Source organism: Paenibacillus sp. DMB20 (assembly GCF_000987955.1).
In the GTDB taxonomy this organism is placed as follows: domain Bacteria; phylum Bacillota; class Bacilli; order Paenibacillales; family Paenibacillaceae; genus Paenibacillus_AQ.
In genome coordinates this window covers 1-95,581 of the sequence record NZ_LAZU01000008.1, presented here as the reverse complement: position 1 = coordinate 95,581, position 95,581 = coordinate 1, and the positions used below count along the sequence as shown (strand labels likewise).

General features: G+C 48.6%; 75 protein-coding genes and 8 pseudogenes. 17 read left to right on the top strand and 66 right to left on the bottom strand.

The features are described 5' to 3' along the window. Both XI25_RS03060 and XI25_RS03050 read right to left on the bottom strand, forming a co-directional pair. Positions 1-262 (bottom strand): IS3 family transposase (locus XI25_RS03060; protein ID WP_046677311.1); only part of this gene is annotated, 262 nt, incomplete at its 3' end. A 393-nt stretch (positions 263-655) separates the two neighbouring features. After that, the gene (locus tag XI25_RS03050; RefSeq protein ID WP_046677309.1) at positions 656-835 is read right to left on the bottom strand and encodes a hypothetical protein; all 180 of its coding nucleotides are present in this window, start codon (positions 833-835) and stop codon (positions 656-658) included. 111 nt (positions 836-946) lie between these two features. On the opposite strand from XI25_RS03050, the gene XI25_RS03045 reads away from it, so the two are divergent. Continuing rightward, a complete protein-coding gene (locus XI25_RS03045) occupies positions 947-1,675 on the top strand; it encodes a M48 family metallopeptidase (protein ID WP_046677308.1) in 729 nt (242 codons plus the stop codon). An 11-nt stretch (positions 1,676-1,686) separates the two neighbouring features. On the opposite strand, the gene XI25_RS03040 is transcribed toward XI25_RS03045, so the two are convergent. The 12 genes from XI25_RS03040 to XI25_RS02985 form a co-directional block, all read right to left on the bottom strand. Further along, entirely contained in the window at positions 1,687-4,626 is a 2,940-nt protein-coding gene (locus tag XI25_RS03040) for a type I restriction endonuclease subunit R (RefSeq protein WP_046677307.1), read from the bottom strand. Continuing rightward, positions 4,623-5,915: a restriction endonuclease subunit S gene (locus XI25_RS30995; RefSeq protein WP_052759429.1), complete on the bottom strand. Its 1,293-nt coding sequence runs from the start codon at positions 5,913-5,915 to the stop codon at positions 4,623-4,625. The genes XI25_RS03040 and XI25_RS30995 overlap by 4 nt, the downstream gene beginning before the upstream one ends. Then, positions 5,902-7,386, bottom strand: coding sequence for a type I restriction-modification system subunit M (locus tag XI25_RS03030; RefSeq protein WP_046677306.1), 1,485 nt, complete (start codon positions 7,384-7,386; stop codon positions 5,902-5,904). Before XI25_RS03030 ends, XI25_RS30995 begins: the two co-directional genes overlap by 14 nt. A 596-nt stretch (positions 7,387-7,982) precedes the next feature. Then, on the bottom strand, positions 7,983-8,288 hold the full coding sequence (locus tag XI25_RS03025) for a (deoxy)nucleoside triphosphate pyrophosphohydrolase (RefSeq protein WP_046677320.1): 306 nt from the start codon (positions 8,286-8,288) through the stop codon (positions 7,983-7,985). 11 nt (positions 8,289-8,299) lie between these two features. Then, positions 8,300-11,452 carry a DUF3427 domain-containing protein gene (locus tag XI25_RS03020; protein WP_046677305.1) on the bottom strand — a complete coding sequence of 1,051 codons (3,153 nt, stop codon included), beginning with the start codon at positions 11,450-11,452 and terminating at the stop codon, positions 8,300-8,302. Positions 11,453-11,540: 88 nt separating this feature from the next. Continuing rightward, a complete protein-coding gene (locus XI25_RS03015; protein ID WP_046677304.1) occupies positions 11,541-12,557 on the bottom strand; it encodes a Gfo/Idh/MocA family protein in 1,017 nt (338 codons plus the stop codon). Positions 12,558-12,619: 62 nt separating this feature from the next. Then, positions 12,620-12,919 (bottom strand): hypothetical protein, encoded by a 300-nt coding sequence (locus XI25_RS03010; protein ID WP_046677303.1) that lies wholly within the window; start codon positions 12,917-12,919, stop codon positions 12,620-12,622. Between the two features lie 76 nt (positions 12,920-12,995). Continuing rightward, positions 12,996-14,174 (bottom strand): DUF4317 domain-containing protein, encoded by a 1,179-nt coding sequence (locus tag XI25_RS03005; RefSeq protein ID WP_046677302.1) that lies wholly within the window; start codon positions 14,172-14,174, stop codon positions 12,996-12,998. A 240-nt stretch (positions 14,175-14,414) separates the two neighbouring features. Then, positions 14,415-15,224, bottom strand: a complete 810-nt coding sequence (locus XI25_RS03000) for an AAA family ATPase (protein WP_046677301.1) — start codon at positions 15,222-15,224, stop codon at positions 14,415-14,417. Positions 15,225-15,237: 13 nt separating this feature from the next. Next, the gene (locus XI25_RS02995) at positions 15,238-18,612 is read right to left on the bottom strand and encodes a HEAT repeat domain-containing protein (protein WP_235439629.1); all 3,375 of its coding nucleotides are present in this window, start codon (positions 18,610-18,612) and stop codon (positions 15,238-15,240) included. 118 nt (positions 18,613-18,730) lie between these two features. Further along, positions 18,731-20,062: a HAMP domain-containing sensor histidine kinase gene (locus tag XI25_RS02990; protein ID WP_046677300.1), complete on the bottom strand. Its 1,332-nt coding sequence runs from the start codon at positions 20,060-20,062 to the stop codon at positions 18,731-18,733. Further along, positions 20,055-20,747, bottom strand: coding sequence for a response regulator transcription factor (locus XI25_RS02985; RefSeq protein ID WP_046677299.1), 693 nt, complete (start codon positions 20,745-20,747; stop codon positions 20,055-20,057). The genes XI25_RS02990 and XI25_RS02985 overlap by 8 nt, the downstream gene beginning before the upstream one ends. Positions 20,748-20,905: 158 nt before the next feature. Here XI25_RS02985 and XI25_RS02980 point away from each other — a divergent pair, with 158 nt between their 5' ends. Further along, a complete protein-coding gene (locus tag XI25_RS02980; RefSeq protein ID WP_046677298.1) occupies positions 20,906-21,673 on the top strand; it encodes a TVP38/TMEM64 family protein in 768 nt (255 codons plus the stop codon). Positions 21,674-21,697: 24 nt separating this feature from the next. On the opposite strand, the pseudogene XI25_RS34015 reads toward XI25_RS02980, so the two are convergent. The 9 genes and pseudogenes from XI25_RS34015 to XI25_RS02940 all read right to left on the bottom strand — a co-directional run. Beyond that, positions 21,698-22,104 (bottom strand): annotated as a pseudogene (locus tag XI25_RS34015) (5-methyltetrahydropteroyltriglutamate--homocysteine methyltransferase); the annotation flags it as partial. A 66-nt stretch (positions 22,105-22,170) separates the two neighbouring features. Then, positions 22,171-23,160, bottom strand: a complete 990-nt coding sequence (locus XI25_RS02970; RefSeq protein ID WP_046677297.1) for a tRNA dihydrouridine synthase — start codon at positions 23,158-23,160, stop codon at positions 22,171-22,173. A 140-nt stretch (positions 23,161-23,300) separates the two neighbouring features. Further along, positions 23,301-23,504, bottom strand: coding sequence for a class I SAM-dependent methyltransferase (locus XI25_RS31825; RefSeq protein ID WP_082112187.1), 204 nt, complete (start codon positions 23,502-23,504; stop codon positions 23,301-23,303). Beyond that, entirely contained in the window at positions 23,482-24,048 is a 567-nt protein-coding gene (locus XI25_RS02965; RefSeq protein ID WP_046677296.1) for an SF0329 family protein, read from the bottom strand. The genes XI25_RS31825 and XI25_RS02965 overlap by 23 nt, the downstream gene beginning before the upstream one ends. A 148-nt stretch (positions 24,049-24,196) precedes the next feature. After that, positions 24,197-25,426: an alpha-L-fucosidase gene (locus XI25_RS02960; protein ID WP_046677295.1), complete on the bottom strand. Its 1,230-nt coding sequence runs from the start codon at positions 25,424-25,426 to the stop codon at positions 24,197-24,199. A gap of 82 nt (positions 25,427-25,508) precedes the next feature. Further along, positions 25,509-27,215 (bottom strand): ABC transporter substrate-binding protein, encoded by a 1,707-nt coding sequence (locus tag XI25_RS02955; protein WP_046677294.1) that lies wholly within the window; start codon positions 27,213-27,215, stop codon positions 25,509-25,511. A gap of 132 nt (positions 27,216-27,347) precedes the next feature. After that, positions 27,348-28,247 carry a carbohydrate ABC transporter permease gene (locus tag XI25_RS02950; RefSeq protein ID WP_009593409.1) on the bottom strand — a complete coding sequence of 300 codons (900 nt, stop codon included), beginning with the start codon at positions 28,245-28,247 and terminating at the stop codon, positions 27,348-27,350. A 54-nt stretch (positions 28,248-28,301) separates the two neighbouring features. Further along, the gene (locus tag XI25_RS02945) at positions 28,302-29,297 is read right to left on the bottom strand and encodes an ABC transporter permease (RefSeq protein ID WP_082112186.1); all 996 of its coding nucleotides are present in this window, start codon (positions 29,295-29,297) and stop codon (positions 28,302-28,304) included. A gap of 224 nt (positions 29,298-29,521) precedes the next feature. Beyond that, positions 29,522-31,786, bottom strand: coding sequence for a helix-turn-helix domain-containing protein (locus tag XI25_RS02940; protein WP_046677293.1), 2,265 nt, complete (start codon positions 31,784-31,786; stop codon positions 29,522-29,524). Between the two features lie 321 nt (positions 31,787-32,107). On the opposite strand from XI25_RS02940, the pseudogene XI25_RS02935 reads away from it, so the two are divergent. Beyond that, positions 32,108-32,852: pseudogene (locus XI25_RS02935) on the top strand (IS30 family transposase). A 77-nt stretch (positions 32,853-32,929) separates the two neighbouring features. Here the strand turns inward: XI25_RS02935 and XI25_RS02930 are convergent. Continuing rightward, a complete protein-coding gene (locus XI25_RS02930; RefSeq protein ID WP_046677292.1) occupies positions 32,930-35,227 on the bottom strand; it encodes a thiamine pyrophosphate-dependent enzyme in 2,298 nt (765 codons plus the stop codon). Next, a complete protein-coding gene (locus XI25_RS02925; protein ID WP_046677291.1) occupies positions 35,224-36,246 on the bottom strand; it encodes a 2-oxoacid:acceptor oxidoreductase family protein in 1,023 nt (340 codons plus the stop codon). The genes XI25_RS02930 and XI25_RS02925 overlap by 4 nt, the downstream gene beginning before the upstream one ends. Positions 36,247-36,454: 208 nt before the next feature. Here XI25_RS02925 and hcp point away from each other — a divergent pair, with 208 nt between their 5' ends. Beyond that, complete coding sequence (gene hcp / locus XI25_RS02920; RefSeq protein WP_235439628.1) at positions 36,455-38,143, top strand: hydroxylamine reductase; 1,689 nt, start codon at positions 36,455-36,457, stop codon at positions 38,141-38,143. Between the two features lie 49 nt (positions 38,144-38,192). Here hcp and XI25_RS36685 read toward each other — a convergent pair. From XI25_RS36685 to XI25_RS02905, 4 genes and pseudogenes are all read right to left on the bottom strand, one after another. Then, a pseudogene (locus XI25_RS36685) lies at positions 38,193-38,375 on the bottom strand (SF0329 family protein); the annotation flags it as partial. Positions 38,376-38,437: 62 nt separating this feature from the next. Continuing rightward, the gene (locus XI25_RS02915) at positions 38,438-38,875 is read right to left on the bottom strand and encodes a hypothetical protein (protein WP_046677290.1); all 438 of its coding nucleotides are present in this window, start codon (positions 38,873-38,875) and stop codon (positions 38,438-38,440) included. A 32-nt stretch (positions 38,876-38,907) separates the two neighbouring features. After that, positions 38,908-39,759 (bottom strand): hypothetical protein, encoded by an 852-nt coding sequence (locus XI25_RS02910; RefSeq protein WP_046677289.1) that lies wholly within the window; start codon positions 39,757-39,759, stop codon positions 38,908-38,910. Positions 39,760-40,320: 561 nt separating this feature from the next. Continuing rightward, the gene (locus XI25_RS02905) at positions 40,321-41,028 is read right to left on the bottom strand and encodes a DNA alkylation repair protein (protein ID WP_046677288.1); all 708 of its coding nucleotides are present in this window, start codon (positions 41,026-41,028) and stop codon (positions 40,321-40,323) included. A 455-nt stretch (positions 41,029-41,483) separates the two neighbouring features. On the opposite strand from XI25_RS02905, the gene XI25_RS02900 reads away from it, so the two are divergent. Continuing rightward, positions 41,484-42,686 (top strand): MFS transporter, encoded by a 1,203-nt coding sequence (locus XI25_RS02900; protein ID WP_046677316.1) that lies wholly within the window; start codon positions 41,484-41,486, stop codon positions 42,684-42,686. Positions 42,687-42,900: 214 nt separating this feature from the next. On the opposite strand, the gene XI25_RS02895 is transcribed toward XI25_RS02900, so the two are convergent. Both XI25_RS02895 and XI25_RS32750 read right to left on the bottom strand, forming a co-directional pair. After that, entirely contained in the window at positions 42,901-44,535 is a 1,635-nt protein-coding gene (locus XI25_RS02895; RefSeq protein WP_046677287.1) for a formate--tetrahydrofolate ligase, read from the bottom strand. A gap of 24 nt (positions 44,536-44,559) precedes the next feature. Further along, entirely contained in the window at positions 44,560-44,751 is a 192-nt protein-coding gene (locus XI25_RS32750) for a hypothetical protein (RefSeq protein ID WP_152669055.1), read from the bottom strand. Positions 44,752-44,989: 238 nt separating this feature from the next. On the opposite strand from XI25_RS32750, the gene XI25_RS02890 reads away from it, so the two are divergent. Further along, positions 44,990-45,544: a GrpB family protein gene (locus XI25_RS02890; RefSeq protein ID WP_046677286.1), complete on the top strand. Its 555-nt coding sequence runs from the start codon at positions 44,990-44,992 to the stop codon at positions 45,542-45,544. 251 nt (positions 45,545-45,795) lie between these two features. Here XI25_RS02890 and XI25_RS02885 read toward each other — a convergent pair whose 3' ends face one another. The 3 genes from XI25_RS02885 to XI25_RS02880 form a co-directional block, all read right to left on the bottom strand. Next, positions 45,796-46,371 carry a DUF4256 domain-containing protein gene (locus tag XI25_RS02885; protein ID WP_046677285.1) on the bottom strand — a complete coding sequence of 192 codons (576 nt, stop codon included), beginning with the start codon at positions 46,369-46,371 and terminating at the stop codon, positions 45,796-45,798. A gap of 109 nt (positions 46,372-46,480) precedes the next feature. Beyond that, positions 46,481-46,867, bottom strand: a complete 387-nt coding sequence (locus tag XI25_RS32745) for a hypothetical protein (RefSeq protein ID WP_152669054.1) — start codon at positions 46,865-46,867, stop codon at positions 46,481-46,483. A 422-nt stretch (positions 46,868-47,289) separates the two neighbouring features. Then, complete coding sequence (locus XI25_RS02880) at positions 47,290-47,892, bottom strand: TetR/AcrR family transcriptional regulator (RefSeq protein ID WP_046677284.1); 603 nt, start codon at positions 47,890-47,892, stop codon at positions 47,290-47,292. Positions 47,893-47,999: 107 nt separating this feature from the next. Here XI25_RS02880 and XI25_RS02875 point away from each other — a divergent pair, with 107 nt between their 5' ends. Beyond that, positions 48,000-49,037: an alpha/beta fold hydrolase gene (locus tag XI25_RS02875; protein ID WP_046677283.1), complete on the top strand. Its 1,038-nt coding sequence runs from the start codon at positions 48,000-48,002 to the stop codon at positions 49,035-49,037. Positions 49,038-49,732: 695 nt separating this feature from the next. Here the strand turns inward: XI25_RS02875 and XI25_RS02870 are convergent. The 5 genes and pseudogenes from XI25_RS02870 to XI25_RS02850 all read right to left on the bottom strand — a co-directional run bounded on the left by XI25_RS02870 (position 49,733) and on the right by XI25_RS02850 (position 54,607). After that, positions 49,733-50,437: an alpha/beta hydrolase gene (locus XI25_RS02870; RefSeq protein ID WP_046677282.1), complete on the bottom strand. Its 705-nt coding sequence runs from the start codon at positions 50,435-50,437 to the stop codon at positions 49,733-49,735. 255 nt (positions 50,438-50,692) lie between these two features. Then, complete coding sequence (gene rlmD / locus XI25_RS02865; protein ID WP_442950352.1) at positions 50,693-52,252, bottom strand: 23S rRNA (uracil(1939)-C(5))-methyltransferase RlmD; 1,560 nt, start codon at positions 52,250-52,252, stop codon at positions 50,693-50,695. A gap of 397 nt (positions 52,253-52,649) precedes the next feature. Continuing rightward, positions 52,650-53,531 carry a diacylglycerol kinase gene (locus XI25_RS02860; protein WP_046677280.1) on the bottom strand — a complete coding sequence of 294 codons (882 nt, stop codon included), beginning with the start codon at positions 53,529-53,531 and terminating at the stop codon, positions 52,650-52,652. Positions 53,532-53,550: 19 nt separating this feature from the next. Beyond that, positions 53,551-54,315 carry a sirohydrochlorin chelatase gene (locus XI25_RS02855; RefSeq protein ID WP_046677279.1) on the bottom strand — a complete coding sequence of 255 codons (765 nt, stop codon included), beginning with the start codon at positions 54,313-54,315 and terminating at the stop codon, positions 53,551-53,553. 2 nt (positions 54,316-54,317) lie between these two features. Further along, positions 54,318-54,607, bottom strand: a pseudogene (locus XI25_RS02850) (YerC/YecD family TrpR-related protein). Between the two features lie 856 nt (positions 54,608-55,463). Between XI25_RS02850 and XI25_RS02845 the strand changes: the two are divergent. Beyond that, the gene (locus XI25_RS02845) at positions 55,464-56,042 is read left to right on the top strand and encodes a hypothetical protein (protein ID WP_046677278.1); all 579 of its coding nucleotides are present in this window, start codon (positions 55,464-55,466) and stop codon (positions 56,040-56,042) included. 179 nt (positions 56,043-56,221) lie between these two features. Here the strand turns inward: XI25_RS02845 and XI25_RS02840 are convergent, their stop codons facing one another. The 15 genes from XI25_RS02840 to XI25_RS02770 form a co-directional block, all read right to left on the bottom strand. Then, positions 56,222-56,587 (bottom strand): YrhK family protein, encoded by a 366-nt coding sequence (locus tag XI25_RS02840; RefSeq protein ID WP_046677277.1) that lies wholly within the window; start codon positions 56,585-56,587, stop codon positions 56,222-56,224. 107 nt (positions 56,588-56,694) lie between these two features. Further along, positions 56,695-57,651: a magnesium/cobalt transporter CorA gene (corA, locus tag XI25_RS02835; RefSeq protein WP_046677276.1), complete on the bottom strand. Its 957-nt coding sequence runs from the start codon at positions 57,649-57,651 to the stop codon at positions 56,695-56,697. A 111-nt stretch (positions 57,652-57,762) separates the two neighbouring features. Further along, entirely contained in the window at positions 57,763-58,752 is a 990-nt protein-coding gene (locus XI25_RS02830; protein ID WP_046677275.1) for an inorganic phosphate transporter, read from the bottom strand. A 14-nt stretch (positions 58,753-58,766) separates the two neighbouring features. Beyond that, the gene (locus XI25_RS02825; RefSeq protein ID WP_046677274.1) at positions 58,767-59,381 is read right to left on the bottom strand and encodes a DUF47 domain-containing protein; all 615 of its coding nucleotides are present in this window, start codon (positions 59,379-59,381) and stop codon (positions 58,767-58,769) included. A gap of 211 nt (positions 59,382-59,592) precedes the next feature. Further along, positions 59,593-59,904 (bottom strand): DUF3048 C-terminal domain-containing protein, encoded by a 312-nt coding sequence (locus XI25_RS31810; protein ID WP_082112184.1) that lies wholly within the window; start codon positions 59,902-59,904, stop codon positions 59,593-59,595. Continuing rightward, positions 59,877-60,944, bottom strand: a complete 1,068-nt coding sequence (locus XI25_RS30990) for a DUF3048 N-terminal domain-containing protein (RefSeq protein ID WP_082112183.1) — start codon at positions 60,942-60,944, stop codon at positions 59,877-59,879. The genes XI25_RS31810 and XI25_RS30990 overlap by 28 nt, the downstream gene beginning before the upstream one ends. 460 nt (positions 60,945-61,404) lie before the next feature. After that, positions 61,405-61,662 (bottom strand): hypothetical protein, encoded by a 258-nt coding sequence (locus tag XI25_RS34010; protein WP_046677273.1) that lies wholly within the window; start codon positions 61,660-61,662, stop codon positions 61,405-61,407. After that, positions 61,635-64,304, bottom strand: a complete 2,670-nt coding sequence (locus XI25_RS30985) for a DUF4855 domain-containing protein (RefSeq protein ID WP_235439627.1) — start codon at positions 64,302-64,304, stop codon at positions 61,635-61,637. The genes XI25_RS34010 and XI25_RS30985 overlap by 28 nt, the downstream gene beginning before the upstream one ends. Before the next feature lie 367 nt (positions 64,305-64,671). Then, the gene (locus tag XI25_RS02800; protein WP_052759430.1) at positions 64,672-66,222 is read right to left on the bottom strand and encodes an extracellular solute-binding protein; all 1,551 of its coding nucleotides are present in this window, start codon (positions 66,220-66,222) and stop codon (positions 64,672-64,674) included. 107 nt (positions 66,223-66,329) lie between these two features. Continuing rightward, positions 66,330-67,196 (bottom strand): carbohydrate ABC transporter permease, encoded by an 867-nt coding sequence (locus XI25_RS02795; RefSeq protein WP_046677272.1) that lies wholly within the window; start codon positions 67,194-67,196, stop codon positions 66,330-66,332. Between the two features lie 74 nt (positions 67,197-67,270). After that, positions 67,271-68,206: an ABC transporter permease gene (locus tag XI25_RS02790; protein ID WP_046677271.1), complete on the bottom strand. Its 936-nt coding sequence runs from the start codon at positions 68,204-68,206 to the stop codon at positions 67,271-67,273. 171 nt (positions 68,207-68,377) lie between these two features. Then, entirely contained in the window at positions 68,378-70,603 is a 2,226-nt protein-coding gene (locus XI25_RS02785) for an AraC family transcriptional regulator (RefSeq protein ID WP_046677270.1), read from the bottom strand. 519 nt (positions 70,604-71,122) lie between these two features. Next, entirely contained in the window at positions 71,123-72,007 is an 885-nt protein-coding gene (locus XI25_RS02780) for a hypothetical protein (protein ID WP_046677269.1), read from the bottom strand. 82 nt (positions 72,008-72,089) lie between these two features. Further along, entirely contained in the window at positions 72,090-73,487 is a 1,398-nt protein-coding gene (locus XI25_RS02775) for a sensor histidine kinase (RefSeq protein WP_046677268.1), read from the bottom strand. Further along, on the bottom strand, positions 73,484-74,137 hold the full coding sequence (locus XI25_RS02770; RefSeq protein WP_046677267.1) for a response regulator transcription factor: 654 nt from the start codon (positions 74,135-74,137) through the stop codon (positions 73,484-73,486). The genes XI25_RS02775 and XI25_RS02770 overlap by 4 nt, the downstream gene beginning before the upstream one ends. 360 nt (positions 74,138-74,497) lie before the next feature. On the opposite strand from XI25_RS02770, the gene XI25_RS02765 reads away from it, so the two are divergent. Further along, positions 74,498-75,031: a DoxX family protein gene (locus tag XI25_RS02765; protein ID WP_046677266.1), complete on the top strand. Its 534-nt coding sequence runs from the start codon at positions 74,498-74,500 to the stop codon at positions 75,029-75,031. Positions 75,032-75,194: 163 nt separating this feature from the next. On the opposite strand, the gene XI25_RS02760 is transcribed toward XI25_RS02765, so the two are convergent. Both XI25_RS02760 and XI25_RS02755 read right to left on the bottom strand, forming a co-directional pair. Continuing rightward, a complete protein-coding gene (locus tag XI25_RS02760; protein ID WP_046677265.1) occupies positions 75,195-76,022 on the bottom strand; it encodes an alpha/beta hydrolase in 828 nt (275 codons plus the stop codon). Positions 76,023-76,481: 459 nt separating this feature from the next. After that, a complete protein-coding gene (locus XI25_RS02755) occupies positions 76,482-76,772 on the bottom strand; it encodes a hypothetical protein (protein WP_052759428.1) in 291 nt (96 codons plus the stop codon). A 196-nt stretch (positions 76,773-76,968) separates the two neighbouring features. On the opposite strand from XI25_RS02755, the gene XI25_RS02750 reads away from it, so the two are divergent. The 3 genes from XI25_RS02750 to XI25_RS02740 all read left to right on the top strand — a co-directional run bounded on the left by XI25_RS02750 (position 76,969) and on the right by XI25_RS02740 (position 79,027). Then, complete coding sequence (locus XI25_RS02750) at positions 76,969-77,316, top strand: PadR family transcriptional regulator (protein WP_046677264.1); 348 nt, start codon at positions 76,969-76,971, stop codon at positions 77,314-77,316. After that, complete coding sequence (locus tag XI25_RS02745) at positions 77,306-77,968, top strand: DUF1129 family protein (protein WP_046677263.1); 663 nt, start codon at positions 77,306-77,308, stop codon at positions 77,966-77,968. The genes XI25_RS02750 and XI25_RS02745 overlap by 11 nt, the downstream gene beginning before the upstream one ends. Positions 77,969-78,076: 108 nt before the next feature. Continuing rightward, positions 78,077-79,027 (top strand): hypothetical protein, encoded by a 951-nt coding sequence (locus tag XI25_RS02740; protein WP_046677262.1) that lies wholly within the window; start codon positions 78,077-78,079, stop codon positions 79,025-79,027. A 175-nt stretch (positions 79,028-79,202) separates the two neighbouring features. On the opposite strand, the pseudogene ilvA reads toward XI25_RS02740, so the two are convergent. After that, a pseudogene (gene ilvA, locus XI25_RS02735) lies at positions 79,203-80,470 on the bottom strand (threonine ammonia-lyase IlvA). Positions 80,471-80,771: 301 nt separating this feature from the next. Beyond that, positions 80,772-82,349: an S-layer protein gene (locus XI25_RS02730; RefSeq protein WP_046677261.1), complete on the bottom strand. Its 1,578-nt coding sequence runs from the start codon at positions 82,347-82,349 to the stop codon at positions 80,772-80,774. Positions 82,350-82,687: 338 nt separating this feature from the next. Between XI25_RS02730 and XI25_RS02725 the strand changes: the two genes are divergently transcribed. The 3 genes and pseudogenes from XI25_RS02725 to XI25_RS02715 all read left to right on the top strand — a co-directional run bounded on the left by XI25_RS02725 (position 82,688) and on the right by XI25_RS02715 (position 85,002). Next, positions 82,688-82,867 carry a hypothetical protein gene (locus XI25_RS02725; RefSeq protein WP_046677260.1) on the top strand — a complete coding sequence of 60 codons (180 nt, stop codon included), beginning with the start codon at positions 82,688-82,690 and terminating at the stop codon, positions 82,865-82,867. Between the two features lie 203 nt (positions 82,868-83,070). Further along, positions 83,071-84,399 (top strand): DRTGG domain-containing protein, encoded by a 1,329-nt coding sequence (locus tag XI25_RS02720; protein ID WP_046677259.1) that lies wholly within the window; start codon positions 83,071-83,073, stop codon positions 84,397-84,399. A 97-nt stretch (positions 84,400-84,496) separates the two neighbouring features. Continuing rightward, positions 84,497-85,002: pseudogene (locus tag XI25_RS02715) on the top strand (DUF3231 family protein). A 106-nt stretch (positions 85,003-85,108) separates the two neighbouring features. Here the strand turns inward: XI25_RS02715 and XI25_RS02710 are convergent. The 3 genes and pseudogenes from XI25_RS02710 to XI25_RS02700 all read right to left on the bottom strand — a co-directional run bounded on the left by XI25_RS02710 (position 85,109) and on the right by XI25_RS02700 (position 88,173). Continuing rightward, the gene (locus XI25_RS02710; RefSeq protein ID WP_046677258.1) at positions 85,109-85,723 is read right to left on the bottom strand and encodes an alpha/beta hydrolase; all 615 of its coding nucleotides are present in this window, start codon (positions 85,721-85,723) and stop codon (positions 85,109-85,111) included. Between the two features lies 1 nt (position 85,724). After that, positions 85,725-86,668 (bottom strand): annotated as a pseudogene (locus XI25_RS02705) (ring-cleaving dioxygenase). Positions 86,669-87,018: 350 nt separating this feature from the next. Further along, on the bottom strand, positions 87,019-88,173 hold the full coding sequence (locus tag XI25_RS02700) for a serine hydrolase domain-containing protein (RefSeq protein WP_046677257.1): 1,155 nt from the start codon (positions 88,171-88,173) through the stop codon (positions 87,019-87,021). Between the two features lie 387 nt (positions 88,174-88,560). On the opposite strand from XI25_RS02700, the pseudogene XI25_RS02695 reads away from it, so the two are divergent. Then, a pseudogene (locus XI25_RS02695) lies at positions 88,561-90,701 on the top strand (alpha-amylase family glycosyl hydrolase). 118 nt (positions 90,702-90,819) lie between these two features. Here the strand turns inward: XI25_RS02695 and XI25_RS02690 are convergent. Beyond that, positions 90,820-91,716: a LysR family transcriptional regulator gene (locus tag XI25_RS02690; protein WP_046677256.1), complete on the bottom strand. Its 897-nt coding sequence runs from the start codon at positions 91,714-91,716 to the stop codon at positions 90,820-90,822. Between the two features lie 141 nt (positions 91,717-91,857). Between XI25_RS02690 and XI25_RS02685 the strand changes: the two genes are divergently transcribed. Beyond that, entirely contained in the window at positions 91,858-92,607 is a 750-nt protein-coding gene (locus XI25_RS02685) for an SDR family NAD(P)-dependent oxidoreductase (RefSeq protein ID WP_046677255.1), read from the top strand. Positions 92,608-92,955: 348 nt separating this feature from the next. Here XI25_RS02685 and wrbA read toward each other — a convergent pair whose 3' ends face one another. The 4 genes from wrbA to XI25_RS34000 all read right to left on the bottom strand — a co-directional run. Continuing rightward, positions 92,956-93,567 (bottom strand): NAD(P)H:quinone oxidoreductase, encoded by a 612-nt coding sequence (gene wrbA, locus XI25_RS02680; protein WP_082112182.1) that lies wholly within the window; start codon positions 93,565-93,567, stop codon positions 92,956-92,958. An 86-nt stretch (positions 93,568-93,653) separates the two neighbouring features. Further along, a complete protein-coding gene (locus tag XI25_RS02675) occupies positions 93,654-94,259 on the bottom strand; it encodes a flavin reductase family protein (RefSeq protein ID WP_046677253.1) in 606 nt (201 codons plus the stop codon). Between the two features lie 11 nt (positions 94,260-94,270). After that, positions 94,271-95,218 (bottom strand): ring-cleaving dioxygenase, encoded by a 948-nt coding sequence (locus XI25_RS02670; protein WP_046677252.1) that lies wholly within the window; start codon positions 95,216-95,218, stop codon positions 94,271-94,273. 180 nt (positions 95,219-95,398) lie between these two features. Next, positions 95,399-95,581 (bottom strand): hypothetical protein (locus XI25_RS34000; protein ID WP_046677251.1); only part of this gene is annotated, 183 nt, incomplete at its 5' end.

Below are 95,581 nucleotides of genomic sequence, written 5' to 3'. Positions count from 1 at the left end.
GCGCTGCTTGCTTTAAAATGTCATTCTCCATTCGAAGTTGCTTAAGTTCTTTGCGAAGCGCAATAAGTTCATTCTCTTCTGCCGTTCGGTTGTCCTTTTCAGTAAAGGAACCTGAGGTGTTTGCTTGTTTAATCCAGCGATCTAGCGCAGATGGGCTAAGCTCATACTCTTTCACAATAGCTGCTCTTGATTTCCCGTTTTCATATAACTGAACCATTTGTCTTTTGAATTCTGCTGTAAATGTACGTCTCTCTCTTGGCATAGTAGATCCGCTCCCAATTGTGATGTTTTCATTCTACTAGCCCCTAATTTTTCTGTCCAACTAAGTGTAGCCGATCCAATAGTATCCTCCAGAATCCCTAAGAAGAGTTCTATTACCTAATGCTCCATAAATGAATTTTGCTCCGTACACAAGTCCATAGCTGCATAAACTTCAAATATTGTCCGAGTATAAACATTATTTATAGGAAGTATTCGTACATTATATCTCTTGTACATATACGCTCTAGCCGTCTCCATACAGGTAATCCCATCAATCCCTTGCTTCCAAAGTCTCAGAGCCAGAGTAGCTTGAGTTTTCTGAATTGCTCTGTGATCAGTACCAATTCGTTGTGCTAGGTTCTTTGATCTCCCTACATAAACAGGCATATCGTCGTCAATTTGGCTCATTAAATACACCTGGTACAGCTTGTTTAGTCCCTAATATTATATCGATCTTTCCTCTGGTAAGTTCACTTAGGAGATATTTATCTGCGCTTAGTAGCTTCTCAAGGAGTAAGGGGAGCTGTTCCTGTACTTCAGTATATGGAATAATATCAGTCTTAATTGTTTTCATTTATCTTCTCCTTATCTCCTCGTCAGCTGGCTCTGATATTCCACTTCTTACGTGACACCTTCCAATGAGTTATAATTAGAACGTTCAATTATTAACAAGGAGCTACTTCTTATGCCTGACTACCAATACGGTAACACCACAATTGAATACACCCTAGAATATAAACCTGACGCTAAAGATATCATTATCTCTGTAGACTGGATAGATGGCGTCAATGTCATAATCCCTCCCTCAGTGGACGATTTAAAGCTTCAGGAAGTGTTACGTAGAAAGTCGCCATGGATCATGAGTAAGTGGTATGAATTCAATGAGATCGATTTACCGCCCAATCCTAAGGAATATGTAAGCGGGGAGAAGTTTCTTTATCTCGGCAGAGCGTATCGCTTAAAGGTTCAGAAGGAATCCAAGGAATCCAAGTCCTCATTGCTGTTCCAAAAGGGCCGCTTTATAGCTACAGTTCCAATGAACACTAAACAGGGAGAGATAGCTGAACAACTTCGCTCCCTGTTCATAAATTGGTATATGCTTCATGGGCAAGCTAAACTTCATGAGCGACTTAAAATATACGTCCCCAAGATGGGAGTATCCCCCTCCAAATTACAGTTGAAAGATCAGAATATGCGCTGGGGATCCTGTGCGTCAGATCAGTCCATTTATATCAATTGGCGAATCATGATGGCCCCTATGAAAGTTATCGACTATGTACTAGTGCATGAAATGGGCCATTTAAGGTATCCGAACCATTCATCAGACTTTTGGCAGTACGTGCGTTCCATATTGCCTGATTACGATGAGCGGAAGGAATGGCTGCGGATCCATGGCCCATTATTGACTCTTTAACCGAAAAGCTGCTATTTTTTATAATGCACCTCAGCCAGCGCCATCAACTTCTGGGTTAACTCTTCAATTTGGTCTTTAGGACATTTCGTTACTCGAAGCTGCCGTTTAATCTTTTGGCGCATTTCTCGTTTGACGTCCTCTTTGCTGGTCCACTCAACAACGGCTTGTTCAACGATGATCTCCGTAATGATATGCGTCAATTCTTTCAAGGCTTCCTTGTCATCTTCGACTGGAAGCTTTTTTTCTAACATCTGATAAAATGGATACTGTTCCCGTGTTAAGCCATGAATCTGACTCTTAGTGGCATTGTCTCTCATGTTGTTGATCATGCCACGAAGCTGCTCTACTAACTCCACAATGTCCATCTGATGTTGTTTCCGTGCCTCGATCAGTTTCTCCAACTTCTCTTTTAATGAAGTGTAGTAAACAGGATTTTCTTGAATCTTGACCCTGATCTCATGACGAATCGCATGCTCCATCTCCGAAGCTTTCGCTTCACCACCATTGAGCTCATCGACTTTTTTCTCAAACTTGCTGGACAGGATATCAATGGGATCGTGCAAAATCTCAACGGCAGAAGCCCGCATGTGCTCTGCAATGAGTTGTTTTACTTTTTCTCCACAATCCGAAATATCCATCGCTTCATCACGGTAACGGGATTTCGCAAGTTGCCGAATCTTTCCCAGGAATTGTAGATCAGCAATATACGGTTGGGCTTTAGGATTAGGCATAATCATGTCCATACTTGATGCAAAGCGCTTAAATGCCAGGTCAAATTGCTGCCTCACATCCTCAGGCTCTAAAAGCTGAATGCATGACTCCACATCATCCTTACGTATATAGTCAAAAAATTTCATAGCTGCTCTATGCCTTGTTTGAAGACGTGGAAGTTCACTTTCTACTGGCATTAGAGCACCTTGTATGTCTTGCTTAGAGAAAATAGCCAGCGCTTTCTCTAAAAAACGCGATACGCCAAAATAGTCGACAATTAGGCCGTAATCCTTTTTTTCATAAGTACGATTTGTTCTTGCTATTGCTTGGAGCAAATTATGTTCCTTAAGAGGTTTATCCAAGTACATAACCTGTTCAATCGGTGCGTCAAATCCTGTAAGCAGTTTATCGCAAACGATGATGAAAGCAAGTTTGTCCTCGGGCAATGGTTTCTTAAAGCGGGCTATAATGGCCTTCTCTTCATCTTTGCTAATGTGGTGTTTTTTTAAGTTTTCCTTATCATCGTTCCCACCAGAAAACACGACAGCAGATTCAAGATCGCTGAGCTCATCTAATTTTTCTTTGTACATAACTGCCGCTTCACGTGATACAGCGACAATTTGTGCCTTAAATCCGTTTGGCATGATATGGGTTTCATAATGCTTGATAATATCCAATACAATTTGTTGAATTCGCTTTGGTGAGGCGACAACGACCTCTTCCGTAGCGTATTTCTTCATGATTCGCTCTCGCGTCTTTTCGTCATACTCACGGAATTTGCGATCAAAAAGTTGGTCTAACGTCTCACCCTCTACATGCAGTTGCGTTAATCTGGCTTCATAGAAAATGGGAACAGTAGCTCCGTCATCTACGGCTTGCTCAATTGTATATTTATCGATATATGGACCAAACGTGCGGGTCGTACTCTTATCTTCCTTATCGATTGGTGTCCCAGTAAAGCCCAGATAACAGGCATTTGGTAGGGCCGTACGCATATTCATAGCTAAACCTTTATACTGTGATCGGTGGCTCTCATCTACCATGACGATTATGTTTTCTGCGTCCGAAAGCTCAGGGAACTGCTCTTCCTCACTACTCGTTTGGAACTTCTGAACCAGGGTCATGACAGTGGAGCCTGGGCCTTGTTTTAATAGTTCTTTAAGTTGAGCCACACTAGAAGCTTGCTGAGGATTAGCAAAGCCACATCGGTGGAATGTATTGGTAATCTGATCATCCAGATCAGAACGATCGGTTACGATAACAATGCTTGGATTTCTCAGAGCCTCAATGCGACGTAGTTTCACGGCTAAATAGAGCATGGTTAAGGATTTACCGCTGCCTTGCGTATGCCACACGACCCCACCGCGTTCACGAGGGGATTTTGCCGTCATGAGGCGGTTAACAGCCTTGTTGACTGCGCGAAACTGCTGATAACGAGCCAATTTCTTAATCATGCGTCCATTCTCAGGTTCGAAGACGATGAAGTTTTGGATGAGATCCAGCAGGTTAGCTTTGGAGAGCATTCCCGCAACTAATATATCTTGCGGAGTCGGATTATCTCCTACTTCAGTTGACGTTAATGGATATGGATCTTTCCACTCCCCGAAATGCTTAAGCTGTGCGCCAATCGTACCTACTTTGGCACGGTCATTGCTCGTTGCTATCATGAACTGGTTGTAGTGGAATAAGTGCTCACACTGATTCTGATATCTTCTTAGTTGCTTAACCGCTTTTCCGATCTGTTCATCTACAGCGACCATTGGGCTTTTGCATTCAATAACTACAAGGGGTATACCATTCACATAGACGATAAGATCAGGTCTAATGGTGCCGCTGGCATCACTTATGCTGAATTGGTCTACGATGAGGAACTCATTGTTGAGCGGATTATCAAAGTCGATAATTTTGACAGTTTGATTTTTCTTGCCTTTACCCATATCCTGCTGAATGGATGTATAGTTAACTAGAATATTGTGAAATCCCTCGTTAGCTTCCATTGGGCTACTTGCTTCAATGTAAGTAATACTCCGTACGATCTTGTTGAGATTCGTATCGTTAATCCATGGATTTAGGCGTTTAATAGCGTTAATAAGACGATCCTGTAAGATAACTGCACGTGTTGACTCACGCTCCATATCTAAAGAGGGGCCATGAATATGTTCATAGCCCATTTCTTTGAGTTGCTGGATGAGTCTGTTCTCGACCAGATGTTTCTCGTTCCAATCGCTTATTGAGGTCATGTGGTCACCGCCTCTTGATCGTTGACTTTGACACGGACTTTGCCTGTTAGAAGGACTTGCATTAACCCTTGTTTCAATTTATTAAGACGTGATAGTTTTTCTTTTTCATTTCTAATCTTTGAATCTATTATTTGGAATGTTTCAGCAATCATTTCTTGTTCATTTAAAGGAGGGACTGGAACGAGAAATTTTCTTAGGCTTCCAACAAGCACATTAGGCTGTGAGCTTGATGTGTTATGCTTGATGACTTGTGCAAGTGCAATTGGACTCATTAACACGTAGACAAGATAATTAGGATCAACCTCAATGTCACATGTTATTTTCGCGATATTCTGATTTATATGATATGAGTCGTCTTCACTAATAACAGCAGCCTTTCCAATTGTTCCGACACATGGAAATACAATATCACCTTTACTCAATTTAGATCGACCTAATTTATCAGATAACTCTTGGCTAATCCTTTCAACATTATGCAGTGATAAAGTATTGTAACCAATATTAAATCCACGTAAAGCTATGATTGGTCCAACTGGGTCAACCTCCCACATACTGGTGTACTCAGCTCCAGCAAGACGCGTTATGGTAGCAATTTCTCCAAGAGTTGTGACATTCCAATTGATAGGGACTTCACCAATCTCCGTCTGCTTGAACTTCGTATGTCCAATCCCCTTGGTAAGAAGTTGCTGCATAAGCCCCTTCTTGACCTTCTCTGTTTGTTTAACGATGGCTTCTGTCTTAGATATGGCATTATCGACAGAGGTGAGGATGTCTGTGATACGATGCTGTTCATTGATTGGAGGAAGTAATATCGGTAGTTCTTCAACGATCTTATGGTTTAAACTTTGCTGTTTAGTTCCTTGTGCATATTTCTTTGCAATATGATCCCCATAGAGAGTGTACCAGTAGTAAATATATAGGTTTGAGACTCCCTCTACAGGCTCGAATGCAAGGCATGACTGGTTGGTTGTAGCTTCAATACCTGTAATAGCACAGCTACCTCTTGTTCCCTTTGCCTCTAACCCTGTAATGGCAATGAAGAACGTCCCTTTAGGATATATCTTAAGATTAGTATCTTTTACTGCTTTCCGAGTTATTTTTTCCTTTGTATCGAAAATAACCCTCGACTTTAATTCTCCACTTGTGATCCAGGGAATCGAGCCACTGAAATAGCTTGGGATACTCCTACTTGGAGTTGAGCCAGTTTTAAGATTCTTGAAAAAATACCCGATTTTACACAAATTCCAGCCAGTAGGAGTATAGTCTTCCAATCTGTTATCTTGCGCCATATCCTAACTCCTTCATGTGCTTATACATATTCAGTTCGATTTCTTTTCTATCATTCTCCAATCGTATCAACTCATCCAATGCATCTTCCACATCAATTTGCTCTTCTTCCTCAGCTGAGTCTACGTATCTAGCTATATTGAGATTATAGTCTTTCTCACGTATTTCCTTGATATCGACCACTCGACAGTACTTGACTTGTTCATCCCACTTGTCGTATGCCGATATGATCTTCTCAATGTCTTGGTCACGCAGGACGTTCTGATTCTTTCCTGGTTCAAAATCCTCCGCACCATTAATGAAAAGCACTCGCCGCTTCTTCTCTGCAGATTTGTTACGGTTTAGGATCAAAATGCTCGCTGGAATCCCCGTACCATAAAAGAGATTAGACGGCAGTCCAATAATTGCTTCGATAAGATCTTCTTCCAATAATCCTTTGCGAATAGCTGCTTCTGCACCACCTCGGAACAAAATACCGTGCGGCATAACGACTCCTGCTTTGCCTTCATGATTCAGAGTTGACACCATATGCTGTACAAATACCAGGTCCCCTTTATCCTTGGGAGGCAAGCCAAAACGGAAGCGTCCTAACGTATCTGCTTCTGCTTCTTCGCGTCCCCAGTTGCTCAAGCTAAACGGAGGATTTGCAATTACGCGATCATAGAGGATAAGCTCTCCATCCTCAAGTAGCTTAGGATCACGAATGGTATCACCTTTAGCAATCCAATGATCGCTTAGTCCGTGCAAAAGCAGGTTCATTTTACAGATCGCCCAGGTGTTAAGGTTACGCTCTTGTCCGTGAAGGGTCAGGTTACGTGGATTGCCGCCTTTGGACTTGATATAATCAACTGATTGAATAAGCATACCACCAGATCCTGCAGTTGGATCACAGATGCGCATGCCTTCTTCTGGTTTAATAAGCTTAACAATCAACTCAACAACCTTGCTTGGCGTATAGAACTCCCCGCCTTTTTTCCCTGCATCATCAGCAAACATTTTGATTAGATATTCATAAGCACGGCCAAGCATATCTGGTTCAGATAGGTTACCATTAGAAAGTTCTATAGCCGTGAAATGTTGAATAAGACGCTGAAGGAGTTTGTCAGGCAGCTTTTCCTTGTCATTAAAGTCAATAGTAGCTAGTACCCCTTGCAGAGATGCATTTTCTTCCTCAAGCGCTTCGAAAGCTTTGTTAATTGCATCTCCGATATCTTGATTCAGCGTCTGTATATGCTCCCAGCGCGCACGTTCAGGAACGAAGAACTGATGCTCATCACGATCATACCAACCGTAGTCGTCGCCTTCTTCTTTCTCTATACGCTTTGCGGTTTCGACAAATACGTCGTTCAGACGCTTCAGAAAAAGCATTCCAAAAATATAGTTCTTGTAGTCAGAGGAATCGATACTGCCGCGCAGGATATTAGCCGATTCCCACAAATGTGATTCTAATTGTTGAAGTGTAAGTGTGTTCATATTGCCTCCAGTATACAACTAAGTCATAAGTACTATTATACTTCGACATGTTAACACATGTCCCTTCATAATTTAGGGATATAAAAATTATAAAGCAAAAGAGCAGGCGGTGTGAGCTCCAAATATAAGCACTACACAACGCAAAAAAGTCCTTCGGGTACCAAGGAGGACTTAGCCATTACCCTCCTTTAAGTAAAAGAAAAGCGCCACATCGGGTGCTCAACTTGAAAATTATTTCACTTGATACTTCGAATGTCCTTAGATTCCAATCTACTAAATCTTGGTTGCCGAAAATGAGTAATGTAATGTGTTCTCTGCAAACTTGAACGTTCCTTCTCCACTATTTCTAAAGCCATCATCTTTATAATAGAATTTACTCTCCATCCACTATTTTGCATTTCAAATACTCTACACAGAGATTCGATTAGAGGGAAGATCGCTGATTAAGAGCAGATGTTTGTCAGCGAATGCATGTTCCAGAAAATTAAAAAGACCACAAATTAATCCATGGTCTCTAATGAATAGCCTATTAACATCTTTACGAATTTAACATCAGCCGGAGCAAAATCATACTCTCCAAGCTCTGTTGGATATACCTACATATACTCATCGTGATCAACTAACATTATTACTCCACTCACAAATTTAGCCTTATGGGCATACAAGCGAATATGTGTCGATCCATAATAATGGTCATGTTCACCATACGACTCATACGGTTGAATTTGAATATTCATTTCTTCTTGCAGTTCTCTCTTTAAACAATCTTCAACCGATTCATTATGCTCGATTTTGCCACCGGGGAACTCCCATAGGCCTTCTTGAGCCTTTCCCATCTTCCGTCTGGCTATTAAGATTTGACCGACTTCATTTTCAATGATGGCCGCTGCTACCGCGAGCATCGATTCACCTCCTACCCAATAGCTTTATTTGCTGCCGGTATTAATTCCGGAGGCATCTCTTCTTTCAACCTCCACACAATACTCATTGGTTTATTGCCTTCATGCCTCACATACTCGGCTTCTCCTAAGAAAACAAATGGCGAAGTATAATTATTCTCTTCTTTGTATTCACGGACAAATAATGCAATTCTGTTCCCGGTCTGTTTATGATGGATATATCGCTTAGCCGTATTCGTTTCTTCCGAAATACGACTTTGTGTTTGCCAGTGAAACAGACGTTCATTTATGGCGTAATCTTCATACAAAGTAGAAGGAGAAAAGTCCTTATCGGATTTATTTAGCGTAATAAAGAAAATATCCGTTTTCTTATCCTCGAAATATTTCACACCCTCACGAAAGGCTGGGGCCTTCTCTTCATTCCAAAAACCAAAGGCCGCCAAAATTTGGTCCGTTGAATATGTACAATGTAAGTCTAATGGACATACGAATGGGAATTCATTCTTTTTATCAACAAAGTTAATGTGTGCGTAATTATGCTTTAATATTTCAATGATCTCATCCCTGAACTCTTTACAGGAAACAATAGACTGAACAGCCTGGTTAATGTCCAGAAACCCTTGTTTCTTCGGTTCTGATCTGTAGAAGGTATAGTAAAACATATTTATCATCAGTCGTTCTTCTTCTGTACGTGCGGATTTCCCAGGATCCTCAAGATAGTCGATTAAAAAACTTAGAAATCTTCGGGAGTTTATGCTTAATAAAGCTGGAATACGTTTTGTCAGATACTCCATATTCTCGAATTCGAATGGTTCGATCAGGCCCGCCTCAGCCATCAATCCTCGAAATGTCCGTTTCCCGTTACGTCCACCGTAAAACTCGTAAAGACTCATTCCGTGATAATGAGTAAAATGATCAAGTGTCAGGCTTAATCCGGTATCTTCTGTAAAGTGTTTCAGCTTCTCAATAAGACTTCTCTTATTGATTGTGGTTTGCTTAATATTTCTCAGGATGTATTCCTGAGCTTGCCTCTCAAGCTGAATAAAGCTTCCGCGTGGCAGGCTCGAGAAACCATTCTCGACATAATGCTGTATAGAATGCTTTGTTTTACCAAGCAAAGCCCTAAACTTCTCCTGGAAATTATATTCTTTATGGGCTTGCCCAATAAAATCAAGAACCGTTAAACATTCTTTTCCTTCTGCCAAACGAAGTCCACGGCCAAGCTGTTGTAAGAATACGGTCAAGCTCTCTGTGGGACGAAGGAATAAAACCGTGTTAATCTCCGGTATATCTACCCCTTCATTATAAAGGTCTACAACGAAGATCACTTTGATTTCCCCTGACACTAATCGTCTCTTCACAGAGTTCCGCTCCTCTTTGCTTGACTTTCCATGCAAGGCAATCGCGGCTATCCCCGATTCATTGAAAACTTTAGCCATGTAAAGTGCATGAGCAACACTCACGCAAAAACCGAGGCCCTTGACTTCATCCAAATCGGTTACATATTTCTTTAGACTGTTTATAACTTGGCTTGCCCGAATTTTATTATGGGAGTATAAATTTTCAAGCTCATTTAGATCGTATCCTCGCCTTGACCACTTGACCTGAGACAAATCGATACTATCCGTCACACCGAAGTAATGAAAGGGACAAAGCAGTTTTCGATCAATTGCATCTGTTAGGCGAATCTCTGCTGCAATTGTATCATTAAAGCAGTGCAAAATATCTTTCCCATCCATTCGCTCAGGCGTAGCTGTCAAACCTAATAAAATTTGTGGCTGATAATATGCCAGTAGCCTTTGATAAGAAGGGGCCGCGGCATGATGAAACTCATCAACGATGATGTAATCATAAAAATCCCGAGTGGTTTTTTCAGTAAGCTTTAAAGTATTGAAGCTTTGAATACTAATAAATAGATGATCAATCGAATCGGCCTGGTTATTCCCTACGTGAAGTTCTCCAAAATTCAGGTCTTTCAGTATAAAACGGAAGGTGTCCAAACTTTGCTTTAGAATTTCCTCACGATGGGCCACGAAGAGTAATCTCGTCTTTTGATTCCGGTCGGCAAACCGTTTGTAGTCGAAAGCAGAAACAACCGTCTTTCCTACTCCCGTAGCCGCCACTAGTAGATTTCTCTTTCTTCCATATATCACTCTCTGTGCCTCGAGCTTCTCAAGGATTTCCTTCTGGTAATCGTAAGGCGTAAGGGTAAATGGGAAGGTTAACTGATTTCGCTCATGTTCTTTCTTTTTGCCAAGTGCCTGCTGGAGAAGCAATTGATGCTCCTGATCCGCAAAGGAAAAACTTTTAAATTCACGATCGTTCCAATAACTCTCAAAGGTTGCCTCTATTTTCCGTAGGACGTCATAAGAATCCTTCTCCGTAACCTTTAAGTTCCATTCTAAGCCACTCGTAAGAGCAGGATTTGAAAGATTAGATGACCCGACGTAAGCTGTAGTAAATCCAGTACCTCTTTTAAACAGATATGCCTTCGCATGTAACCGTGTTCGCTCTGTATCGTATGAGATTTTGATTTCTGTGTTCGGGAGTTTACTTAGTTCTGTCACAGCCTTGTAATCCGTCGCTTCCATGTAGGTCGTTGTTATGACCCGTAAACGGCCTCCATTTGCCGTGAACTCCTCTAACTGCTCCATTAGGAAGCGTAGCCCGCTCCATTTAATGAAAGAAACCAACAGATCAACCTGATCCGAAGTAATAATCTCTGCTTTAAGCTCACTCATCATATTAGGCTCAGAATGGGAACCCGTAAACAATGAACTTTGAGACAAGGGGGTTGTAGGACGATGAACCTTAGACTCCTTGATGCCTCGAATATGATTTAGTTTGGAATAGACGTAGGTTAAAATCTCACCCTGTTCATCAAGCTGCCACTCCCTTAATTCTTCATTGTCCAGAGTGTTACGTAGAGTGGCAATAATTTCATTGCAGGCACGTACCTGTAAGAGGAGTGCCTCATCATCATTACTACTCTCCCGAATGATTTTCAAAGCCCTACGAATCACTGTGCCTAAGTAATTAGAGAGCACCTTGCGTGCTTCCTCCGGATCTAATGGCTCAATCCCAATTTCGTATAAGGAACTATCCAAAGTCAATAATTCTCTTCTAGTAAGATTATTTATTATCTGTTCGTATAGCCCCTGTTTCATATAGCACCTCGTCTTCTATTGAAGTCAACGGATTAATATTTGAAGACCCCACCATTACTGACGAGGTCCCGGCCTTTGCTTTTTGCGTTCAAAATGATCTCTTATCCCCTAACAATTGAGGCCTTACATCCCTAAAACCCTCACCCGGCTTACGCAGGGCTTCCAAAACAACCTGCGCGTTATACCCGTCATGGAAATCATAAATGAGACCGGACTCTCCGTTCAAAATCTGAATGATTTGCTTCAGGATCGGCAGCGGGCTGACGACGTCGTCCACAGGCACAGGCTGTAGGCCGGTATCTTTGCCGCTTCGGTACAGGTTGCGCCAGTTCTCTAATGCCAAGGTTCCTTCCTCACCGTAGACCACCAGGGAGACACGCTCCTCCCCTTCCCGTTGGTCGGTTCCCGATAGGTGAATCTCGATTTCATTATGTAATTTGAGAACGGCCTGGACACGGCTTTCAGACTGATTCGAATCCGGCGGAAACTCGATCTCGCTCTTCACATGCGTAATCGGCCCGAACACCTGCTGGATCATCTGGATCCAGTGAATGCCGACCTCCAGCAGATATCCGCCCTGTTGTCTTGACGCGATCCATGGATTCTGCTGCCAGGCCCTCGGCCACTGCGGAAACTCCAGGTATAGATCCATTCTTTGGATCCGGCCGATCACCTGCTCCTCAAGCAATCTCTGCAGCTTCAGAACAGCCGGGTCAAGCGGAAGCGAGAAATGAACCGCATGGAGCACATGGGCCTTCTCGGCCAGCTCCACCAGACTCCGGGCTTCGGTCAAGCTATTGGCCAGCGGCTTCTCGCAGAAGACGTGGATGCCTTTCTCAAATGCGATCCGGGCCACGTCATAATGCAGGGACGGCGGAACCGCGATATATACCAGGTCAAGCGTCACCTCGTCCAGCAGCTGGCGATAGTCGGTGTACAACCGTGGACGAATCCCTGCTTCTGCGACTTCCCGGTGCAGACTGGATTCATCACTGTCGCAAATGGCGACCAATTCGATCTTCTCTGCATATTGGGGCAGTAAGCGGTGAATCATATGCCGGCCCATATGCCCTAAGCCGATTACGGCCATTTTTTGTTTGATCATCCTGTTCTCTTATTCCATTCGTAATTGAATTTTACCATTGCATGCACGTCCCCTATTATAGATCAAGGCGCTGCTGCCCGTACACTCAGATATGCTGATAAAGGCACGTTTTCGTTATCGGTTACCGTTCGAAAGGAATAATCTTGCGAATCAATATTTCGAACAATCACGTCATATTCGGGAAGTGCAGACCACTCGCCGTGGTTTAGGCTTTCCTCGGCTGGTTCGTTGTTTTGCTGCGCCGTCTCGGTCTGTGCGGATTGTTCGTTATTGCCTGTGGCATTCCCGGTATCCGCCTGGTTCGATTGGCAAGCCGTCAGCATGGTTGCGGCCGTAATCAAGACCAAAAGCATTTTGTTCATCGAAGTCATCTCCTGTTGCGCTAGTGCTTTTTATTGGGTACGTACGATACCTGTTCTTGTCTGAAATGGAACTGATTTAACTTAAAAGCGTCTCTGAAGCTAGCGTAAACCCTTCAATCGCGACATCCTCATCGACTTCAATCATGATGCAGCGTTTACCTTGGAAAGTCACCTGTTTGACATACCTTAAATCCTGCGGGCTCACCGAAATCGTAGCTACCTTGGTTTCGATCTTAATGGATTTGGAAGTATACTTCGGGATGACGCTGGTTGCTTTCATTTCATAGTTCTTGTCGTCCACGATGGTTTCGAATGCCCGCTCCACCTTCTCGGTCGTCACGTCCTCTACGCCGCTTGCGTTCAGTACGCGCTCCAGATCTTTATAATCCAGCTTCGGAGGTTCTTCCTGCTTCGTCTCTTCGTTCATTTCGATCACCCGGTTGATTTCCTCGTAAACCTGGGCAATGGTGGCTGAATCGAGCTGTTCGCCGGCCACTTCCTTGACGATATCTTCGAAGATCGCTCGCTCTTCAAGTGCCGTCACGGATCTTTCTCCGTTCAAGACCTGTTCGACAAAATGCGGATCCGGGAAATTCGATTTTCCCGTACAATACAAAATCCGATTCACATCGGAATAATTGTCCGTCACGCTAGGGTACAGGAATCCTTGCTCCGGCGCACTTAACTTGATAATCGGATCTACAATGACGTTGTATTTGAACTCCCGCTCCACATAATCGAACAAGAGCGTCTTCCGTTGTTTCTCCGTAGAATTCACGCTGCATAAAATGAACGGATGAGCGAACACCTCGTTCTTCTCACTCTCTTCCGCTTCATCGTTTCTCGCCTTGGTCGGCAAATAATACTGTCCCCGAACGAACGTGACCACCATATCCCGCTCATATTGGACATCCTTCAGCATTCGATCCACCAGCATCAGCATCAAGTCCTGCCATTCTTCCGGATCACCCGACACGAGAGCTTGGTGAAGCAGTACCTGCGCCGGTTCCTCCGCTGCTTCCTGGAACCTCAATTCGAACAATTTTTGATCCAGTTCGCCGGTCAGCAGTTTTTTAAAGTTACCCATGTATAACTCTTGCTTCTCCCGATCCACCAGTTCGAACGGCAGGCGCTCCCAGTGATAGATTTCATTCGTTTCCTTCGTAATATAGACATTGAGAATATCGTAAATATTCAGTAAATCATGATCCAGCTTAAATTGCTTGCGTATATTGGCGACTTCTTTTTTGTTCATATGGAATTCGGCAGCTCCTTAGATATATTTCTGGCCTATTTAGTATAAGTTATTGGAACGTAAATGGGTAAGCGATCTTGCGGCTTGCATTGCTGTGCTTAGGGTCAATTCTCCTGTGCACCTGATCCTCTATTGTGGCATATTTAAATACCTGAGTCGAGTACATACCTTTGTGGGAACCCATACCAAAAAGAGATATCCTTACTCCAAGGATACCTCTTTGCGGAAACTCAAACCTATTCATTCAAACAATCTTTGATGTTTATGAAAAAATCGGTAAGAGAATTTTATATTGTCCAGTTCAAACCATTCTGCCGTTTGCAAAATCTTGGCATCGAGATTGTAGATCTTCGCCTGAAGCGTACCCAGAACAAAGGGAGAGTGCGTAGCCATAATAAATTGACTGTCAAAATAACGCGCCAGATCGTTCATTTGCTCGGCCAGCTTGATTTGATTCGCCGGAGAAAGAGACGTTTCCGGTTCATCCAGTAAATACAGTTGCCTGGGAAGCAAATTTTCCTCAAAAAATTGCATCGAGGTCTCCCCGTTCGAATACTCCTCCTGAGCGAATTGAAGGATGTCCATCTTCTTCTTGAATTCATACGACTGCTCCAGCTCTTCTACCTCGGCCTTGCTCTTTCCCTGAACGAACTGCTCATGCAGCAGCCCTTCGCGGAGCACGCTTTCCTGCTGTATTTTCTTGATTTCATACAACAGATCCTCTGACTTGATGTACCGGCTCCCGTCGGGAAGCTTATATATGGGACGCTCCTGTTCATCATGCCCGAGTTGGTAGCTGCTTTCCTCGATAAACCGCTGCGCGTACACGTTGTGACCATAACTTGTCATTCGCTCAGCGCCCGCGATTCCCAATTTGTTGGCGATTAGATTCAGCAAGGTGGATTTGCCGGAGCCATTACTGCCGTATAATACCGTGATTCGATCAAACAGCAAAACTTCCCCTGCAATGTGCCTGAACACATGATCGGGATAGATATTCGGGTTGCTGGAAATGGTAGAAGAGAGTTTGAAGTTACTTAGATATAGCATCGTCTCGCTCACCTCATTCAAGCACCGTCCATATATCCAGAGCCGCCAGACGAATCGCCTCATGTTCATGATTCCGGTACGCTCTTAAACGGTCGGTACAAGCCTGGTTCCACAAAAGGTACGTTCCCGCAACCTTCAGCAAAGAAAGGCCGATATATTGGGCCGCAAACGGCTGCCGATCTCTCAAATGGTCCACCAGGTCCAGAATCGCCTCCGGTCTCCAATACGCCTGGCTGGCATCGGCTGCCCGAGCGATCTGTCTGTAGGCGTAATCCAACAGATGCGGATGCGTGTTCACCATTTGAATCACAGGGTCCAAATGCAGCGCAGCCTGATCCGCCTGGTTCCATTCCACCATCGCCAAATACAACTTGATCACGGCTGATCTCAGGGTTTCTTGGGATTTAAGAGCATCGATCATGCCCGTATATAAAGGAACGAGCACCCGCCTTGCATTGGGAGGCAACGAGGTCAGCTTGTCAATCAATGCCATCAGACGCTGCCGCTCTGGAAGGTCTCTCTCCGGGGCAGCATTCCATTCGGCCTTCGTCTCCATGTCGGCCAATTGTGTGCAAACGCCGATGACCCGATCATTCACCTTTCCGTCACGGCAGGCCACAATGAGGGTATCCATCGCGGCCTTCCATCTGGCGTTATCCTCCAAATCAAGAATCGTTCTGCTGGCGGAAGCCGCTACCTTCTCCTCACTTCCATTCACCCAAAGGCTCATGGCTTGGAAAGCCTCTATTGCCACAACTGGATCAGCATGCCCTGCGATCTCGATAATCAACTGCAAATACCTTGGCCGAGCCTCCACGGGAAGCCCACCAGCATACTGGTTAAGCAAGCTTCTTGCGATATCGCGCTGCGGAGAAGCAGCCATGGCACGCATCATCGTCCAGCTGCGTTCATCATCGAGCCATTGTCTGGCAGCGTGACCTATGGCGATCATCACGTCTTTGTGTACATTCGGTTTCTCGTATTCACGGATAAGAAGCGCCATGCTCTCGCTGTTTTTATAAGCCCCAAGCAGCCGGATGGCCTCTTTTCTGACCGTGATTTTCAATTTCTCCCGGTTCAGCAGGTCCGACAGCATGGACGTCAACAAGACCGGGCTTACCCTACGCAAACATCTGGGGATCGAGTACATGGCGACTCGAGCACGGTCTCCATCCAGGTTGCCCAGCAATACAGGAAGTGCCTTCTCCGGCTCTTCCCATAACGAATAGGCGTAAAGCGCTGCCTCGACGACATGCACTTCCTGATCCTGCAGCAGGACCTCCAGTTGATCGGAACCATAATCCGGCATGACGGCCAAACTCCGCATTGCCGCTGCACGTTCATGGAAACTTCGTTTGGCATCCAATGCCACCCGTTCCAGCAGGGAAGCTAATGCCTTTTGCTGACGCGGCAGCCACCGGTGAAACCCGTTATGGGCGGGCACAACATAAATCGTTTTTCCCGATAGATGCTTGCCTTTGATGATTTGCCCCGAGATGAACGGGGTAAGCCACTCCTGACGCTTCAGATGCAGATGCATAAATACGTCGTGGAATGAGATGAAGGATGGGTCTCTGTCCAGCAGTTCCCTCACCCTCGCATCCCGGGTTCCATACGGTGCCAGCCAATAATGGACCGCCTGCGGCGATACCGTTTTAGCCTTCAGCAGTTCCTCCAGCAGAAGTTGAAGCTTTGGCAATCGATCCACGGCTTTCCCGAACAAATCAGCCATACGCAGGACCACATTGACGTTTTCGCGCTTGTTCGCTTCTACGCCAAAGGCGTAAATCTCATCGAACAACGCTTCCAGTGCAGAACTTGGTATGCTATCCCAATCCATGGAGAACAACGCAAACTGACCGTCCCGCATCGTCAATCTTCCAAACGTTCTCAAAGCGAACTTGAACAGATCGCCCTTCGGCTCCAATGCATGTTCACGCAGTATGGCAAAAGCCAGTTGCTCCGTGGCGGACCTTGTCCCGTATGAAGTGTCCCTGGCTTCAACCACGCTATCCACCAGCACGGTCAGATCGTTCACATGCTCTTTTTTAAACATGGGAGCAGGACAGTTTGAGAGTTCGGCCATAACAGCCCAGCGCACCGGATCCTGGTCGTTTTTGATTCGAGTCAGGAAACGCAGCGTCTCATCCATTCCGCTTCGGGACAGCGCTGTACTCCGAACAAGGTGGGCATAGGCCGCAGCACGCTCATCGCTATTAGACACCTGGACGGCTTGCTCCAGCTTCTCCCGCGCATGGACGATCAAAAGGCGCGCCGTCGTTTCGAGCATTTCGTCCCGATGATCACGAATGTCGCGAAGTTCCAGCATGCGGGCAGCTTCCTTGTCGCGCAGTCGATGCGGCAGTACATCCAGCAGCGGCATAGGGAAAATGCGCGTCTTCCGCTCGTCTTCCTTATAAGCGGCATCAAACATCGCTTCGCGGCGCGACGGCGCAAGGGTATCCAGCACCTTGGCTGCATGTACGGGCTGATCTGCGAGCAAGGTAGTCAGCGTGGTCCACTGCGCTGTGGTGAACCATCTTCTCTTTTTCAAAACGCCTTCCGGAACGCCATGATTCAAAAGATATTCCCGTGTCTCCTCACGCGTCAGCAGTTCGAATACGTCCTCAGGTCTGGCCTGAATCAGAATGCCCAATTGCTGCTTGAGCACAGGATGGATCATATCCGTCGGCCCAAGCGTAAGCGCACATTCCAACACGATCGCCGGTCTTGTAACACTCAGTACTTCAATCGCCGATGAGAGCGTCCACCATACATTGACCTTTTCCCGATGCGTTGCGTTCTGCAAAGCATTCTTGAAATACGCTGCAACCAGATCGGGATAGTACTTCGTTAGGAGCCGCCAATTGCGTAACGCATACCCCAGCTCAGGAAGCCTGCTGCGAACCGTTTCTTCGCTGCACACCGCCAATAATAAGGACGCTTCTTGTGCCCCCCACCGGTCAAGCACGAGCGGCAGCAGACGTTCCGCCCAATCCTGACGATATGTATTCACGATGCTCCGCAGCAATTGGCGGCGGCAATGATACGACATCAGGGCGATTTCGGATTCAACCGAAAAGTCCGGATCTGTCACCACTTCCGGCAGTAATCCGGCTGCCCGGCTCCTAACTCCTGACTTGGAATGCTTCAGGGCAAACAAAACCGCACGAGCATCATTCACTACACCCGCACCAGTCAATGCCAAATGCGCCTCATAGGCGGTGCCGCTTTCGAGCAAGGATACGAGCAGCGCGGAATAATCCGCATCTCCTTTATGCTGGCGCCCCAGAAGCGCTATCCGCTTCATCCTGTCCGAATAACTAAGCGAGTCCAGCTCCATGAGCAATTGCTCTTTGTTCGTCACATCATTGTTATATGTCATCATTTCGTCTCCCCTCGTATACTTATAACTGATCAAAATTTCTTCGTGGCTGATTGTAGAGTAGTTGGATGATCATGAAAGTGATAGATCGGAAGTGAGCCTCATCTGCATTCCCGGTGCTCTACCCCGCTTTATTTAAGATGATTGGCAGCGTGATTTGTAGCGAAAAGATATCTTTTTCCTGAGATACCGTCAACGTTCCATTGTGCTGCTGTATCATTTTCTGACAACTAACGAGCCCGATTTCGTTGCTGTCTTTCTTTTTGCCGGCAGGTTTAATCTTATTCTCTACAACAAGAAAGACCCACTGCTGCTTCAAGTAGACCCTAATCTGAACGGGCTCTGATGGATCGGCGTATTTTCGAATATTTGAAAATATGTTATCGAATACACGGCGAATGGCGACCAGATTGATTTCCAGCAGAAATTTCTTATGATTAGAATTGGCCTGAATCTGCACATCGATATCATCCAAAACGACCAGTTGTTCATCAATGAGTTGATCGATAAGCGCTCCGCCCTCATAGATATCAAATTCCACTTCCTCTTCTTCGGCAGCAGAGGATACCGTAAAATATTCAAATAGTTTGTCCGACAGTGCCTTGATCTGATAAGCTTTCTCCCTGCTGTTATAAATATACTTCAATAAATCCTCCTGGGTCTCATATTTGTTGAGTTCTATAATGTCCATATATCCCAACAGAATCGTAAGCGGGGTACGGAGGTCATGGGAAATTGAAGTAATCAATTCACGATTGGCTATCCTCACCCTCTCCTCGCTGCCGAGTCGCTCAATAAATGATTTTCTCATCTCATCAATACTTTGGGCCAAAGACGACAGTTCATCCTTTCCCGATATCGTAATCGAATAATCCAAATTTCCACCTTCGAGTATCTTAATCTCTTGTTCAAGCCTGCCAATATATGATGTTTTCCTGTTAATAATGAGTAGAAAGGAAACGATGAACACAACAGCCGCGACGAAAACACCAATAATCAGAATGCGGTTATAGTATTGATACTCATAATAGCCGACCAGATATATCTGGGCATCCTGATCCGCGAAACTAATCGTCTTGATGGGCATTTTCGATGGTACCAATTGGGTCAAAAGCTCTTCATTGATCGCAGAATCAATCCCGGTATTAGAGGAATAGATCAATTTATCTTTTGCAAAAATATACAGACTTAAGTATCGTTCCTCACTTATCCATGCGGACAATTGCTCATGATCAGAAGTTGACACGTTCTGGCTATTCACAAATGTTTCGAATCGGTCAAGCGCATCTTGCTGCCTGTTCTCTACAAAAGTGGATTTGCTTAAGTAATTATCCAGTACTGTCTCGCCAACAACTTCTAAAATAACGAATGTACTTATGGAAATGACCAAAGAAATCATAGCCGCCAGCACCAATTTGATCTTCAGCTTTTTCCCCATTAGCAATCTATTCAATTTTGTACCCCTTCCCCCAAACGGTCTTCACATATTCAGGGTTCTGTGGGTCGTCCTCCAGCTTGCTTCTCAAATTGCGAATGTGAACCATAACCGTGTTATTGCACGTATAAAAGTAGGGCTGCCCCCAGACACTCTCATATATGTTTTCCGCCGAAAATACCTTTCGCCGTTTCTTCGCTAGCAGCAACAAGATCTGGTATTCAATTTCGGTTAAAGCCACTTCCTTCTCCCCAACAAAAACAGTCTTGGAATCCTGATGGACCGTAAGATCCTTAATGATGATTTGGTCCGCTTCTTCCGTCTTCTCCTTGCCACGATACACATAATACCTTCGAAGCAATGCCTTTACCCTTGCAACGAGTTCTGTATAGGAAAAGGGTTTGGACAAAAAATCATCACTCCCGGAGGAGAAGGCCAATTGTTTGTCCGAATCCTGCGTTTTAGCTGTGAGAAACAGGATCGGAGCACTTGTTTTTTCACGAATCTCCAGACACGCCTTCAGCCCCGATTTATTCGGCATCATCATATCCAAGATAATGAGATCCGTCTCTTCATTCACTTTATCAATTGCATCCTGACCATCTACCGCTTCAATGACTTCATAATTCTCGCTTTCTAACAAAATCTTTACGATTTCACGAATCTCACTGTTATCGTCAGCAATTAAAATTTGCTTGTTCATCCGATCCCTCCGTCCAATTTCAGTATAATATGCGTTAGTAGCCACTACCAGCAGATACAATCGACTTAAGAATTCTTCAGAAGTTATATAGGTGACTCTTCATGTTTTAGTTTTATACTGTAGTCAGTAAAGGTCATAACGCAAAGGAGTCATCAGCTATGCCACAACTTTCGAGAAAAACAGTCATGAAAATACTGTTGGGTCTGTTAACGATTTTGTCCATTGGTTTACTGGTCTACTATTCTCCTGCCATTATTAAAATCGTGTCGTCCATGGACAATTTCAGAGCGTATATTCATTCAACGGGACATTGGGGTCCGGTCATGTTTATTTTATTCCAGATCCTTCAGATCGTGGTTGCGCCTATTCCGGGAGAAGTGGTACAGGTTGCAGGCGGATATATCTATGGGGTTACGCTTGGGTCATTCTATACTACAGTAGGCTTGGTATTGGGCTCAGCGATTGCTTTTTATTTCACTCGTTTTATCGGTCGCAATTTTATTGCGCGATTGCTGCAAAAGAAAGACTATAAGTGGATGTCGTTTATTCATGATGAGAAGAAGTTCTCTGCCTTTTTGTTTATCTTGTTCGTGATTCCCGGTTTGCCGAAAGACATGCTCGTATTTGTTGCCGCTCTTACATCCATGAGTTCTTTAAGATTCTTCACGATACTTCTGGTTGGTCGTCTGCCATGGATTATTGCCTCTGCCGCGGTAGGGTCCACAATTCATATGCAACAATACAGCATCGCCATTATCATATCCGTCATTGCCGTTATTGGTTTCGTACTCGGATATATCTATAAAGATAAATTGATGAACTTGTTCTCCAAAATGGAGAAATCGAAAGGGACAAGTCCTTCTGCCAAACCCAAGGCAATGCCCAGCTTAGCAAAGAGTAAAGATTTGGTGACCAAAAAAGGATAATACAAGATATACAAGAAACCATCATCCTGCCGCAGCGAATTCCGCCACGAATTCCTTATACGCGCTCACAAGACCCGCTTTGAGCTCTTGTTTGTTCTGATAAACAGCATCCGTGCCGCCAATGTTATCGGACCAGGAAAGTTCACCGAAAATATGGGAAGGAGACGGTACGCAAAGTTTCGTTTGCTGGTCGACAGCCGTTTCTTGCAGCTGTTTAAACAGCCCGATAAAATGATGATTCTTTCCGCTCAGTTTGCCAGTAATGCCAGGCCAATATCTTTGCGTGTTTCATATTTCGAGGTTCCGTCCACATCCCGGAAAAAGTAGCCATGGTCCGCGATATAACGCTCAACTCCGCCAAAGCCCCATACAAAATCCAGATGCCACATCGATTTGGAGAATTCGCCGTTCGTAATAACCGACAGGTTATGGATTTTCCAAAAGAAAAAACACAGCCAAGTCGGCCATGTTTTTCAAAAATGTTATTGACTGTCCATTTAATTTCCGCGTTCATCTGCCTCATCATGATCCTTGCTTCCAAATTCATCGAGCAACGCACGTACTTCACTTGTTGATTTGGCGTTCATTAAACTATTTCTTAATTCACTTGCCCCTCGGAATCCACGGACATAGATTTTGAAGAAGCGGGCAAGGGGTCTGAATGAACGTGGCTCCAGTGCTGAATACTGATCATGGAGATCCAGATGCAGCCGAAGCAGATCAAGCAATTCCTCACTGCTATGATCCTTCGGCTCCTTCTCAAAAGCAAACGGATTATGAAAAATACCGCGCCCAATCATAATTCCATCCACACCGTATTGTTCAGCGAGCTGGAGGCCGGTCTGACGGTCAGGAATATCCCCGTTAATGGTTAGAAGCGTATCGGGTGCCACCTCATCACGAAGTTTCTTAATCTCCGGAATCAGTTCCCAATGCGCGTCGACTTTACTCATTTCCTCTCTTGTCCGCAGATGAATGGAAAGATTCACAATGTCTTGTTTCAAAATATGGGTTAACCAGTCGCGCCATTCGTCTACGCTGCTAAAACCGAGCCTTGTTTTTACACTGACGGGCAATCCCCCGGCTTTGGCCGCCTGGATAAGTTCCGCTGCAATGTCGGGACGGCAGATCAAGCCGCTTCCCTTCCCATTCTCGGCTACATTCGCTACAGGACAACCCATATTAATATCGATGCCTTTAAACCCTTCTTTCGCCATGCCGATACTCATTTGACGAAAGTATTCGGGCTTATCTCCCCAGATATGGGCTACCATGGGCTGTTCATCCTCTGTAAAAGTCAAACGTCCGCGCACACTGTGGTTCCCATCCGGGTGACAATAGCTCTCTGTATTCGCAAACTCCGTAAAAAACACATCCGGTCTAGCTGCTTCACTTACGACATGACGAAACACAACATCCGTCACATCTTCCATGGGCGCCAGTATAAAGAAAGGCCGCGGTAAATCACGCCAGAAATTATCTGTCATATCCAATACTCCTCTATACATACCAGGACAAATCTTTATCCCAAAATAGTAAATACAACCTGTTCATGTCCTTGCTTTTTCTCACTTATAGCATGTTTAAGCAACGTAAATCAACGGCAGTATATGTTAATCGTAGACACTTATTTTATCGCCTTATGCATTGCCGCGACACCTTCACTATAGCTTTTTACATCTACCTTGGAAAATCCCGCTTCCAATAACATTTGTTTCAGCACATTTTTATTGGGGAAATGACGGGCCGATTCTTGTAACCATGAGTAAGTGCAATATGATTCTTTCAACGAAAATGATTCATGCTCATCACGCACGGCGCCGCAGTTCATAAAAATATTGCACAATCGGATGCTTTAGCTTCATCCTGTCTGCCATGTTTACAATCCGCTTTTTGCCAACCCGCCTATCTACCAAAGCTAGAATATTCAATAAGATATCATCGCTCTCCATGCTTTCTTCTATAGAAGTAGATAAGAACTTATTCGCTGTAGCGACAAAATTGGATTTGCTTAATGCAGCCTGTGCTGACAAAAGCTCCTTTGCCAGTACGGATACTTTTCTATTTCTTGCAATGACGTTGAGACGATCCTCTGGAACGGTCCCTTTGGTTTCCTTTCTGACGGCTTCCAATTCATCGTCGCTGATCGGAATTTGGATATGGGGATCATTCTTAATTTCCAGCTCCGTTTGATACCACCTTATGGAGCTGGTTTTATCACTCATATGGAGTATGTTCTTTTTATCTACCGAAATATAACAAAGCCCTGCCTTATCAGGTAAATAACGATAACCGGTTGCGCGATATTCAACTCTTCCAGCTAATGCAGGACTGAGAAAGCTCTCCAGCTGTTGTTTCAATTTGCTCCAGGACATGGTTCCTCCTATGTTTTCAAACCCTGAGGGGCGCGGGATCAATCTGCACATCTTTTTCAGTATGAATAACCCCCTGCCAAAAAACAACCCATAACATTAAATAACAAAAACAGACTGCCGTGGCAGTCTGTTCTTGGTTTTACTAATTTCATTCCACGTGATATGCAGCCAAATTGCGGATCAAAGGCTTCTCCACACTGGAAAGGATTCTGACACGCAATTGATCGGTTTCGACGGTGTCGAACCGGTCGATTTTTTTATGCCCGATCGCACTTCCACGTACAAGCTCCTTCCATTCGCCATGGCTGAATGCTTCGAGCACATATTCACGCACACGCTCCCCATGGGCAATGTCTTCCATGATGATTACATGATTTACTGGCTGAATATGCTCAAGGCCCAGCAGCAGCTCGGTCCCTTCTCCACTCGTTTGGCCAACCGGCTGCCCGAATCTACGGCGGATTTCATCTCCGAATTCGATGACACGCTTCACATCCACTTCAGGCAGCAGCCCGCGGTTGTCCGGGGAAATATTCAAAAGCAGCGTAGCGCCATGGCCGACCGAGCGGTAATAAATATCCAGTACTTCCTCCAGGCTTCTTAAGCTTGCCTCATCGTCAGGATGCCAAAACCAGTGAAGTTTGCGGATCGGAACATCGCATTCAGCCGGTACCCAAGCCGGGGTCCCTTCCATCCAGGTCATCATATCGCTGGTGAACATGCTCTCCTTCGCCGTGGTGGCCGTATTCCAGCACGGATAAGGCGCGACGCCGTCTTCATTCCCTACCCAGCGAATCGTTGGGCGCCCCATATTAAAGACCATTGCATCCGGCTGGTATTTATCAATCAGACCGATGATTCTTTTCCAATCGTATTCCCTGCCTTGGGAACCTGCTCCGTCGAACCATACTTCGACCAGCGGTCCATACCCGGTCAGAAGCTCCGTTAATTGCTCCGCATAAAAATCGTCATAAGCCTCTTTATCGGGATAGCAAGTTTCATGCCGATCCCAGGGGGACAGATATAACCCGAACTGGAGCCCTTCCTCTCTGCAGGCATCGGCAACTTCACGGACGACATCCCCTTTGCCGTCTTTCCATGGGCTGGACTTCACAGAGTAATCGGTCGTTTTCGTCGGCCACAGACAGAATCCGTCATGATGCTTTGCGGTCAATACCAGATACTTGAAGCCTGCGCGTTTTGCGGTCCTGGCCCACTGCCGTGCATCAAGCTGCTCCGGATTGAAGATTTCCGCTGAATCGGTTCCGTCTCCCCATTCCTGATCGCAAAACGTATTCATACCGAAATGGCAAAACATGCCCAGCTCCATATCCTGCCATGCCAGCTGCTGTGGAGATGGCTTTGCAAGTTCATTCATTGAAAATACACCTGCTTTCTATAAAGGTTAAAAAATCATTCCCTGCACAAGGAATGTCCGTGTACAGGGAACAGATTTTTCGTTATTTTCTCGCATCTAATGCCTTTTGATAGATTTCCAGGTACTGGTTCAGCTGCATGCCATCCAGCCCTTGCACATATGCATCCCATTCTTTATTGATATCTTTAGAGCCTGTAATAAACTGGGCCATATTGGATTTCACGTAGTCGACAAGCGTCGTCTTGATCTGAGCTACGAGCTCGGCATCTTCAAGTGCTATGAACAATCCCCCTGGATATTGCTCCTTGGATTGATACGGTTCATATTCCTTGGAGACTTGATTCAGACGGGTACCGTATCCATCTGGAGCGAGCGGATCCTGAGGAGCTGTCCAGGACGCGCGATAAGCGTAGGTTCTCAGTGATGGACCGATCTGCTCCCAACCGTCATTATGCGTCGGCTTTTTGTCGGGGATAGGAATAGCTGTATATTTAGCCTGCTTTCCATCCATACCCTTTTCTCCGGATTCAGCTTTCCGCCACCCTTTGCCTTCAGGGCCATATTCCTGCAACAGGATCGCTTCTTCCGTATATAGATAATCCGCTAACCGGATGGCGGCAATCTGCTGCTCTTTCGTCGCTTTATTCGTAATCGCAAATTGCGAGACTCCGATTCCGGCAAAATTCAGCGTCTGCTGCGCACCATTCGGGCCTTTCAGCGGCGGCAGGGCAATATAGTCTTTATGACGCGGCGCCTTATCATCCATGCTGTAAGCATAACTGATTAATGCCGTTGAAAGCGTACCCATAATATTGTCCGGTTCCCGGTTGGCCATTTGCTGAACAGCATCGACATTCTGGGTAAAGGCTGCGGGATCAATTAATCCCTCTTTGTACAATTGATTCAGATAAAGGAGGCCTTGCTTCCACTCTTCTTTGTTTGCCGTAAAATCAACTTTGCCATCCATGACGCGGAGGAACGTACCCGAACCCTTGTCGACGTAATCATCAAGGATAAACGAGTTCATCAGGAAGGCGGAGACGTTGCCTGCCCACATTTCATCCGAGCCTGTCAGCGGGATTTCATCTTGTTTGCCGTTGCCGTTCGGATCCTTCTCTTTGAACGCTTTCAGCACAGTATAGAATTCGTCAGTTGTCGTTGGAACAGGCAGCCCTACGTTATCGAGCCATTTTTGGTTGATCCACATTTTGAGCGCATTGTCACAATGGTAGCATTCATTGACCTGCGGCAATGCATAGATGTTGCCGTCCGGAGTCGTGATGGAGGCTTTCATGTAAGGGATATCCTCCATCGCTTTCTTGATATTGGGTGCATATTGGTCGATCAAATCATTCAGAGGGATAAACACGCCCTGCGACCCATACTTCATTTGCTCTTCCTTGGTCAAATTCCCTTGGAGAATGACTTCAGGATAATCGCCGCCGGCCAGCATGAGCTGCTTGCGGTCGTTCAAAGCATTTTCCGGTACAAGGTCCCAAGCGATATTGACGTTCGTCTTCTCTTCAAGATGTTTGGTAAATAGGTTGGTATCCATGTTTTCGATTGACGCAAGCTGAGGCGCGAACATTTTAATGGTCATCGGCTCCTTCACGATCGGATAGGAACCAACGGCATTAAATAAATCTTCATTGGCAGCACCGTTGTCGGCCGTCTTGCCATCTGACTGATTGCCGGAATTGGTTCCGCCGCAGGCACTAAGCAGCAGCATGCAAGCCATTAGGCAGCTAATGATACCTAGCCAGTTTTTCTTCTTCATGCTCTTTTCCATCGAATATACCCCCCGTTTTCATCCGTATTTCGGGCGTTTGGCCCTTTCCTATGCTCTTGCCTCCACCAGCTTTTGCCGTATCTGAATAATGTACAGCCTCACCTCCTTGAAACCATTATCGCTCTGTCATGATCAGCCCTTTAGCGAGCCGATCATGACGCCTTTGACAAAATGTTTCTGGACGAAAGGATATATGATAAGCACAGGCAAGCTGGCAACAACGATCAAGGAATATTTCAGCAAATCCTTGAGCCCCTGCTGCGCCTGCATCTGACTCACATCCGCCATCATGGAAGCATCGACTGAATTCAGAATTAGAATGTTTCTGAGAATGATTTGAAGCGGGAACAAGTCAGGATTCCTTAAGAAGATCAGTGCATCAAAATAAGCATTCCAATGCCCGACTGCATACATCAATGTCATGACCGCAATAATGGGTTTAGACAGCGGCAGGACAATGCTGAATATGAACCGGATGTCACTGCATCCGTCCAGCTCCGCGGCTTCCGCCAATTCATCGGGAATCGTGGTTTGGAAAAACGTCCTTGCGACGATAACCTGGAATACCCCCAGTGCCCCCGGTAAAATCATGGCCCACCGCGTATCCAGCAGATGGAGATTCTTAACGACGAGGTAATAAGGAATCAGTCCTCCTTCGAACATCATCGTGATCACCAGCAGAACCATGAAGAAATTGCGGCCGTAAAGCGACTTCTTCGCCAGGGGATAAGCCAGCATAATCGTGAGCGTTACATTGATGAGGGTGCCGACAACGGTATAAAAGAGGGAATTCAGATAGCCGACGCCGATCTGCGGATTATTGAATACCGCCTTGTAGCCGTCCAGCGTAAAATCTACGGGAAACAGCCAAACCTTGCCCGATGTAACCGCCTGAGGCGAGCTGAAGGACGAGCTTACGATGTAGATTAATGGTACAGCTACAGCAATAAGAACCAGGGTCAAGAACAGATAGATCAAGAACATGAATAGGCGGTCGCCTTTCGATTCACGTATAGCGGCTTTTTTGAACATAGGGTCTCCTCTCTTTCCAAAGTTGCTATTGTTTACTGGCTGTGTAGTACAGGCCTACCACAAGCTGCTGTTCGACAGCTTTCTGGCGATGTAATTGACGGACACCAGCAGAATAAGATTGATGACCGAGTTGAAGAGACCGATCGCCGTTGAGAAGCTGAAGCTGGAGCCCAGCAAACCAACCTTGTACACATAAGTGGATATGACTTCCGACGTGCTTAAATTAAGCGGATTTTGCATCAGGTATATTTTTTCAAATCCTAGTTTCATGATGTTGCCCAGATTGAGAATGAGCAGAATGACCGATACGGGAATAAGCCTTGGTATATCGATGTTCAGAATCTTTTGGATGCGGGACGCGCCATCTACTTTGGCTGATTCGTACAGCTCCGGGTTAACGCCTGACAGTGCTGCGATGTAAATAATCGCTCCGTAACCTGTAAATTGCCAAACATCGGACCAGACGTAAATGGACTTAAACAGGCCCGGTATACCCATAAAATTCGTATTGCTCATACCTAACATCTCGAAAAATTTACTGATCATCCCCACATTTGGCGTCAAGTTAACGATAATGATCGAAACCATAATCACCGTAGATATGAAATAAGGGGCATATGAAACCATCTGTACCGTCTTCTTGAATAGGCCGTTGCGGATTTCATTCAGCGCGAGTGCCAGCAGGATCGGTGCGGGAAAGCCTACAATCAATCCGTAGAAGCTAATGCCAAGCGTATTCTTAATGTAGAGCCAGAAGTTCGGCGAATCGAAGAACTGGTGAAAATATTTCAGCCCGACCCAGTCGCTGCCCCAGATTCCCTGGATTACGTTATAATTTTTGAATGCGATTACAATACCGGCCATCGGTATGTATTTGAAAATAATCAAATACAGAACGGGTAACAAGAGAACGAGATACAACTGCCAATGACGCTTAATTTGTTTTCCTCTGGGCCTTCCTTTCTTCACTTCTGGCAGCGCTTTCAATATTATGGGAGGTTTCGGTTCCAGGCTTGCTTCGGTATGAAGCCTAGAGGTTAGTCTCGGCATGCGGGTTAGCTCCTTTCGTCCATTTCTACTTTCAGGTCCTTGCGATGTAAACCGAGTGTATACAACAATGTCATCCGGCAACAAGAAACAAAAATAAAAACGACTAACCATTTTCGCCTGGGCCTCCTCATAGAAAGCGAATCAGGGTTCATTCAAGGCGGACGGAACGCCTTAACAACGGGTTCATTCTCAATCAAAAAAGGCAGCGATCCATGATCGCCGCCTTAACCGTTTTCTACTGCTGAATCATTTTCTCCACGCTGCTGTGTCTTCCGGCCATTCCGGTATTCGCCCGGGGTAACTCCAGCCGTCCTCTTGAAAACGCGGGTAAACGAAATGGCATAGGCGTATCCGACCCGCTCTGCAATCTCCTGCACGGAATAATCCGTTTCCGTCAGCAGCCGCTTCGCTTCCTTCATTCGGATATCGATCAGGAAATCAACGAACCTTTGTCCGGTGTTTTCCTTAAACAGTTTACTTACATATTTGGCACTCAGCTGATACTGGTCCCCCAGCATTTCAAGGGAAAGATCCGGATTGGCATAATCGCGCTCGATTAGGCTGCATATGTTTCTGATCATATTGGAGTATTGGTTTCCATCCTGAATCTGTTTCATCTGTTCATAATGATCCGTCAGCACTTGTTTGATTTCCTGTCTTAGCTGCTCCAAGGAGTAAGAATTGTCTACCTTTACTGTCAGCTTCGGCAATCCTTCCTGTATCCACTTGTTGTAAATTTCCTTGCCTAGTCCCGACATTTCGCGGCCGATATAATAGATCATGTAATTCATTAAGCTGAATATTTCATCATTGGTCAGGAAGCTGTTCTTCAGCTGTTCAAACCATTTATCGTAATTGTCACTCCAATGCTCTTTCAGCATTCTGAAGGACTGGATGATCGAGCGAATTTCTCCCAAATGCGTATAGACCTCGACGATGCCATGGCTCGAAATATCCTCGCTTCGGATCAGCCGGTTTTCACCGAGCACGATTTTATACTTTAAGGCTTGCATCGCATCTTTGTAAGACTGCGGAATATCGCCAATCTGATCCGTGGATCCGCCTATGCCAATCGTTATCGTAAATTTCAAGTTTTGGTGCGTCCAGGCAAGGATTTGTTCTGCAACCGGGACCAGTACAGCCTCCTCGAACTTGTCCTGATCCCGTTCTTCAAACAGCATAATGGACAGATTGGAAGGTGACGTCCATTCCGACCACAGCCGGCAGTCCCTTTTCGAAGCGATCTCATCCACGACCGTCCGCAGGGTGAATTTAAGCAGATCTTGATCGGTCTTGGAATAATCCCGGCAGAAATCGCCATACTTATCGATTTCAAGGATGAGGATACGATATCGATCCAGCGGTTGCGGCAAATTCAGCCGAGCCGCTTCCGATTTCCATTCGGAAATAGACAGATGCGAGTCCCCTTCGATCAGCTGGCGGAACATATACCGGGTCCTGACATGGAGGTCCTCCCTGTATTTCTCTTGATATTCCTTGGATTGTTCCAGTATGTTGTCGAAGGCGGATTCAATAAAAGCAAATTCATCCGGCTTCCCCTTCCGCCGGCCTCCGCTCACCACCGGAAGCGAATAGCTGCTGAATCGGGCGGCGATCGCCTCAATTGGCTTGGAATTTCGCCTGGAAACATAGATCATCCATATGAAACCGATGGCAATCATGCCAAGACCGATGATAGACCAAAGGTTATACAGATAAGAGATAGCGCTTACAAAACCATTGTTTAACAAACCACTCCCATATTTCCAATTCGTATAGCTTGATACATACTGGGAATTAACTTGGGATGGTGGACGATCCATCGAGGTGCCGAACAAATGATTTCCGGAAGCATCCTGGACCTGAATGAAGCTCATCTTGGAATCCAGCATCTCTTGGGTAAGCTTGTTCAAGGATTCCGTGCTCACATTGACAACGATCATACCTAAGTCGTTTTTCATGTAAGGCGATCCTCTGACCAGGCTGACCACCTGCTTGCCGCCCTTCATTTTAAATTGTTCGAAATTTCTCGCGCCTGTCCATTTCGGCGTTTTCGATAATTGATATTGCTCGATAAAATCACGATCCGGATATGAACTTACGTATCCATTCGTGGCATTGCTGAGCACATAGCCGTCCGAATTCCTCACCAGATAAATCGAATCGATCAAGGGATAATAATTAATGATCTCTTTGAGCTTCTGAACAGCCTGGATATTGATATATGGATCGCTTGCGGCAGAAAATTTAAAAAAATCATTTAAAGCCTTGCTGTTGATGCTCTCGAGAACGATCATATTGTCGATAACCTTCAAAGAGGTATCCACCATGCGCATCGCTTGCAAGGAAAGCGACTTATTGGCACTCAGCGCCTCCCGCCGGGTCTGTTCGCTGAACAACTGAAAGAAAACAAAAAATATAAAGGTAATCACAATAACAAAAATGGGCATATAGGAGAGCAATAGACGCTTGTACCAGGATCTCTGCATGATCAACCTCCCCCACGTTTTTTCATAATTTTTTTAATTATTATAACTTAAAAAGTCCCTCTTAGGTTATAGTTCTCCCTAGCCATTTGCACCCTGCCCGGACAAACAGCGTTAACTTTGATCCCCATATCAGCCTAACGATACGCCCATACCTTTTTTCATTCATCAAAGGGACTTAAGCTTGAATCATTCGTAAAGCAGCAAAATAATTTGAAACGACGGATTGTAATATGAAGTGCGACACCTAAAAAAACAAAGGCCCATGAGGGTTTCGTGTAAAATGGGAGTTACCACACAACCATTCACACAGGAGAACCCAACATGAGCTACTCCCATCTTAGCATAATTGAACGCGGGCAACTAGAGACCTTGCATCGACTAGGCTGGTCCTGCAGGAGGATCGGTCGTGAGTTGGGCCGTCATCCTTCTACCATTGCACGGGAACTGAGTCGTGGCCGAAAGCCAGGCGAAGCTTATACCGCCTGCACGGCCCAGTAGACACATCAGGAGCGGAGAATGCGGAGCGTGCCTGCCGGAAAGTATACGGACTCTCTGGCCGAAGAGATTGATCTTAAGCTGCAGGAGACGTGGTCGCCCGAGCAGATTACACAGAGACGCCGAGCGGAGGGCAAGACTTCCGTGTGCTTCAAAACGATCTATCGCTGGCTCTACCAAGGCCGCGTGGCTAGCGGAAAGGTTCAAGTTCTGCGGCACCGCTCACTCCATGGAGGTGGCCGTCGGAGTTATGGCTAGCCAGTATCCACAGGAGGCATTTCTGACAGCAACTACCGACAGAGGCAAAGAATTTGCTTGTTATACTGCCTTGGAGGCCGTTCATGACGTGCAGGTCTACTTTGCAGACCCGTATTCCTCGTGGCAACGGGGGTCGAACGAGAACGCAAACGGCCTGCTCCGGGAGTTCTTCCCAAAGGGGCATGACTTTGCCTCCGTAACCGACGAACAACTCGCTGAGGCCATCCGCTTAATGAACAACCGCCCCCGCAAATGTCTCGGGTGGAAGTCCGCTCACGAAGCCTTCATGGAGGAACTGTCGCACTTAGCTTGACAATCCGTCAAACAAAAAAAGAAGCGGGACAATGCCCGCTCCGTTGCTGTATATCCTAGTATGCTGAATTGAATATTTTATAGCAGTGGGTTCTCGTGTTTCGTTTTCAGAATCGACCAGCGCCGCTCCACTTCTTTTTCAAATTCGCCAAGCATTTCTTTGTTTTCTTCCTTGAGCAGATGTCTTGATTTGCCCATGTATTTCAGCCAGTCGCTGAGCGGTACCTGTTTTTTCTTCGCTTCAGGATCGTACGTAATATTCGTTTCTCCCTGCTCTACTTCATACAGTGGGAAGAAGTTTGAATTCACGGCCGCGCGGACGATGTTCTCCCCATCCTTGTCGCTCGATTTCCAGTTCAGCGGGCATGTGATCAGCAGCTTGCCGTAAACGGTACCTACATTCTGGGCGTACCACTGCGCTTTCGCCGCCTTTTTCACAAGATCCTGCGGAAATGCTTCCGTCCCCGTGAATACGTACGGAATATGCGCCGCCGCCATCATTTGCACCGTATCTTTATGATGGAACGCTTTGCCCTGCTGCTGTTTGCCGACACCGGACGTACTGGTCATATGTCCTAATGGTGTGGAATACGAAAGCTGTGCACCGGTGTTCATATAGCCTTCATTATCATATTCCAGAATGATCAGATTATGGCCCCGCAGCGCCGTCCCGATGGCCGAACCCATCCCGATGTCCATGCCGCCGTCGCCGGTCACCATGACAAAAGTGAAATCCTCTGGAACTTCGATTTCTCCGCGGCGTTTCTTCTCGAGGAACGCTTCTACCGTGCCGGATAAAGTAGCCGGTCCGTTCTGGAACAAATTATGAATGAAGCTCTGCTTATGCGAGTTATACGGATAACCCGTTGTTGTGATATAAGCGCAGCCGGTATGGAATAAAGTAACGACATTGCCTTCAATCCCTTTGAAAAAGAGCTCCAGCGCCGGGAAAATACCGCAGCCCGGGCAAGCTCCGTGGCCGGAAGCAAACCGTTTCGGTTTCGCGGCTAGCGCCCGCATCGGCGGCACTTTAACGGATAGTTTACTTGTCTCTTCATCCACCTTTACGGTGATCAGGCCAGATTTAAAGCTGTCTCCATTCATCGGGGCAATGATCGGCTGCAGTCTTTGCTCCTCATCTCCCGGTGTTTGGCCGTAATAATCAAACGGCACTTTGGCATAACCGAGCTCCATTGCCTCGATCGTCAAGGCAAAAAAAGTTTCCGCGTCATCCGCGTAATAGTCTTTCCCGCCAAGTCCAAATATGCGTGACAGCACAATTGGCTGCGGACCACGGATTTCCTGCAGGGCCGCTTTGACCTCATGGGTCAGATTGGCTCCGTGTGCACCGTAAGAATCAGCGCGTTCGCCAACCAGTAGTGCTTTGACACCTATAAGCGCCTCGCGGATTTCCTTTGCCGGGAACGGCCGGAGAATATTCGGGCTGATTACGCCCGCTTTAATTCCTCTCGCCCTCAGCCGATCCACGACGTCTTTGGAGGATTCGGCCGCCGAATTGAGCAGGAATAAAGCCACCTCTGCGTCTTCCATGCGATACAGATCAAGCGGCGAATAGGATCTTCCGGACAAAGCCGCGTATTCCTCTGCCACTTCCTTGAACACCTCGCCCGCACGGTACATGGCGCTTGACTGTTGGTAGTGGTTGTTCATCAAATCGTCGCCGTTCATATAAGCCCCAACAACGATTGGGTTGTTCTCGTCCAGCACATGCGGATATTCAGGCGCCTTTTCCCCTACAAACTCCTGAACGGTTTCCCGGTTCGTAAATATTTGTACCCGGCGTTTCTGGTGCGATGTGAAAAATCCGTCATAAGCTACAATGACCGGCAGGCGTACGTCTTCATGTTCCGCGATACGCAGCGCCATGATATTCATGTCATAAACGGCCTGCGGTGAACGGGCGGTCAAAATCACCCAGCCGGTATTCAGACCGTAGTAAAGATCCGAATGATCACCACGAATATCCAGCGGTCCGCTGACTGCACGCGTCACCAAATTCATGACCATCGGGAAACGTGTGCCCGCCTGCACAGGAAGCTGTTCGATCATATACAGGAAACCATTCGCGCTGGTAGCATTGAATACCCGTGCTCCGGCTGCGGCCGCACCGTAGCAAATCCCCGCCGATCCATGTTCGCCGTCAGCTGGAATCAGCTTGATGTCATGTTCGCCGCGTGTACGCATCATGTCAAGATATTGGGCGATTTCCGTAGATGGCGTAATCGGAAAATAACCCATAATGTGATAGTTAATCTGGGCAGCCGCCATGGCAGCCATTTCGTTGCCCGATTCGAAGACTGCCGTTTGAGCGGCCGCCAGCTTGTTCTCCGTTGTTTCTTGAATTTGCATATTCATGATCTGACTCCCTCCGCAGTTAAATAGGGAAATGATTGCGGCACACGGTGCTGCTCCGCATAATGCGGCTCTTCTAACATGGCAGCCAAAGCGGTGGTCGGACAAGCTTCGATACACTTCAAGCAGCCTTTGCAATACTGATAATCGATACCTTTCATAAACATCTGCATATTCCCGCGCTTATCCGGTTTCTTCTCCCACACGATGCAGAAATCCGGACATACCGTATCGCAGGCGGCACAGTTAATGCAGTCCTCTATTTTGTACTCTGGCAAATATCCCTGCCGGGAGCCGCTAAGATCCTTCAAGACACTGTTCGCCGTAACGTTCAGAATCCCGCCCAGCTCCTGCGTTTCATATCCAAGAATCGGCTGCGGTCTTGCGAAAGCGATTTTGTCTATAAGCTCTGAGCCATTTCCCAAGGAAAGGAACTGGACTTCGTTATATCCTCTGTCAAAGGTCCGCAAATTCGCTTCCACGAGGTGGGGCAGCTTTTTCTCAAATGTTGTGCGGATAACCTGCCGCATATCGTCCGGGTTTAGGAAGCTGCAAATCCGGAACAAAGCCCCCAGCATTGCCGTATTCACTTTGGTTTTTTCCTCAACGGAAATTTTCAGCGCATCAACTACGGCCAGCGTTCCCTGCGTCATGTTCAGATCAACGGCCACTTCGGAAAGGTCTCGCGCCGTATTCACAAGCACCGTTCCATCAGGCTGTAATCCGCTTATGACATCTATCGTCTTATACAATGCTTCATGAAATACGCCGACGACATGCGGCTGCTCAATGGGACTGTGATCGCGGATTTCCACCTCGGGATCGCAGAACCTTACGAAACTCTTCACCGGCGACCCTTTTTTCTCCGAACCATAGCTGGAAAAATTCGAACCGTTAAGTCCGGAGCCGGTAACCCCGGCTTCGGCCAGCATTTTTCCGGCCAGATTGGCGCCAAGCCCGCCGATGGATTCGAGACGGATCTCGAAAAATCCCAGTTCATTCTTTCGGGGTAAAATCGACATGTTCTCTCCTCATTTCTTCTAAGGTCATTAATTCCAGTTTAAAAGAGGAAACGGACCGGGCTTGTGATTACTCTCACAGCTGTAAAAAATAGTGATTCCAATCACTATCCCGGCTGTAGCAGCGGAGTATACTGTTTTCAACAGTCCAATTGCGAGGCAATCTTATAATGACCTTACGACAAAAATTCACGAAATTGGAGGAGAAATAATGAATAACGACGCGACAGAACAGACCTTAAAGCATCAGCCGTCCATGTTCTGCTTTCAATGTCAGGAAGCATCCAAAGGAACAGGCTGCACCATTGTCGGAGTATGCGGGAAACCGCATGATGTGGCAAACCTACAGGATTTGCTGATTTATCTGCTGAAAGGCATCTCTTTTCTCAGTCTGGATGTAACGCTGCCGGAGGTGCTTGAACAGCGCGTATCGCTGTTTATTATGGACTCCTTGTTTGCAACGATTACGAACGCCAACTTTGACCGCGAGGTTTTTGTGGGAAGAATCCGGGAAGCGATAGAGCTCCGCGGCGAGGTGCGCACCTATTATAACGAACAATATCCGGAAGGAACCGCCAATCTCCCTGATGCTGCCGTCTGGCAAGCGGATAACGAAGCTTCTTTTGATGAAAAAGCACGTACGGTTGGTGTCCTCTCGACCCGCAATGAAGACATCCGCTCGCTGCGCGAATTGATTACTTACGGCTTGAAGGGGATGGCTGCTTATACGTATCACGCGCTTCATCTGGAGAAGGATGATCACGAATTAAACCGTTTTATGCGTCGTGCCCTTGCCGCCACGCTTGACGACAGCCTTGAAGTGCAGGATCTGGTAGCTTTGACGATGGAAACCGGTAAATACGGCGTAAACGCAATGGCGATGCTTGATGAAGCGAACACCTCTGTTTACGGAAATCCGGAAATTACGAAGGTAAATATCGGGGTAAGAAACCGGCCCGGCATTCTCATCAGCGGCCATGATCTGAAGGATTTGGAGGAGCTGCTGAAGCAGACGGAAGGAACCGGCGTGGACGTGTACACGCACAGTGAAATGCTGCCTGCCCACTATTATCCGGCATTCAAGAAATATGAGCATTTTGTAGGCAATTACGGGAATGCCTGGTGGAAGCAGAATAGCGAATTCGCAGCCTTTAACGGACCGATATTAATGACGACCAACTGTATCGTTCCGCCGAAAGACAGTTATAAGGACCGTATTTATACAACAGGCAACACCGGGTTTCCGGGCGTCCGCCATATTCCAGAAGGAAAAGACGGTGCTCCCAAAGACTTCTCCGCACTGATCGAGCAAGCGAAAGGATGCCCAGCTCCCACGGAACTTGAAACGGGTGAGATCATCGGCGGTTTCGCTCATGCCGCTGTGATGAACGTGGCCGATCAAGTCGTCGATGCCGTGAAATCCGGGGCGATCCGCCGCTTCTTCGTCATGGCCGGCTGCGATGGACGAATGAAATCCCGCAACTATTACACCGATTTTGCGGCTGAACTTCCAAAAGACACGGTCATTCTAACTGCAGGCTGTGCCAAATACAAATACAATAAACTGGATCTAGGCGAAATCGGCGGTATTCCGCGGGTCCTGGACGCTGGTCAATGCAATGATTCTTACTCCCTAGTCGTTATTGCATTGAAGCTGAAGGAAGTATTCGGCCTTGAGGATATTAATGATTTGCCGATTTCCTATAACATTGCCTGGTATGAGCAAAAAGCGGTTATCGTGCTGCTTGCCCTGCTTTATCTTGGCGTTAAAAATATTCATCTGGGCCCTACGCTCCCTGCATTCCTGTCTCCTAACGTTGCCAAAGTCCTCGTGGAAAACTTCGGCATCGGCGGCATTACCAATGTGGAAGATGACATGAACATGTTCCTTGGTGCCTAAAAAAAGAATGCCCTCACCGGGCATTCTTTTTCTTAAAATTCAGTAATTTTCATAGCGTACTGAGCCGTAGTTCATAAAAATACTGCAAAATGGGATGCTTTAACTTCATTTTCTCGATCATATTTAAGATTCGCTTTTTGCCAACTCGTCTGTCCACCAAAGCTAGAATATTCAATGAGATATCATGACTCTCCAAGCTGTCATCTATAGAAGTCGCTAAAAACGTAGTAGCTTCGGCCATATGTTTCAACTTGTAGGTACTAAAACAGAAGGAGATCAGTTCCGATAACGGCTTTAACGCCCCTCTTGCAAAATGAGCTCTCTCATCCGATCGGTGTGTTTGGCCGATGCCACATAAACAGCTTCCTCGCCATCCCGGAACGCATAGCTGAACACACTTTCCTGCCCCTCTTCTCCCAGCCACAGCTTGATGGCGTGAACGGGGAATTGCTCTGTATAGGTGACCATCACGTCGTAATCCGGGTCCGTTCGTTTGGCATCATCTGGCTGCTTGCGAGCAGTACGGATCGCTTCCTCAAATGCATTTACAGCCTTCTCATCCTTGAAAGACAGCAGTGTATCCTCATTCATCTCGTCCCATGCCTCGAATGCCGAAATCCGAATTTCGGCGACCTTCTCGTCAAGAAGCTGCATCGTCTCCCAACCGGGTTCCTTTTCGCAGCCTGTTAATATAGCCGTTATATAGAGCATCATGATCGTTAATAATCGCATTAAACTGTCCTTTCTTATCTACGAAAATAATATTATTGGATGACCCCATGCAGCTTCAACTTGTTAATCAGCATGGCTTTGTACGTCTCTTGATCATAAAGGGAGTTATTGATTCGCACCTGGTTCAGGCCGAGCCTGCCCAATATCCGATACTCCAGCTCGCGCCGGGCTTCCAGTACTTGCAGTGTTCCTTCGACGCCCTCAAGACCGCGATGTTTGCCGTATCCATGCCGGGTGTAATAATGGACGAACCCTGTGGACCAAGCCTCCGGGCGTTCCCGGATGGCCTTCCGGAATGCGTATTCCAGGTTGTCCTGCTCAATGTAGAACAATACGGGATTCAGCGGGAGGATCGCTTTTTCCAGCCCCAACACGTAGTCCATCACTTGGTCTTCCGTCTCATCATACTTCACCATGCCGATGGTCACCGGATTCTGAATGAAGCAGCATTCAAAAATCGTGACGATAGGCTCATGCCACGCTCGCTCCGCGAATGCCTCCCACCGGTCGGTGATGAGCTTCCTATTGAAATCCAACGGGAGTTCGTAAATATCCTGCTTGGATAACGAATGATATAGATCATCCGGCAAAGTGGTTCCGTATTCGTTCTTCAGCTTCTGGTAGGGCAAGAGATTCCAGCTGCCTTTTTTGGCCGCCCGTTCAATCAATATTTCTTTAAAGGGGCCTGCCGTTTGGAGCAGCCTCTCGAATTCTTCTTCAGTCAAACACGCCGTTCCCTCATAATCCGCCGGATGGTCTGCATCCCCTTCCATCACAAGCCGGGCCTCGATGTTTCGTTCGGTTAGAATATCATGAATCATACGGGACGTCGTCGATTTGCCGAATCCCGGCAGGCCCTCGACCATGATCAATTTTGTCTTCATTTCAAATCCCCTTCATTCCTAAAATGACTGCAGCTTCAAGTATTCTGTAGGAGCCAGCCGATATCCTCTTCTTTATACAAAAAGACTGCAGACGTTTTGCGTCCGCAGCCTTCTTTCATGAAGCCCCACTCATCTCATCGGTTATTGGGTCGTTGATCCTTCACTTTAAGTGTATATACAGCAGAACCTACTTGAATATCCTTTGCTGTTATATTCTTACAGATAGAAATGCCTATGTTTTTTTATTGGCCATCGAAGTTGAAATCTGCATCGATTGAACCTCGTGTACAGTGACGCCCCTTGGGAAAAGGCCCAGCCTGCAAAGGAGCCGAGAGGAGTTGCGTTACCCTTTACAGGCCTAGCGTGATGAAACTACTAATCATGAAAAAAAGCTGAGGAAAACAGGAAATACCTGAATCACCTCAGCTCTTACATGAATCCCTACGACGCCACCCACAATTTCCGGACGTAACGTATGCGGAAGGGAGATATTCACAGTCCTATTGGCTGTGAACCAAAGCATCGTAGTATGCCCCGAGCAATAGTACTCTAGCAAACCGCTTAGCACCGTACATATTTGCGTTTGAAACCAATTTGCCCTTTATCTACTGCCTTTTGAATATTTTCGGAAGCGAGCAGGAAACTGCTTTTTTTCTTGTCCCGTTTAACTTCTACTTGGCCTACGGCCTTTGCCGTCTCGACTGCCTTATCATGGAGGGGCGGATAGGATACCCCTACGGTGTACATAAAGTTATTCATCGAAGCTTTCGTTCGTTCGGGAGATTCGTGAATCGTCTTTTCCACCATCTCCAACAGGTTAGCGATTTTGCTTTCGTCAAACTGGGCGTCCGGCCGGCTGCCCAAAAGCCAGCAATAACAACTCCAGCCCGCCGACATTCTTAGCTCTTCGCCGCTTGCGATCCATTGATCGGCAACCTCTTGCGCAATATCAGTTTCCGCCAAGGTGACCGCAACCACGTAATCGGATAGCATATAAAAATAAGCCCCATCGATCCAACGCTCAAAATCGTCTTCAGTCATTGCATCCGGGTCTGCAATGATGCCGGCAAAGTACATGGCGTCATAGTTCCCTGTAGCATAAAGCTGCTCAGCTAAGGGTTGATTTTTTTTGATTTTCTTGGCTATGGGCTTCATCGCGCCTGTCGCCACGCCAAAAAGCGGTTCGTGCGCGCCATTGGACATGTACATTTTCTTGAGTCGTTCCTTACCGAGGGCTTCAAGCTCCTGCATGACCGTTTCTAAATTCATGGTTTATCACTTCCTTCGAAGGTTTTGTCCTTGAGATTTATCCATCAAATCGGTAGAGGAAATACCGCATTTTAATTTCTATTCCTGGATAATAGATACCAACATCAATGACTCAATGTTCAGCTCAAACTCCATAGTTCCCACAACCGTTAGTATCAATACTTATAATTAAGACTATATCAAATATTAAAAGCAATTGTAATTCTACTGCGATCTGACTTCTCATTAGATACAATTACACATACTCTTATTTCCAGTATTGCTGTTGCGAGCAGCTTGTTCTAGAACTAGAATAGACAGTGGACACAAATTTAAGAGACACGAATAATATCGCTTACGAAAGGATTAAGGATCTAGGGAAAATGAAAAACGTTTAAATCATAAACTAAATGCCTCATGGACTTTATTTGGAGAGGCATTTCATAGCTATGATTTTCAGAGAGAGGTATTGCTTCATGAAGAAACCATTGAAAGAACAAAAAACAGTCTTACTCATTCTACTAAGTAATATATTCATTGTTTTTCTAGGAGTCGGACTTATCATCCCTGTAATGCCATCCTTTATGAATATTATGCATCTATCGGGCCAAACGATGGGTTATCTTGTAGCGGTCTTTGCGTTCGCACAATTACTCATGTCTCCCCTGGCAGGACGATGGATTGACACTTATGGCAGAAAAAAAATGATCGTAATCGGCTTAATCCTCTTCAGTATATCAGAGCTGATCTTTGGATTAGGCACACACGTATCCGTTCTTTATTTATCTAGAATTCTAGGTGGTATTAGTGGCGCATTTATTATGCCAGGCGTAACTGCTTTTGTTGCAGATATTACCTCAGTAGAGGAACGGCCTAAAGCGATGGGTTATATTTCTGCTGCAATTAGTATCGGTTTTATTATTGGCCCAGGTATCGGAGGTTTTATTGCTGAGCTGGGTGTGCGTGCCCCATTCTACTTTGCTGCAGGCTTCGCATTAATAACATGTATTTCATCTATATTTATTTTAAAAGAGCCTCTAACCAAACAGCAGCTCTTGGAAATCAATCAGCTCAAAAAAGGTACCAGCTTTGTAACCGATCTTAAACGATCGCTTCATCCACAATACATTATCGCTTTTATTATTGTGTTTGTACTGGCCTTTGGTTTATCCGCATATGAAACAGTATTTAGTCTGTTTTCAGATCATAAATTTGGCTTCACTCCAAAAGACATTGCAACCGTTATTACAATAAGTGCAATCTTCGGGGTTGTGGTTCAGGTCTTTTTGTTTGGCAAAATGGTAGATATACTTGGTGAAAAGAAACTCATCCAGTTATGCTTAATCGCTGGCGTATTTTTCGCGGTAGTATCCACCATGATCTCCGGCTATGTAGCCATTTTATTAGTAACTTCCTTCATCTTTCTCGCATTTGACTTGCTGCGACCAGCATTAACGACCTATTTATCAAAAACGACTGAAAAAGAACAAGGATTTGTCGCTGGCATGAACTCAACATATACAAGCTTGGGCAATATCGTTGGGCCCGCATTAAGCGGTATATTATTTGATGTAAACATCAACTATCCGTATCTCTTTGCTGCTGTCATTATGTTGATTGGTCTTGTAATTACGATCATGTGGAAAGAAAAACAATTAGCTAGCAGTTTGGCAAAATAATATGAGAAACATGCCGAAACAAATGAGAAACCCATGTCTTTGAAAAAGACGTGGGTTTCTCTGCAATCTGAAAACCACTTCCTATGAAGTGATTTGAGTTTATTTCCCCGTAACCTTAAAACTCGCGTACTTCAAGGACTCCCTTCCCTTTGATGATAATTTCAATACCATCTTCAAATCCCCATTCCATAGCAGCCCTGTCCTGCCTCGCATATCATCTCAGGCCTTCAATATGTCCCGACTCATCCACCCTTATACTCCACGCCGCCGGTTCCGCAGGCAGCCCCGGCATCGTGACCATCTGCCCCGTCAGCACGACGGCGAATCCTGCCCCGGCCGACCAGCGGATATCCTGCACTTCAATCGTAAACTGCTCCGGCGCCCCTAGCACGACGGGACGGTCCGTGAACGAATACGGCGTTTTCGCCATGCAGACGGGAAGGTCGCGCACGCCAAGCCGTTCCAGTTCCTGCAGTGCCCGCCTCGCAGCCGGGCGGTATTTGACCCCGGCCCCGCGATAGATCCGCGTAACGATCGTCTCAATCTTTTCCGCAAGCGGCATCTCGTCAGGATAGAGCAGTTGGAACGTATCCGCCGTCGATCCATCGGCCAGCGCGGCCACTTCTTGCGCCAACTCGCGGCAGCCTTCACCGCCATGCTCCCAGGCATCCGAGACGATCGCCTTCACGCCAAGCTCTGCGCAGAGAGCGGCAACCTGCGCCAGCTCTGCCTCCGTATCCGCCGCAAAACGGTTAATAGCGACGATGACCGGCACGCCGAAGCCACGCATGTTCTCCACGTGGCGACGCAAGTTGCAGAATCCGGACCGTATCGCCTCGGCATTCTCCGTCAGGAGTTCCTGTTTCGGTACGCCACCGTTGTATTTCAGCGAACGCACGGTTGCGACGATGACCGCAGCCGCCGGGCGCAGGCTTCCCAGGCGGCATTTGATGTTCATGAATTTTTCCGCGCCCAGATCGGCGCCGAATCCCGCTTCCGTCACGACGTAATCGGCCAGCTTGAGAGCATGGCGGGTCGCCCGTATGCTGCTGCACCCGTGGGCGATGTTGGCGAACGGCCCGCCGTGAATGAACACCGGGTCGCCTTCGAGCGTCTGCACCAGATTCGGATGGATGGCATCCTTCAGCAGGGCGCACATCGCGTCAACCGCCTGGAACTCATCCGCCGTCACCGGCCGCCCATCCATGTCATACGCCACGACGATCCGGCTCAACCTCGCCCGCAAATCGGCCATATTTTCCGCTAAACATAACACCGCCATCACTTCCGAAGCGGTCGTAATAAGGAAGCCGTCTTCGCGCGCGATGCCATTGTTGTCGCCGATGCCGATGACGATCTGGCGCAGCGGCCGATCATTCATATCGAGTGCCCGTTTCCATACAATGCGCGCCAGGTTAAGACGCAAAGCGTTGCCTTGGTGAATATGGTTGTCAATGAGTGCCGCGAGTAGATTGTGCGCCGATGTAATCGCATGGATATCGCCCGTAAAGTGGAGATTAATATCCTCGGCCGGGACAATCTGGGCTTTGCCACTGCCTGTGGCCCCGCCCTTCATGCCCATGCACGGTCCGAGCGACGGCTCGCGCAGCGCGGCGGCCGCCTTCCGTCCAATCCGATTCAATCCTTGCGTGAGCCCGATCGTTGTCAACGTCTTGCCTTCTCCCGCTGGCGTCGGATTCATGGCGGTAACGAGGATAAGCTTTCCGTCCGGCCGCTGCGAGACGGATGCCCATACATCCTCGGTCAGCTTCGCTTTCCATTTTCCATAAAGCTCAAGCTGATCCGGCGCAAGGCCCAGTTGTGCTGCAACTTCTGTGATTGGTTTCATATATGCCTCCCATGCCTATTACGCTTAATAGGCCTGATAAAAATAGTTTGAAACGATTGCATGTTTCAATGAATTTAATCTGGATATAGCTTTATTTTGCTCTTGTTGATCTAAAATCGGCAATATAAAATCCCATACTTCCCCTTTAAAATATCCTGCTATTTTTATGGTTGGGTAGAATCCACAAGTTCCTCTAAAATTCTGCCCATTATTCACCAAGTTGTCCCTCTCACCAAAAATTATTCCCCTATAGATATTATAAAAAAATTCACCCCCGGAAAGTTAACGATCTTGAGGCGAATTTAGTACGAGCTCCTTGATGTAAATAATAACTAACTACACGAGCGGCTTGATTATCCATCTTTCAGTCTATTAAGAAGGTATTGTTGTTAGTAAGTGGAATTATTATTACAGAAAATATCCTCAATTCGTTCAATATGGAAGGAGATATTTTATGAATAGAGAAGAACTAGGCAAGTTATTTCCTATAATAATTGAACGACATGACCAAAACTGGACTTCCATGTTTGAAAGAGAAAAACAAAACATCATCAACATTCTTGGTTCGGAAATCGCATTAAGAGTGGAGCATATTGGAAGTACTGCTGTTTCAAACTTATCAGCAAAACCTACAGTTGATATTCTAGTGGAGATTCCGCAGGCAAGTGGAATTAGAGACATAATTATTGACTTAATGATTAAGAAAGAATATATCCTCATGCAAGAACAAAGAAACCATATTATGTTTGTTAAAGGGTATTCCCCTACTGGATTAGAAAAAGAATCCTTCCATATTCATATGGGGACTAAAGAACAGGATTTCCTATGGAATAGATTATATTTTAGAGATTATTTAAGGATGAATCCAACTGTAGCAATGGAGTACGAAAAGCTAAAGATTAATTTAGCCGAAACTTTTAAGTATGATAGAGAAGCCTATACCCAGAGTAAGACTGAGTTTATTAATAAAATAACGAGATTGGCAAAAGAAAGCTTAGCGTCACAATAATATGATAAGAAATCGACGTACTTTCTCAGAAGACAGCCCCCATATAGCGGAAGTTTTTTTGCGAGATAAGGATGGCATACCTCTAAAGGTTATACTTTCTAATTTCATAAAAAAAGAGGGGTTCTACCCCCTCTTTTCTAATTCGCCAATACATCTCCGATTTAATTGTCCTTCCGCACTAACAGCGGCAGCACTCCACATGTGTAAATTGCACAATATAGAAAACTCCCAATGTGACAGTGTTCGATTGCTTAGACCCTTAGCGAACCGCGGAACCCTCTTGCACCATAGTAAGATTCTGCTCCATTGTGGTACACGAAGACAGTGTCATAGCGACGATCGCAAAAGATAGCCCCGCCGAGTTTTCTAATACTATCAGGCGTTTTCACCCAGCTCGAAGTTTTCAAATCGAAATTCCCAAGTTTCTGCAGCTCCCGATATTGTTCTTCCGTTAAAAGCTCGATGCCCATGTCAGTCGCCATATGAATAGCGCTATTTTCTGGTTTGTGTTGCTTCCTGGACTCTAACGCTTCATGATCGTAACAAACACTCCTGCGTCCCTTAGGACTTTCTGCTGAACAATCGTAAAAAATGTATTCGTCCGTCTTATGGTCATGACCAACGACATCCGGTTCGCCGCCGGTTCTCTCCATTTCATGGAGCGACCACAGTTTTTCAGTATGAGCTTCGAGCTTTGCTTGTACATTAGCCCATTCAAGACCTTGATGGCGGTCCATGTTTTTCTCAAAACGAGCTTTCAATGTTTTGAGTAGTACTTCACGTTGTTCCGGCGATAACTCCTTATTGCTGATTTCACTCTGTGTCATATTAATTCTCCCTTCAAATATGCTACTTCCTAGTGAGCGACACACAGCACTCCACATGAACCGTATGCGTATTTGGTTCGCATCTGCCGCGGCACGCTAAAGCCTTGATTTATAAGGGTTTAGCCAAATCGATTATGGTTCTGTTTCTGTTCACCCAACAGCATTCACGGTTGTAATTCTTTCTTCCAGGTATTTCATTAATAAATGGTGCCCATTCTTCCTCAAACATTCCAATCACACTAACTCCGGAGTCGTATATTGGTATCGGAGTAAATCCTAATTGCTTTCCTCCTATGGCCCCTATACAACTTCTTAATATCATCTGTCTTTCCAAGGTTGCTACGTTTGCACCGTAGAATTCTATTAGAGGTATCCAGTCATAGAATGCTCTGCATCGATCAAATGTAAATATATCTGTAAACATTCTTCTTACTTTTGCAGTATAACTATACCGCCTGTGATTAAACATTTGAGAATGATTTTTTTTCGATTTCATTCACCTGTGGTTTCGAGCATTTCTCAAGAAAAACAATAGCTATATAACTTAGAAGAAATCCTCTATACAGGAATCGATAAGATACAGATAGAATTAGTCGATGACCTACTTCAAACTTCCATGACAATTTGCTACAAGCGTTAAAGCGTCAGCGGCAAGGACGGCGAGCCTGTTATTCAACTGAAAACTGCCTTCGGCGGCGGCAAAACGCACAGCATGCTGGCGCTTTCTATTTTAAACATAGAAAAACTGCACCTTCAATTGTTAGACACGTCTAATAATTGGGGGGCAGTAACGTGCGTCCAGGCGGCCACAGCCTTGTTCCGCTTCCTGCAAAAGCACAAGACGCTGACGAACTTGTCCGAACAACGGCATCTAATAACGACCAGGGTTCCGGCACACGGACAACCGAACAGATCGTTTTAATTTTCTTTCCCGCCGCACAATAAATTCAAATGCTGATCGATAATCTCTTCCAACCGCTCGGTTGTCACTCGTCCTGGCCGCACGATCTGGTGAATCGCCAGTCCGTCGACCAGTGCGTACAATTTTTCCGCTTCCATTTCGGTATTCAGCCCCGGCTTCGCCAGTTTGTACTCCAGCAGCGTATCCACGACAAACCTCACCGCCTTGTACAAGCCGTCCTGCATCTCGTCGCTCAACTCTTTCAGCTCAGGATGAATCAATGCTTTCGCGTTAAAGGACAACCAAACCTCCATTTCCATTTTTCTATCTTCATCCACAGGCAAAAACTGCATGAGAAGCCGCTTCAAATCCAACAAAACCGGGCCGTCGGCACGCATCGTTTCGATCCGCTTCTCGATGCGGCGCAAAAAAAGATTCATGCAGAACGCGAACAGCTCTGCCTGTGTAGAGAAGTAGTGACGCATCGATCCGACGGACAAACCGGCTTCCACCGCGATATTGCGGACGGTGGCATGTTCAAGTCCCGATCTTCGGATGACTCTGAGCGCCGCTTCGGCGACGACATGTCTTTGCTTTTCATGATCTACAATTTTAGGCATATGTTCATTATACACTCTTTGCTTTTTTTAATACAATGTGCTATATTGATTTTTGTTAATACAATGTATTAAAAAAGGGAAGAAATCGGGAAAGGAACACACGTCAGATGGATGCTACAGCCGAAATTTTGAAGCCCAAGAAAAAAGCAAAGTGGAAGATCGTATTGTTGATGGTGTTGTCATTGATTATGTTAACGATCGGATCAGGGTTCGTTTACGAATGGATCGCCTCCGAGCAAGCGAAGCGGAATTTTCCTCCGCCAGGGAAGCTAGTCGATGTTGGCGGATATCGTCTGCATATTAACAAAATCGGCGCCGGATCACCGACAATTCTGCTGGAGGCGGGCAGCGGAGAAACGAGCTTGTCGTGGAGAAATATTCCGAAGCAACTGGCCGAATTCGCTACCGTCGTAAGCTATGATCGCGCAGGCTATGCTTGGAGCGAGAAAGCCAATACGGAGCGAACAGGAGCGAACATCGTACATGAGATTCATACCGCATTGGACAAAGAGGGGATCGGCGGGCCCTACATCATTGTCGGTCATTCCTTGGGCGGCATGTATGCCCGGCTGTTCGCCCAAACTTACCGGGATGAAGTCGCCGGCTTGGTGCTGGTTGACGCCAGACCCGAAAACGACGAGCGAGACACGAAGGCCATCTACTCACAGGAAAAATTTCAGGGCAATCCGCCGGCATCCATATTAAAGCTGTTGAAAATGTCCGGAGGGTTTCGACTGTTCAAGGATTTCCTGCTGGACGGCCTCGTTGCGAAGGAAGATCGGGAACAGTTTATCAATGTCATTGCGAAACCGAGTTTCTTCGAAGCGAAGGAAAAGGAAGGAAATTTGGCACATACAACGGAGGATGCGATTCGTGACCAAAATTTAGGATCCCTCCCTGTGAAGATCATTGCTCGTGGCGTGATGCCGGACGTGTCCAAGGCTGGCATCTCCGCAGAAGGTGGCAGGAAAATTGAGGAAATATGGCAGGCCGGACAGCGCAATATGCTGAACATCTCCACGGACAGTCAGTTGATCGTAGCGAAGAAAAGCGGCCATTATGTCATTCACGACGAGCCTGATCTTGTGGTGAATGTCATTCGCAGTTTATTCGATAAAGTGTCTGCAAATTCCGGTGGGCGATGAATCCGATGGGGTGATATTGACAGCTTCATGCTTGAAGGTTTAACTTGCCCTTCATTAATGAACGAATCGACGTAAATAACCCTCTTTGGTGATTCCCTATGATGAATTATAATTATTCTGACAGGCTTGTAACTAAAAATTAGGAAATACACGTACCCTTATTGTTAAGCGAAGTGTTAATCAATTGAAAAAGGTTCTCATAATTGGAATTGTAGCTAGCGGTAAAACAACACTTGCCAAGCGACTATCTGAGACATTAAAAATTCCTTGGTATGAGTTGGATAGTATCGTTCACCATCGAACTGAGACCGGAAGGTATAAGCGAACCGCAGATGAGCAGATTGAGGTTATTAAGGACATTGATAAATATGGTGAATGGATATTCGAAGGTACAGACCGACCATCATATCGTTGTTTATTTGAAATGGCGGCTTTACGATAACAATGACTTGAACTTTGCAACACATTTGCATCATCCAACTGCATAGGACTATTTATATCCGCTCGAAATTAATATTATTTATTATCATATTCGAATAAAAAAAGGGGTTCGCCGCCCCTTAATGATTAGCAAAAGAGAGTTTAACTTCAGAATGGACATGATAAAAAAAGAGGCTAAGTCTGTAGGTCATGGAAGTCAACCTAAAAACGTAGTCTCTTGATTTCAGATTATCTAATATCTAAGCGTGCTCTTATCAAAAGATATTCTTTTCGAGCCATTTTTCATAAATAGTCAAATCTTCTTCTGTGTGAAAATAATGCTCGGAAGCATGTGAAACAGCAAGATTGCAATTAAATTTTGTGATAAATGTTGATATGACATCATACTCACACAGTTCGTCTTTTTTTCCATATAAAATTGAAGTTGGAGAATCCCATTTTATAATTGGATTCTTGATAACATACTGGTAATAATCCCAATATAGGATTTGACCAATAGGTGTAGATATTTCTTTTTCTCTGCACAGATGTTCTTCTGTAATATCAAACCATTTCATCATATTTTGAATCATTCGGCTCATGTCTAAAACAGGTGAAAGAAATAGGCTTTGCTTTAAAACTTCATCTTTATAAGCTAACAAGCTAAAATATGCTCCCATACTATTTGCCCATAGGCTGATAGTATTTGATTTCGTGTGTGCAAATTCAAAAGCCTTCTTCAAATCAGAAACGCAGTTTTGCACTTTACAAAGCTTAGAACTATTTTTTCTATCGCCGTGTTCAGGCAAATCAAAACTGAGCACTTGATAGCCCAATGGAACAACTTTTTCGGCTAGAATACGAATCGGAATATCTGATTTTGAAGACATATTGCCATGTACAGCAATAAATATTTCCGTGCTGTCGTTTCCCCACAAAATAGCAGGAATATCATCTATTAAAATATTTTCTTTTAACATATACCCTCCAAATTATTGAGGTGTTACCCTCCATAGGTAGTTGTATATTATTTTGTTACGCATATCATATCCTTAATTTTCAACCCAACTTTTTCCATCAAAACTTTATTATAGTCTTAATAATGTCTTGATACAAAAACAGGGGAACGGCTTGATGACTCTGGGTTTTCCCCTTTATCCATTCCCGGATTTTATCACGTCTTTATTCAATTATTAGCACGAGTTTATTATGAATAGCATGGGTTTATTGGGGGCCTACACGTCCCTCACCAGTAAAGCCACAGATTCCACATGCACCGTATGCGGGAACATATCCACCGGCGTAACTTCAACCGTGGAGTACCCACCTTCCTCCAACACGCTCAAATCCCTCGCGAGCGTAGATGGATTACAGCTCACATACACCACCCGCTTCGGCTTCATCTCAAGAATCGTCTCCAAGAGGCGCGGATCGCAGCCCTTACGTGGCGGGTCGACGACGATGACGTCGGCCTCGATGCCTTGCTCTTTCCAGCGGGGAATCACATCCTCGGATGCACCCACCTCAAACTCCACATGGTCCATGCCGTTCAGCTTCGCGTTCGAGCGCGCATCCTCAATCGCTTCCTTAACGATCTCGACGCCGTACACCTTCTTGGCGTGCTGGGCCAGAAACAGCGAGATCGTGCCGATGCCGCAGTAGGCATCGAACACCGTTTCCTTGCCGGTTAAGCCCGCATATTCCACCGTCTTTCCGTACAGTACCTCGGTCTGTGCCGGGTTCACCTGGTAGAAGGAACGGGCCGAGATAGCAAACTTTACGTCTCCGATGTAATCGTGAATGACCTCGCGTCCCCACAGGACACGGGTGACATCGCCGAAGATGACATTCGTCTGGCGCTTGTTCACGTTCTGGCAGATGCTGACTACGGCAGGGAGCTCTTCACGGATCGCCGCAATCCATTCATCCGCACGCGGAATGGCCTCGCCATTGGTGACAAGTACGATCATCATCTCGCCAGTGGTAAAGCCGATTTTGACCACCACATGACGCAGCAGGCCTTGTCCGGTCTCCTCGTTGTAGGCCGTAATGCCGAGCCTGCGGCCGATGGCCTTCACCCGGCGCACCACTTCATCGTTTTGTTCATGCTGAATGAGACAGGTCTCCATGTCCACGATCCGGTGGCTGCCCCGCGCATAAAAGCCGCCGACCAGCCCGCCCTCGGTTACGCCGATCGGTACCTGGGACTTGTTGCGGTAGCGCCAAGGCTCGCTCATGCCGAGCGTAGGACGTACGATAATGCCGGGAGCGTCGGTATCTCGGTTGTCCTGAACCTTACGGTCAGCCCCTTCAGCCTGATCATCCGGCAAGGTTCCCCGAGCTTCTCCTCCCGATGCTTCGGCTGTCGCACGCAAAATAGCATCAGCCGAGCTCACATCAGCACCAGCATTCAAATCCGCCGCTTTCCCACTCGCCTCTGCACCATTCATATCAGCATTCCCACCAGAACCACTTTCTCCAACTTCCAAACCCGTACCGCCCTGCACCCGCAGCTTCCCGATCCGTTCCAGGTTGTCCACCACCAGCTGGCGCTTCCACGCAAGCTGCGCGGCATAGTCCATATGCTGCAGCTGGCAGCCGCCGCATTTGTCGTAGATTGGGCATGGAGCAGCGATCCGGTTCGGGCTGGCCTGTACCAGCTCCAGCAGCTTCGCGTAGCCGTACTGCTTCTTCGTCTTCAGCACCTTCACCCGGACTTTTTCGCCGGGCAGCGCGCCCTGAACGAACAGGGTATAGCCCTCCGCCCGGCCGACCCCTTCGCCGTCATGGTTCATGCCGATAATATCAATGGTAACCACGTCGCTCTTCGCGACCGGCAGTCCGGCAATGTCGGCCGAGGATTTGCGGCTGCCGCCCGTTTTGTTTTTGGACTTACCGGCCTGAAGCCTGTCCCCTGTCGTTTTGCTGCGGTGGCGTCCCGTTTGTCCGCTGCGGTTCTTTTTCATGGAGTTCACTTCTTTCCCTTCAGCATCTCACGTGTTCTGATCTATTTTAAATATTCCCTGATCTGCATTTTAATCTTCATCTTCATTCTCGTTTTCATCCTGATCTTCATTTCATGGTCACCGAAAATCTCCGGCAACGCAAAAAGCTCCCTGACGGGAGCCTGTCGTCCAAGCTCCATCCATCATTATACGGGAGCTTCCTATCATATTCCATTGATTTCGCGTTCTAAGCAAAAATACGCAGATGCTGCGGCAGGATGCGGAACGTTCCCGGCAGGTCGCCGCCGTACTCGCCGTCGAGGTTCAGCTGCACCAGACCCGGGGAGACGACTTCCATATAGTCGGTCCGGAAGTGAATAACCTTCTTGTCGTTCACATGCTCCCCGCGCAAAGCAAGGGTAACGAGGCGGACAAACTCCGCCAGATTGCATTTACGCACCGCGATCACGTCGAACAGGCCGTCGTCGATGCTGGCACCGGGAGCGAGCCTCTCGAAGCCGCCGACCGAATTGCTGTTGGCAATGAGAAATACCATGAACTCGTCATGAATCGCATCCTGCCCGCTCGCATTGATGATGAGCTCCTGCGGCGCCAGGCTGACCATTTTCTCCAGGCCCTTCAAATAATACGCCAGTTGGCCGATCATCGTCTTGAGTCTGCTCGGTACCTCATAAGTAAGCTCCGTCAGCGTGCCGCCGCCCGCAATATTTATGAAGTAGCGGTCATTGGCCTTCCCCACGTCAATCGGCCGGGTCTCGCCGCGAATCACCAGATCGCAGTATTCTTCCCAGTTCTTCGAGATGCCGAGCGCCCGGGCAAAATCATTGGTCGTTCCCACCGGGAACACGCCCAGCGGAGGAAGGTTCTCCTTCTCCGCCATCCCGTTCACGACCTCATTCAGGGTACCGTCGCCCCCGGCGGCGATAATCAGGTCATACCCCCGGTCCACGGCCTCCGCGGCCTCGCGCGCTGCATCCCCCTCGCCGGTCGTCGCATGGCAGGAGGCCTCGATGCCCGCGCTGTCCAGCCGCTGCAGCACATCGGCCAAACGGCGCTTCATTTCCTCCCGCCCGGAGGTGGGGTTATAAATTAAACGTGCTCTTCTCATTACGATACGCCACCTGTATTCATGATTTCAAAGATTCAAGAAGCTCCCGGGCCTGGTTCGCCATCCACTGCGGGAGCAGCGGATGCGGAAGCAGCGTTTGCCCCGAATAACGGCAGCCGAGCCCCTCCAGCCGGTCCGGGATCACCTTCTCGGTGAAATACCCCTCGCTTAAAAAAAGCGGAGCCACGATCACCTCGCAGCCGCGCTCCTTCCACTCCTCCACCTTCTCCCGGATATTGCCGGGATTCAGAAGGGCCGCATCCGCGGACGTACCGCTCACCTCGGCCACGAGCCGGGCCAGGGACTTCATCCCCTTCTCCCAGCGGGCCCGAAACGACTCATGCCGGCTGCCATGGCCGACAAGCAGAATGACTTCCCGCGAAGGATCCTTCGATAATCCCCGCACCTTATCCCATACCATGGCGGCAATATCCGGATCGTCATCGACCGGTCTGCCAAAATGCACCCGTGCCTTCACCTCAAACGGCTCCAAATCCGTCTCCTTGTCGGGCTCGGGTTTGACGCCTATAGCGTACGCTATTTCATCCACATGCGTGCTGCCCGAAGACACGAACAATGGAATAACCAGCATGTCCGTGACACCCTGGTCTTCCAATGCATATATCCCGTCTTGAATCAGGCGGCCCTCTACCAGTTCCAGATAAGAGGCTTCTACCGGTAGATCCATTCTGGCGGTGAGCTCGCGCACGGCCTCATCCACCAGGGAAACCCATAGCCGCTCCCTTGAGCCGTGACTGATCACCAGTACGCCGGGCTTCGTCATCCTTAACGTCCCAGACGCTCCAGCGCCATTTTATACCCGTCGTTGCCGTAATTCAAACACCGTTTGCGCGCGAGATGGTGGCCGTGCTGGCTCCGGTTTCCGCTTCGATCTGGTTGTATGTGCATCCTTTGCCGAGCATTCTCGCGACTTCAAGCCGTTGAGACAAAGATTGTATTTCATTCACCGTGCAAAGATCATCGAAAAAAACATAACATTCTTCCACGTTTTTCAAAGTCAGGACTGCTTCAAATAATTGATCGATGCTTTTATCATTCAGCTTCTTTAATTGCACTGGATCATCCCCTACCGTTACTTATACCAACTTCATTGTACCCGAGCGGGTACAGTCTTTTCAAGCATTAACGATTTCACGCAGTGCAGGACGACCATATCAGTCCGTCATGTACCGGATCGTTCACCTTAACTATAAGATAAGCTTTGGAAAAAAGACAGTGAAACAAACCTCGATTCCCCATAAAAATTACGCTTTGGCACATGATTGAAAAATTTATCTTCAAAGTTTATTCTTTCTGATATCTTATCAAAAACCATCAGGGAAGCTTACCCTCACGGTCCATTTGGGTCACCACGCGGCGAACGAATTATAGGGCTGCGAACTTGATTGCTTCAGCTTCGAGGCGTGCGATGATCGACAGTCTTCAATAAATACGTTATCCACGGACGGGTTCTTGCGCTGAAGCAGATCTCGGTCAACGCGGCTAAGCTTGGGCGTGTATGCCATTTCCGAACTTTCGAATCGATTTCCGCTACCTTTTTCATAAGTATTTTGCAAAAGAACTCGTATGCAAACGAGCCTACTCCCAATCCAGCTATCGTTTTGTCTATCCATTTCGCGGTCGCCGCGGCATGGATATGACTTTTTATTTTTTGCTTATTTTTCAGCGCCAGCACTCTTTCCGATATTCATTCCCAAATAAATCTTTAATTCCCTCGATATATTTTTCCATAAGTTTAACCCTCGGTCTCATCGCATTATGAACTACGATACTTCCCATTTTCCGAAAATGCCCGCTCCTGGGCAGACGCCCGATTCCGCTCCTATCCCGGAAACCGGGGCATGAGCCTAGGCCATCCGCCCGCCTATATCATACAGTATAGTAAACCATTCAAAAAAGGAAAGTGATAACATGTCAGGACTACAGCATTACCATCATCACCGTCGAACCGCTTCCTCCCCCCGGGCCTCCATCCGGGCACTGAGTGAATCACTGCCTGCATCGCCTTATCCCGGTGTTCATCCATATGCCGATATCCCTGCCGATATGGGGGTTTCCTCCTTCTATCCCGGCCCCGCCCAGCCATCCATAGCTCCCATCGAAGTTAACCCTGAGGCTGCAGCCTCCTTTCCCTTTGCTGCCTCTACAGCTCAGGCTCCTGCCTCTTCAGGCGGGGGGCTTGGAGGCCTTCTTGGCGGACTGAACCTTAGCAACCTCGATCTGAAGGGCATTGTTGAAAAGATGGGAGGCATTGAAGGCATCGTCAGCAACATTGGCAAGGTCCAAAAAATCATGCAGAGCTTTCAACAGCTCGCGCCGATGATGCAGCTTTTCGCCGGGGCGTTTAAGAAAGGGGGCGCCGCCTCACTTACCGAAAAATCCGACGACTTCGAATACGTGCCTCCAAGACGCCGAACCTCCAAATCCGGCAAGCGCAGATCGGGATCGCGCCGCACCTCCTCCGGCGGCCGCAAACGTCGGCGGTCCTAACCTTCACGGCTTAAGCCGGCCGCGATAAGGGCCGTCGCGCCCGAGTAGAAGAAAGGCCCGGACGGATGACAGGCAACCTCCTCCCTTTTGCCGCGTCCGGGCCTGACATGACGGCATGTATCAACGCCTGATCTTTTTTTCTTGGCAGGCCCGCATAATTTGGCCGCTTTGTTTGCACATTAACGGCTCCAGTCGCCTTCCCCCGTCGCTTTCGGGTTTCGGTTATCCTTCTCCAGGGTCTTCAGGCGAAACCAGTAGGATGCCCGAAGTCCGGACCGCAGCAGCATCATAATGCTGCCCGTCAGATACAGCACCGTCGGGATCCGTTCCGTTTGCGGATAGAACATGGAAATGCTGCCGGCGATAAACAGCAAACCCGTCACGATTTCGCTGAGTACCATGCCGGTTTCGTAACGGTTTATCACCGTCAATTTTCGTTTGCGTTTGGCAGCCCGGGCCAATCTCTGCAGGATACGGGATCGCAAAGGCTCGCCCGGACGGTGCTTCCGGCCGCGGAGAAGGCGGCTTCGCAGTTTCGTGATCATAACGAACCCTCCTCTGCATGCCTTTACCCTTCAGCGCGGCTCTGAATCGAAAATACGAAAACTGCATACGATTTCCATTCCCGCCACCTCTGCCATCGCCGGCAGGCCTATTTAAACCAGCCCCGCCGCATGAACCACAGCACCATTCCTCCCCCGAGAACAAACATCAGCAGGAGTACAAGCCCATATCCATAACGCCAGTGCAGCTCCGGCATATGATCAAAGTTCATCCCGTAAATGCCCGCAATCAAAGTGAGCGGCATAAAGATGGTCGTGATCACCGTCAATGTTTTCATGATATTGTTCATCCGGTTGGAATTCAGCGAAATGTAGCTGTCCCGCAGGTCCGCCGTCATTTCCCGGTCCGCTTCGATCATATCCGCCAGCTTCAGCAAATGGTCATAAATATCCGAAAAATAAGCGTGATGCCCGTGCCGCTGGACATGCTGCGAATTCACCACCCGGTACAGGAGATCCCGCATCGGCACGACCGTCCTTCTCAGCTTCAACAGCTTGGAGCGCAGCTCAAAAACCTGATGCATCAGGTCCTCAACCGATTCCTCCCCGCTCTGGCTCTCGATATCCGCGAGTTCATCCTCAATCGCGAACAGGCTAGGGAAATACTGGTCCACCAGTTTGTCCATCACGGTATAAGCCGCGAAGGTCGGTCCGTTCTCCCGCACCTTACCGCTGCCGGCATGCTTGGTAACCCGCTCCCACGCCTCGTCCATTTCCATCATCGGGGTCATGTGAAACGACACGAACAGCGAAGGCGACAGGAACAAATCCACTTCCACCGCCTGCAGACTGTCCGGATCCAGTCCATGCAGAACGAGAAACTGCAAATCTTCGTAGTAGTCCAGCTTGGGCCGCTGAAGAATATGCAGGCAGTCCTCGACCGCAAGCGGGTGGAAGCGAAAATAAGTCTCAAGCAGACGTGACTCCTCCGGCGTGGGCGCATCAAAATCCACCCACGCCCATTCATACTCCTCCAATCGGAGCTCCTCCAGCGGAACGCCAATGACCGCTTCGCGGTTCTTCTTCACCGCTAACGTGCGAATCATGCCACATGCCCCCTTTTCATGTACCGGAACGGTTCAAAGATTAACAAAAAAGCCAACCTGAACGATTGGCTCCACAGCTATCCTATCTCTATGTGTATGTGCGTTTTGCCTCTAGAACAGAAGCTTAAAAATAAGTCCCGCAAGCACTGCCGTAATCGGAATGGTGATGAACCATGTGATGACGATGCGTCCCGCAAGGGACCATTTTACGGCCGAAAAGCGTTTGGCCGAGCCGACGCCCAGAATGGCCGAAGTAATCGCGTGCGTCGTACTGATCGGCAGGTGAAGCAGCGTTGCCGAGAAAATAACGGTTGCCCCGGTAAAGTCGGCCGCGAACCCGTTGATCGGCTCGATTTTGAAAATTTTCGTACCCATCGTCTTGATGATCTTCCAGCCTCCGATGGATGTGCCGAGTGCCATGGCCGTTGCCGCGGACACTTTAACCCAGAACGGAACCTCCATCTCGTTCAGCTGACCCGAAGTCACCAATGCGAAGGTAATGATACCCATGGCCTTCTGCGCGTCGTTCGTGCCGTGCGTGAAGGACTGCAGGGCCGCGGTGAAAATCTGCATCGTACGGAAGCCTTTGTTCACCGTATGCGGGCTGTGTTTGGCGAAAATAACCTTCAAGAGCTGCATAATGAGGTAACCCACGACAAAAGCGATGATCGGGGATAATATCAAAGCCAGCACAATATCGGTAAAACCGGCATAGTTCAGCTTGTCGCTTCCCGCTCCGACGAACACCGCGCCGGCCAGCGCGCCGATCAGGGCATGGGACGAGGACGAAGGAATGCCGAACCACCAGGTTACCAGATTCCAGATAATGGCAGAGATCAATGTTGCAATAACGACCTCTATCCCGTTGTCGAGCTTGGCCGGGTCGGCCACGCTTCCGCCGATCGTCTTGGCTACGCCGGTAAACATCATGGCTCCGACAAAGTTCATGGATGCCGCCAGTAGGATCGCCGTCCGGGGTTTAAGCGCCCGGGTGGACACCGAGGTGGCTATCGCATTGGCCGTATCGTGAAACCCGTTGATAAAGTCGAAAGCTAATGCCAAAAATACGACGATACCTAATACGAGCATTGTTGTTTCCATAGTTAAAGGACCCCTTACGAATTACGCATAATAATGGACTCGAGCCTATTAGCCACGTCTTCGCAAGTGTCCGTGGTCGTTTCAAGCCGTTCGTAAATTTCTTTTCGCTTAATCAGTTCGATCGGATCGGATACCTTGGCAAACAGCTCCTTGATGCAAATGCGAAGCAGTTCATCCCCCTGGTTCTCCAGATCGTTCAAACGGATGGTGTACTCGCGGATCGCAAGCAGTTTCTTTTGCGAAAGCAGATGAATCGCCTTCTGGATCTCATAGGACGACTGGCGCAAAATTTCGGCAAATTGCACGATATATTCGTCAGGCTGCCCCAATTGATACATGTAAAAACGCGATGCCGTCGCTTCCAAACCGTCCATGACATCGTCCATGCTGGTTGTCAAATCCATGATATCGTCTCGTTCAATCGGCGTAATAAACGTCTTGTTGAGCTCAGTGATGATCGTATGGGTGTAGGTGTCACACTGGGACTCGAATTTTTTCATTTCATTTGCAAATTCTAGAGCATCTTGTAGATTAGAAACATGCTGCGAGAAATAATCTGCGGCTTGCACTACCGTGTCGGCCATATTCTCCAATGTTTGAAAGAATATATCCTTTTTCTTCAGTTTCATACTCTAACCCCTTTACGGAAAATTGCCATGAACGTCGAAATGAAAAGAAAAGACAACCTTGATTATCTTATCATATCCGATGAACCGTGTGTACAGAAAACTATCGTACAAAAAAGTTACATATTGCAAACCGGACCATCGATGCGCTTACATGAAAAAGCTATAAATATAACTTACCCCTATCAGTGTCGTTTATCCCAGCAAATCCGAATTATGGATTGGTTATTGAAATATGCGTGTCGAATGCCGGTGAGTTCGGCACGATATTAAAATATGTCGTTCCCGGGTAAAACGGCACTTCTTTGCCGTCCTTGACGAAGCGGATCACATCCCCCGCAGCGCGCACCCATTGGCCTTGGATCACCTTGCCGCGCTGGAACAGCATCGCTTTTCCGCCCAACTCCACATTCACGGCCAGTCTTCCGACATCGTCCAGTACCTTGTGATCCGCTCCGAGCACAACCACATTGGCCGCCTCAAGCACCGAATTGTCGTTCAGATCGATATGCGGCTCGCCGTTAATGGATCTTTTGTACGTTTTGGACTCTTCGTCATAGGCGTAGCCACAACATAACCTTTCAGCAAAAAGGTAATATCCACCTTGGCTGCAGGTTCTCCCCCCAAAAGGGCAGACGGTTGGACTTTATCATCCTTCTTGCTGTTCTCGGCTTGCTTCGAACCGTTATCGCGGCCTGCGGGCTTGGCTTGGCCGTTTCCGTTGCTGTTTTCGGCCTTTTTCGCACCGTTTTCACCGCTCTGTGCAGTTTCCGTACCGTTCACGCTGCCGCTTTCCGTCTTTTCCGTAACGTTGTCGCGGCCTGAAGTCTTGTCAGCACCGTTCTCGCCGCCTGACTTGTCCGTGCCGTCCGTGCCGCTTTCTGACTTGGTGCCGACCTCCTGATCGTTCTCTTCCTTGATAAAAGTGTACGCCGGAATCTTCGCTTCCGCGGCATATTTGAGTTTCGCGGCTCCCTCGCGAAGCTTCTCGTCGCTGGAGTACAGGTTGTGCGGCGCCTTGCGGTCTTTGGTCCGCCAGAAGTAAGCTCCGGCGTTACCGATTTCGTCCATGTCCTGCTTGCCCTGCTTCTTGATGATGGAATACGCTTCCGGGCTTCCTCCCGCATGAACGAGCACGCCGCCGTAGCTTTCTCCTATATTGATAAGATATGGGCGGATGCTGCGGATGGGCCCGATCTTTTCGATGCCGGTTTGGCTTTGATAAATGGCGATCAACCGCGTAATGCCTCCTTCGGCCAGAACCTCGTACACGATATCCGCTTTGCTGAGGCCGGATTGCGGCCGGGCCGCGGGCGCGTTGTTGATCATCACGGACAGCGGTCTGCGAGAGGAAGCCTCCTTAAGCGGCATTCCCGTCAGCGGCGCGGTAAATGCTGCCGTTTCCTTGACAGGCGGCGTCTCCACCGGAGATTCTACCGGAGCTTGTACTTCCGGCGTTTCCACTGGAACCGCTTTCTCTTTGCCTCCGCAGGCCGACAGCAACAGCGTAACCGCCGCAATGGACGCCAGGCCTGTCCTCCAGGCGGATTTCCTTATGTTCGACATATTCGTTTCCCCCTACATCCAAGCCACTCCCGAATGGCTTATCGACTTGTTTGTTCATACGCCAGCCAACCCGGCGTTTTCAACTATAGTTTACATTTAAGCACAGATCACGCATTTTGTCTGTAAATGACAGGCGGCGCAAATAAAGATAGCCTGCCGCTTTTTTTCCCTAAAGTAACTCGCGCAAACACAAAAAACGCTATCGTCCTTATATAGACGATAGCGTTTCTGCGAGAAATGAAAGCCAAGTTTAATGAACACTTATGATTTTCAAAAAAGCCTAACGCAGCAGGCTTTCCGCTATTCGCACAGTTTAAGCACAACCAGAAGGCGAACCGTTGACCGTTATCCTCATGGCGGCACGGCAGAATTTTGTCATGGATTGCCCTCTTCCTAAGTCAAAATCATGGAAATCAGGCTGTATTCCATCCAAATTCGGAGCTCGCGCGGGAAATAAACATCAGTCCTTTTTATTGTATTCGAATGAAATCTTAACGGGATCCGACATTCCATCCATAGACAGATAGGCGTCGCAGGTTCCCTTTAAATTGCCGGTAAGCTTGATCGTGAATTGGAAACTTCCCGTTTCCGTACTGGTCGTCTGGCCTTCGTAGCGAACTTTCCCTTTCGAATCGAGTATTTTCAAATTCACTTGGGACTGGCTGCCGTTCACGACCAGACCGTCGATCGTCAATTTCTTCGCAGCGGCATCCACCATGGCTCTTGCGCCGTCGATTGTAGTGCCACCCCCCGCATGGCCGTCAACGCCGAGAACTTCGATTTCATCAAGGAAGACCCAGACGTTGACCGGGAATTCGACTTTAACGTAGCGGGCAGACACTTTATCGGCTCCGCTTTCCCCGGCACGCCATCTGTTATTCCGCTCCAACCCACGAACTCGGCCGAGGCAGCATCCTGTGCCGGTGGCGGAGTAACGGTTGCCAGCGTGCTCCAGGATTCGCTGTCAGATGAAACGGAAAAAGTGACGTTCGGAGGGAAATAGATGCCGGGTCCTTTATCCTGAAGAAAATGGGCTCTAATTGCCCCGATCGATTTGTTGCCGCCCAAATCAAATGTGATGGTGCGGCTTCGTTCGTCAGGGTAGTCGCTTCCCGCATGGGCCTGCCACTGCTCGGTGCGGTAATCCGTCCCGCCGAATCGGCCGTCCGTAAGTTCGTTCCCGGAATCGGGATAGTTGCTGTTAGGCTGCTGTGAAATTGTATAGCTTTGGCCAAGAACCAGATTGCTGAGTCCCCCTCCGTCAGACCAGGTTTGAATGAGAACTTGGGCGTAGGAATCAAGCACCGTTGCGGCCGGGACCGAAATCAACTCTTGCGCTTGGACGGCCGGGTCGTGAATGTGCGCGAGAAAATCCTGCATATACGTCACGGCTTCCTTCGGCTTGTTATCGTCCAGAAGAAGTTTGATGGTCTGCAATCGATACGTCAAATCATTACCAAAAGCCGGCTTGATTTCGTTCGATGCGACATAACGCTGTACAACCTCCGCCATCGTCTCCGGCGCCGGGCTGCTATCGATGGCGTACGTTCCGTTCAAATACTGGTACAGCCAGTCATACATTAGACGCAAACTTGGATCATTGCTTACCCCTAAGTTGTATACTGCATTATTGCCTTGATAGTGAGCTCTGAAGCCATTTTGCATCAGACCGGATCTGACGCCGCTGTCCAAGTATTCGACAAAACGCTGACGAAGTACGGGATCTGTCAGCATTCCGTCATCAAATTCAACTTCGTTCCCCATTCCGTATCGCTTTGCAGTATCCGTAGCATCGTCCAGACGGTCGGAATCCATTCCGCCAAAGAAATAGTTAGGCTGAAGCGCCGCGGCATCGAACCCTACGTCTTTCCACATAAACATTTTGTAAGCATATGAGTGTGGAATCCAGAAAACCTTCATGTTCATGGCGTGCACTTTATCCGACACCATGCGAGCTATGTCCGGTCCCGATTCGGATATGTCGATTTGTTCCGGCATCCAGTACATGCCGACAAGCTCAAGATTCGAGTAGTTGGCAGCCTGCCATCTTTGCTGGGCCTGGTCCAGCCACCACTGCACCGCTTTTCCTCTGTTTTCAGACGCTTTTTCTTTGCCTACGACGGAGTCGTTGAAATTTAAGGAACCGCTACCGTCAATGTCGCCAAAATTGGTTAAGGATTCCCCTGGATTCGGAATCATTAACACAACCTTGACTTGATGATCGGGCTGTTTCAGCTTGGCCCCAACTTCCTTGGCAGCCTCATTCAACTGCTGCATATCGCCCGTGGCTGCAAATGTTTTATCCAAATACCATTTCCAATCGTCCAGGTTCGTTTGTCCCTGACCGAAATCGCGACCGGCAGGCGAAGCAATCCCGAGATATAGAACGCCGTCATAAAGCCAATCGACCGGCTCGCCGTCTTTATTTACATAACTGATATTAGGGATAATCCGTTCCTTGTTCCAATCGCCCAAACCATTCGCATATTGTCCGTTATAAAACAGATTCAGATTCCGGATCCCGGCCGTAGCTTCCCCCGGCTCCAAAAAACGAGGCTGCTCGGCAGGAACCTTTACCGCCCCTTCAATCTTGCCGTCCATACCCATAATTTCGATTTCGTCAATATATTCCCACTGTGTAGGATGCATATAAAAGGTCACCTTCACATAACGGGCATAAGCCAGCTTGCCTTCCGTATTCCCGCCTTTGATTCCATCCCGGCTGCCATCCCATTCAAAGGTCTCCTGTCTGGGCGGTCCTTCTCCCCACAGAAGCTGCGTAGCGTTATGGGAAAGCAGCCCCCAATTTTCCTTATCGTCGGAGACATACATCGAGACCGACAGCGGCACGAGAATCGAATTCGTAGGAAAATCTTGAAAGAAATTGGCCGTGATCTTTCCAATTGACTTTTCCTCACCGAGATCGAACACAACTTCGCGAGCCTTTCCGCGCAGATGTCCTACCCATGCCGGGTCGTTCATATCCAATGCGCCGTATTTTCCGTCCGTAAGCTTGTATCCGTCATCGGGATGCGAAGCTTCCGGAGCTTCAGACCATTCATACGGAAGGCCTGCCGCGAGATTGCGGAATTGCGTCTCCTGCACAGCCGGAGATGCTGCCGCTTGATTTTCGTCTTTTGCTTGTGGTGCCTGTTCCGCTGCCGGTTCACCAGCATCCGTCAGTTGATCCAGTTCGACCTGTGGATTACCTGAATCATTCCCTGCTTCCATCTGGTCTGCGCCTGACGCCTGCAGGACAGTCACATCCGGAACAAGCGATTTCGCCTGAACCGCAGAGAGCGGAGCCAATAGCAATACGGTTGCCATTAATCCGGACAACCATTTTTTATTCAAATTCATCAAGGCCAACTCCTTTTCTTTATTCTCGAGTACAGAAATATCAAAAACTTTAAACCCTTATTTCTGTTCCGGGTGAACGCTAGATTTTAATCCCCCCTTTCGCGAAATCCGCCATAAGCCATCTTTAAACATTTCAATGATTTTTTTGAAAATGCCGCTCTTTAGCTCATTCAGCAGCAGGGCTTAGAAAATGGGCTCCCTCCAGAGAGGAAGCCATCACGGGCCGCGTCCGTTTGCCGCCCAGCGGCTCGGAGTTTCCATTGGGCAACGCCAGCAGTAATGCAGCGCAGCCAAACACTCCGCACTTCGAGCGATCTGAAGCATGGATAAGCAAACTTCGGTTTATCCGTTTTCAAGTGATTTTGTTCTATTTCGCCTTCGCCGCCAGGAACTCATCAATTTGCTTTTGCAGTTCCTGCTGAATTTTTTTGAGGGCAGGCCCGGCTTGCGCTTCGAATTTCTTCAATGTCTCGTCCGGATCGATAACCCCGTTGAACAGCGCCGTGTAGTATTGTCCATCGACTGTATTGTACTGGCTGATTTCGTTTTGCACCGGGGCGCTGTCAAATTCGAAGCCGGCCAAAATATCGGTAGTGAACATGTCGGCATCGCGAAGCACGGCTTCCATTTTATCATTCTGCGGATCGCTACCCACAACGCTGCGCTCATCGACCGGATTCCATAGCCAGACATAGCCGAATGCAGAGTACCCGGATGTATCCAGGTTTTTCATTTTGTCCTCTCCTACCGCTTCCCAGTGCTTTCCTTCGATTCCGTAAGAAAGCAGGTCGTAGTTTTCCTTCTCATTCGCCCAGTTCAGGAACATAATCGCCCGTTCCTTGTTCTTGCTCACCTTCGGAACGGCCAGAAAGTTCCACTGTTTGAAGTCGGTGATGTTCGCGCCCTTCTCCGGATTAAAGAAGGTGACCGTCTCCAGCTCGCTGTCCGGCACATTGTTCTTTAACGTGTTCTTGAGGGAATCGCCGATGCCGAACGCGCCGTTCGTGACGATTGCCACTTTGCCTGCCGAGATCGGCTGATGAAAATCTTTTGTCGTCAAAATGTCCTTGAAAATCAGGCCGTCAGTAAACCATTTGCGCGTGTTCGCCAGCCAAGTTTCGATCGGCTCCCGATCCTCCAGCAAATTGTAAACTTTGCCGTCATTGTTCTTGTAATAGAGCATCAGGCTGTTGCCCAGGGCATGGGTCGGTCTGACATGGGTTTCGTAATCGTTCAGCGCATGGTGAGCAACAAATGAATAAGTGCCGGAGCCTGCGGTCATCGGGATGATGCTTTTCTCCTGCTCTTTCACCTTGTAGGCGAAAGCGATCAAATCTTCATAGGTTTTAATCGGCGGTACGCCGAGCTTCTCGCGAATATCTTTGCGCACCATGTAGGAATTGCCGGACATGTAGCTGACGCCGAGCGGAACGGCCATAATTTTGCCGCCGTACTTGTTGTAATCCCACATTTGCTTCGGCCGTTTCTCGAGCACCGTTTGGCCGTACTGGGCCAACAGGTCGTCCAGTGGCTCATAGAATCCGTTAGCGATCATTTGGTTGATATGCAGCCATGGCGCATCGAAGATGAGATCGATGTTTTCGCCGGAAGCAAGCGTCACCTGTGTCTTTTGCGCCAGATCGGACCAAGGCACGAAGACGACGTCGAGTTTGACGTTGATCGTATCCTTCATTCGCTTTTCTGCTTCGGCGATGACCAAATCCATATCCGACGGCCGATCGCCGGGAATCATGATTTTCAGGGTCACCTCTTCAAGTTTGGCGTCACCGCCGGCGCTGTCTCCGGGTTGACCCGACGGCCCAGGCGCCTTCCCTTCCCCTTCGTTCTTGCCCGAACAACCTGCAATCGCGACGAGCGCGATCAATAACACAAGCGCGATGGACAATAATCTTTTCATGGTTCCTTCCCCCTGAATCAATAATAGAGAAAACAGACGGATGAGCCGGTTCATAAACAGCAGCGATTGAAAGCTCGAACCGGCCAAACGCCTTCACGTTTGCCGCTCTACCCTTTTACCGAACCAAGCGTCAAACCTTTAATAAAGAAGCGCTGTATGAACGGATAGACGAACACGATCGGGCCGATGGTAACGCAGACGATCGCCAGCTGCATGCCATAGGTCGGCACGACGACGTTGTACTGCGTCTGGCTCCCGCTCACATAAGCCATAACATTCAAATTGGACATAAGCTGGCGTATCATCATCTGAAGAGGCAGCATCTTGTAATTGTCGATGAACAGCAATGACAAATACCAGTCGTTCCAATACTGCAGCGCGTAGAACAGGCTCACCGTGGCGATAACAGGCAGCGAAATCGGCCAGATGATGCGAAAGAAAATATAGATATCATTGGCGCCGTCCACAGTCGCAGCTTCATTCAATTCATAGGGCAGCGTCCGGTAGTAGGAAACAAGAATGAAGGCATAGAACGGATTAAGCAGATAGGGCAAAATGAGCGCCCAAATCGAGTCTTTTAGGTGCAGCCAGTTGGCGATCAGCATGTAGAAACCGACCAGCCCTGCACCAAAAAGCATCGTCAGGAAGGTCAAAAACGATAAAATGTTCCGGTACTTCACTTTCCGATGGCTCAGCGTGTACGCATAGGCAGCAGTCAAGAGGACACCCAGCGCCGTGCCGGCGATCGTCACGATAATCGTAATGCCGTAGCTTAGAAACACCTGCTTGCTGGAGAGCAGAAATTCGTACGCATGGAGGCTGAATTTGGTCGGCAGCAACTGGTACCCCGCCGTCTGAAGAACCGATTCATCGGCGAACGAGTTGATGAACACAATCCAGAACGGAATGAAGCAAAACAGCGCAAACGCGCCCAGCACCGCGTACATAAAAACAAGAAACAACCTTTCTCTCATGTCGATCACACCTTAAATCGTCCGGCGAAAAGGCCGCATGGACCCGGGCCTTTGCCTGCTTCGCCGAACCTTTTTTAGAATAGTCTTGAATCCGCGTCCACTTTGCGCGCGATCGCATTGAAGATCAGAATCGTGACAAGCCCCATGCAGGACTGATACACGATGACGGCAGACGACATGCTGAAATTACCCAGCTGTCTCAGCGCACGAAACGCATACGTATCGATGACATCCGTCGTCGGAAAGAGTACGCCGTTATCTCCGATGATTGCGTAAATCATGCCGAAATCGCCGTAGAAAATACGGCCGATGCCAAGCAGCGCCAATACCATCACGGTCGGCCTCATCAGTGGCAGCGTTATGTAGAGCATCTGTTGCATCCGGCTCGCGCCTTCGATTCGGGCGCTCTCGTAATATTCCGCGGAGATGCCTGTAATGACGGCCAAAAATATAATGGAATTATAGCCGGCAATCTTCCAGGCGCTAATCACGGTTAAAATATACGGCCATACGCCAGGCGTCAAATACCAGTCCACTCCTTCGTAGCCAAGGACGGCAAGCGCTCGGTTAATTAGCCCTTCCGATGTGCTGAATAGCGTCAACGCCATCATGCTGACGACAAGCCATGAAATAAAATACGGTAAAAAAATAAACGATTGCGTAATTCGCTTAAACAGCCGGTTTCGGACTTCGTTCAGAAAGATGGCCAGCACCACAGCGCTGCCGAGGCCGAATACGAGAAACAGCGCATTTAGGAAAACCGTATTAACGGTCACCCGGAGCCAGTCTTTCCCATTGAAGAAAAACTCGAAGTTTTTAAATCCGACCCATTCACTCCCCCATATACCGTCCGATAGTCGGTAATTCTGGAAGGCGAGCAGATGCCCCAGCATGGGCATATACGCGAATATGACCAGAAACGCAAGGCCGGGCAGCGCCAGCAAGTACAGATACCGGTTCCGCGACAGCTCGTGCACAAACGACCAGCCGAACCTTCTCCGTCGTTCCAAAAAGCGTCCCTCCTTTCTTGTGCGGCTTGCAGGATTCGAACGGAGCCATCGTAGCATCCACCGCAGCAGATTGCCTAGTTCTCATTGGCCGGATTCGGTTCTCGCGCGCCGAATCGCGAGCGTTCGGCCGGTTGTTATTGGTCTGGAGAGTTCTCAATCGCCGCCCGCCTGCTAATTCGCAGAGTTCCCGGCCATCTGCCGCTTCAGCCCCACCCGCTCGCTCGCCTTGCTGTCGCGATATTGGCTCGGCGTCATGCCTGTCGCTTTTTTGAATGCAGTAAAAAAGTGGCTCTTTGTCTGAAAACCGGACTGCTCTGCAATTTCGGTAATCTGCATGCTGGTATGCTCCAGCAGCTCCTTGACCTTACCGAGCCGCTCGTTCAAGATGAAATTCGAAAGAGGCATACCATAATGTTCGTGAAACAGCTGCCGGGTGTATTTGGCCGACAAAGCGATATGATCAGCGATTTCGTCGACCGAAAGCATCGGGTCATGGGTATGGTAGCGGACATACTCGATGATTTCCCCAATCAGCTTTTCCTTGCGGTTGAACCCCTTTTGGTCGCTAAGCAGCCGAATAATTCGCCCGGTCTCTTCCTTCAACCATCCGCGAACGTCGGTAAGCGTAGCGAACTGCCTCAAGTGACGCTCAATCCCTTCAATACTCTGGATCGACGTCATTTTGCTGAATGACTTGACGATCGCGAAGAGAAGCAGCTTCAGTTGGAATTGGCACTCGGTATATTTCATCGTCTGCAAGCGCGCGAACAATTCGTCAAGCATCGCCAGCACCTTCTCCTCTTTGCCGCTGCGGATCGTCTGGATCAAGCTTTCATGCACGGCGGAGTCGATCGGCGCCTGCAAATCGGCATACCGTTCAAAGTCTTGTTCGACGTAGATTTTGTCATCGCCGCTGACAAACTTGAATAAAGTCAGCTCGTTCATATCGTCGTATACTTTGCGCAAATCGTCATGCACGCGCCGGGCTGCGCTTTCGGCGATCGTTACGTCCAGCTTGACATAACTGGAGACTTGACGGCTAAGCTCCCTCAGCTCTTTGGTCAGCTCGGGATCAGGGGATGAGCTGGCCTCGCCAACCAGCACGACCAGATGGTCGGTACCGAAATCGACCACCTCGATCGGCCGTTCCGGCGTGCCGAGCAGCTCCTCTGCGATATTGCCGATTGCATACTTGAGCAACTTGCGAGAGACAAAATCGTACTGCTCGGATATCTCGTAATAGGAATCAATCTTGATGACAACCAATCGAAGCCAATCATAGTCGAGCAGGAACGACTCGCGGACAATCGCCGCCCTGGCGCCTTCGGTCAGTCTGCCCTGCAGCAGCCATTGCCGCAAATATTCGGTCTTGATCAGCGGATAATGATCGCGAAGCATAACGACGCCCTGCTCAATGACGCCGTAATCGTTCTCCCCCTTTACGCCCAGCCTCCGCTGCAGTTGATCCGCCAGCCGGCGAAATGGCCCGACAAAACGGCGCGAATTCCAATAGGCGGCCAGAAGCAGCGCGACGAGCAGCAGGAGCGAGCAGGCAATGATGACTGTTTTGAACGCACCGGCCTTTTCGCTAAATTGCTTCATTTCAGTGACAGATATAATGGTCCACTCCGGCGATTCCATCCGCGCATAGTTGACGAACGCTGTCCCTCCCGCACTGTGCAACTCGAATGAACCTTGCTTCAGCCCCGGCTGGATGTTATCGATGGTCTCCTCGAGCCGCTCATCCCGTTCCCCCAGAATCAATCTTCCTCGATCATCCACGATAGAAAGCAGCGTATCCGCCCTTTCGTCGCTTGAGATCAAATGCTTCTGCAGCTCCTTCTTGTCAAACAGGACGACAAGATATCCGTCGCGGTTTTTCTGCACAGGAGTCGAAGGAAGCTGAAGCGCCAAATACGAGTTGTTTCCTATCTTGTGATCAAAATAGCGGAGGAAGGTCCCGGGCGTGCGCTCAATTCGCTGCAGCATCGGCTGATCGGCAAATTCCTCGAACGAAAGCAGTCCCACTTTGGAGTCGATTACCTCACGTTTGCGAAAACTGAATAAGTAAGCGGTTTCAATATAAGGTTCGTTAGATAAATATTTAGTCAACACCCCCATCGTGCTTGCATTTTGCAGCAGATTGTCGGCGGAAGCATACATCCAGTTTTGCACGGTATGGTCTTCGTACATGGTCAGGCTGTACCATTTCAGCTTGGCCAGGATGTACTCGACCCGCTCCGCCATTTCGTCGATGCGGTCCTGATTGAACGTCCCCATCTGGGAATAAGCGAAATGAGAAAATCGGTTGGCCAGGAACAACGAGAACGGTATGATGGTAATTGCAAAAAAGATGCCGCTTATCACAAATATGCGCCAGGATGTTGATCTGAACATAGTATCCCCCTGTCCCCCTTCGTCTTTAAGAGTTCTCTTATGACTGATGTGTCCTATCATAATGCATCCCTTTTCCGTTTGCCTAGTTCTCATTTGTCCGTCAAGTTCTATTTCTCCGGATTCGCCTGTAGGACCTACCTTTCTGCCCACGGCATAAGGGATCTGGCAAGTGTAAATCGGTCAGATACATGATGAGCCAGTGCTCCACCTGTGGAAGCATCCGGAACGGTTGACAAATAGGCCACTTCCGATCGGCCATAGGACAAATAGGTGATGTCTGTTAGGAGGGTGATATCTGGGGTTTCCTTTTTGAAGTCTCTTTGTAAAAGGTTAGACACGGTCCGATGGGAATCCCGAATTCTCGAAGACACAAACCGCCTTCGCTTTCGCCTAGATCCTATCCCATATTTGAATCGTCTTGAAAACCGTGTTTGTTTGTTAATTGGGCAGACGTAGAAAAAAAAGCCGTCGCGTAGACGGCTTGAACAGAAAAATAATTTGTCGTCGGGAGTTAATTCGTTACTTCGCTTTCAACGTCAGGTCGGGGTTCGCGGAAGCATTCGCTTTTTCGGACGTTTCCGCCTTTTCATTATCCTGCAACTCTTTAAGGAATATTTCGTTGCTTTCCAATACGTATTTATATTCCGGATGATAAACGATGCCGAGCAGCGCCTTATCGTGACGGGAGAAAGTCATTAAGGCTTTATCGCCCTTTTCGCCCGTTACATCCAACGAAATGGTCGGATCATTGTTGCTGTAGCCTTGGCCGTTATATTCCGCGGATTTGATTTTACCCTGCACCACGTTATGTTTCTCCGCCAGTTTTTTGGCCAGCGCCTCGTATTCCTGCGGATTTTTGTCAAGGGCCTTATCAAAGGCTACCGAGACTTTCTTATTCAGCGTTCGCTCGTGGCCAATATTAAATAATTCACCCGTTACGGAGTCCACCGTAAAACTGTAACTGCGCTTGCCGTTGACCACCACGTCAGCATACCAGCTTGAACGCGGAAGGTTCTCGGTGGCTTGTTGGTAGCCCATTTCGATAACCTGCCCCTGCAGGTTCAGGTTAAATATCTTCCAGAGGGCCTGCGCTCCGATTTCCGCCGCCTCTTCCCTGCTCATATCTTTGCTCGTAGGCGCTTGATTTCGGTAATATTCAAGATTTATCGTTCTGATCGTATAATTCGCTTTTTTGTAACCGCTTGGCAAGCTGTTTTGGGCCGACGGGGCCCGCTCCGATGCGGATGGGTCATATTTTGTCGCAACGATGTTTGTTTTCGGGATGGTTCCCTCCGTTGCTGCCTGGATGGCCCCTTGGAACAGCAATGTGCTTGTCCCGATCACTGCCGACGCCGCCAACATGGTTTTTACAAAGCTTTTTTTGTCTGCTTTTCTTTCCTTCATCCGAACCTCTCCTTCATTCGTTAGGTTTGTGATCACAGTAAGCAGAATAAAACAGCCCGTTTATAGAACCATTATCAAGTTATTATGAAGTTGTAAAAATGACCTTGGCCAACGTTCCTTCGCCTGGAGCGCTTTCGAATTTCAGCTCCGCGCCGTGGCGCGCCGCAATCTCCCGGCAGATGGCAAGGCCCAATCCGGCGCCGCCGTCTTTGCGGTTTCTGGATTTTTCCGCGCGGTAAAAAGGCTCCGTAATATGCCGGAGTATTTCCGGCGGCATGCCTTTTCCGTCGTCCCGGATGGAAATCGTTTTTTTGCCGTTTTCCGTGAACGCGCTCGCGCGGATATGTCCCCCCGCGTCACAAGCCTTGATGGCATTGTCGATCAGATTGACAAGCAGGCTTTCCAGCAAATACGCGTCTCCCCGAACCGTATCGATGTCGCACAGAAATTCGATCTGTATCCCTTTCTCTTTGATCTTCTGCTGCAGGGTCTGCTCAGCCAGCCTAAAAAGCTGCGATACGTTTTGCGCTTCCCAGGCAATCTGATCGTTTTTGAGATTGGCCAACTCGAGCAATTGGGCGGACATGGCCTGCAAACGCCGGCTTTCGGCCATAATATAGTCAATCGCGGACAGCCGTTCATCCTCCGACAGGACAGCCTTTTGCATATATTCCGCATATCCGTAGATGGCGGTCAACGGAGTTCGCAGCTCGTGGGCGAAATTATCGATAAACTGCTGTTTCTTCTCGGCCGCGGCGGTAAGCTCAGCCATCTGGCGCTGGATTTCCTCCGCCATATGGTTGAAGTTTTGCGCCATTTCGGAGAGCTCGTCTTGCCCGGATACCGGAAGCCTTGTTTCATAAGCGCCGGAAGCGATATTCCTTGAGGTATGGGAAATCTGCGACAGGGGCTTGAAGATGCGATTAAGCAGCCACAACAGCCCGGCCGCAAACAGAAGGGATAGAATAAATCCCGCGGCGAACATCATGTTTTTCGTATGCTTCCATGCCGAAACGGCATCCGTCGTATCGTACAGATAGACCATGGTATAGGAATTATAAGGTGCCGGAAGCTTTCCCGAAACGATGACATAGGTATGACCGTTCGCTTTTTGCGTGGAGACCAGACGGTCTCCGTCCTTCGGCGGTTCCAGAACGTCTTTCGGCAGCGCCGTTTCCTGGCGATGAGAAAAGACCAGTTCCCGGCCCTTGTATAACGCCAGTCTGACCTTCTTGCCCGAGGACATGTAGCCGTATGGCTGCAGCAGGGAGCCCAAGGAGTCCTCGATATCGATCCCCCTGCTGTTCAGAGCGTCGAAATCTTTCGCGAGAGCCGACGCTATAAAATAATGCTCGTCCAGGCTTCTTTCCTCCGCGCCTTTCATCGTGTCGTTGAAGGTGATGATCGAAATGGTCAAAATGCCGATATTGAAGGAGAGCAGAAAAAGTACTAGCGTGGTTAAAAAGGTCCGGTACTTCACTCTTTTACCTCCAGACGGTAACCCAACTTGTAAACCGTTTTTATTACGTTTTCCCAGCCCAATTTTTTGCGCAGCTTCTGAATATGAACATCGATGGTTCTCGTATCCCCTGCAAAATCATAACCCCATACCAGTTCGAGAAGCCTCTCCCTCGATAAGGCAATATTGCGGTTGTTGACCAGCACTTCCAACAATTCGTATTCTTTCGGCGTACATTCCACAAGCTGTCCCTTATAAAACACCTGACGACTGTCAAAATCAATCCTTACGTCTCCGGCTTCAAAACCGTTTTTATTCTTCTGGGTGCGCCGCAAAACGGCTTCCACGCGAGCCAGCAGCTCCAGCATTTCAAAGGGCTTAGTCAAATAATCGTCAGCCCCCATGGAAAGACCCTTTATGCGGTCCGATAAGCTGCCGCGTGCCGTCAAGAATATCGTGGGGGTTTCGCGGGCCTGTTTAAACACTTCAAAGCCGTCGGATTCGGGCAGCATGATATCTAAAATGATCAGATCGTATGAATGACGCTGCAGTTCGGAAATGGCGGCATTTCCATCGAAAGCGGAAGTGCACCGGTGCCCTACAAGCTGCAAATTCCTTTTGACCAACTCATTGATTGATATTTCATCCTCGACAATTAAAATGGCGGCCATGCTCAATCATCTCCAATATTAAAAGCTCAACTTCCAATAATAAGATAACATACGTTTGACGATTGACATACCGCACGCTGTGCCGTCATACGGAATCGCTCCCGCTAAGCAAATACAGTTCGAGCACCTGCATAGCAGCCATGGTACCCCAAAATTAATTTAAAATTTTATTTAAAATTGTGATTTTAATCACAATATATGTGATTTTTTTCACTTATAATAAAGACATGAAAGAGATGATCATCTTCCATAACAGCAAGAAGAAATTCAGCAAGGAGTTTTCAACCTTAAAGCAATCGAAAATCAACAAACCGAAACAAACTAATCGAGTAATCTTACCTCAATTAAGGAGTGGTTTATATGTTTAACCAATGGCTGAGAGAGAACAAATTTGCAATGTGGCTCCTGACCTTCCTCCGGGTTTATATCGGATACGAATGGATGGTGGCAGGATGGGGCAAGCTGACGGGCGGCTTTGACGCCGCGGGCTTCCTGCAAGGGGCCATCGGGAAGGCAACCGGCGATCATCCCGCCGTTCAAGGCTGGTGGGCAGCGTTCCTCGAAAACGTAGCTCTGCCGGGCGTGAATATCTTCAACATCCTTGTACCGCTTGGCGAATTCCTGGTCGGCGTCGGACTCATTCTCGGTACGTTCACCACTTTCGCCGCACTGATGGGGCTGGTCATGAACGCCGCGTTCCTCTTCTCGGGTACCGTAAGCACCAACGCCCAAATGCTTCTGCTTGAAGTATTGATCATCGTCGCTGCGGCCAACGCCGGCAAAATCGGTCTCGACCGTTACCTTCTTCCTTACCTTCGGGGCTTGTTCCGCAAAGGCGGTCATAAAACGACCCACGGCGGCAGTGCACCAACCTTTAATAAACGCACCGCTTAAATAAAAAATGTAGAGAACCATACCGTAACGTAAAATAAACAGAAACCATACTGTGTAGAAAACAGAAACGCCATCGTCCTTATCAAGGATCGATGGCGTTTTTGCGAGACAAGAGGCCGTCATACTGGTGAAGGCCTCTATGGCTGGGGCAGGTCGGGACCTCTTATATCATCCAATGCTGCCAATCCCGCTGCACCGTCTCCAGGCCGTTCAGCCATTCCCGGGTCCGCTGAAGCAGCTGCGCCCGCTGCGGGCCGGCGGAGTACGTATGGTCCCCTTGGAAGATGATTTCCTTGTCGCAGCGGCCTTCGGCACGCATCCAGAATACTTTTTGATACAGGAAGGCATAGTCTACGGGAATGATCTCATCGGAGGTGCCGTGGATGACCAGAACATCGCCGCCAAACTTGATTGCCTCCTGGAACGGCTGTCCGGCAGCCAACGATTCAAAAAAAGCAGGGGTAAAATCATATCCGAGATAATCGGCAGAACCCGACTGCACGGATCTATCGTATACGTCGCGGCCCGTAATTTTCACAATGTCATTGAACGGGTAACCGACCGCGGACCATAACACGAGATTTTTCACCCGCCGGTCCCGGACAGCCGTCTGAAGCGCTACGGCGCCGCCAAGACTGTGGCCGATCAGGGTCACGCGGGCATGATCGACATCGGGGCAGCCGAGTCCGTAATCCAGTACGGAACGGGTCTGGGCAATCATCGAGTTGAGCCCTTCGGCTCCATAACTGCCGGTACTCTCCCCGCAACCGATATAATCGAAGCGGATAACCATGTACCCGTCCTCTGCCAATTCCCTCGCGGTCTTAACGAAAAGACGATCCACCCCGATCCGGCTGCCGACAAAACCGTGGCAAATCACGGCCAGAGGCACGCGGCTGCACCGCCCCTCCTGTCCTTCGTCCCTTGACGGATAATGGATGCTTGCCGTCAGTTCTTGCTGATCGTGACGAATAATAATCTGCCGCTCCATGTGCATTCCTCCCCGAATGACCTTTTTATCTATAATTCCGATAAGTTTAATAAGGATTAAGTAAAATTATCTTAGCATTCCCTATAATAGTTGTCAACGCCGCATGTTCAAACGGCTGGGTCGTCGTAAAATCTTACTATTGCATTTAAAAGTTGGCGACCGGGACGCTCTCCTTTTTGTCTAGAGAGAGTGGCATGTGGGCATAAAACGCCCAATGATGACACTGGTTCCGCTATCGGCCCCAGACCCCGGTTTACGGCCTGTTGGAAGCATGAATTCAAAAATAAAAAAGGGGACGTGCCCCAAGTAGAAAAAATCTACTGTTGGGATAGCCCCACGAAAAGGTCAAAACGCAGTTAAAACGGTCGCGGCTGCGGGATCATAGGCCTTTAACGGGAAACGGATTTCCCGGAAAAACTCCGACTGCCGTTTATAACGGCTGGTTATGCCAAGGAGGTTTTATTCATAACTGCGTCGGAACATCGAATGGGTTTCCACCCGTCCGCTCCAATTATTCATCCATTCCTCGCTGTTTTCTTCATCGATCCAAAGGCTCGCCGCCGCTGCGGTATCTTCATCCGTCACGGCATCGGACAGCTCGTCCGGACGCTCGCTCGTCCTTCCGCCTGACGCAAAGGGGGAATCATCCGGGGTAATCCGCCCTGGATCCGTATCGACTCCGTCCATTCTGGCTCCTTCGGATGCCCGTCCCTCGGCGGCAAAGCCGCGTGCGTTGTTTTTATGTGTCATAACGAATGTTCACCCTTTCCTTATTGACTCTGAACCTCGGATTCAGAATTGCTTATTATTGTTGAAAAGCCCGGCCGGAATTATTCGTTAATGCCAAAAGATTCACGGTTCCGACCTGTTAACTTGCATTGCAATATAGCTTCCGATACACTATATTGTAATGCAACTCAATTCCCGGAAAAGGAGCCGATCCGTGATGACAGCGCAAAGTCAGATGCTCAAAGGAATTCTGGAAGGATGCATTCTGTCGCTGATGGAAGACCGGGAAATATACGGTTACGAGCTCGGTACGCTGCTGGAGGAAAGCGGCTTGACGTTTGTCAGCGAGGGCAGCATATATCCCCTCCTTCTCCGCATGCAGAAGGAACAGTTAATCGAAGGAACGATGCGGCCGGATGCCGGCTCAAGCGGACCGCCGCGCAAATATTACCATTTGACGGACAAGGGAAAGGATGCGCTCGTCCTTTTTAAACGTCATTGGGGAACGCTCAAGCAGAGCGTGGACCGTATTTTAACCGATGGAGGGAAAAGACATGACGATTAAACAAATGATCCGGGAAAACAACCGGCTTCAAGAGCAGATGACTCCCGCCAATTTAAAGTATTACGAGGACATGGTGATTTATATCCGCACAAGCTCCGTGAATGAAGCCAAAGGCGAAGAGCTCCTTCTGGAAATGGCCCAGCATCTGTTGGAAGCCCAGCGAACAGGCAAGACGGCGGAGGAAGTGTTCGGCAGCGACCCGATCGCATATTGCGCGGAGCTTGTTGACGAACTGCCTAAGCTGAAGGGACTCAGCCGGCTTCAGTTCAACCTGATGATCCCTTGGGTGGCGCTGACCTGGTTCTTTTTCGCGCAAGCCATTGTCGGTTTTGTCGCCTTGTGGACGGGGGGCTCGGTCGAAAAAATGTCACAGGTCCGCATTTCAACCCTGCTGCTTATTGCCGCAGGATCCTATGTTTTGATCCGGGCGATCATGGGCCTGATGAAACTGGAATCGTTCCAGCCTGAGGATGCCAAACGTAAAATAAGCCTCCGCGGACTCGGCATCTATGTACTCGTCGTTGTCGCGATTCTCGTCGGTGGAGTCTGGCTCGGCCGCGCTCTTCCCGTGCTTGTCGTTCCTCCTTGGGGCAGCCTGGTTATTTTTATCATCGGTCTGGTCGGGACGAAGGTGTTTTTCTCCAGAAGGTAACATGAAAATTTACAGGATTTTTACATTTTTTTGTCGAGTTGTCACTGCCTTTTCGTTGCCTTCATGGTAAGATGGGAGGGTGATTATGCGAACAAGGAGGAATATCCGATGAAGGTTTCACGCAAACTGTCCGCTCTCGCCGCGCTGCTGGCCCTTGCCGTTTCCCTTGAAACCGGAACCGCCGCAGTTCACGCCGCCGGAACGACCGATAAAGCCGCCGTATCCGCATCGTCGAAATCGGCCGCATACGCCAAAACCGTATACAATAAAGCGACTGCTCTTTTGAAAAAGAAAGACGGACTGGCTTATGCCAAGTCCTACATGACCAAGCATATTAAAAGCGTAACCAAATACCAGGCCACGCTGCTTGTGCTCAAACTTGAAAATGCCGTAAACGCCTCTCTCGTATCCGCAACCGACAAGCTGCTCGCAGACCGCAACCAAACCATCCTGAACGGAATCTACGAGCAAGGCGACTCGATTAGCAAAGTCCTTGGGGAGACCAAGGACGTACAGCTTCGGAAGCTGCTGACCGATCTGCGGGACAGCGGTTACAAGCTGCATGCGATCGAAGGCATGATCTATCCGATCATCGATTATGACGCGTTTAAAGTCTATCAACCGTATGTGAATCCCGATATCAAGGCTTATATTAATCTGATGGCCGAAGAATCGGCCAAGCCGTCGGTCGGTGACGCAGCCCTGCTCATTTCCTGGTCCGAGGTCATTGACCGCGGCCTGGCGCAGGAAGCCTTTATCAAGGCGCATCCCAAATCCAACCGGGCCCAGCTCGTCAAAATGATGTATAACGGCAGCTTGACGTATCTCTATTACGGCATGCCGAATACGCCATTGTTCGACCATGATACCCAGGCGCTCGACCCCGCTGCCCGCAAGGCTTACGACGATGCCCTGGCCAAACATGACGTGGGCAAGAGCGAATTTTTGCAAAAGCTGGAGTCCTGGTCCGATATCCTCAGGGTGAACGACGACAAACTGACGAAACAGGTCGAAAAACGCCGCGAGAGTTCGGCGCCCGGAAAAAGCTCGCAAGGATAAATCTTCCGGTTTAATCGACCCGCCTCCCCGGCTTCCAGGATGGAAACAACCGGATTTAGCCGGGAACTTTCGCGTTCACCGGCTTGATATTGACCAGAACTTATAAGAGCCTGCCATCCCTTATCGGACGGCAGGCTCTTTCATGTTAAGTCGGGCGAACACCCAAAGCTAAGAATTAAATCAACAGATTAAAAAGATTCATGTTCTTGTTCAGCTCGGTATAATCAAGTCCCTTGCGGTTCATCCGCTCGATTAGCGGACCGTAATCCTCCGGATGCAGCAGCTCGATGCCGACGAGGGCCGGACCGTCTTCCTTGTTGTGCTTTTTCGTGTATTCGAACCGCGCGATGTCGTCATCCGGTCCCAGCACGTCTTCGAGGAACTCTCGCAATGCACCCGCCCGCTGCGGAAAATTGATCATGAAATAGTGCTTCAAGCCTTCATAGATCAGGGAGCGTTCCTTGATCTCCTGCATGCGGTCGATATCGTTGTTGCCGCCGCTGATGATGCAGACGACATTTTTGCCGCGGATCTTGTCCCCGTACAGGTCAAGCGCCGCCACCGACAGCGCCCCGGCGGGCTCGGCCACGATCGCGTTTTCGTTGTACAGCTCCAAGATCGTCGTGCAGGCTTTCCCTTCAGGCACCATGACGATGTCGTCCAGATAATGATCGCAAATCTCGTAGGGAAGCTGGCCGACTCTCTTTACGGCGGCGCCATCGACGAATTTGTCGATCTCCTCCAGCGTCACGACCTCTCCCCGCTCCTTCGCTTCGCTCATCGAAGCGCGCCCAGCGGCTCCACGCCGATCACGCGGGTCGCCGGACTGACGGTTTTCACGTAAGTCGCCACGCCTGCCGCAAGCCCGCCGCCGCCGATCGTGACAAACACAACGTCTGCCGGGGCGTCGATCTCTTCCATGATCTCCATCCCGATCGTGCCGTTGCCCGCGACGATGCGAGGCTCGTCGAAGGGATGGATAAACGTCATGCCCTGTTCCTTGCAGGCTTTGATGGCTTCGTCGTAAGCATCGTCAAACGTATCCCCGGTAAGGATCACCTCGACGCTGCTTCCGCCGAAGCGTTTTACCTGCTTCACCTTTTGTTTCGGCGTCGTGCTCGGCATGTAGATTTTGCCGCGGATGTTCAGCGCGTTGCAGGAGAAGGCCACGCCCTGCGCATGGTTGCCGGCGCTTGCGCACACAATGCCCGCGGAGCGCTCCGCATCGGTTAGACTGCGAATCATATTATAGGCCCCACGGATCTTAAAGGACCGGACCACCTGCAGATCCTCGCGTTTCAAATAAACGTTGCAGCCGTACTTGGCGGACAGCACCGCGTCCCGCTGCAGCGGCGTCCGTACGATCACCTCGCGCAGCACATGATGGGCACGGACGATGTCTTCCATGCCGACCGTTTTTGTCTCTGTTTGCGTCTCTTTCATAATCTCACTCCACTTCACCGCCCGGGTGGCGGACCACCTTCCGTCTACCCTTGAACTTGTTTGTTTTTTGATGATCCTATTGTAACACTTTTCATGAAAATTTCCCGGGTGATTTGTGCTTAGGAGCGACGCTTTTAAGTCATAACGATGGGCGGCCCGCATCTGTTTTCCCTGATTAAGGCATCGGCAAACCGATAAACAACGCGAAAAAGCGATTTTCCGTTCAAATTTAAACGGGAAAATCGCCTTTTGCATAAACCATCCGGCCTATATTACGCATCATTGAATGATAGCGGTACTATCATTTGCCGTTCTTCTCGGCATTCACGTTGATGAAGATGGGATTGGAATAGAACCACAGATCCTTATAATTCCGTTCGTTAATCTCCGCAAAGCGCGTTTCGTTGTCCTCGATGTCCGTCTTGGGATCGACAAGCGGCTCCCCGTTCTTCGTTTCACCCTCGACGTTCACGCCCAGATTGGTGCCTCTCAAGCGGAAGTATTGATCCTTTGCGGCTTTTGTTCTATAGGTGATGACGTTATAGCCATCCTTGTCGGACTTCCAATCCTTGCTTGTAAACCGCTTAAGCACTTTGGTGGAATCATTGGTGTTTTTGCTGTAAGCTGCCGTTCCCGGCTTCGCCTTCCCCGTCACGTCCCCTGCGATCAGGTCAATATGGTCCACTTTTACAGGATCGCCGTTATGGTTTTTCTTCGGGCTTTTGAACCGAATCGTTATCTCGATCGGCTGGCCCTTTTTAAGGCGAAGGTCGCCGCCCATCTCCTCCTTCCGCTGACCGTGACCGATCTTGAAGTCAAGCTCGTTGATCAGATCGCCGTGCACGGAGAACGATTTGCCTGAACGCATGCCGTCCAGCACCGCTTGCATGTCATTGCCTTCCACCCAGGTGTAGTTCTTCGCATATTGTCCCGGCAAATAACCGCTGGAATATTTCCGGTCTTCGCTGATCTCAAAATGGGAGTCGGAGTTGGCAAAGTTCCAGAAGCGGCGTCCTTCCCCCAGCAGCGCATCCCACGCTCCGCCTACCTTGGCAACCATGTAGTCGGCCCCGCCGTGGGTCCGGTTCTCTGGCGTTTCAAGGTTCAGTCCGCCCCGATCCGGCTCCATTTGGTTTCCCGGCATGCCTTCCATGCCGAATACTACGTTCGGTGCTATGTTGTTGAAATCGCGAATATCGGCGATGGTATAGACTTGTTTTCTTGAAGGATGGTTCAATAGGGCGTAGCTGGTTTCCGAATAATTCTTCTCCAGCCAGGCCAGTGCCTTCCGGGCATCCTCAGGTGTCGAGTAAGCTCTGCCGCCTTGTTCTTTCCACTGGGCCACGTCTGCCGGAACAAACATTTTCTCATCCCGGTTGGTAAACAAATATTCGAACTGGTTGACGGCGTTCACGCTCTCCTCCGAGCCCGGCTTGTCCCCCACGATTCCGACGCCGACATGCTCATAGGTCGGCATATCCCATTCAAATCCGGCAAAAATGATTTTGTCCTTGTACTTCCCGGCTTTTTTAAGCTGCTCTATCTTGGGAAGCTGGTACTGGGCCAATCCTTGATACAGCGGGATCGGACCTTCCGGAATCTTATTCCCTTCATCGTCCCGGGCAGCCGTTCTTAAATGGTCCGAGACGGCGATCCAATCCATACCGTATTTTTCAAACGCGTTGTCCAACACTTTTTGGAGAGATTGCTGGGCATCGTCGGATTGATAGGTATGGGCGTGATACTCTCCGGCCAGCCATTTACCGTTCGTTTCCGGCTTTAATGGGCCCCCGCCATCTTTCGCCTGAACAACCGCGCCCTGGGACATAAGGGTCAAACCGAGCGCCAACGCCATGATCGTTTTCTTCTTAAGCTGCACTATACGGCACCTCCGTTTTCATTTCAAAACATTAACATAGTTTAATCATCCAATATTCGGGCAGTGTCATAGGAATGTGTTGTTTTTGTAAAGATAGGAGGATCACCAACCCGCGTCATGCTTCGCCCATTGTTGTATAACAATAAAATAAATTCTTAAACAGTATTGCAACACATTTTATTTCGATATATAATAAACAACAAATCATTAATGTGTTATATAACAGTTGGCGTTAATCTGAAGTTACGATGATGTTTCATCAGAACCTGGACATGCAAAAATAGCTGCCCAACTTTCAATTTCAGGTTGCATCACACACCATACGGGAGGTTTTAAACATGAACAACGTTGAAGAACAGAGCAAGACCGAGGTTTGCTTTTCATGCGGGGAAAGCCTGCCATCCGGTGAATCCGAACGGACGGGGGATCACCTGCTTTGCAGCGGCTGCGAAACCACTACGGACCATGGCTTGTCGCACTATTACATGCAGCAGTACTATTTCCGGTATGCCGACTGACTTGTCCGTTAGAATGCAACCACGTTTCCAAACATGAATCCAGCGCATCCAAAAAGCCTCCATCAAGGAAATTTCTTATGAAATTCCTGACCGGGGGCTTTTCTTTCTTCCATCCCCTCCTTAAGGTCATGTTTTAAACACGAATGAGGTGTTATATAATAGCCCTAACCTAACCAAAATCCAGAGAATAAAGGAATGATGGAATGACATCCACCGAATTCTCCACAAAGCACGAACAGATCATTCAATATATAGAAAACCTTGAGATCGGTACGCGCATTTCCGTGCGCAAGGTCGCCCAGGAACTGGATGTCAGCGAGGGGACGGCATACCGGGCGATGAAAGACGCCGAGAACCGGGGGATCGTAAGCACGAAGGAACGGGCCGGAACCGTAAGGATCGAAAAAAAACAGCCCGTCGAGATCGACAGGCTGACGTTTTCCGAGATCGCCAACATTGTGGACGGCAACGTGCTCGGCGGCGAAGAAGGGCTGCATAAAACCTTAAAAAAATTCGTCATCGGCGCCATGCAGCTGGAAGATATGATCCGTTACATCGAGCCGGGCAATCTGCTGATTGTAGGAAACCGGGAAAAAGCTCATTACAGCGCTTTGACTCTGGGTGCCGGGATTCTCGTAACGGGCGGCTTTGATACCGCCGATTCCGTAAAGGCACTGGCCGACGAGTTGAAGCTTCCCGTCATCAGCACGCATTACGACACCTTTACCGTTGCCACCATGATTAACCGCGTCATTTCCGACAAGCTGATCAAAAAGAAAATCGTGCATGTCCAGGATGCGGTCCATCCGGATGCCGAGATCGCCTATCTCCGCGAAAACGATCAGGTCAATGACATGCTACTGCGCATTTCCGAAACCAATCACAACCGTTTTCCCGTCGTTGACGGCAATCATAAGCCGATCGGCATCATCACGGCCAAAGATATCATCGGAGCGAACGGCAGCGACCCGATCCATCAATATATGTCCCGCAATCCGCTTACCGTAACGGCTCAGACGGCCGTGGCGACCGCCGGGCATATCATGGTTCGGGAGTCGCTTGAGCTGCTGCCGATCGTCGACGCTTCGGGACGGCTTACGGGCGTGATCAGCCGTAAGGATGTTTTGCGGTCCCTGCAGAATACCCAACTTCAGCCGCATTACGGCGAAACGCTGGAGGAACAAATCTGGTCCTCTTTCAAGGAAATCCGTGACGGGGAAGGACGGCTTTCGTATCAAGGCGTCATTTCGGCCTCCATGATCAATCCGGTCGGCAATCTGTCGGACGGGATATTGTCCTGCCTCATCAATCAGGCAACTGCCCGTACGATCACCGGATTAAGGAAAGGAAACCTCCACATCGACAGTACGGCGGTCCATTATTTCCTGCCCGTGGAGATTGAATCCGTTATCTCTTTGATCCCTGCGGTCATCGAATCCAGCCGCCGCTTTTGCAAGGTAAGCGTGGATGTGTACGAAGGCGCCAAACGAATTGCGCAAGCCATCGTCACGGCAAGGCTGTTTGAGGCATAAATTGCGTCCCCCTCCTGGATTTACGTTGATTACATGAATTCCGGAACAAAGGTCATAATACTTCCGTAAGTATCAAAAAATAAAGGAGTATTATACCATGGGTATTCTGGACGGAAATCCGAAAAACGAGCCGATGCACTACGGTGAAATTTTTAATGTGTGGGAAGTTTCGATGGCTGCCAAAGGCGCCGTTTCCTGCTATCAAGCCTATTTGAACCATGCCGGCGACAAGGATCTCAAAAAAATGCTGAGGGACCTGATCGACCAAGCCAAGCTGGAGATCAAGGAGCTTGATGAATTGCTGGCGGAGAACGGGATTGCCGCCGCTCCCACGCTGCCTGAACGGCCTGAAGTCAAGCTGGAGGATATCCCGATGGGAGCGCGATTCACCGATCTGGAGATCGCCGCCAAAATCGCGATGGACAACGCCGCAGGCTCGTTGGCTGCAGCGCCGTGATGGGAATGTCCATTCGCGAAGACATCGGCGCTTTGTTTGCGAAATATCATCTTTCCAAAACGGCGCTCGGCGTAAGAATTCTGCAAATGAATAAAGACAAGGGCTGGCTTATCCCTCCCCCGCTGCAGATCAAACGACCTGAATAGGCAAAAAGCCCCCGCTCAAAGAGCGGGGGCTTAATTATATTGTGAAAGCCGCTTGCGGGGCTGCGATTGCGATTTTCTTCACCCCGAGCGACATACCAAACCAAGGTTACGCAAACTTTCCTTTAAACCATGACGCCGCGGCCTCCACTTCCCCCCGGGTCAACTGGTGGCCGCCGTATTCCCAATGCAGATGCACATCCGCGCCTGCTCCGGCCAGAAGCCCGTTCAGTTCCTCCGTTTCCTGCGGCGGACACATCGTATCCCGCTTTCCGGCTGCGATAAAGACCGGAATGCCGGACAGGTTCGGCAGCTCCAAGCCTCTCAGCGGCACCATCGGGTGGTGCAGCACGGCCCCCTGCAGCGCATTCGCGTAATGAAAAAGAAGGCTTGCCGCGATATTCGCGCCATTGGAATAACCCACGGCCACGACGCGGCTGCGATCGAAGCCGTATTGTTCGGCTGCCTCATCGATGAAAGCCTTCAGGTCTTTGGTACGCCGAATCAGATCCTCTTCGTCAAATACCCCTTCGGCAAGTCTTCGGAAAAATCGGGGCATGCCGTTTTCCAACACGTTCCCCCTCACTCCCAGCACATTCGAGGAAGAAGAAATAATGTCGGCCAACGGGACAAGATCATGCTCGTCCCCGCCTGTACCGTGCAGCATGAGCAGCGTCGGCGCATCGGCGGACGTGCCTTGCCGGAAAATATGGCGGTGTTCCATATCAAACATCTCCTTTCAGTACGCGGACTTCCACGGGTGTCAGGTTCTTCTCAATGGACTCGCGATGCGGCTCGAACCATGCCGGAAGCATGATTTTCTCACCCAGATGCTCCACAGGCTCATCATTGGCAAAACCCGGAGGATCCGTGGCAATCTCGAACAGCATACCGCCGGGTTCACGGAAATACACCGCGTTAAAATACTGGCGGTCGATCACGGGCGTCGGGAGCAGACGGCTTTCTTCCGCCTTGGCCCGGAACGCCTCCTGTTCCTCATCGTCCTTGGCCCGCCATGCAATATGATGAATCGTTCCGGAACCGCCCTCTCCCCATCCGATCGGCTGAGCGTTCATATCGATGATCTGCCCGATATCGCCTTGGGCCCGGTAACGGACCCATCCTCCTTCTTCGCCGATCCGATCCAGGCCAAGCTGATTCCCGAGCACTGCCGATGTCTGATCCGGCTGGACGCTGAACAAAACGGCGCCCCCGAAGCTTTAATCGTTTTATCGGCCGGCACGCCGCCGAAGGACCAGGTACTGGCTGCGCCCTCCTTCCGTTCGGTCAGCTCCAGCAGCAGTCCCGAGTTGTCGTGAAAGCGGAGATAAGTCTCGCCGAACCGGGTGAATTCGTCATAAGAAATATGGAATCTACCCAGCCGTTCTTTCCAAAAATCCAGGCTGCCGACAGGTACGGCAAATACCGTGATGCCTACTTGCCCTCCGCCGATTTTTCCCCTGCGCGCATTTTCCTGCGGGAAAAAGGTCATGATCGTTCCCGGACTTCCCGTCTCGTTTCCGAAATAAAAGTGATATACCTCGGGCGCATCGAAATTGATCGTTTTCTTGACCAAACGAAGCCCAAGCACGCCGGCATAAAAGTCGACATTGGCCTGCGGATCGTTAACGAACGAGGTGATATGATGTATTCCTGCAGTTTTCGGCATGGATTTCCCTCCTGTAATCTTCATAAATAGTATCTTAACCATATAACGGCGTATAAATTATCTTAATATTAAGATATTTAATAATTATATATTACCACGTTTTCATAAAAACGCAACATCTGCGTGATCGCAAAATACGGAAAAAGGCCTTCCGTAATTGGAAGGCCTTTCTTCGTTTTATGTCTCTATTGTTTGTTTAAATCCGTACGTGTTCCCCCGTAACATGTTTATTATATCAAAGGATACATTCCGTGTCAGCTTATATTTTGGAAGTCTTCACAAAAAAACGGCCCTCCATTTAGGCACTCTTCCATATGGCCCGATATGGCCGAAAGGACCCTTACACCCCCTTAAATGGCCTGTTCCCCTGAAACTGCGGCGATCAATGCGTTATGCACTTGAATCCGAAGCTGGGACACGCTGGTATTCCGACCTCCATAGACGCGGTTGGTCAGCAAAATAACAGCCATTTCATGCTCCGGATCGATCCACAGGCTTGTACCGGTAAATCCGGTATGCCCATAGGAGCGTCCGCTCATCCAGTCGCCCGAGGCGTCCATCCGGTCTCCCTTCAGCACCCACCCAAGTCCTCGGTATGCCCCCGGGATTCCGACCGTATGGCTCCGTGTGGATGCTTCCACAGCCGCTTTGGACAGCACCCGTCGGGGGTCCTTTCCGTTTAGCGCGTCGGGTGAATCTTCCGGAACGATGCCGCCGGCCATCCACATTTTGGCGTATCGGATCAAATCATCGGCGGTTACAAACAAACCGGCATGGCCGCACACGCCCCCAAGGGCACGGGCTTTCTCGTCATGAACGACGCCGCACAGATGACCGTCATGAAGGGAGTCGTACTCCGTCGCCGCTATGTATTCCCTGGAGATCAGCAATGGAGAGAATACGGCATCCTTCATCCCCAGCGGTTCGAAAACGCGCGTTCGTGCCGCTTCATCAAGCGGAATGCCAAGCGCTTTTTCCACAAGCCTACCAAGCACAAGATAGCCGATATCGCTGTATATCGCTTCCATGCCGGGCTTCCGCTGCAGCGGGGCATCCATGACGGCATTCCACATCTGATCCCTGCTCCATCCGTGGGAATGCAGGTCCATATCCGCTTGAAGTCCGGAAGTATGAGTCAAAAGCTGTCCGACGGTCAGCTCATCCTTGCCGGGCACGCCGAATTGGGGCAGCCAGGACGACACAGGCGTACTGAGCGTAAGAATCCCTTCATCGATCAGCGTTAGGACAAGCGGAAGCAGGGCAACCACCTTGGTCAGCGATGCACTGTCAAAACGCGTATCCTTTCGTACCGGAACCGGACGTTTCGGATCCGGATCGGCATCCCCCTTCGCATAGATCCACTCCCGGCCCCGATGCACCACCGCGAGTACCGCGCCCGGCATCGTGCCTGCTTCAATTTCCCGGTCAACGGCCCGGCAGGCCGCCCGGACTCCCCGGGAATCCAATCCCAACAGCTCAGCCCCATGTTCCATTTGCAAACTCATGCCCCTCTCCTTATCGCGTTTCCATAATTCGACCAAATATTTCCTTTCCGCACACTATTATATCCCCGGCATCATCATTTCACAATGCATATAAAACTTCATCTTGCATCCATGGAAACCCGGCCTTTATTTCTTATTTATCAGGGAGTTGACTTTTGAATCCGCTTCCATTTACAATATTTGCGTAACCTCTAAATTTTGGAATTTAAGGGCCATGCCTTCTATAACCGCCTTACGGTTATGGAACAACCCCGGTACTCTCTTTCCGAGACGCCGGGGTTTTTTGCGGCCCCATATTCGGGGAGGTGAAGCTTACCGAAGTTTGGAACGTGTTCCGGTTATTTCTTCATTTACATCGGCAAAAACCGAAAAAGGAGGCCTATCCGAATGAACAAATGGACTAAAATGACAGCCGCATTCACGCTTGCCCTATCCCTTACGATGAGCCTGTTTACGCCTGCCCAAGCGGCACCGGATACTTCGGTATCCAATAAGCAAAATTTCAGCACCGACGTCATTTACCAGATTTTCACCGACCGTTTCTCTGACGGCAACGCGGCCAACAATCCTTCCGGGCCGGCATTTGACGGCACCTGTACCAACCTGAGATTGTATTGCGGCGGCGATTGGCAAGGGATTATCAACAAAATCAACGACGGTTACCTGACGGGCATGGGCGTTACCGCCATCTGGATCTCCCAGCCGGTCGAGAACATTTACAGCGTCATCAATTATTCGGGCGTTAACAATACCGCTTACCACGGCTACTGGGCAAGGGATTTCAAAAAGACGAATCCGCCTACGGCACCATAACCGACTTCAAAAACCTGATCGCCGCCGCCCATGCCAAAAACATCAAGGTGATCATCGACTTTGCGCCGAACCACACGTCCCCCGCTTCCTCGGACCAGCCTTCCTTCGCCGAGAACGGCAAGCTCTATAATAACGGCACGCTGCTGGCCGGATACACCAATGACACGCAGAACCTTTTCCATCATAACGGCGGCACGGATTTTTCCACCACGGAAAACGGAATCTATAAAAACCTTTACGATCTTGCCGATTTAAACCACAACAACAGCACGGTGGATACATACTTGAAAGAAGCCGTCAAAATGTGGCTCGATCTCGGAATTGACGGCATTCGGATGGATGCGGTCAAGCATATGCCTTTCGGCTGGCAAAAAAGCTTCATGGCGACGGTCAACAACTATAAACCGGTCTTCACCTTCGGCGAATGGTTCCTTGGCGTCAACGAAGTGAGCGCCGAAAACCATCAGTTCGCGAACGAAAGCGGCATGAGTCTGCTTGATTTCCGATTCGCGCAAAAAACGCGCCAGGTATTCCGCGACAACACGGACAATATGTACGGGTTGAAGGCGATGCTTGAAGGCTCTGCCGCCGACTACGCTCAGGTGGACGACCAGGTGACCTTCATCGATAACCATGACATGGAGCGTTTCCATACCTCCAGCGCCAATAAACGGAAGTTGGAACAGGCGCTCGCCTTCACGCTGACCTCCCGCGGCGTACCGGCAATCTATTATGGAACGGAGCAGTACATGAGCGGCGGCAACGATCCGGACAACCGGGCCCGCATTCCCTCCTTCTCCACGACGACAACCGCGTACAATGTCATTAAAAAACTCGCGCCGCTCCGCAAAACCAATCCGGCCGTCGCCTACGGCTCCACGCAGGAACGCTGGATCAATAACGACGTCATTATTTACGAGCGCAAATTCGGAAATCATGTGGCCGTCGTTGCGATTAACCGCAACCTGAGCGCATCGGCTTCCATCTCGGGACTTGTCACCTCGCTTCCGGCCGGCACATACAGCGACGTCCTCGGCGGCACCCTGAACGGCAACCCGATCACCGCAGGCAGCGGCGGTGCCGTAAACACCTTTACGCTCGCCGCCGGCTCCGCAGCCGTCTGGCAGTATACGGCAGCTCAAACGACCCCGGTCATCGGTCACGTCGGACCGATGATGGCGAAAGCGGGAACGGTCATTACGATCGACGGCCGGGGCTTCGGGTCTGCCAAAGGGACGGTATATTTCGGAACCACGGCCGTTGCCGGCACCGAAATCGTGTCCTGGGAAGACAGTCAGATCAAAGTGAAAATTCCCGCCGTTACGCCGGGGAATTACAACGTCAAAATCACCGGTTCAACCGGAACTGCCAGCAACGTATATGACAACTTTCAGGTACTGACCGGCGAACAGGTCAGCGTCCGTTTCGTTGTAAACAACGCGGCGACCACGCTCGGCCAGAACGTGTACCTTGCCGGCAGCGTAAGCGAATTGGGCAACTGGGAACCGGCCAAAGCAATAGGTCCCATGTATAACCAGGTCGTATATCAATACCCGACCTGGTATTACGATGTCAGCGTTCCGGCAGGTGTAACCATCGAATTTAAATTTATGAAGAAGAACGGAACCTCCGTCGTTTGGGAAGGCGGCTCCAATCATTCCTTCACGGCCCCGGCTACCGGCACGGCGACGGTGAACGTGAATTGGCAGCCGTAAAAAACCGAAAAAAATGTAAAAAAGAGCAGTCCGTGATTCATGCGGCCTGCTCTTTCATGCTTCATGCTCTTTCATGCTTCATGCTCTTTCATGCTTCATGCTTTTTGACGCACCTGTTTCACTTCCCGCACTTCAACGCATTCATGAACCGCTTGGCAATCTGCGAGGTGTTCCTGCCTTTGGGGCTGACCCAGCCGTAATAGATCGGCCCTTGGCCCGGCAGCATGACGGGTACCGTCACGATGTCAATGTTTTCCGGTTCGCGATACCCGTGAAACGAATAATCCAAACCCAGCGTGACCGCAAGGCCTTCCAGGACGGCATTGTTAATCGCCTGCGTATTGTTGGATATGAACAGGATGTCGATGTTATCGTGGACGGCTATGAATTCGGTAAAATAATCCCGTATCTGCTCATCGTCGTACAACGCAAACGTCTGGCCTTCCAGCTGATCCGGGGTGATGGATTTTTTGAGGGCGAGCGGGCTGCCGGGATGGACGCCGACAACCATTTCCCCCTCCATAAGCCGCTCGAAGGACAGCTCTTTATGCTTGCCTATCAGCTGTTCGGACAGCACCATTAATCCGGCGTCAAGCCTGCCATGCTCAATATCCTTCAATATTTCATTCGGGCCTTTTTCATGAATCTCGATCCTGACTTTCGGGTGCTCCCTTTTAAAGCGGGCGACGGCATCCACCAACAGATGCATCGGCCCGGGAATGGCCGCGATTTTCAATTGTCCGCTGAGGCTGTTGCTGAAGGATTGGGCCTCCTCCCGCAGCTCCTGGATTTTAACAAGCACTTCGCTGGCCTTGCTGATAATCAACTGCCCTTCAGCCGTCGGTACCGCTCCCGATCCGCGCGATCGGGTAAACAGGGAAATTCCGAGCTCCGTTTCTAGGGACGATATCGATTGGCTGATCGCCGACAACGTAACATGGGATTGCTCGGCCGCGCTTGTCAGGGATCCGGTTCTGGCAACCTGTACAATATACTCCATTTGCTCTAGGTTCATGACTGCCCCCTAATTTAGTTCTGCTTAACTATTCATAATTATATTTAAATTTTAATTAATAAAAAGGAGTGCTACCATGAAGACAGATAGGGACCTACATCTATTATATAGAACTTACTTAAACTTGAGGAGGAATTCATCATGTCCAATAAAAGAGTGGCTGTCATTACGGGCGCGGCCAGCGGGATCGGCAGAGAAACGGCATTGAAATTCGCAAGCAACGGCGATCAGGTCGTAGTTGCCGATTTTAATGAAGCCGGCGGAAACGAAACCGTGGAACGCATCAAGGCTGCCGGCGGCGAGGCGATCTTCGTAAAAACCGACGTGTCCAAATTCGAAGACGTGGAAGCACTCGTTAATAAAGCCGTCGAAACCTACGGCCGGATCGACATTATGTTCAATAACGCCGGGATCGGACGAATTACGCCGGTGTTGGACCAAAATCTTGCCGATTACCACAACGTGATAAACGTAAACCAACACGGCGTGGTCCACGGCATTATTGCCGCAGGCAAGAAGATGCGCGAGCTTGGCATTAAAGGTGTAATCATCAATACCGCTTCCGTATTCGGATTCCTGGCTTCGCCCGGCACATTTGCATACCACGCTTCGAAGGGCGCCGTCATTATGATGACCAAATCCGCTGCCCTTGAACTTGCGGAATACGGTATCCGCGTTGTCGCCGTCGCGCCGGGCGCCGTAGACACCCCGATCATTCAAGGCTATAAAGACAACGGAATGGTAGACATGATGAAATCCAAAGTCATGGGGAACAAATTAACCCAACCGGAACAGATTGCCGACGCCGTATTCCTGCTGACCCTGCCTGAAGCCAGCGCCATCAACGGCAGCGTGGTCATGGCGGACGAAGGCTACGCTTCTTTCAAATAAAACGGGATTTCCCTGGGCAATATGTAACCGTGAGAGCGTCTAGACATAGGCGCTCTTTTTATTAAGAGATAAGAAAGGTATAAACTACAGAGGTTTGCCATCCTAATCTCGCAAGAAATATTTCCGCTAAATGCGGTCTGTCTTCTGAGAAAATACGTCGATAGACGTTTTCTTATGGTCTAGTTGATCCCGTATGCATTTCTTGGATAATCTCGTATTTTTGTGCTGCCGAATATTCTTTTTTATACGTAAAATGCTCCCCTTACAGTAACAGGTTTTATTATTTCACCTGTCTACCATATGGGGAGCATATCATTCTCGGCGGCTGCGCTTTCTTTTTGAATGTCCTTATTCGTTTCCTTTTTTAACCCATTCTGCTACGGTAACCGTTCGTCTGGCTTGGTGTTTGACGGCTTGTTCGGCATCTTCTACTATATTTCCATCCTTATCAACCGTAACACTTGTCCCGTATGGATTTCCTCCTGCCGTAAATAGGGATTGATCCGTATATCCAGGTGCGGCAACAATGGCACCCCAGTGGAACATCGTCGTGTATAAGCTTAAGACGGTTTGTTCTTGGCCGCCGTTCGGGTTTTGGGCGGAAGTCATGGCACTAACGACCTTGTTCGCCAGTTTTCCGTGGAACCAAAGTCCCCCTGTCGTATCCAAAAATTGCTTCATTTGAGACGGCAGGTTACCGAAGCGAGTCGGCATGCTGAAAATGATTGCATCTGCCCATTCAAGATCGCTTAATGCTACCTCGGGGACATCTTTTGTTGCTTCCACATGTGCTTTCCATACCGGGTTTGACTCAATGACGCTGGCCGGAACGGTTTCCTGCACTTTTAACACTTTTACTTCGGCACCTGCTGCCTTTGCACCCTCCTCGGCCCATTTAGCCATTTTGTAATTCGTTCCGGTTGAGCTGTAGTAAATGATTGCCAATTTCACGTTTGCCATAGTTGATTCGCTCCCTTGTCTTTTTTTAAATAGGTTTAATAGATTCATTTTGCGCTCCATTATTCAAGGATTGGTTTGTTATGTTTTTACTTTGGACGCTCTAAGGAGAACATTTCTCCCAATTTCGCATAATAACTTCCTGCAAGACGACTTACGGGTTGTAACCGATCGGCATGGATTCGTCCGTTTTCATAAAGTTCTTCGGAAATATGATAGAGAACAACCCTTCCAATGAGCAAGTCACAGCTTGCTTCATTTTCTCCAAGAGGGATCGTTTTTTCCAATAAGCACTCCATTCGGATTTTTGCCTCTTTAATTCCTGGAACGTCTATTTTTTCGCTTTTGACAGGTGTCAGACCGGAAGCCTCGACTTCGCTTTCATCGGGTGGCAAACGGACAGCCGTCTGGTTCAGCGCTTTAATATAAGACTCATCCGCTATATGAACAACAAACGCCTTTTTGTGAGCCGCATTGACTGCCGTATCTTTCTGTCTCCCGTTTATTCGCTGCACAGAGACAGAAACCATCGGGGGGTTGGATGTTACGATATTAAAATAGCTGAACGGCGCTCCATTTAAGACCCCCTCTTCGGAAAGTGTTGTAACAAATGCAATCGGTCTTGGTATGATGCTTCCAATCAAAAACTTGTAGTTATCGCGTTCGCTTAATATTTCCGGATCGATGGATTTCATGCAATCATCCTTTACTTAGAATTGAGAGTTCGAACGGTTACAGGTAAAAGCACGGCTTCGATTTGTTCACGCTTTGCCTCAAGCCATGGCGGCAGCATCAGCTGTTCTCCCATCGTTTCAGCCGGCTCATCGCGATCAAATCCGGGAGGATCCGTAGCAATTTCAAAGAGCAAGCCGCCTGGTTCACGGAAATAGATTGCATTGAAATATTGCCGATCAAGAATCTGGGTCGGGTGAAAACCACTGTTCGCTACTTGCTTTTGCCATTCTTGATGCTCTTCAACATCTTTGGCGCGCCATGCGATGTGATGAACGGTACCTGCGCCCATCTGGCCCATGGGGCTTGCTTTCAATGGGATATCGATCACATTGCCGAGATCGCCAACGGCACGAAATCGTAAGTAGTTCCCTTCCTGCCCGACTTTCTCAAGTCCCATGACCTGTTCAAGCAAATCGGCCGTTTGATGAGGAGCTCCCGATAAAAGAACAGCGCCTCCAAATCCTTTGACCGCCTCATTTCGCGAGATTCCATCAAAGTTCCATTCGCTTTCAGGACCTTCTTGTCTCGCCACAATTTCAAGCTGCAGTCCATGAGGATCCTCGAATTGAAGGTAATCTTCACCAAACCGCTTCTCTTTCTTGACGGAGATCTTAAAAGCCGAGAGCCTGTTTTCCCAAAAATCCAAGGCACCCTCAGGAACGACGAAAGTAGTTACGCCGACTTGGCCCGTTCCGATCCGTCCTTTGTAAGCTCCTGGCCATGGAAAAAACGTCATGATGGTTCCCGGCCTACCCCCGTCATTTCCAAAATACAAATGATAGGTTCCCGGATCATCAAAGTTCACCGTCTTTTTGACTAATCTCAAACCGAGAACGCCTGTATAAAAATCGACGTTTTCCTGTGGATTTCCGACGATAGCAGTAATATGGTGAATCCCCTTTGTTACCTTTTTGTTCATATTGGTTCTCCCCTTTCAAACTCTTGCTGCAAATTGAATCATGACCATCATGACTATGATTTCCTTAAAAATTAATCCGATTCCATGAATCATGAAACGCAATTTTATATCTTTATTTCAAATATCTTTATTTAAAGATTTTAGTGATTGCTGTATCATTTGTCAATCCCTCAGACCCGGTCATTCAGAATCAAAAGCAAGCCCTTTCAACGCAACCGGGGCAACCATGAAGCCAAAAGAAAAACGTCTATCGACGTACTTTCTCAGAAGACAGACCGCTTTTAGCGGAAGTTTTTCTTGCGATATAAGGATGGCAAACCTCTGAAGTTTATACTTTGTTATATCTAAAGAAAAAACGTCTAT

What these genes read in the sequence shown, in the direction of transcription:
- XI25_RS02940 (WP_046677293.1), bottom strand. Translation starts at nt 31,786, where the DNA reads ATGCAGAGATCCTGGTACAAGCGTCTATTGCTCTCCTATATGCCCATT.
- XI25_RS02965 (WP_046677296.1), bottom strand. Translation starts at nt 24,048, where the DNA reads ATGTCCTGGAGCAAATTGAAACAACAGCTGGAGAGCTTTCTCAGTCCT.
- XI25_RS34010 (WP_046677273.1), bottom strand. Translation starts at nt 61,662, where the DNA reads ATGGTGGATGCCGCTGCGAAGAAATTGACGATCGACGGTCTGGTCGTG.
- XI25_RS02985 (WP_046677299.1), bottom strand. Translation starts at nt 20,747, where the DNA reads ATGAACAAGCAAATTTTAATTGCTGACGATAACAGTGAGATTCGTGAA.
- XI25_RS02685 (WP_046677255.1), top strand. Translation starts at nt 91,858, where the DNA reads ATGTCCAATAAAAGAGTGGCTGTCATTACGGGCGCGGCCAGCGGGATC.
- XI25_RS03010 (WP_046677303.1), bottom strand. Translation starts at nt 12,919, where the DNA reads ATGAACAAAATGCTTTTGGTCTTGATTACGGCCGCAACCATGCTGACG.
- XI25_RS02720 (WP_046677259.1), top strand. Translation starts at nt 83,071, where the DNA reads ATGACATCCACCGAATTCTCCACAAAGCACGAACAGATCATTCAATAT.
- XI25_RS30990 (WP_082112183.1), bottom strand. Translation starts at nt 60,944, where the DNA reads ATGTCGAACATAAGGAAATCCGCCTGGAGGACAGGCCTGGCGTCCATT.
- wrbA (WP_082112182.1), bottom strand. Translation starts at nt 93,567, where the DNA reads ATGGCAAACGTGAAATTGGCAATCATTTACTACAGCTCAACCGGAACG.
- XI25_RS31825 (WP_082112187.1), bottom strand. Translation starts at nt 23,504, where the DNA reads ATGAACTGCGGCGCCGTGCGTGATGAGCATGAATCATTTTCGTTGAAA.
- XI25_RS02945 (WP_082112186.1), bottom strand. Translation starts at nt 29,297, where the DNA reads ATGCCGAGACTAACCTCTAGGCTTCATACCGAAGCAAGCCTGGAACCG.
- XI25_RS02855 (WP_046677279.1), bottom strand. Translation starts at nt 54,315, where the DNA reads ATGACGAAGCCCGGCGTACTGGTGATCAGTCACGGCTCAAGGGAGCGG.
- XI25_RS03050 (WP_046677309.1), bottom strand. Translation starts at nt 835, where the DNA reads ATGAAAACAATTAAGACTGATATTATTCCATATACTGAAGTACAGGAA.
- XI25_RS03020 (WP_046677305.1), bottom strand. Translation starts at nt 11,452, where the DNA reads ATGAAACAGGGGCTATACGAACAGATAATAAATAATCTTACTAGAAGA.
- XI25_RS02760 (WP_046677265.1), bottom strand. Translation starts at nt 76,022, where the DNA reads ATGGAGCGGCAGATTATTATTCGTCACGATCAGCAAGAACTGACGGCA.
- XI25_RS02670 (WP_046677252.1), bottom strand. Translation starts at nt 95,218, where the DNA reads ATGAACAAAAAGGTAACAAAGGGGATTCACCATATTACTGCTATCGTC.
- XI25_RS02995 (WP_235439629.1), bottom strand. Translation starts at nt 18,612, where the DNA reads ATGATGACATATAACAATGATGTGACGAACAAAGAGCAATTGCTCATG.
- XI25_RS03005 (WP_046677302.1), bottom strand. Translation starts at nt 14,174, where the DNA reads ATGAACAAAAAAGAAGTCGCCAATATACGCAAGCAATTTAAGCTGGAT.
- XI25_RS02845 (WP_046677278.1), top strand. Translation starts at nt 55,464, where the DNA reads ATGTCAGGACTACAGCATTACCATCATCACCGTCGAACCGCTTCCTCC.
- XI25_RS02675 (WP_046677253.1), bottom strand. Translation starts at nt 94,259, where the DNA reads ATGAAATCCATCGATCCGGAAATATTAAGCGAACGCGATAACTACAAG.
- XI25_RS30995 (WP_052759429.1), bottom strand. Translation starts at nt 5,915, where the DNA reads ATGGCGCAAGATAACAGATTGGAAGACTATACTCCTACTGGCTGGAAT.
- XI25_RS03045 (WP_046677308.1), top strand. Translation starts at nt 947, where the DNA reads ATGCCTGACTACCAATACGGTAACACCACAATTGAATACACCCTAGAA.
- XI25_RS03025 (WP_046677320.1), bottom strand. Translation starts at nt 8,288, where the DNA reads ATGCTCGCGGTAGCAGCGGCCATCATTGAAAATGAAGTCGGTCAAATC.
- XI25_RS02880 (WP_046677284.1), bottom strand. Translation starts at nt 47,892, where the DNA reads ATGCCTAAAATTGTAGATCATGAAAAGCAAAGACATGTCGTCGCCGAA.
- XI25_RS02905 (WP_046677288.1), bottom strand. Translation starts at nt 41,028, where the DNA reads ATGAATTTAGAAACGGTCATGCAGGAGCTTGAAGCCCTCGGTAAGGAA.
- XI25_RS02960 (WP_046677295.1), bottom strand. Translation starts at nt 25,426, where the DNA reads ATGAATGAACTTGCAAAGCCATCTCCACAGCAGCTGGCATGGCAGGAT.
- XI25_RS02950 (WP_009593409.1), bottom strand. Translation starts at nt 28,247, where the DNA reads ATGTTCAAAAAAGCCGCTATACGTGAATCGAAAGGCGACCGCCTATTC.
- XI25_RS02765 (WP_046677266.1), top strand. Translation starts at nt 74,498, where the DNA reads ATGTTTAACCAATGGCTGAGAGAGAACAAATTTGCAATGTGGCTCCTG.
- XI25_RS02955 (WP_046677294.1), bottom strand. Translation starts at nt 27,215, where the DNA reads ATGGAAAAGAGCATGAAGAAGAAAAACTGGCTAGGTATCATTAGCTGC.
- XI25_RS32745 (WP_152669054.1), bottom strand. Translation starts at nt 46,867, where the DNA reads ATGAAATCGAAAAAAAATCATTCTCAAATGTTTAATCACAGGCGGTAT.
- XI25_RS03030 (WP_046677306.1), bottom strand. Translation starts at nt 7,386, where the DNA reads ATGAACACACTTACACTTCAACAATTAGAATCACATTTGTGGGAATCG.
- XI25_RS02930 (WP_046677292.1), bottom strand. Translation starts at nt 35,227, where the DNA reads ATGAATATGCAAATTCAAGAAACAACGGAGAACAAGCTGGCGGCCGCT.
- XI25_RS02890 (WP_046677286.1), top strand. Translation starts at nt 44,990, where the DNA reads ATGAATAGAGAAGAACTAGGCAAGTTATTTCCTATAATAATTGAACGA.
- XI25_RS02875 (WP_046677283.1), top strand. Translation starts at nt 48,000, where the DNA reads ATGGATGCTACAGCCGAAATTTTGAAGCCCAAGAAAAAAGCAAAGTGG.
- XI25_RS02870 (WP_046677282.1), bottom strand. Translation starts at nt 50,437, where the DNA reads ATGTTAAAAGAAAATATTTTAATAGATGATATTCCTGCTATTTTGTGG.
- XI25_RS02860 (WP_046677280.1), bottom strand. Translation starts at nt 53,531, where the DNA reads ATGAGAAGAGCACGTTTAATTTATAACCCCACCTCCGGGCGGGAGGAA.
- XI25_RS02900 (WP_046677316.1), top strand. Translation starts at nt 41,484, where the DNA reads ATGAAGAAACCATTGAAAGAACAAAAAACAGTCTTACTCATTCTACTA.
- XI25_RS02725 (WP_046677260.1), top strand. Translation starts at nt 82,688, where the DNA reads ATGAACAACGTTGAAGAACAGAGCAAGACCGAGGTTTGCTTTTCATGC.
- XI25_RS02755 (WP_052759428.1), bottom strand. Translation starts at nt 76,772, where the DNA reads ATGACACATAAAAACAACGCACGCGGCTTTGCCGCCGAGGGACGGGCA.
- XI25_RS02915 (WP_046677290.1), bottom strand. Translation starts at nt 38,875, where the DNA reads ATGCGATTATTAACGATCATGATGCTCTATATAACGGCTATATTAACA.
- XI25_RS02885 (WP_046677285.1), bottom strand. Translation starts at nt 46,371, where the DNA reads ATGACACAGAGTGAAATCAGCAATAAGGAGTTATCGCCGGAACAACGT.
- corA (WP_046677276.1), bottom strand. Translation starts at nt 57,651, where the DNA reads ATGATTCGCACGTTAGCGGTGAAGAAGAACCGCGAAGCGGTCATTGGC.
- XI25_RS02740 (WP_046677262.1), top strand. Translation starts at nt 78,077, where the DNA reads ATGAAGGTTTCACGCAAACTGTCCGCTCTCGCCGCGCTGCTGGCCCTT.
- XI25_RS03015 (WP_046677304.1), bottom strand. Translation starts at nt 12,557, where the DNA reads ATGATCAAACAAAAAATGGCCGTAATCGGCTTAGGGCATATGGGCCGG.
- hcp (WP_235439628.1), top strand. Translation starts at nt 36,455, where the DNA reads ATGAATAACGACGCGACAGAACAGACCTTAAAGCATCAGCCGTCCATG.
- XI25_RS02970 (WP_046677297.1), bottom strand. Translation starts at nt 23,160, where the DNA reads ATGACAGATAATTTCTGGCGTGATTTACCGCGGCCTTTCTTTATACTG.
- XI25_RS02690 (WP_046677256.1), bottom strand. Translation starts at nt 91,716, where the DNA reads ATGAACCTAGAGCAAATGGAGTATATTGTACAGGTTGCCAGAACCGGA.
- XI25_RS02770 (WP_046677267.1), bottom strand. Translation starts at nt 74,137, where the DNA reads ATGGCCGCCATTTTAATTGTCGAGGATGAAATATCAATCAATGAGTTG.
- XI25_RS02700 (WP_046677257.1), bottom strand. Translation starts at nt 88,173, where the DNA reads ATGAGTTTGCAAATGGAACATGGGGCTGAGCTGTTGGGATTGGATTCC.
- XI25_RS30985 (WP_235439627.1), bottom strand. Translation starts at nt 64,304, where the DNA reads ATGAATTTGAATAAAAAATGGTTGTCCGGATTAATGGCAACCGTATTG.
- XI25_RS02895 (WP_046677287.1), bottom strand. Translation starts at nt 44,535, where the DNA reads ATGAAACCAATCACAGAAGTTGCAGCACAACTGGGCCTTGCGCCGGAT.
- XI25_RS02840 (WP_046677277.1), bottom strand. Translation starts at nt 56,587, where the DNA reads ATGATCACGAAACTGCGAAGCCGCCTTCTCCGCGGCCGGAAGCACCGT.
- XI25_RS02745 (WP_046677263.1), top strand. Translation starts at nt 77,306, where the DNA reads ATGACGATTAAACAAATGATCCGGGAAAACAACCGGCTTCAAGAGCAG.
- XI25_RS02785 (WP_046677270.1), bottom strand. Translation starts at nt 70,603, where the DNA reads ATGTTCAGATCAACATCCTGGCGCATATTTGTGATAAGCGGCATCTTT.
- XI25_RS02980 (WP_046677298.1), top strand. Translation starts at nt 20,906, where the DNA reads ATGCCACAACTTTCGAGAAAAACAGTCATGAAAATACTGTTGGGTCTG.
- XI25_RS02925 (WP_046677291.1), bottom strand. Translation starts at nt 36,246, where the DNA reads ATGTCGATTTTACCCCGAAAGAATGAACTGGGATTTTTCGAGATCCGT.
- XI25_RS02795 (WP_046677272.1), bottom strand. Translation starts at nt 67,196, where the DNA reads ATGAGAGAAAGGTTGTTTCTTGTTTTTATGTACGCGGTGCTGGGCGCG.
- rlmD (WP_442950352.1), bottom strand. Translation starts at nt 52,252, where the DNA reads ATGAACCATGACGGCGAAGGGGTCGGCCGGGCGGAGGGCTATACCCTG.
- XI25_RS02780 (WP_046677269.1), bottom strand. Translation starts at nt 72,007, where the DNA reads ATGAAGGAAAGAAAAGCAGACAAAAAAAGCTTTGTAAAAACCATGTTG.
- XI25_RS02830 (WP_046677275.1), bottom strand. Translation starts at nt 58,752, where the DNA reads ATGGAAACAACAATGCTCGTATTAGGTATCGTCGTATTTTTGGCATTA.
- XI25_RS02800 (WP_052759430.1), bottom strand. Translation starts at nt 66,222, where the DNA reads ATGAAAAGATTATTGTCCATCGCGCTTGTGTTATTGATCGCGCTCGTC.
- XI25_RS02750 (WP_046677264.1), top strand. Translation starts at nt 76,969, where the DNA reads ATGACAGCGCAAAGTCAGATGCTCAAAGGAATTCTGGAAGGATGCATT.
- XI25_RS02910 (WP_046677289.1), bottom strand. Translation starts at nt 39,759, where the DNA reads ATGAAGACAAAATTGATCATGGTCGAGGGCCTGCCGGGATTCGGCAAA.
- XI25_RS03040 (WP_046677307.1), bottom strand. Translation starts at nt 4,626, where the DNA reads ATGACCTCAATAAGCGATTGGAACGAGAAACATCTGGTCGAGAACAGA.
- XI25_RS03000 (WP_046677301.1), bottom strand. Translation starts at nt 15,224, where the DNA reads ATGCTATATCTAAGTAACTTCAAACTCTCTTCTACCATTTCCAGCAAC.
- XI25_RS02710 (WP_046677258.1), bottom strand. Translation starts at nt 85,723, where the DNA reads ATGGAACACCGCCATATTTTCCGGCAAGGCACGTCCGCCGATGCGCCG.
- XI25_RS02825 (WP_046677274.1), bottom strand. Translation starts at nt 59,381, where the DNA reads ATGAAACTGAAGAAAAAGGATATATTCTTTCAAACATTGGAGAATATG.